The organism is Parabacteroides leei (assembly GCF_023369805.1).
Classification (GTDB): Bacteria; Bacteroidota; Bacteroidia; order Bacteroidales; family Tannerellaceae; genus Parabacteroides; species Parabacteroides leei.
Window position 1 is genome coordinate 57,672 of sequence record NZ_JAMBQG010000009.1, and the last position, 115,343, is coordinate 173,014.

A 115,343-nucleotide genomic window follows, 5' to 3' on the forward strand; every position below is an offset into this window, starting at 1 on the left:
TCAGACCTTTTGTTGCTGCGGCTGTTGCCGGATCGATCTTGTAGATAACCGGGTTGCCGCCACCTTCGTTGAAGGTTACTGTTACGTAAGCAGTGCCGTTTTCAACATACGGAGCATCGCCGAAGCCGCTGATTGTGTCTGTTGAAGGAAGACCGGTTACGTATGTCAGCTTCTTGTCGCCGGCTTTGAAGATAGCCAGTTGATTGGCTACACGGTCAGCGTTGGAGAAAGGTTTGTCATACATCAATAACATGAAATAGTCGTCTGTGATATGCCATGTGCGAAGGAAAGAGTTTCCGTCGGTCATAGCTTCAAGGTTACAATAGTAATCGTCGAAGTCTGTACTTCCGTTCGGGATACGTACTACACCGGCAGGCAGTGTAGTCTGTTGGCGAGGATCGGTCATAGTCTTGGCAAAGCTCGGGGAGAAGACGTAGACATCACCGTTGTCGGCAGCCCAGACCATTTGGTAATACTGTGACTTCATACGTCCGGCGGCATAGCTGATCTTATCCGTCTTGATCAGTTTCTTGCTGGTCATGTTGGCATCGTCGAAGATGGCTATCCAACATTCGTTCGGATACTGTGTCCACTGTAATTCGTCTTTCTTATATGCACTGCTGTTGGAGCCGCCTGATTCTTTCTTTACTAGGTCTTCGTTGCCGGCTTTCACCCATTTACCGCCCTGGTCTTTTGTACCGTACTGGCTCAGACCCATCGGGATGGCGGCACTGTAAATTTTGTTGTTGTGTTCCAGGATGCCGGCCAGGGTTACGTATTCACCGTTACCCAGGAAGTTTTCAGACAAATAGGCTTTGTTCTGTGTGTCGTTGGTGGTGAATGTTTCTGCTGCGGGATCGAGGTAAGACAACAGGAATACTTTCGGGGTGTAACCGTTTTCGTCATTCCAGTCTGTCGGGCCGTCGCCGGTAGAGGAAGTCATGATATATTTATCGTAGATACCGTAGGAGGTAAAACGCTTTACACCAAATTCGGCAGAACGTTTCTTTAATTCTCCCGGAGATTCCATGATGTAAGAACGGGTGCCTCCGGCTTCGCCCTGGTTGTAGGTAAGGGCGTAGAGGTATTGGTTCTTAAAGAATACCCAGTAGGTTGCACCGTCGTTCACGACACCGTTGTTTTTGGTGGTGACTGTGCCTTCGTCCAGCGATTCGGAGGTTACCAATACGTTGGTTGTATTTCCGGAAGCCGTAACGGAGGCGGCGATTACATATTCCGCATTGTTTTCTTCTTCTCCGCCGTTGTTTCCTCCGCTGTCAGTCGGATCGTCGTCGCACGCTGTTAGTGTCAGTCCGGCCATCGCAGTTGCGAACAGGCCTGTTAAAAAGAAATTCTTCTTCATGTTTGTTTTATTATTTGATTTATACTATTTATTTGGAAATTAATTGCCTAAGTAGATGCGGAATTTACCATAGAATGCCCGTCCCGCTTTCTGCAAGCTGAAATTGTCATATAGCTTCTCGTCGGTGAAGTTGCGGCACTCGAAAGAGATGTTGTAACGTCCGTTCTGAAGGCTGTAAGACAAGGTCAGATTGTGAGAGAACTGGTTGGGAACTACATATTCACCTTTATTCGATCCGATGATGGAGGAATAATACGTGAAACTATGCAGATATTGATTGTCGTATGTAAAGATCAATGTATTGCCTTTCTTCCAGAGGTTACGCCAGTAGAGCGTCACGTCAGAGTCGGCAAAACGATAGGGCAGGTTCGGCATGCGCTCTTTGTAGGCGATGTTTTCCGCACTGCTGCCGATCGCTGTTTTCTGGTTGTCGCGCACGTTCATTTGCGTATAGTTTCCTCCTACGCTCAGCCAGTTCGAGAAACTGTAACGGGCGGAGAGGTTGTATCCTTTGGTCAACACTTTCCCGTAGTTGATGTAGCTTGCAGCCTGCTTACCGCCACTCAGGTCGGTGATGTTACGCTGGATATAATCGTTGGTGTTACGGTAGATCAGACCTCCTTCGACATACAGGCCGTGCTTGCCCAGTGTCTTGTTGTAGCTGATATTCAGGTTCACGTTGTCGCTCTTCTCCGGTTTGATGCTGATGTCACCCATTTCGAGGTCTTCGTTACCGAACATCTCTTCGATAGTGGGGAGGCGGTAGGCTTTCTCGTAGGAAAGTTTCGCCTGCAATCCCGGCAGGACGAAGTAAGTACCTGCCGCACCATATCCCAGGGAGCTGACGCTGCGGGAAGTGCGGACGTATTCGGAACTCGTATTGTCGGTCGCCATCGGGCCCGCTACATACTGGTTGTAATGTTTACCGAAGACGGACAGGTTCCAGTGCTCCGACGGCATCAGACGATACGACAGCCCGGCAATGTTCTTGCGTGTCTGCTTGTCGATGGCATCTGTGAGTTCTTCGTTGGTCAACAGCGAGGTGTTGGAACGGCGGAAAGCGGTCAGTACATTGTTGAAAGTGAAAGAATGGGCTCGGCCCAGACGGTAATTGACCGTTACCGTACCATTCCAGTTATTGTTGTCCGACCGTGTATGCTGGTACGACTGCTCGCCACGCGAATTCATCAGATGTTTCTCGCCGCGCCAGTTATATTCGTAGGCGGAGGTGTCGATGTTGGTCGTCAGGTTCTTATTGTAATTGGCGGTAAAGACCAGGTCGAGGCCTTTGGTCAACAGGTCGCGTTTGTTGTATTCGAGTGACGGCATCAGCGAATGGCCTTTACGGTGCTTCTCACCGTAGACTGTATTCTGGCGTACCCCGGTCTGTATTTCCTGGTACATGTTCGAATAGGTGAAGCCCAATAACAGGCGGTCCGCCCAGTTCTTGTTGACAAAGCCGACCTTTCCGATCACGGCTTCATTATGGTAGGTGTCGTTGAAACGTTTCACGCGTTCTTTGTTTTCCGTATCGAGCCGTCCGGTTTCGAAATCCTTCACCGGGGCATCCACGTAATAATCGTTGTCCGAATAGTTCTGGAAAGCGTTGATCTCGTAGGTGAAACCGTTATCCAGCGTCTGCCCGAAGTTAACATACGATTTATGGGTATTGAACGATCCGTAGGAATAGGAGGCATCGAGGAACCAGTTACGGCGCTTCTTATTCGTCACGATATTGACCACGCCGCCGATGGCATCCGTCCCGAAACCGACGGGGACAACGCCTTTGTAGACTTCGATGCGTTCGGCAAAATTGACGGGGATATTGTTCAGAGCAAACGAATTGCCGACCCCCTCCTGTGGTACGCCGTCGATAAACACCTTCACATGTTTTCCGCTGAAACCGTCCAGCATCAGCTGCATATCCGATCCGACACCGCCTGACTCACGGAGTTTCATCCCCGGTGCTTTCGCGAGGGCATCGCTCAGGCTCTTGGTGGAGTTCTGAAGTTCTTTGGTGTCTACCGCGATGGCGTTGAAGGCGGAACGTTTCAGACGGCTGATCCCGTTGGAGACGACGACTACTTCATCCAGTTCTTCTACCTGCGGTGAGATCGTCATGTTTTGTTTTGTGCGTTCGCCGTCGATCAGCCGGACTGCTTTCTCTACGGTCGTATAGCCGATGGCGGATACCACCAGCGTGTAATTTCCTGCGGGTGCTTTCAGATGGTAGATACCTTCTTCATTTGTCGTACCGCCGTAGTTTGTACCTTTGAGGTAGACTGTTGCAAAATCAACTATTTCTTTTTCCGTAGATAATATCTTCCCCGAGATCATTGTTTCCCTTTGTGCATGTGCCGACATAGCTGTACAAACAAGGGCTAACATGATTGTAAGTCCTTTAAATATCGCTTTCAATGTATTCAATCTTTTTACCGTTATTAAAAACCGATGCAAAGGTCGGGCGAAAAGGAAAGCGCATCAATCACCGATTATAGGTAAAAAAAGAGGGGGAAAAGGGGGGTGGGAGTAGCTATATGTAGGTAGTAAGAATTTAAAACGATTGCCTATTAGCACGTTAGTTCTTGACACATTAATATGTTAGCTCTTGATAAATTGTTTCAGGCCATGCAAAACACACCTCCAGCCATTGCAATAAATAAAAAATACTATCTTTGTCCCGTTACCCGCTATTGGGCAACAGACCATTAAAACCATTAACATATGGAAAGATACGTGAATATCATGCTTGATGAGGGCTTTAAAACAGTCTTCGGAGTAAAGTAAGTAGCCATCGACTTTATCAATGCCGCCCTCCTGGGTGAGCGTCAGGTGAAAGACCTGACTTATCTTGATAAAGAAATCCAGCCGGAAGTAATAGAACAACGCACGGTGATCTTCGATCTCCTTTGCGAAGATGTGGACGGAAGTAAATTCATCCTGGAAATGCAGAATTGCCCGCAACGTTATTTCTTTAACCGCGGATTCGTAATCCTGGCCGACGAGGCAACGGGTAAAACTTTGGGCGAAGTCAAACTGAAACAGATTTATCTGTCGTTCGACTTGTTCAATTTAACAAAAGAGGAATGTAAGACCCCTCTTGAAAACACGATTTATATATTGAAGAATATGAATTTATTTGATATGTCTCCATTCAAGGAGAAAGAGGACGCTTTTAGACGCTTGCTCGACGTGGCGAACCTCAATGCCATGACCGACCATGACCGTGCCGTCTACGAAGAGAATCTGAAGATCTACCGCGACTGGCATGCTACGACGGAATATGCGGTGGAAAAAGCTAAAGCCGAAGAACAGCGTCGTATCGCTGCGGACTTAAAAGAGAAGGGAGTAAATATTGAAACGATTGCCCAATGTACCAGACTATCGGTAAAAGAGATCGAGGAATTGTAGTCTCTTTTTAACTATAAAATAATTCATCAGCCAGGTTGTTTAACATATAACAATCTGGCTGATTTTGTATCTGCCCTTACCCTGTATTGATATTTCAATTCTTACCAGAGTTGAACTTTTGTGTATATTTTAATAGTGACCGATGGTCATTGATTCCTCTTTTGACAGGGGTAGGGGTGTAATTCGTATCATCTATATATCTATTACACACCCCTTTATTATTTCTCCCCCTCCCTTTTCCGTAAAATACCTACAACTAGGTAACATCCCTCTTTTTTATACCCCTTTTTAGGGATTTCACATTCTTTCAGAAACCCGGAACTTTGCGGTCAGAATATATTACTTTTAAATAATAGAACGCAATGAAAAAGAATTTTTACTTATTAGCGATGCTGCTATCCGGCTCTCTGACTATGTTTTCCGCCTGTGGCGATGATGATCCTGTCGATAATGGCGGAGGCGGCGATGATGGTGGAGGAGGTGAAGAACCGACAGAAGAAACGGTAAAGACCGCAACACTTGATGCTACAGCTTACGATAAATGGGTATATTTTAACTTGAGCGATGGCACAACCGTTACTCACGAGATAGAACCGGTAGCCGGTACGTATTCCGGTGACATTTCTGTTACTGTAATGGGAAAAGATTATGGTTCGGTTGAAGACCTGAAGCTGGAAGTCGGTCGTCTCGAAACAGATTCGGTAAGCCTGCTTTTAAAAGACTTTAATTTTGGTAACTATCAGATGGGAGACATTGCCGCCGGTGCAACGATCTCAGCCGATACTTTATGCTGGGCTCTGAATGGTGGAACCATTGTGGTGAACGGTATGAACGTTACCTGCAAAGGAGGAATTGCCGGCGATAGCATCAATCTGGTTATGACTATCCAGCCGACTGGCATGCCGATGCCTTTCGTCGCAACTTATAAAGGGATTGTAGAAAAACGTGCCGGTGTAGATGAAACTTCTTTCAACTGGGATTTCGCTTTGCATCGTTATGATGTGAAAACAAACGGTGCTTCTGCTGTTGCTACTTCCGAAAGTGATATGGCAAAAGTTACAGCTATCCCTTCCAGCGGCTATACCGCGGATATCAAGACGGATAGCCTGATGGTTGATTCTTCCGGTATGATGCAGAACAAGATCGGCTATGCTACTACTGATCTGAACGAGGTGTTGACTGGTTGGATGGATCTCGATTTAAGTAATATGCCTCCTTCTTATACTATGAGCGGGGTGGTTTATGTTATCAAGCTGAAATCGGGTGAGTATGCTAAGATCAAGTTCACCGACTATACAAACGATGATAATGTAAAAGGTCATATCACATTCTCTTACGTCTACCCATTCAAATAACGAACACTCCTTTCTTATATGAAAACAACATTATTGATCCTTGCATCAATACTGATATGCGGAAACCTGTCGGCGCGTGAAACGCCCCGGCAGGTTTCCGGTCGTGTTACCGATGAGAACGGCGAGACCTTACCCTACGCCAACATCCTGGTAAAAGGCACGACTCACGGTACGGCTTCCGACTTGAATGGGAACTACCGCCTGGAGATTACAAAACCGGGTGAATATAATCTCATCGTCAAATACGCCGGCTTTGCCCCCTTCGAGCAGCGCGTCTTCCTGAGTAACGACACAACGATAAACTTCCGCCTCAAAGAGGATGCCCTCAACCTGAATGAGGTAACGGTGACGGCCACCCGTACCCCGAAGCTCCTGAAAGATGCCCCTGTCATCACCCGTGTGATTACCTCGGAAGATATAAGGAAGGTCAATGCCGTTACCGTACAGGATCTGCTGGAAACGGAATTGCCCGGCCTGGAGTTTACCCGCGAAATGGACGGGCAGACGGCTATCCATATGCAGGGGATGAGCGGGAAGTATGTACTTTTCCTTATCGACGGCGAACGTATGGCGGGCGAGACATTGAACAACGTCGATTACAACCGCCTCAATGCAGAGAACATCGAACGCATCGAGATCGTGAAAGGAGCGGCTTCGGCTCTTTATGGCTCCAATGCGATTGGCGGTGTTGTCAATATCATAACGAAAGAGGCTTCCAAGCCCTGGTCGGTCAACGTGAACGGTTCGTATGGCTTCGGTGCCAAAAATGACAAGGCAAGCTATGCCGAGCAACGTTACGGAACGACTGTCGGTGCGAAGAAAGATAAAGTCAGCAGCCTGACATCCTTTACCTACAAAAAGAAGGATACATATCTGTTGACGGATACGACCGGTAAAGAAACAGCGATCAACGGGGGATACGATATCAATGTGAACGAGAAACTGACATGGAAGGCGACGGACCGTATTGTCTTCACCGGGAAAGGCGGTTTTTATACCCGCAAGATCGACAACTATAATGAAAAGGTGAAAGACCGCTATCGTAATTTTAATGGTAGCGTGCGGATGAATTATCTGATTACCGACAAGCAGAATCTTGATGTATCTTATCTGATCGACCGGTATAATAAATATGATTATTACGAAAAGAAGGATGTCGATTCATTGAATTACCGGAATACGCAACAGACGGCACGGGCACAATACAGCTATTCTTTCACACCCGGCAATACCCTGACAGGCGGCGCGGAGTATTTTCGGGATGAGTTGATGTCGTATCAGTTTTCCGGCGGTGCACATTCTATCGAAGATTATATCCTTTATGCACAGCACGACTTTAATGTCACTGAACAGTTTAACCTGGTGTATGGCGCACGCATGGACTATTATTCGTCTTTCGGTGCGCATGTCAGCCCGAACGTTTCACTGATGTATAAGTTGAAGCCGATGACATTCCGTACTTCCTATTCGCGTGGTTTTCGTGCCCCGTCGTTGAAGGAAATGTGGACGGACTGGGATATGGGCGGTATGGGTTGGTTTACCGTTTACGGCAATCCCGACCTGAAGCCGGAGATCAGCGATAATATAACGTTATCTGCCGAATATACACGCGATCGTGTTAATCTGTCCGTGGTAGGATATTACAATCAGATCAGCGACAAGATCGCTTCTCTTTATCAGGCAGCGAAGACACCGGCGGAGAAAGATACTTCTTTCTATACCAACATCGATAAATCGAAGCTGGCAGGTCTGGATGTCAACCTGGCCGTCAAATGTCCGTATGGCTTCACCGTAAAAACGGCTTATGCCTATGTACATGAAGATATGAAACAGGATGGTGTAAATGTATCTTCCACCCGTCCGCATTCGGCCACACTGGGTATTAATTACGAACTGTCGAAGAAGAATTATAATCTGAATGTTGCGGTAAACGGTCGTTTCCTCGGCAAGTTGGATACGAATGAGGCGAGCAGTACAGGTTCATCCTATACTCCTGTGCATTATCCCGGCTATCAGACATGGAAGATGACGATCTCGCAACGTTTGTATCGCGCTTACCTCCTTCAGGTAACCGTAGATAATATTTTTAATTATAAACCGAAGTATTATTCTTCCAACTCGCCGATCTCACCGGGTACGACCTGTATGATCGGACTATCCGTAAACATCGACGAAATATTCCGATAGAATTCAACAAACAACAAACCAATAAATAATGAAACGGAAATTGATTATTACAGGAGCACTGGTAGCTTTCGCATTGATCGCGTGGCTGATCTGGGCGAAGGTGGCCGGCACGACCAAGGTCGCTCTTGTAAACTTCCCCAACTATCAGGTTGCCCGAATGGCAAAATCCCTGGATAATGGTTTTATCGACCTGAAACAATTGTCGATCGACGATTTCGACAAGTTAAATCGCTACGATGCGATCCTGATCTTCGGTATGGGTATCCGGATGACAGACGAACATCGTGCAGTACTGGAGAAGCTGAAGGAAAAGAATGTACCTGTCTTCTCGACAGCCGTAACCGATCCGGTAAACAATATCAGCAGTCTCGATTCCGTCAGCAACAAGCGGGTGGCGGATTATCTTTCGAACGGCGGTTCTGTCAACTACCGCAGCCTGTTCAACTATATCCGTAAGGACCTGACCGGCAAGAGCGCCTTCACCGGAGAGATACAAGAGCCGGTGGAGATCAGCTCCGATGTCCTGTTTCATCTGGACGATGAACGGGTATTCGAAACCGTTGCCGATTTCGAGAAGTATTACAAAGAAAAAGGCTTCTATAAAGAGAATGCGCCGAAAGTAGCCCTTATCGTCGGAATGGCAGGCCCGTTCGATACGAATAAGGATCACCTCGACTCCCTGATCGTCAGCCTCGAACAGCGGAATATGAATGTGTATCCTGTTTCCGGTTTTGCCGGTCGCCTGAAGATGCTGGAAGAGATCGATCCGGCAGCCGTTATTTATATGCCTCACGGACGTTTGTTGATGGGGCAGGGGGAGAAAGCGGTGGAATGGCTGAAAGCGCATAACGTCCCGATGTTCTGCCCGGTCACTATCAACGATACGTACGACAACTGGATGGCAGACAAGCGCGGTATGGCGGGCGGCTTTATGAGCCAGAGCATCGTGATGCCCGAACTGGATGGCGGCATTGTCCCGTTTGCCCTCAATGCGCAGTTTATCGATAAAGACGGATTGTATCTCTTTAAGAATATTCCCGGTCGCCTGGCGCAGTTCACCGATATGGTATCCAACTACCTGCACCTGCAGACCCTGCCGAACAAAGATAAGAAAGTAGCTATCTATTATTATAAAGGCCCGGGCAAGAACGCCATGACGGCAGCCGGCCTTGAAGTAGTCCCTTCTCTGTATAACTTCCTGAAGAAATTGAAGGCGGAGGGCTACGACCTCTCCGGTTTGCCTGCAACGGAAAAGGCTTTCGAAGCCCTGATCAACGAACAGGGCCCGGTGTTTAATGCCTATGCCGAGGGCAATATTCAGAAGTACCTGAACTCCGGTTATCCGGCTTGGGTAACCTCTCCCCAATACAGTACATGGCTGGAAGACCTGTTGACTCCGGCTATGCTCGATACGCTGGTCAACAAGCATGGAAGAGGTCTGGGTGACTTCTACACGAAAGAAGTGGACGGTATCGAACAGATCGCTGTCACTCGTATCGACCTGGGTAACGTGGTACTGCTTCCCCAGCCGACACAGGGCACAGGTGATAACTCTTTCGCTGCTGTTCACGGTTCGAACGAGATACCTCCCCATCATTATATCGCCTCCTACCTTTGGGTACAGAAAGATTTTAAGGCCGATGCCATGATCCACTTCGGAACGCACGGCAGCCTCGAATTTATCCCCGGCAAGCAGGTTGCCCTCTCATCCGACGACTGGACCGATCGCCTGGTAGGTTCGCTTCCGCATTTCTATCTCTACACCATCAGCGATGTAGGTGAAGGTCTGATAGCCAAACGCCGCAGTTATGCCGCGACGATTTCTCACCTCACGCCGCCTTTCATCGAAACCGGTCTTCGTCGTGAAGTGGACGATCTATTGAACGACATCAAGCGTTACCTCGCAACCGACTTGCGCGACGAATCTCTGAACCTGAAGATCAAGAACAAAGCGATCAGTATGGGTTTACATCGTGACCTGCAACTCGACAGCATTCGTACACAAGCCTATACTGACGTTGAGATCGAGAAGATCGAGAACTTCGCAGAAGAGCTATGTGCCGAAAAGATTGTCGGCGGTCAATATACGTTGGGCGTTCCGTACGAAGAATCGAAGATCTCTTCTTCCGTAAAACTAATGTGCACGGAACCGATCGCATACAGCCTGGCAAATCTCGATGAGGTACAGAAGAAAGTAACCCGCAAGCAAATCGAAAATAAAGCATTCTTCAACGAACACTACCTGGGTAAAGCACAACAAGCCGTAATACGGGTGATGGCAAATCCTGCCCTGGCAAACGATGCCGCTCTCCTGGCACAACTGGGTGTCTCTCCCGAAACGGTAGCAAAAGCTCAGATGATCAAGAAAGTTTCCGAACCGAAGATGAACCGGATGATGGCCATGATGATGTCGAAGATGACAGAAGAGGCCAAAGACGGCAAGAAGCCGAAGATGGGGCACGGCCACCCTGCCGGTATCCCTAAAACCGGAAAGATGCCCGACTCCGTAAAGAAGATGCTCGAAGAGAAAATGAAAGGCGAACATAAACCAATCGGCGGTGCTAGCGGAGCCTCTCAGCAGATGGATACCGTTACCCGCGAACAGGTTTTATTCTCTAACGCCGTTTTAGATATCCAGCATGCTATCCAGAACGTAAATAACTACCGCGAATACCTGCGTAACAGTCCCCAGATGGAACTGGACGGCTTCATCAATGCACTGAATGGTCATTACGTAGCCCCCAGCCCGGGTGGCGATGTGATCTCCGATCCCAACGTATTACCTACCGGACGTAACCTTTACGGTATCAATGCCGAAGCCACCCCGACCCCCGCAGCCTGGGAGAAAGGAAAAGAAATGGCGAATATCCTGTTAGCCGAACATGCCAAAGCGCATGGCGGGGCAACACCTCAAAAGGTCAGCTTCACACTTTGGTCGGGCAGCTTCATCGAAAGCGAAGGAGCGACGATCGGTGAGATCCTTTACCTGTTAGGCGTTGAGCCTATCCGCGACCAGTTCAACCGGGTACTGGATATTCGTCTGATCGATATTAAAGACCTGGGCCGTCCCCGTGTGGATGTCGTCGTACAGACTTCCGGCCAGTTACGTGATGTCGCATCCTCCCGCCTTACGCTGATACAGAAAGCAGTGGATATGGCAGCCGCTGCCGGTGATGGTGACGATAACTACGTAGCCAAAGGCCGCAATGATGCCGAACGCGTCCTATTGGATAAAGGCTTCTCTCCGAAAGAGGCCCGCGAATATGCTACCCAGCGTGTATTCGGTGGTGCCAACGGCATGTACGGAACCGGTATCACTTCTATGGTAGAAAGTGGCGACCGATGGGAAAACGAATCGGAGATATCCAACGTCTACCTGAACAATATGGGAGCCACTTACGGTAATGAAAAAGACTTCGGCAGTTTCAAGCCGGGTATCTTCGAAGCGGCGCTTCAAAATACCGAAGCCGTGGTACAACCCCGTCAGAGCAATACATGGGGCGCACTCAGTCTCGACCATGTCTATGAATTTATGGGTGGTATCAGCCTGACTGTCCGCAACGTGACAGGTAACGATCCGGATGCCTACTTCAACGACCTGCGCAACCGCCACCAGGCCCGTGTACAGGATCTGAAGTCTGCTATCGGTGTCGAAACCCGCTCGACTCTGTTCAATCCTGTCTACATGAAAGAACAGATGAAGGAGGGAGCCTCTGCCGCCAACGCTATGTCGGAAACCATCCGTAATACATACGGCTGGAACGTTATGAAACCGAAAGCCATCGACAATGAGATCTGGGATCAGTACTACGAAGTCTTTGTCAACGACAAACTGAATGTCGGCGTAAAAGACTTCTTCGAACGTGAGAACCCCGCCGCTCTTCAGGAAGCGACAGCCGTTATGATGGAAACAGCCCGTAAAGGTTACTGGAAAGCGACTCCTGAACAGTTGAAAAATATCGCCGCCCTCCATTCCGAACTGGTAGAAAAATATGATGCCGGCTGTAGCGGCTTCGTTTGCGACAATGCTAAGTTACGCACATTCATAGGCGAACAATTGTCGCCGGAATCGGCTAAACAATATCAGGGAAAGGTCGAAGCGGCCCGCAACGAAAGTCTCTCAGGCGATGATAAAGGCGTTGTCCTGAAGAAAGACAAGAGCGTACAGACGAATGAGCCGGTGAAGCCGGAGAATATGTCGTCGTTCAGTCTCGCTCTGATCAGTTTCTTCTGGCTGGTCGTTATCTTCTTGCTTGTATTCTTTATCCGTAAGAGAACCCGGAAGAATAAAAGGAGAAAATAACAATGGATAATATCTTGCTATTATTATCACTTTTCGCAGTTGTAAAGAGCCTGTTTATGACAAGCCTGTTGCCCAATCGTTGGTACAGGCTTGCCTTCAGCCTTTCGCTCGGCGCTTTTGTGATGCTCTGTCATTCGTATGCGATGGAGGTAAATAAGCTGGAGTTGCAGCGGGTATTGTCTACCCAGTCGGCCATGATGAACATTTCGCTCGTGGTGATGGTGGATATGCTCCTGTCCGGTTATTTCTGTATCGCCCGTATTAAGGACTGGGAAGACGGCAAATCTTTCCGCTGGTATACGAAACTGTTCCGGTATATGCCGTCCCTATTGGTTTTCCCCGCTTTGTATTATATTCATATTACCTTATTTTTTACATTGACGGGATTCGACTTTATGAAGACAAGCATTGCACTGGCAGTAGGAGTCACTGTAGTTTTCGGCCTGGCCTCTTTCTTTATGCGTAAACTGATTGCAGAGAAAGAACTGTTGATCGAACTGATCGTGATCCTGACCTTCTTTGTCTGCGTACTCGTTATCTGCTGTACGATCTTCCATCCGTCGGCAACTGTTTACAACCATGCTTCTCCTGTCGACTGGGTCGGATGTGCGGGGACATTGGGCGTGTTGCTGGCTATCTTCTTTCTCGGATATATCTGGACACATATTGTCCGCATTTATAAACAACATAAACACACGAAACACTAAGTATCATTATGGAACAAGTATCAAATATATTATTCTGGATTTCAAGCGGGCTGCTGGTGCCTGTTATTGTAGGATTGTTATTCTTCTTTGCTAAAAGTATCGTTATGCTGGGTGGTTTTGCCGGTCAGTATATCCAGCGTATCAAACAGGATAAACAGTTACGTTTGCGGATGGATCAGCTGGATCATTCCACGATCCATACCTTCTCGGAAGAATTGAAAGAACAACCTGATTCTTTGTTTACTCAAACTGCCGGATTATTATTGGCTACCGACAGTACGGCTGTTGCCAACCGCGTCTTGTCCGAATATGAAGTAACGGCAGATGCCGAACTCGGAAAATATAAGGTATTGGTTAAATTCGGTCCTATCCTCGGGTTGATGGGAACCCTGATCCCGATGGGACCGGCTTTGGCGGGGCTTTCTACCGGTGATATATCTTCGATGGCCTACAATATGCAGGTTGCATTTGCGACAACCGTACTCGGATTGTTCTCCGGTGCAGTCGGCTTTATCTTGTTGCAGGTGAAGCAGCGTTGGTTCACTTCCGACCTGGTATATCTCGATTTCCTGTCGGAACTTTCCCGGGAGAAACCTGCTGCAACAAAAGCTACGTTAGTAACCTCTAAAGCCGTAAACGAATGAGTCGCCGCCGTATACTGAATGCAGCCGAAGACCATGATCCGGTTGCAATGTTGTCGAATCTGTTCGATGTGGCAATGGTCTTTGCCGTTGCCCTGATGGTGGCGCTGGTCACCAAGTTCAACATGACGGAGATCTTTTCGCAGGAGGATTACACGATGGTGAAGAATCCCGGTAAGGAGAATATGGAGATCATCACGAAAGAAGGTCAGACCATCACAAAGTACAAACCTTCGGAAACACAGGAGAAGTCGGGCAAGAAGGGAAAGAAAGTGGGTATCGCTTACGAAATGGAAAACGGGGAGATTATCTATGTCCCTGAATAGATTTATTATTACTTTTGAAACCAATAAAAATAAACACATATATCAATGAAACTGACTTCACCCTGGACAGGTATCCTGTCCTTTCTGATCGTTCTTTTCACAATGCCGTTGGGACATGCCGCCATGATCCTGATGGAAAAAATGCTGGGTCATAACCTCCTTTATCCTGCGGCTTTCGGACTGGGAGTGGTAGGTCTGATCATGTTGCTGATCGGTATTGTCACCCGCAAAGAGAGCTCGGCTACTTTTCTGGGGCTGTTCGGTGGACTGTTTGTATGGACGGGCTGGATCGAGTTCGGATATGTCTATTTTGCCAACCGTTTCGGTGTGCAGCCGCTCATTGAAAACGGTGAGGTGGTGACGAAGCCGGAATATCTGATCATGCCCTCTTCGTATGGTTTCTGGGCGATCGTTATGCTGTTTTATATTTTCAGTACCCGTTCGGGATGTAACTTCTTCAACTGGATACAGCGTAAGATTCGTTACGGCCAGCCGGTGGAAGAGCTTCAACCGGTCGTTCGAAATGCAGCTATGACAACCTTTATGGAGCTGAATGTCCTTTTATGGACTTGTTACATGATATTGCTTTTCTCTTATGATAACGAGTTCTTAGGCGACCGTCACCCTGTAACGATGCTGATCGCTTTCGGTTCGCTGGCCTGGTCGATCTATCTGTTTATCCGTTTACTGAAGATTAAGAAGTTGGCTTATGCCATCCGTTACGCTATCCCTACCGTTATCATCTTCTGGACTTTTGTCGAGATCCTGGGGCGTTGGGACATCCTGACCGAAATATGGGTCGAACCTTCCCATTACTGGCTGGAAATGACAATGATGGCTATGGCATTCCTTGTTCTGTTAGGAGTGTTGTTGTTCAAGCACAAGAAATAGTAATCTAATTATTATATCTTATTTTCCCTCCGTTATTTTATGTACCCAAGCCAGTATCGGTTTCCTTTTGGCATAACAGATGCCAATAACCGGTATAATAAGGATACCGCATATAATAGCGATCACTTTTATCCAGGCTATCAGGATATTATTTTCCCTGAGCAAATGAGCGTGATCGTCTGCCGGAGCGAACGTCAGGTTGGCAACCTTGGCTACTTTGCCCAACATCTTCATGGGAATGGAACCGTCCGGTATATCCTGGTGACAGGCCATACAAGTACCTCCGCGTGCCAGTCGGTCGCGTTGCTCCGTAGTCAGCGGCATGGAAGTGGGCCAGTGTGTATCGATAGTCTGTACCTGTTTGCCTTCAGCGTTAAGTAATTGCATAAAGTCACCGTGCAAGTCTTTGATTGCGCTGATCTGTGCTTTGGTGAAATGACTGACATTTTCCCGGTCGGCTGTCACCACATCCGCATAACGGGTCGTTTGCGGTTCTGTATCGTATATGCCTCCATCCATGCCGTAACCCATAGCGACCTGACTGCCATGACAATCGGAACAATCGCGGGAGGCCTTGGATGTAGTGTGAGGATTCAGCGGAGCCAGTTCCATTGCATCGTATCCTTCGGCTGTTTTGGCGATCCGGTTCCAGGTGATCGTCTTTCCGTCGGGACCGATCACCGTTCCGACAGTTTGTATAACTCCTACCAACGGAGTTACACGACCTTCACCATTAACGCCCAGCGGCGGATTCTCCCAGCGCATATGACTGTAATCCCCGTAGGTCGGTGCACCGGGTTGCATGGCATATCGACCGTTCCGATCGGCAGATGTCCCGTCCGGATTTACCTTTTCAGCCGAGGTAAGCCAGTCGATAGAGTTTTGCGTATAATCGATCACATATTTATAGCCGTAATACTGTGCCGCCCAGGTAGAGTGACAAGCATAACATTCCAGTTTCTCCATATGTTTTCCGACGGCAACCATGGCTGTTTTCGCCTTGACAGGATCAGACCAGCTTTCATCTTTCGTTGCTTGTTTGAGCACAGGAACCTCAAAGTCGAGTCCTGTTTCGGAATGGACGATCACTTTATCCCCTTTTTTTACGACATTACCCAAGGCATTTCCCCGCGCAGATAACAGGTAACCGTCTTCTTTCGGATAAACAGTCGAAAACTGTACGGTGACATCCATCGGCTGGTCTGCCAGGCCACGAGCCTTTTTCATATCGAGCACCTTCCCGAACTCATCCCCGTAGCCGATCGGCAACTCCCAGGGATATTTATCCGGGATGCCATGACAGTCCGCACATTCTATTTCGACGGTTGCCAACGTGGTAGTTCCGATATTCCCGTTGCCGTGCATCGAGTTGGTGGTATGGCAATCCTGGCATAACAAACCGGTAACAGTCTTGCCGTCCTTATCTATCTTATGGTGCGCATCGTCGCGGATATACTTGAAAACATATCCGCCATTGGTTTCCTGCGGTAATCCCTTTTCATCGAACGGCCCCCGGTTGTCGCTGTGATCCAGTGCCATCAATCCCTGGTAGGCATGTCCGATCCTGCGTCCGGCGGAGTGGCAGGCAGCGCAGGTAGATACCTGTATGCCGGTGAACTGTTTACCGTTTACCGTTACCGGTGATTTCCGTGTTCCCTGCATGGAGTGTACCAGTAGGTGACCTTTCTCTTTCTTATCGATGGAAGGATCGTTCCCTTCATAATATCCTTCATTGCTGTAAAGATTGTGGCAGGCAGCACAGCCCATTCCACGGAAATGCCCTCTGTCCTGCATACCTTTGTTACTCAGATGGCAGGCGTTACAATTTCTCAGGTAAGTATAGGCAGCCTGTTCGGGCATACTGTCAAGCTGATCCAACGATATCTCCGGAACTTGTTTCAACTTTTCAGGGAATTGTCCGGGGAAATTCTTCGCCATTTCCTGCATATACGCTTTATAGGTATCGGAGCCGAAGCGGGGAGCCGGACCGTCTGTGTCCTGTACCTGATGGTCTGCATAAATATGGTCGTGATTTTCCGTACCGATCCCCCAGCTCCACATGATCGCTTTCATTTTGCCTGCATCGGTGTTTATGTTGGAGAGGTGTACATTGTATGTATGGTCGCCGTGGCAGAGGCCGCAGGTATTATCGTTTATCTGCAGTGCCCCGGGTACAGGGGTAAAACCGGCAAGTTTGCTCCCGGCAGGTTTACCGGAGTGAGCTTTATCCTTATTGATCGTTTCATGTGGATTTCCTCCGTGGCAGACTACACATCCGTTGGAATCACCCATTGCGGCCCCTTTTTTTAGGATATGTTCCATCATGGCCGATTGCAACGGACGAGCCGGTTCGATTCCCTGGTGGCAGGTCAGACAGTATTGTTTTTCCGCCGGGAAAGGTTTGTTTGGCAGGATAGATGCGACGAGAGGTTTGTCCGGCAGGCCTCCGGTAGCTGGTGTTGCGGCTTCTGCTGTCGGTATATTCAGGTAGTAATTGATTATGAAAAGAGCCGTGGCAGCCATAATAGATGTCAGGAGTGCATCCGTCAGTTTTTTAAAGAAAGTGTTCCTCCCCATGGTACGTATAGATAAAATGATTAAACAATGTTGCGCTATTTACTTATAATAACAAAAGCGGAATTTAAAAGGTTGACTGTTTTGTCGTGTATTTTTTCATAGAAGCATTAATTTGCAATCGTTCTTTACTTTTTAGGGTTTGCTGTAAACTTTTTGCATCCTGGCGAGTTCTATAAAAAGAGTGATAATCTGATAATTTATATATAACCCATCTCAACTTAGTTATAGATATGAAACAAATGACATTTGCCGTATTGGCCTGCCTGTTCTTTTCGTTAACCGTAGCTCATGCCGAAACTTTGCGTGCTGATACCCTCTCTGTTGTTAACCGGAAAGAATTACCCCGTCTGAAATTTAACGAATTCCTGCGTTTTAATTACAACTATTCCGGCTGGAAAGAAGGCTCGAAGAAGCGGTGGGGCGACTTTGGATACGACCTGTTCAAGCTCGGTGTGAACGGTTCCTGGAAAAAGATCCTATTGGACGTCGACTTCCGTTTCTATGCGAAAGCTTCCGGCGGTGCCATGCTTAAATCCGGATGGATCGGGTATCAGTTCAATGAGAAACAGCAGTTACAGGTCGGACTGACCCGCGTTCCTTTTGGCATACAACCTTACGGGGCACATAATTATTTCTTCCAGATAGCCTATTACCTGGGATTGGAGGACGATTCGGATATGGGTATCAAATATATGTACACAGGAGATAAATGGGAATATGCCGTGGCATTCTTTAAAAATTCGGAAGAAGAATTGTTCGGCTCCGATTCGGAGACAGCGGGCGATCGTTACAGTTATGATGTGGCGGGTCGCAATAAAGAGGTAAACCAGTTTAATGGCCAGGTCTTTTATAACTGGGGGGATGATGTAAAGCAAAAACTGGGTGCTTCGGCGGAGTTCGGAATGCTCTACAATCTCGATACGGAAAAGAACGGCACGCATTATGCTTTTGCCATCCACCATGAATTGTATTGGCGGGGCCTGAGTGTAAAGACGCAGGTATCGACATACGCCATGCATCCGAAAGATAAGCCGGGCGAAGACCGCGATATGGTTATCATGACGGCTTTCAATGCGCCTTATGAAGTCGCCGCCAAAGCGAATATCTATTCGATCAGTGCAGCTTATAAGATACCTTTCAGTAAAGGGATTGTGAATAGCATCCAGTTCTATAATGATTTCGGATGGATGCAGAAGTGGAACAAGAGTTTCCACGATAGTTTCCAGAATGTCACCGGATGCCTGATCACTGCCGGGCCGATTCTTGCCTATATCGATTACGCTCAGGGATTGCACCAACCCTGGTTCGGGCCGGACTGGAATGCATTCGGTGCGGGTACGGGAAGTAATTCGTGGCATGCCCGGTTCAATATCAGTCTTGGGTATTATTTCTAGTGAAGAATAGTATGTAGAAAACTTTAGGCAGAATGCCCCGGTAGCCGGTAAGTAGTACTTTACCGACGACCGGGGTTTTTTATTAGCCTCCGTTGCAACCTGGGGATTGCCTATATATAATAATGTATAAGGGGTGCCGGAAAAGAACCAAAAAAACGTAGATTTCTCGATGTACTCAAAATTATGAAAAATGCGTGATTGATTATCAGTTAGTTAAGGGGCGGGGAGAAGGGCTTTTTGTCTATATTATTTATGTGCTTAAATTGGCATTAATATGTTGTATTATATATTAATACGAATGTTACGTAGTGACGAGAAAAAACGTTCCTTTTTTCTCGTCAGCAAAAGTACAGATAAGTTTTGAATAGGCAATTCTTTTCCTAAGTTTTTTTGCTTTGTTATGTTCTTTCTTATCAATCGAATAGCAAAGGTAGTACAAAAATAGGGGTTTTCCAAACAAACTCAACGAAGGCGGGAAACAATGACGAGAAAAAAGGAACGTTTTAGCTAGTCAGTGGCTATGATGAACGTTTCCGGTCTAAGGTTAAAAGGCTTTTTAAGTAACACTATTATTAATATTAAATTAAAGATTTATGAACAAAAAGTTATCTCTGATGATGGCTGCTTTTTTGGCAGCCGGCTATTCTGTGACAGCGGAAGCGGGGATCATTAAAGTGACGGGTGCCGTCACTGCCGGTTACAAGTATATTGTAACTACTGATGGTACGAAGACTTTGTCTGCTGCTGAAGGAACATTATCAACTGTTACTACAACTACTGCCACTGGTGAATTTGGCAATGTAATGCTGTGGGAAGCTATTGATGCAGGTGCTTCCAAATTTAAATTGGCAAATGTTGGTTTGACTGAAGAAAACCAGCTGACACAAGCTGATGCTACTGTAGGCTTGGGAGCTTCCGGGGTGGAGTTTGTGGCGTTAGGCACTACTTCTGATTTATTGAAAACTGCTGATGGATCTCTCCCTGATTTAAAGCTGGCGGATGGTCCTGCATTTGTAAGTACTGGTAGCGCTGATGCTTACCTTTACATCGCAACGACTCCTGCTTATAGCAAAACAGCTGATGGTAGTTTTGTTTATGTAACCATTGATGGTAAGTATGCAGTTAATACAACCGGAACAACTGTTATCTATCTGGACGGAACAACTATTGCTATGTTGGGCTTGCAGGATAAAGCGAAGTTTACAGTGGATGCTGATGGTAAGATTATGGCAGGCTCTAATGGTATCACTCAGATTGCTGCTGATGCTATCACTATTGGTAGTGCCTCCATTCCTTCTATCGATAAAGATGCAAACAACGCTGCGAATAAAGCTCTTTATTTAACAGCAGCTAATGGTACAGCAGCTAAAGCTACCGATGCTTCGAAGTTCGCTTTGACTGCAACTGCTCCTTCTATCGCTCCCCAGGTTCCTGCCGGCGCATTGGCATGGACAAACGGAACAACAGGCGTGTTGTATGTGAATCCGGCTGGAGATGCTACTACAGAAGTAAAAGCTGTTGATACTGACGGAGCTATTGAAGATGCTGGTGTAGCAAACACAGCCCTGACAATCAAGCTGAATAATGATGGTTCTTATTCTTTGTTTGATGGAAATAAACAGGTTCCTTTGAAAGATGCAGTTTCTTTCTCTATTGTAAAGGCCGGTAATGGCTTTACAGCAAAGGATGCTGATGGTAAAGTGTTGACAGTCAATGGTAATTTTGATGCTTTCGCATGGAGAGAGGCCGATGGCTCTGATGCTGCCGACGGCGATGCCGTAGCCGTATTCAGCTTCTCTAAAGGTACTCTGCAAACTATCACTGCTGCAAACTTGGCTAAAATTGAAAACGGTGGTATCACATTAGCTGCTTCTTACGATAATGGTAAAACAGATATCAAAGGAAATCCGTTTACCGGCTTCCTGACTGTTGTTGATCTGGGTGGTAATAATTTCAACCTGAAATCAGGCAACAAATTTATCATCGGTAGAAAGGATATGATTGAAGGCGCTGCAACTGTGGCTTGGGGCTTCACTACTGTTGATAAACTTTCAGATATGAAAGATGGCGATTTAGCTGTATTCACGGCACAGACGTATGCAGGCGAAGTAAATCCTTCTGAAGTAGTTTTGACTCTGACTAGTGCAGGAACGGTAGGTTACTACAAAGTGCCGGATGCAGTATATATGGGTGCAGGTGCTAGTCCTAAACCTGTTACATTCTCTCTGGGTACAGGTACATTGGCTAAATGGCAGGATGTTCTTCAGAAAGGTAAATTCTTCACTGTAGAAAAGATCAGCAACTATTCAGCTGATAATGCAAAAGAAGAAGGTTATTTGGTAGCTACAGGAAAAGCAGCTGATAAATATGCATACAACAAAACAGTTCGCAACGTATTGGAAGGCGAATGGGCGTTGACATTGAATGCAGATAAATCAAAGTATGTACTTACTAACCGTGAAACTCCGGAAGTTACATTTGACTTTGTTAATGTAAATGCACTGTATACAACAACTTCTCCGTACACTTACGTAAGCGGTGCAGACAAATACATCATCACTCCGGTTGCCGCTCATGCAGCAACAGACGGTTACAAGACGTTGGATCAGTTGGAAATGTCTCGTTTCAACATCGGTTCTTATGCAGGTGTTTACGACAATACGGCTTGGTTTACTGAAAACCACGGTGAAGACAAAGATGCCGGCTACCACGTAATCGGTTTGAACATCGACCAGGAAGAAGGTTTGATCTACGAAGCAATCGCTCACAATCAGAAACGCGATAAAGACCATGCTGTTACCGACTCTATCTATGTAGTTAGCACAATCGGTTATTATGACGCAACTATCAGCAACTACGCAGAAGTGCTCGATACGTTGAAAGTGGTTTCTTACACATTCAAGAACCAGTATAACGAACCGTTGTATGTTAAAGCAGCTGATGCAGACTTCTCTAAGATCACTTATGTATCTTCTGCCAATGCAAATGCAGCAGATCCTACTAAAGCTACTCAGTTCACACTGCGTTTGGATACAGACAATACATTGAACTTACGTCCGGTTGTGTTGGATGCAACAACAGGTTACAACACATTCGATGTTACAAAAGACTTCAACAAAGCCTATGCAGGTTCTTCATTGAACAAAGGTTTGGTTTCTTCTACCGATCTGTATGAAAGAGAAGAAAACGACCGCTTTGTAGTAGCTCCGTTAGCTTATGAAATGTATCGTCGTCTGGACAATGTAAAGGATGCCACTTTGGATACGATCTCTATCTTCCGCGAAGGCAACAACAAGGAAGTATTGTTCGAAAACGGTCAGTTCTTGGGTATGAACAATCAGGTTCAGTTCCCTGCTATCGCCCCCGCAATGGTTGTCGACAGCGCTTATGCTCCTGCTGAAACATATCGTCCTCAGTATATGCTGATGGTTGAACCTAACTACGTACCGGCTGGCACATGGTGTCCGGAACACGGATTCAATCCTGGTTGTTCACACGCTCAACCGATTAAGGCTTACACTGAAGGCCGTTACCTGGTGAACCTGAAAGATACAGCCCGTGCATGGGTAGATGCTAACAAACATGGTGGTATCAATCCGTATACAAACTCTGAAGGTTATGTGAAGTTGGCGTTCGTTCCTGCTAAACATATCGGTGATACATTGATCATCAAGAGTGATAATAAAAAACTGACAGTAAACACTACTGCATTCAACGAAGCTAAGTTCGCATTCCGTTATGTAGATGCCGAAGCTAAGTCGTTCGTGATCGAAACAGCTGATTATAACCTGGCAGACGGTAAGATCAAAACAACTCCGGGTTATCTGAAATGGATGAACGGTGTGATCGTAGTTGTCGATAATATCAAGAATGCTGACGTTTACAACATGAACGAAGACGAAAAAGGCAACCCGACAGCAAATGAAGGTATCAACGCTTCTGAAGTATCTGTAATCGCTAAGGAAGGTGAAGTTGTTATCAACGGTGCAGCTGGTAAGAAAGTTACTATCAGCAACGTTCTTGGCCAGACAATTGCCAACACAGTTCTTTCTTCCGATAACGCTACAATCGCTGCTCCTCAGGGTGTAGTTGTAGTAGCCGTAGAAGGTGAAGCTGCTGTAAAAGCAATCGTAAAATAAGAAACTATTATAATCAATAAATTTAAATTGACTGCGCGGTGATATCGGACAAGAATCAACCAAGTATCCCGTGAGGGCGAACAAGCGGTCGATATTAATACTAAAGTAATGAAATAAAGTTCTTCTGTTCGATCTCTGTGAAGAGCTACAACAGACAAAAACAAGCCCCGGAGGATTCGTCTTCCGGGGCTTCGTTGTTTTGTAGGGGCGGGGTTTGCCCGCCCTTTGCGACAATAATATAACAACCGGTGAAGAAGGGCGGGCAGACCCCGCCCCTACGGTCGAACCTGCCTGTTCCATTATGACGGCGCCTGTAAGGGCGGTTCGCGAACCGCCCCTACCAACGACGCTACATTCATTTCTGACAATAATTGAATATGAAATAAAATGAAAAAAAAGAACAACCTATCGAACTATCATCCTCACTGGATGAACTGTCGGACGCGATTAATGTGTTGCGACGGATGAGGGAGAGCGACGGGAAACTGTCGCGTAGTAATGAACGGAAGCTGTCGAGGTATAAAGACTATCTGCGTATAAGGCTGGGAGCCGGCGTGATCTTTCCCGAAGACCGGATAGACATACCGGCAAAAGTGCATAAAGCCTTAGCCTTCGCCGTAAAAGATATCGCCCTGTTATTGAAAGAACATTCCGGCCACGAACGCGACGGACGGCTGTATCACCTGATGAACGACATCTTTACGTTCGAAGCATCGCCCGCTGCGGTGAAACGCTTCTATTACATGGGATTGGACGACCGCGAAATAGGTAAATAATAAATCTTCCCGTATCCCATACAAAACGACCGGTTTTCTGAGCCGCCGCTATCGTAAAGGTTGCCCCGAAGGCCCTCACACCCCGTTTCGGCAGTTCGGAGCCGGTCTTTTTGTATGCCTTGCCGCTTTCCCCGGATTGTCTACCTTGTAGTAATTTTAAAACCGGCTTTATGCCTTAAAACTTATCGTTATGAATACACAACCTCAAGTATCCTTCTTCCGCAAGCTCTACTTGCCCGCCTCCGATCCCCGTAGTCTCGAAGAGATCATTATCCTGATCCGTACCCGCCGTTGGACACATGAAATACTGGCTTACCGCAATGCGGTTAAGGACGGTGATAAAGAGAAAGCCCGTGAATTGAAAAACCGGTTGCCCGGTTTCACCCTTTCGGGGGTGTTCCGCGGAGGGCATAAAGCGACACAGATCGTAAGCTATAACAGGGTGGTCGGGCTCGACTTCGACCATGTGCCCGACCTGCTCCGTATAAAAGCCCTTTTCAAAGCCGATGTACACACCCAGGCCCTCTTTGTCAGTCCCGGCGGCGATGGCTTGAAGGTGTTTGTTTCCGTCGATACCGGACAGGAGAAGCATGGCGTTGCTTTTGCTGCCGTGGCTGCCTGTTACGAACAGTTGGCGGGTATGCCGTCGGACCGCAAATGTAAGGATATCAGCCGGTGCTGCTATGTGAGCGACGATCCCGAAGCCTGGTACAATCCCGAAGCGGAGGTGTTTGACGTTACCGCTATCTCTCCTGCCCGGCTCTTTGTGCAGGACTGGCTGGCACGTTATCCGCCTGCCGAGGGCAACCGTAACGATACGGTCTACCGTCTGGGGTGCGAGGCTCGCCGCAAAGGTTTCGGGCAGGAAGAAATAGCCGCGTTGTGTATCCCCCTGTTGCAAGCCTCCGACTTTACCGAAGCGGAGATACGTCAGGCTTTATCTTCTGCTTATCAGGGAGATAAAGCCTATCGGCTTCCCCGTCGTGAAGCCTTAAGGACAGAAAAGGAACTAACGGCACCCGACGCGCTTTCGGGCGAAGAACTGCGTGAGCGAACTCCTTTCCTGCCACAGGATATCATCGCTGACCTGCCTCCCCTTTTGGGGCAGGCCATCCGTTTCTATACCGACCGCCGTGAGCGTGATATGGCTTTTCTGGCAGCCTGTACTGTGGTCAGCGGTTGCCTGCCGAAGGTATGGGGGCTTTATAACCGGAAACGGGTCTATCCCCACCTCTTTACGATCGAAGTGGCTCCGGCTGCCAACGGGAAAGGTTGTATCAACGACATGCGGCATCTGGCCGACAACTATGCCTCCCTGATCGAGATCGAGACGAAGCGTAAGGAACAGGAATACTTGCAGGCTCTTGAAGAATGGGAACTGAAAAAGGTGACGGCTCACCGGAAAGGGCAGTCCGTCTGTGTAGCGGAGACCCCGCAGAAGGCATCGACCTGCTGTTTCTTTATCCCCACCCAGATAACGAAAGCGAAACTGCTCGTTCACCTCTATGAGAACGGCACTTACGGAGGGTTGATGGCCGATAGCGAGATAGATACCCTGGTGAATGCCTCCCGCCAGGATTACGGGCAGTTCGACGATCTGCTGCGTAAAGCCTTCCATCACGAACCCGTGGCATCGTCGCGAAAGACCGACAACGAACTGATCCGTATCGACCGTCCGCGCCTGGCACTCTTGCTGGCGGGCACACCGGGACAGTTCACCCGCCTGGTACCGAACGTGGAGAATGGGTTGGCCAGTCGTTTGCTGCTTTATACCTGCCGGAGTGAAGCTATCTGGCAGGATGTATCGTCGGAAGGGGAGGAGGAAAATTTCGACAGTCACCTGTCGGCGCTTTCCGGGCAGTTATTGGAGGTAGCGTTGAAGTTGCGCGACCGTCCGTTGAAAGTACGCCTTACCCCGGCACAGTGGCAGGAATTGAACAGCCGCTTCTCAGCCTTATTGAAGGAAACCGATCTTTTCGGCAGCGAGTATTTCCTGGGGGTGGTGAAACGCCACGGACTGATGGCCTTCCGTCTCTGTATGATCTTTACGGCGCTCGATGCGGCTTCACTCGATTATGGGGTAGACGAACGGTATTGCAATATGCCTCATTTCCGGGCGGCGATGGCTATAACCGAAGTTTGCCTGGAACACAGTCGTCTGTTGATGACGCAACTGGAGGAACTGCCGGGTGTCAGGGAATTGTGTTGCCCCGACCGCTTCCGTCAGGTATTCGAGCAGTTGCCCGATCAGTTTACCCTGTCGGATGCCTATGAGAACTGCCAGCCGGCCGGTATCGGTGAGCGGGCCGTACGCCGTTATCTCTCCCGGTTGGAACCGGAATATCTTTCCCGTATCTCCCGCGGTGTCTACCGGAAAAACAAACCGGATGCAGCCTGAAAAAGGGGAGGTGCCGTAAGTTCCTTTTCTGTCCTTAACCCCGCAGAATTCCTGATCGACAGAGCATTGCGTTAATAAAAAGCCTGCAATACCCTATAAGGTATCGAAGTACGCCCTATACGGTAATGAGACCTACCCTATAAGGTAAGACGGGTTTCCTTATAGGGTAAAAAAGCGGACGTCTGCCGGAGCGAACGTTTTATTCCTTTATCAGCCGCATCAGCGTTTCATGCATTGCCCCGTTGGTGGCAAGCACTTCGTCGCCCGACTGCCAGTTGTCGCCCCCGCTGAAATCGGTCACTTTACCACCTGCCTGCATCAGGATCAGGGCACCGGCGGCAATGTCCCAGGGACCGATATAAGCCTCGATACGGGCTTCGAACCGTCCGGCTGCGATGTAGCAGACTTCGGCAGCAGCCGCTCCCATCAGGCGCGTTCCTCCGGCAAAACCGTATAGCCTGTCGACCAGGTGGAGGGCTACCGGGCGGTAGGCATCCGAGTTATAAGGAAATCCCAGGTCGATAAAAGCTTTGTCGAGGTCTGACACGTCGGATACATGTATCTCTTTGCCATCGAGGTAGGCCTTGCTGCCTTTCCAGGCATAGAAGCATTCGTCGCGGCAGACTTCGTAAACAACGCCGAGCAGCAACTCTTCTTTATTGCGCAAGGCGATGCTCACACAATACGGAGCTACGTCGTGGATATAATTGGAAGTGCCGTCCAGCGGATCGACCAGCCAGCAATAATTCTCGTCGGTCAGGCTACCGCTACCCTCTTCGGCGATGAAACCGGCTTCGGGGAGCAGGGCGGAAAGTTGGGCGATCAGCCATTTCTCCGATTCTTTGTCTACATACGAAACATAGTTGTGGGCACTTTTTTCTTCTACCCGCCCGCGGTCGAATTTACCTCGTTCCTCTTTCAGGAAAGCCCCTGCTTTACGGGCTATCTGTTGTACCTGGGTACAAAGTTCTTCTAAATTCAACATATCTTTATCTTTTCTTTTAGGTCTGACAAACATACGCATTTTTAGTTGTATCGAATCCGGTACAATTAAAAATATGGCAGGTAGTAATAATATTGTTCTTATTTTTGAATTTCTTTTCTATATTTGTTAATGAATTTTCAAACAAAACAGGGTATTTAGCCGTTATCTTTATAAAAAGAATACACTATAATAGCAAATGAGGATTTGGATCAAACGAATAGGGATCGTCTGCCTGATACCGGTGGTATTGGTATTATTGGTCTCTGTATTATTATATATACCGCCTGTTCAGAATTTTGCCGTCAGGAAAGCGGCTTATTATGCCGGTAAAGCTACCGGAATGCAGATCGGAATAGAACGGATACGGCTTTCTTTCCCATTGAACCTGACGGTGAAGGGAGTGGAGGTGCTGACTTCGCCCGCCGATACGCTCCTGACCCTAAAAAGCCTGACGGTGAATGTACGCGCCCTGCCTTTACTGAAGAAAGAGGTACTGGTAGATGCGATCGACCTGGAAGGAGTGAAGGTAAACACCGGTACATTTATCGAAGGTATGGAGATAAAGGGTGTACTGGGACGCCTGTATGCCAAAGCCGACCGTGTCAACCTGGCGAAAGAAAAGGTTACCCTGAATACGGTCGACCTCTCCGATACGGCTATCACTTTGTTGTTGAACGATACGACAACCAAGGCCGACACCACTTCAACCCCCGTAAACTGGATATTAAACCTCGAAAAGATAAACCTCGACCGGGTGGCTTTTGCCATGCAGATGCCTGCCGACTCGTTACGTCTGACCACCTATATCGATAAAGCCAACCTGAAAGACGGTGTAGTCGACCTGGGGACCTCGCGTTATGAAGCCGGCCTGTTTACCCTGACCGGATCGACCCTGGGTTATGACGGTAACGATCAGGATGCGACAGAAGGTTTCGACCCTTCTCATATCGCCTTGAGTGACGTCAATATCTCGCTCGACTCTCTTCTTTATGGGGACCGGGATATAAAAGCCCGCATACGCGAGTTTTCGGCCGAAGACCGTTCGGGACTGACTATCTCATCCCTGACCGGAAGCCTTCATAGCGATAGCACCACTATCAATGTACCGCAACTTCTGTTGAAGACTCCTTCATCGGAAATCCGCCTGTTGGCAATGGTTCCCTGGAGTTCGTTTGCAGAAAATCCGGAAGGCAACATGCGGGTGTTGCTCACTGCTTCGGTGGGTAAAGAGGATGTAATGATTGCCGCCGGTGCACTTCCGAAAGATTTTCAGAAGGCTTATCCGGAAAAACCGGTTTCGCTGACGGCCGGTGTGGAAGGTAACCTGTCCTCCCTGATGCTTCGCCAGTTGAAAGGGGAGTTGCCGGGGGCTTTCCGTATGGATGTGACCGGTACGATGAAATCGCTTACCGACAGTGTGCGCCGTTCCGGAAAACTGGAACTGAAAGCGAAAACGGGTAACCTCGATTTCGTATTGGCCATGCTCCCGGAAGCAGAACGGAAACGTTTCAATATCCCTTCCGGTATTACCCTGACCGGTGAAGCCGGTTTGAAAAATAACGAATACCAGGCCGACCTGCTTCTGCGGGAGGATAAAGGAAAGGTCTTGTTGACAGGACGTTTCAACCCCGCTAACGAGGCTTACGAAGCCGACCTGAAAGTGGATAGCCTTGAACCTTTGCACTTTATGCCGCTCGACTCCCTCTACGGGCTTACTGCTTCTATCCGTGCCGAAGGAAAAGGTTTCGATCCGTTCAAAGCGTCTACCTGGGCGAAACTGGACGGTCGGATTACGGATATCCATTATGGTAATTATAACGTGTCGGACGTCGATCTGGCAGGATCGCTCGAAAAGAACTTCGCCAAGTTCGACCTGTTGAGTAAATATCCGCTGGCAAAGATGGATGTGACGCTGAACGCCACCCTGTTGAAAAAGGAGATCAAGGCCATGCTGATTGCTGATGTCGAGAATTTCGACCTCTACGGTATGCACCTGATGCAAGATTCGTTGGCTACCTCTTTCCAGCTATTTGCGGAAGCGGAAACCGATATGGGAAAGAACAACCTGGTCGACGTCACGTTGGGTAACTGGGAACTGATTACGACTACCGGAAAATATAAACCCAAAACGCTGACTCTGCATGCTCAAAGTACAGAGGATACGACCCGTGTCTCGTTCCATGCCGGCGACCTGGGAATCACATTGACAGGAAATGCCGATCTCGAAACGATGACCGATAAGTTCACCAGGATATCGGAAGGCCTGAACAAACAATTGGAGAAAGACTCGATGATTAATATCCCTGCTTTCCGTCCGTTGCTTCCCGATATGCATCTGGCTATATCGGCGGGGAAAGACAATCCGATCTATAGCATCCTGCAACAGGCCAATATCTCCTTCAACAACCTTAATCTGGAGGCTTTCTCTTCACCCGAAGAAGGTTTCCGAATGGATGCGGGTATCTACGATCTGATGCGTGATACAACCCGGCTCGATACGATCAGTTTCGCCGTGCGCCAGGACTCGCTCGGATTGTTGTATAGTGCCGATGTGATTAAGACAAAATACCGTAAACAAGCACCTTTCACTGCCGGCGTGAAGGGAAAGATAAGAAGTACGTTTGCCGATGCCGAGCTTTTATACACGGATGGGGCCGGAGATACCGGTATACTGCTCGGACTGCGGGCGGATAAGGTGAAAGAAGGGATCAATCTCCATTTGTTCCCCGACGATCCGATTCTGGCTTTCCGTCCTTTCAAGCTGAATCCGGACAATTATATCCTCTATAAGAATGAGAAAGATATTGCAGCCGATCTCCGGTTGTCGGGCGAGGAAAATATGTCTTTGTGGATACATTCGCGACCGGAAAAGGAGAAGATGGAGGAACTGCACCTCGAACTGAGCCAGATCAACCTCGATGTGATCTCGAAAGCATTTACGGAGATACCTTCCATGCAGGGAATCCTGAGTGCGGATATGCAATATGCACCTTCCGACAGCTCGTTCCTGGTGGTGCTCGATGCGAATATAGACAATCTTATTTATGAAGGCGGACGGGTAGGAGAACTGATGTTCAGTACCGTTTACCTGCCGTTGCCGGATAACAGGCATCAGGTCGATATGCACTTCCTGCGCGACCAGAATGAGGTGATGTCGGCTACTGCCCTTTACAAGATGGGGAAAGAGGATTATCTCGACGGAACACTCGACGTGACACATCTGCCGCTGGATATGGTGAACCCGTTTATCCCGGATAATATGGCTTCGTTAAATGGTGTATTGGAAGGAAACATGACGATAAAGGGTAGTAGTAAGGCCCCTGAAATGAACGGATATATCGAAATGGATTCGACTTCGATGTTTGTGACGGCTGTCGGAACCAGCTTCCGGGTAGACGACAAAAAGATCGTGGTGAAAGATAACAAAATCATGTTTGACGAATACCATATCCATGCTGCCGGTAAGAACCCGTTCGTGATAGACGGTACGGTCGACTTCAACAACCTGTCGCGAATGACGGCTGACCTGAAGCTAAAGGCCGATAATATGCAATTGCTCGATGTAAAACGTAACAAAGAAAGCATGGTTTACGGTAAACTGCTGGTCAATCTCTCTTCTACCGTAAAAGGGCCGCTCGATGCCTTGATGATGCGTGGTAATCTGCAATTGCTGGGTGGAACGAATGTAACCTATGTGATGAAGGATTCACCGCTGACCGTACAAGACCGTCTTTCCGATCTGGTGACTTTCACCTCTTTCGAAGATACGCTCGTCAACCGTCGTCGTCCCGAAGCCCCGCTGCCGCTGGGAGGAATGGATATGCTGTTAACGATCCGTATCGACCAGTCCGTACGACTGAATGCCGATATCACTCCCGACCGTTCCAGCAAGGTAGAGCTCGAAGGGGGCGGTGACCTCTCTTTCCAATATACCCCGCAGGGTGAAATGATCCTGAACGGACGATATACTCTTTCCGGTGGCATTGTGAAATATGCTTTGCCGATCATCCCGCTGAAAGAGTTCAATATACAGGATGGCAGTTACGTGCAGTGGAGTGGCGATCCGATGGATCCGTATCTGAGCCTGACGGCTACCGAACGCATCCGTACCAATGTGACGGAGGGTAGTGGTTCCCGCATGGTCAACTTCGATGTCGGTATCGCTCTTAAACAACAACTGGAGAACCTCGGCCTGCAGTTCGTCCTGACGGCTCCCGAAGACCAGACGATGCAGACAACCCTGAGTAGCATGGGCGATGATGAACGTACGAAACTGGCTGTCGGAATGATTATCACCGGTATGTACCTGGCGAACAGTAGCAGTGGCAAACAGAACCTGAACATGGGGGCTGCCCTGAACAGTTTCCTGAACAGTGAGATCAGTAATATTGCAGGAAGTGCCTTGAAAACGGTCGATATATCGTTCGGTATGGATAGCTACGACGAGAACGGCACCGGGGATGGCGGTCAGCGTACCGACTATAACTTCAGCTTTGCCAAACGTTTTTGGAACGACCGTATCCGTATCGTGTTGGGAGGTCGTATCTCGACCGGCGAGAATGCCAGCAACAGTAACCAGACGCAGGCCTTTATCGACAACGTCTCGGTCGAATACCGACTGGATGCCAGCGGAACGCGTTACGTGAAACTCTTCCACGACAAGAACTATGAAAGCCTGCTGGAAGGGGAGATCACGGAAACGGGTGTCGGTATCGTTTTACGCCGCAAGATGCTTCACATGCGGGAGTTGTTCAACTTTAAGAAAAATAGGCCTAAACCCGTTAATGATGAGGAATGATGAAAAAGAAAGATATACTATATAGGCTGTTTAGCGGGACGGCAATAACACACCTCCTGCTTTTGTCGGTATCCTGTTCGACCACAAAGAACCTGCCCGAAGGCGAAGTCCTTTATACCGGCATTAAAAAGATAGAAGTCACCAACGAAGATGAGACCACCGCCGGTGAAGATGCCCTGGCTGAAGTAGAGGGGGCTCTTGCCTATCCCCCCAACAATGCGTTATTGGGTAGTTCATCTGTCCGTGTGCCGTTCCCGTTCGGTCTGTGGGTCTATAACTCCTTCGTGAATAAAAAAGGAAAGGTAGGAAAATGGATCTTCAATAAACTTGCCGCCAAGCCTGTCTTTATCTCGACGGTGAATCCCGATATACGTATCAAAGTGGCGCAAAACCTGCTGAAAGAATACGGCTATTTCAATGGAACGACTTCTTTCCAGGTAGATACCAACCCGAAGGATGCCAAGAAAGCCAAACTTATCTATCAGGTGGAAATGAATCATCCTTATACTTACGACAGTATCCGTTATGTAAGGATGCGCCATCAGATGGATACATTGATACAAAGTAATCCTTCGGCACGCCTGCTTCATAAAGGGGAAAACTTCAGTGTGACGAATCTGGAAGCCGAGCGGCAACGCATTACTTCCCTGTTGCGTAATAACGGATTCTATTATTTCCGCCCCGAGTTCATTACCTACCAGGCGGATACCATATTGAATCCCGGCAAGGTCGCACTTCGCGTCATGACGAAACCCGGCCTGCCGCGTACCGCCCTGCGTCCGTGGAAGATCGGTGAAATCTCCGTCCTGTTGAACGGTTATAACAACGAGCCGCCTACCGATTCGGTACGCTATAAAGATATGACGGTCTATTACGAAGGTAAACTCCGGGTACGTCCGTCGGTGCTTTACAACCGTCTGCGTCTACATTCCGGCGATCTCTATTCGCAGGAAAAACAGCAACGGACGCAGAACAGTTACTCGCGCCTGGGTATTTTCCGGTATTCCGAAATGCAATATACCCCGCGCGATACGGCCCGTCGCCAAGATACCCTCGACCTGAAGATAAACACTGTCTACGACCTGCCGCTCGACGGGGAGTTGGAGGTGAATGTGACATCAAAAAGTAACGACCAGCTGGGGCCGGGAGCTATTTTCAGTGTTACCAAGCGGAATGTGTTCGGGGGAGGTGAAACGTTCGGTGTGCGTTTGCGCGGCTCTTACGAATGGCAGACCGGTAAACGGGTGGACGGTTCGAAGTCGGCTATCAATAGCTGGGAAATGGGACTGAGCGGAACATTGACATTCCCGCAATTGCTGTTCCCCGGTATGATGAAAAAGGACGGCTTGTATCCTTCGAGCACCTCCTTCCGCCTGTATGTCGACCAGCTGAACCGGGCACGCTTCTTTAAGATGCTGGCTTTCGGTGGAAATGCAGCCTACGATTATCAGTCGTCTGCCACCAGTCACCATTCGATCACGCCCTTTAAACTGACATACAACCTGCTTCAGTCAACCACCCACGAGTTCGACAGCATAACGAAAGACAACCGTGCCCTGAAACTGAGTTTGGAGAACCAGTTCGTGCCGGCGATGGGATATACCTATACCTACGACGATGCACCGATCACTTCCAAGCGGAATCATACCTGGTTTCAGTTGTCTGTTTCGCAGGCGGGTAACCTGCTGGCTGCCGGTTATGCCATTGCCGGAAAGAAATTCAATGAAGAAGGAAAGCATCTGCTGGGGAATAAATTCGCCCAGTTCGTGAAAGGAACGGCGGAAATCCGTTACAACTATAAGATCGGTCATAATCAGCATCTGGTCGGACGCGTCATGGCGGGAGCCATTTACAGTTATGGAAATGCCCGCGTATCTCCTTACAACGAGCAGTTCTATATCGGTGGGGCTAACAGCCTCCGTGCCTTCACGATCCGTTCTATCGGCCCGGGTAGCTATCTTCCGCCTGAAAGTACGTACAGCTATCTCGACCAGACCGGCGACCTGAAGTTCGAGGCCAACCTCGAATACCGTTTCCCGATCCTGGGCGACCTGCATGGTGCCGCTTTTGTGGATACGGGTAACATCTGGCTGATCCGTGAGGACAAGCAACGTCCCGGCGGTCAGTTGAAGTGGGGACGTTTCCTGAGAGACCTGGCGCTGGATGCCGGTGTCGGACTTCGTTACGACCTTACCTTTATCGTGATCCGCCTGGATATGGGTGTCCCCTTGCATGTACCTTACAAAGCAAAGAAAGGCTATTTCAACGTACCGAATTATACGCCGGGCTGGCACCTGGCTATCGGGTATCCGTTCTAATGGAATATTTGCTGTTCATAAACAATCTTCTTGATAGATTTTGTTATCTTTGTGACACAGTCTTAAAATTTTTATTTATGAAGTCAACAAGTGAATACCTGGCTATTTTGCGCTCGTTTATGCAGAAGCATGCGCAAAAGTATGGCATATTATCTATGGGCATATTTGGTTCGGTTGCACGTGGTGAACAACATGCAGGTAGTGACTTGGATGTTTTTATTGAATTGAGCGAAGCCGACCCGTTTATTATGGGATATATAAATGATGAGCTGGAAACTCTCTGCGGTTGCAAAATAGACTTGCTGCGTCTTCGAAGAGGATTGAATAAACTGCTACTTAAAAGGATCGAAGAAGATGGAATACCAGCTTAAAGAAGAGATAGTAAACCGATTGGAATTGCTTATCGAATCTATTGATGTTCTTTTGGAAAGAAATAAGGAGATCACTTCAGTAGAAGATTATCTGTCTACTCCATGGGGGATGACCTTATTGGATGCTAATTTGATGCGTATTCAATTCATTGGTGAAACAGCTTTGGCTATTGATAAGAAAACTGATAATATGTTGCTGATTAATTATCCCGAGATACCCTGGAAGCAAATATTTGGTATGCGGAATTATATTTCTCATCAATATGCCGATGTCGATCCGGATATGGTTTTTATTGTTATTCGTAAGCATCTAAAGCCATTGAAGGTCACTGTACAACAAATAATAAATGATTTACAGTGACCTCCGATAGCTATATCCGGAGCGGAGATGCCCCAAAACCGTCATTCATTAGAACGGCAGGTCGTCGATCGGATTTGCCGGACCGAAGTCGGGAGCGGCAGGTGCTGTCGGGGCGGATGCCGGTGCAAAGTTGTCCGGGGTCATCGCTCCGGGAGCCGACATGGGTGCGCCGGCCATCGGGCGGTCTACTTTCCATGCATTAATGTTAGTGAACCAACGTCCCTGATACTCACGGCTATCTATATCGAATGATACTGTCAATTCTTCTCCGGGTTGAATAGCTGCCTGTTCGATGCGGTCGGCACCGAAAATCTGGAAGCATACTTTCTTAGGGTATTGGTCGTGTGTTTCTAATACGTACTCCTGTTTTTTCCACTCGTTTCCGTTCTTACTTGTGCCGCCCTGTTCAGGTAGTACGGCAATAATCTTTCCCGTAATTTCCATGTTTATTGTTTTCTTAAATTGTCGGCGAAGATACGTTTTTCTCTCGTAACCTGCTAACTGTTTGACTTAGATTTTCTCTTCCTGGGGTAATTCCGAAGGGTCGAGCGCGTCGAAGGCAGCCTTCATCGAAAGCAGTTCTTCCTTGATTTGTTTCAGTTTGTTGACGATCTCTTCCTGCCGGATAGTTGTTTCCCTGTTGTCCTTTAGCTTCTGGCGTGCACCGGCCAGTGTCATGCCCCGTTCTTTTACCAGGTGGAAGATCAGACGCACGGCATCGATATCTTCCTGTTTGTAGTAACGGGTTCCTTTGGCCGTTTTACGCGGGCGGATAATATCGAATTCCTTCTCCCAGAAACGCAGGGTCGACTCGTTGACGTCGAACATCTGTGCCACCTCGCTGATAGAGAAATACAGCTTCAGATTTTTATCTTTATTTAATGCCATCGTCTTTAAAGATGTTAATCCATTACCTGTCCATGGTTTTCTGCGATCTGGATCATACGGTCGTATTCTTCAGGTGTAAGATCCATGTAATAGTATCTGGACGGATTGTCGTGTTTACCCCGGACTATCACTTCGTAATGCAGGTGCGGTCCGGTAGATTTACCTGTATTACCCACTTCGCCGATCACTTCGCCGCGTGTCACTTTCTGTCCGACACGCTTTTTGAACTTGCTCATGTGGCCGTATAATGTCTGGAACCCATAGCCGTGATCGATCATCAGACAGTTGCCGTAACCCTGTTTCCAGGCGGCAAACGTGACGACGCCGTCACCGGTTGCATAAATTTCCGTTCCCACTTTGGCGGAGAAGTCCATGCCCGAGTGGAAGCGGGGAGTTCTGTATATCGGGTCGATACGCACACCATAACCGGATGCCGTACGGCGCAGGTCTTTATTGGAGATTGGCTGGATGGCAGGGATACAACGGCTCCGTTCTTCCTGGTTCTTACCCAGCTTGATCAACTCTTCCAGCGAGTTACTTTGTATATAGAGCTGCTTCGAGAGCATATCCATCTTCTGTGTGGTGGAAACGACCAGTTCCGGGTTAGGCAGGCTCAACAGGTGTTCGTAACGGTTGGTACCCCCGAAACCTGATTTGCGTACCGATTCGGGAATGGACTCTGCCTGGAAGATGGCACGATACAGGTTCTCGTCGCGTTGCTGGATGTCGTCCAATACTTCGAGGGCATTGGTCAGGCGAAGAGAAAGTACCTCATATTGAGTCTGTAACAGCTTGTTTTCTTTCTTCAATAACGACTCTACCGGCGAGTCGATCGTGTACATTAAAATGAAGAAAGCCCCGATCCCTATGGCCGCACCTATGCTCAAATGACGGAGCACAATGAAGAAACGGTCTTTGGCGGAAGGGTAGACACGCTCGTAATTGAGTGTGCTAGGGTTATATAAGTAATATGTTTTTCTTGTTTTAAACAGCTTCATTGAATATTTTATAGCTTGTATACGTGCAAAAATAATAATTTGCAGTACTTTTGCAAATTGTTTTTCAGAATATTAACGAGAACTATATATTAGATTATGTTGACAGCAAAAGAAATCCGTGAATCGTTTAAAGAGTTCTTCGCTTCCAAGCAGCACCAGATAGTGCCGTCTGCTCCGATGGTAGTGAAGGGAGACCCTACATTGATGTTCACCAATGCGGGTATGAACCAGTTTAAAGATATTATCCTGGGTAATGTACCCATCAAATATCCTCGCGTCGCGGACTCACAGAAATGTCTTCGTGTGAGCGGTAAGCATAACGACCTGGAAGAAGTAGGGCACGATACCTACCACCACACCATGTTTGAAATGTTGGGTAACTGGTCGTTCGGCGATTATTTCAAGAAAGAAGCAATCAATTGGGCATGGGAATACCTGGTAGATGTTCTGAAACTGGATCCGAAACGTTTATATGCAACCGTATTTGAAGGAAGCCCTGCCGAAGGCTTGTCGCGTGACGATGAAGCTGCCGGTTACTGGGAGCAGTACCTTCCGAAAGATCATATTATTAACGGTAACAAACATGATAACTTCTGGGAAATGGGAGATACCGGTCCTTGCGGCCCCTGCTCGGAAATCCATATCGACCTGCGTCCGGACGAAGAACGTGCGGCTAAGAGCGGTGCCGAAATGGTTAACAAAGATCATCCGCAGGTGATCGAGATCTGGAACCTGGTGTTCATGCAGTTCAACCGTAAGGCTGACGGCTCGTTGGAACCGCTGCCTGCCAAGGTAATCGATACCGGTATGGGATTCGAACGTCTGTGTATGTCATTGCAGGGAAAGACTTCCAACTACGATACGGATGTATTCCAGCCGATCATCCAGGTGATCGCAGCTGCTACCGGAACTAAATATGGCGAAAACAAGCAGCAGGATATTGCTATGCGTGTGATTGCCGACCATATCCGTACGATAGCATTCTCTATTACGGACGGTCAGTTGCCGTCGAATGCAAAAGCCGGTTATGTGATCCGCCGTATCCTGCGTCGTGCCGTTCGTTACGGTTATACGTTCCTCGGACGTCGCGAAGCTTTTATGTACGCATTGCTTCCCGTATTGATCGAAACGATGGGAGATGCCTATCCCGAACTGGTTGCCCAGAAGACATTGATCGAAAAGGTGATCAAAGAAGAAGAGGAATCGTTCCTGCGTACATTGGAAACCGGTATCCGTTTATTGGATAAGAAGATGGAAGAAACAAAGGCGGAAGGCAAGACTGTGATCAGTGGCGTGGATGCTTTTACATTATATGATACTTTCGGGTTCCCGTTGGACCTGACTGAACTGATCTTGCGTGAAAACGGCATGGAAGCAAACATCGAAGAGTTTAATGCTGAAATGCAGAAGCAGAAAGAACGTGCCCGCAACGCTGCCGCTATCGAGACAGGCGACTGGGTGGTTCTGAAAGAAGGTGAAGCGAAATTCGTAGGTTACGACCTGTTCGAATGCGAAGCCGAGATCCTGCGTTACCGTAAGATCAAACAAAAGAATAAGGAACTTTTCCAGATCGTTCTGGACCAGACTCCGTTCTACGCAGAAATGGGTGGACAGGTAGGTGATACCGGATGGCTGATCGCCGATGATGAAAAGCTGGATGTGGTAGACACTAAACGCGAAAACAACCTGCCGGTACATTTCGTAACCCGTTTACCGAAAGATGTAACGGCTACTTTCACTGCTAAAATCAACGAAAAGAAACGTATTCAGTGTGAATGCAACCACTCGGCTACTCACTTGCTGCACGAAGCTTTGCGTGAAGTGCTGGGAACGCATGTCGAACAGAAAGGTTCTTTCGTTTCTCCCGAAGCCCTTCGTTTCGACTTCTCTCACTTCCAGAAAGTGACCGACGAAGAGATTCGCCAGGTAGAAAAGCTGGTAAGCGAAAAGATCCGTGCCAACTTCGCGCTGGAAGAACACCGCAATATGCCGATCGCTCAGGCACAAGCCTTGGGTGCTATGGCTCTGTTCGGTGAAAAGTACGGTGAAGAAGTACGTGTGGTTAAATACGGTTCTTCTATCGAGTTGTGCGGTGGTACGCATATCCCGGCAACCGGTATGATCGGTTCCTTGCGCGTAGTGGCGGAAAGCTCGATTGCAGCCGGTGTTCGCCGTATCGAAGCTGTGACGGCTGAAGCTGCTGAAGAATATACCTACCATTTGCAGGATTCTTTCCGCGAATTGCGTGCTATGTTCAACAATGTGCCTAACCTGGCACAGACTATCCGCAAATCTATTGAAGAGAATGCCGAACTGAAAAAGCAGGTAGGCGACTATATCAAGGAAAAAGTGGCAGCCATGAAGAAAGACCTGATCGCTAAAGCTGTGGTACGCCATGGTGTGAAAGTGGTTGTCTTCCGCGGTGAAGCCAATGTGGATGCCATCAAAGACCTGGCATTCCAGATCAAGGGCGAAAGCTGTACGGATGAAAAAGTATTCTTTGTTGCCGGTATAAAAGACGGTTCCAAATGTGCGCTGATGGTCATGTTGAGCGAACCGCTTGTAGCCGACGGCTTGGATGCAAGCAAATTGGTGAAAGATGCAGCCAAGCTGATCCAGGGTGGCGGCGGTGGCCAGGCTCACTTCGCAACAGCCGGCGGTAAGAACCCGGATGGCCTGATACAGGCTGTCGACCAGATCCTTGCTGCGGCCGACTTACAGTAAGAAGATAATATATCAAATATCTTTCCGGGGTGGTTCCTTTCTAAAAGGGATCACCCTTTTTTTATCGATAAACTCGTCTTCGATTTCTCCTATCCAATTTTACGTATTCGAATTCAAACTGACCGGCTCCGTAGATGAAGCTCTCCGTCAGATCGACGACAAGGGGTATCTGATCCCTTACACTACCGATGGTCGTCCATTGGTCAAAGTGGGTGCTTCTTTCGATCCTGCCACTCGCAATATCGGCGAATGGAAAGCGATTTTTTGCTAAGAACCGTAGCACCCACTCTTTATCTCTTATTCAGTTATCCCGGATTATTCTCCCGGTTCCGGTTCCGGCCCCGGTTCCGGTGTATCGCCGCCGCTGATATTTACTTTGGGATAGTATTTTTCCAGCCAGGCTTTTAGAGTCGTGGTTTTATCCAACGACTTCAGATAGTAGTTGATAGGGACACCTATATTGTTGTCTCCCGAAGAACATTTCTCAATATAATCATCCATAGCCGTCATCAGCGAGTTGATGTCGATCATACCATTTTGTCCATCATCAATCTCGGCCAATCCGGTAAGTGTAGACTTAATGGTGGCGTTGTGCAGGGAAATCATCTGTCCTCCGGTACGTGCAGCATTGGCTGACGATTCGAGCGAGTTGTTTTCCGTAGCGGTTGCCCCTTGCAGTGTGGCTAGCTTCTGCATCTCTTTGTCGGGATCTGAATCTGCAAATTGCTTAACCCCCATCTTTACCTGATTGGATTTGATAGAAGGGATCACTCCCATAGTAGCAAGCGAACAATGCGATTGGATATTTTGTGTACTGATCAGGTTTTTCACACTATTGGCAAAAGAATTTTCAACACCAAAACCTCCCTGATGATCAGCAAACCAGCCACCCACCTTAAATTGAGTCTGCAATTTCTGAGCTACCCCTTCCATATTTTGCACCGTATTCATCGAATCGGACTTTAAAATATGCACCATCCCAACGAAGCTCGAACCGTATGTGGCTCCGGAGAGGATGTAAAGCAACTTGTCAGGGGAAGATTTCTCTAACTCTTCCCATAGTTCCAGTGGCGTTTTTTTGGTGTCGATCATTTCGCTTGGAAAAGTGTTATTCCAGGCGGCCACCATCTTGTCCGGATCAAGTATCAATGGAGAAAAGATGCGTGCATTTTTATGCGTACAGGAAATACTGATAACCAACGTTCCTTCCAGCTCATGATTGGTATTTTGCATACCATATTGCTTTTGCACGGATCTAGACAACTGCATGGCGTGTCCTTGTCCGAAGCCGCTCATCGCCTCGCTCACAAAACCTCCGATACTGGATGCTTGGTTTTCACTTATCTGTTTATTCGAGTCGGCCGAAAAATAGCGAACGTTCAGCTGCATAGAGTCGGAAGAAACCCCCATCGATTTGACTTCACTTCTTGTATAATCGAGCGGACTCTCAATACTATCACTTAGCATAGACATTTTCTCACGCAAACGTTGAATAGCTGGCTCTATCTCTAACTTTTTCCTCCCGTATTCGGTAGCGGCATCGGAGATTTTCTTATTTGTTTTTTTGATTTCACTCATTATATCGCTTGTATCGATCCCCATATTGGTTAGCTCCTGCACGGTCATATCCAGATTCGTTCTCAAAGAGATAAGCGAGTTGAGAGTAATTTCTTTCGCATCGGCTTCTGCCTGATATTTAGCAATCTCTTCCGCATTATCAAGTTTTTCTTGTTTTACGATGTTCCCCAATACGAGGGACGGTTCGTACGGTATTGTTGACGGCATAATAGTTCATTTTAAAAGGTTTAATAATTACTTGAAAATGATTTCGAGCCCTTCACTGTGCCATCGGGTAAAAGGACCTAGTGGTGCTCCTGCAGGATTGGTGATTGTTACGGAACCAGCCTGTAGAATGGCTGATACTTGGGCAAGATTGGCAAAACGCAAGCGTAAAAAAGTCGGCGTTGCATTAATAAAAATGCATGGAATATTATTAACTGTGTACATAATTTGAATGTATTAGAATATAGTAGCCTACTCTATTCAGTTTTCGGCTTCTCTGTTGCCGGGGAGGAAAGGGTTTTGGGTGTATTACATAGTCTAGGTTCGTAAAAGTAAGAAATGTTTTTTATAAAGCAAGCGTTTAGGAAGAAAAAAATGGATGTTTTTTATATCTATATCTTTCGCGTACATTATATATTATATAGAGTTTTAACCACTAAACAGCCAATCCGGCAAAAATAAACTGTCCGGCACCGTAAAGAATATATTTAGACTTTAAACTGCTGTTATATAAGGGGATACATTTATAAAGATAGAAACAAGGAAATATATAATTAACTATCAGTATGTCTGGAACTTATTAATGATTAGCCGGAATGTTAAAATAGATGGCAAATAGTCGATTTGTGAATATCTAATTGTTTTATATATAGGCTGTTAATGTGTTAAAATGGTATGACTGATTTTAAGGATCGTTTTTTCTAGTCACAAAGGTACGACTAGTTTTTTATCCTGCAATTGTTTTAATATTTATTTTAGCTAATCTATGCACTTTCTTATCAAGCGAATATAAAAGTTAGTATGAAATAATCACTTTTCAATATGAATTCATATTTCTCTCAAAAAATGACTAGAAAAAACGATGGATTAATCTAGTCATTCCTACTAAACACCTTTTAACAGATACATAGTCAGGGGAAGAAAGGGGAAAGGTGTAAGGCTGGAATTGTAAGGTTTGTATCGCAATTTAGTAACACTATTATTAATATTAAATTAAAGATTTATGAACAAAAAGTTATCTCTGATGATGGCTGCTTTTCTGGCAGCCGGCTATTCTGTGACAGCGGAAGCGGGGATCATTAAAGTGACGGGTGCCGTCGCTGCCGGTTACAAGTATATTGTAACTACTGATGGTACGAAGACTTTGTCTGCTGCTGAAGGAACATTATCAACTGTTACTACAACTACTGCCACTGGTGAATTTGGCAATGCAATGCTGTGGCAAGTTGTTGATGAAGAATCTGGCGCATTTAAATTGGCAAATGTTGGTTGGGCTGAAGATAACCAGCTTACACAAGCTGATGCTACTGTAGGCTTGGGAGCTGAAGGGGTGCAGTTTGTGACGTTAGGCACTACTTCTGATTTATTGAAAACTGCTGATGGATCTCTCCCTGATTTAAAGCTGGCGGATGGTCCTGCATTTGTAAGTACTGGTAGCGCTGATGCTTACCTTTACATCGCAACGACTCCTGCTTATAGCAAAACAGCTGATGGACAGTATGTTTATGTAATGATCGATGGTAAATATGCAGTTAATACAACCGGGACAACTGTTATTTATCTGGACGGAACAACTATCGCTATGTTGGGCTTGCAGGAAAAAGCACAGTTTACGGTGAATGCTGAGGGTCAGATTATGAAAGGCTCTAATGGTATCACTCAGATTGCTGATGATGCTATCACTATTGCTAGTGCCTCCATTCCTTCTATCGATAAAGATGCAAACAATGCTGCGAATACAGAGATTTATTTAACAGCTGCTGATGGTACAGCAGCTAAAGTTACCGATGCTTCGACGTTCGCTTTGACTGCAACTGCTCCTTCTATCGCTCCCCAGGTTCCTGCCGGCGCACTGGCATGGACAAACGGAACAACCGGTGTGTTGTATGTTACTCCGGCTGGAGATGCTGAAGTTGTAAAGGCTATTAAAAATGACGGAACAGTTGAAAATGCAGGTGTAAGTAACGCTTTCCTGACAATCAAACTGAATAGCGATGGTTCTTATTCTTTGTTTGATGGAAATAAACAGGTTTCATTGGCTAGTGAAGTTTCTTTCTCTATTGTAAAGGTAGGAAATGGCTTTATAGCAAAGGCTGCTGATGGTAAAGTGTTGTCTATTACCGGAACTACCCTGTCATGGGAAGCTACAAATGGATCTCTGACTGCTGCAAAATCCGTAGCCGTACTTAGTTTCTCTAAAGGTACTCTGCAAGATATCTCTGCTGCAAACTTAGCAAAGATCGAAAACGGTGGTATCACATTGACTGCTTCTTACGATAACGGTAAAACAGATATCAAAGGAAATCCGTTTACCGGCTTCCTGACTGTTGTTGATCTGGGTGGTAATAATTTCAACCTGAAATCAGGCAGCAAATTTATCATCGGTAGAAAAGACATGATTGAAGGCGCTTCGACTGTAGCCTGGGGCTTCACTACTGTCGATAAGTTGGCTGATATGAAAGCTGGCGACTTGGCAGTATTCACAGCACAGACGTATGCAGGCGAAGTAAATCCTTCTGAAGTTGTTTTGAGTCTGGCTGGTGCAGGAACGGTAGGTTACTACAAAGTGCCGGATGCAGTATATATGGGTGCAGGTTCTACTCCTAAACCTGTTACATTCTCTCTGGGTACAGGTACATTGGCTAAATGGCAGGATGTTCTTCAGAAAGGTAAATTCTTCACTGTAGAAAAGATCAGCAACTATTCAGCTGATAATGCAAAAGCAGAAGGTTACCTGGTTGCTACAGGAACAACTACTACTGACCACGCATACAACAAAACAGTTCGCAACGTATTGGAAGGCGAATGGGCAATGACGTTGGATGCTACTAAAGCAAAGTATGTACTTACCAACCGTGAAACTCCGGAAGTTACATTCGACTTTGTTAATGTAAATGCACTTTACACAACAACTTCTCCGTACACTTACGTAAGCGGTGCAGACAAATACGTTATCACTCCGGTTGCAGCTCACGCAGCAACAGACGGTTACAAAACATTGGATCAGCTGGAAATGTCTCGTTTCAACATCGGTTCTTATGCAGGTGTTTACGACAATACGGCTTGGTTTACTGAAAACCACGGTGAAGACAAAGATGCCGGCTACCACGTAATCGGTTTGAACATCGACCAGGAAGAAGGTTTGATCTACGAAGCAATCGCTCACGATCAGAAACGCGATAAGGATCATGCTGTTACCGACTCTATCTATGTAGTCAGCACAATCGGTTATTATGACGCTGCTATCAGCAACTACGCAGAAGTGCTCGATACGTTGAAAGTGGTTTCTTACACATTCAAGAACCAGTATAACGAACCGTTGTATGTGGCTTCTACTGCTGAAGGCTTCTCTAAGATCACTTATGTATCTTCTGCCAATGCAAATGCTGCAACTAAAGCAACGAAGTTCACATTGCGTCTGGATACAGACAATACATTGAATCTGCGTCCGGTAGACCTGGATGAAACAGCTGGTTACAACACATTTGATATTGCAAAAGACTTTAGCAAAGCTTATGCAGGTTCTTCATTGAATAAAGGTTTGGTTTCTTCTACCGAACTGTATGAAAGAGAAGAAAATGACCGCTTTGTAGTAGCTCCGCTGGCTTATGAAATGTATCGCCGTCTGGAAAAAGCAGTTGCAGGTGTTAAGTTGGATACAATCTCTATCTTCCGCGAAGGCAACAACAAGGAAGTATTGTTCGAAAACGGTATGTTCCTGGGTATGAACAACCAGGTTCAGTTCCCGGCTATCGCTCCGGCTATGGTTGCCGACAGTGCTTATGCTCCTGCTGAAACATATCGTCCTCAGTATATGCTGATGGTTGAACCTAACTACGTACCGGCCGGTATGTGGTGTGAAGAACATCAGTCTTCTACTTGCGAACATGCTGTAGCAACTCCGGCTTATACCGAAGGTCGTTACCTGGTGAACCTGAAGGATACAGCCCGTGCATGGGTAGATGCCAACAAACATGGTGGTATTAATCCGTATACAAACTCTGAAGGGTATGTGAAGCTGGCGTTCGTTCCTGCTAAACACATCGGTGGTAAGCTGATTATCAAGAGCGACAAAAAGGAGCTGACAGTAAACACAGCTGCCTTCAACGAAGCAAAGTTCGCCTTCCGTTATGTAGATGCAGAAGCAAAATCATTCGTGATCGAAACAGCCGATTTCAACCTGACAGACGGTAAGATCAAAGCAACTCCGGGTTATTTGAAATGGATGAACGGCGTGATCGTAGTTGTTAATGATATCAAGAATGCTGACGTTTACAATATGACAGAAGATTACGCAGGTAATCCGACAGCCAACGAAGGCGTTAACGCTTCTTCTGTGGAAGTGGTTGCAACTAACGGTGCTGTAATCATCAACGGTGCTGCCGGTAAGAAAGTTACTATCAGCAACGTACTTGGCCAGACACTTGCCAACACAGTGATCTCTTCCGACAACGCTACAATCGCTGCACCTGCAGGTGTAGTAGTAGTAGCCGTAGAAGGTGAAGCTGCTGTTAAAGCAATCGTAAAATAATACTAGAATTATTTATAATCAATAAATTTAAATTGGCTGCGCGGTTCCGTCATGAACCAAGTACCCCGCGATGGGCGAACGAGTGGTCAGTATTAATACTAAAGTAATGAAATAAAGTTCTTCTGTTTGATCTCTGTGAAGAGCAACAACAGACAAAAACAAGCCCTGGGGGATTCGTCTTCCGGGGCTTCGTCTGTCATTCAAACTCAAAAACAAGCAAAAATGAAAAAAAACTGGATGCTGTCCTTCTGACGGAGACGGCACAAGCATTGAAGCTCCATTGCGAGCTGCTCGAAGAGGAACTTCGGGAAGTGAAAAAACAATGTAACAAACTCTCGCGGCTGCTCGAACATGCCGTCTGGGAAGAAGACATGATAGAAGAAGAAATCATCCTGTTCGACGGGACAATGGCTGATTTTGTCGAACTGATCGGCCCCCTGCTGTTGAGCAAACGGTGGAAGGTGAACGGCAGGCACGACATGAAACCCTTCCTGCGGGCACTCGACTCGGTATTTCATGTGCAACACCATCCCGATAAGGAACGCCTGGCTTTGGGTACGCTGGTGAATGTCGTACAAGACTATCTCGACACCCATTCCGACTATCGGGAACAACCCTGAGGAGAGAAGCAATTCCTGTATTTTGTGTTTTATATAATAAAATAGAAAAACACGAGACATCTCCTGGCTATTGTCTACCTTGTTGGATATAAGAGAAATACACCTATAAACAGATTTGAAATGATACAAGTAACCATGTTTGCCCGCTTCAAGAAATGTATGGGCGATGTTAACCTGATCGATGTCCTTTATGATATCCGCAATGGGAAGTATGCCCCCTCCGTCAATCGTATCCGTGTCTATATGGACAAAGAAAATCCGGCAGCTGCCGACAAACTGAAAAAAGGATTACCGGCCAATACCATTTCCGCTACCTATCGCGAAAAACGGCTGGCGGAATATATGACGGGTTATAATCCGCTTATCATCCTCGACTTCGACGAACTGAAGAAAGACGAACTGCCGCCCCTGTTGGCTCTGGCACGCGAGGCGGTATATACGGTGGCCTGCTGGATCAGTCCGCGCGGGCAGGGAATCAAGATCATTGCCTATCCCGCTGTCGGGCTCGAGCCGGTTCCGGCGAATCACCCGGCTATTTATAAACGGGTAAAAGAGTGGTATGAACATCGCTTGGGTATCGAAGCCGATACCTCGGGCAGCGATATCGGACGGCTCTGTCTCGTTTCGTACGATCCGCAACTCTATCTCTCACCCAACTTCGAACCCTGGCTGAAGGGGGAGGGCGACCTTCCCGGCGGACTGCCGCAGATGGAAGCTGTCGTGTCCGCAGAAGTAGTACGCCTGATGGCCTCCGCCCGTAAAAAGACCACCCGTAAATACACTTATACCGAGGGTAACCGCAACAACTACGTCCATCTTTTTGCCAGCCATTGCAACCGCCTGGGCGTCACCCGTGAGGCGGTGGAGGCTTATGCAGCCGGGTCGTTTGCCGACCTGCCCGCCGAAGAGTGCCGGCAGGCCATCGACAGTGCTTATACCCATACCGAACAATATGGAACGGAAAAATCGGCCGGACGTGCGCAACGCGGGGATGGTTTTGTCTGCCGGATACAGGAATTCCTGTCCGAACGTTTCAGCCTCCGACGCAATATCGTAAAGCGTATGGTAGAATACCGTGACCGGGAGAAACACGAAGCTTATTGTCCTGTTACCGACTATTGGGAAAACTCTGTCTGGTGCGCCCTGCAGAAGTCCGGTGTGTTTTGCCGTCTGTCTGACTTGCGTTCGGTGATCTATTCCGATTTCAGTCCCGAATATAATCCGTTCCGGTCTTACTTCGATAGCCTGCCGCCCTGGGACGGGAAGACGGACCCTATCGGCTGTCTGGCTGCCACGATCGACACCACCCGCCCTGAATATTGGGCGAAGTGTCTGAAGAAATGGCTGGTAGCCGTGGTGGCTTGCGCTATTAATGAACGGAAGGCAAATCATACGGTCTTGTTGTTGAGTGGTGCGCAGGGGCTGGGGAAGACTACCTGGCTGCGTAACCTGGTGCCTCCCGTGCTTAAAAACTATGTGTACTCCGGTAACCTTGATCCGACAGCTAAAGACTCGTCCCTGTTGATGAGCGACTGCTTCCTGGTGATCCTCGATGAGTTGTCGGGACAGAGCCGGGTGGAGTTGAACCAACTGAAGGCCCTGATAACCAAAGATACGATTCTCGAACGCCGCCCGTATGCCCGTAACGCGGAATCGTTCGTGCGTCGTGCCTCCTTTGCCGCTACGGTAAACGACAGCCAGATCCTGACCGACCGTACCGGATCACGCCGTTTCCTCTGTTTCGAAACGCTCCGTATCGATTATACTTCCGAAATAGATCATGCCGCCATTTATGCCCAAGCGTTGGCACTTTATAAGCAAGGTTTCCGTTATTGGTTTGCCGACAACGATATTACGGAGATAAACGACAACAACGAGCCTTTCCAGCAGTCGTGTCCCGAAGCGGAATTGTTTTTCACTTACTACCGCAAACCGACGCGTTTCGAGATGCCCGTTTTACTCTCGGTAAGCGAAATATTGGCCGGAATAGCAGAACGAACCCGCTTTTCGGTGACAACAATGAGCGTAAATCTACTCGGAAAAGTGTTAAAAAATGCCTCATTCGAGTTCCAAAAGAGACATGGAAAGCGACTTTATGCCGTCATAGTATTGACAAACGATCAGGTAGAAGCTCGTCGGAAAGGGCTGGGGTATGATCCGGTAGACGAACCGGGAACGTCTGATAATGAATGTGATGGAGAAAAAGGGGTGTCTGATCCTGAACTTCCGTTTTAGTAATCGGGGGCGGATGGGGGCGACAAAAGTGTGTTTTTGAAAACTTCTGTATAGTGTTCTTTCTACGACCTCTTCGTAAAAAGAACAGGGAACATCTTATTATAAAGTTTTCGGAAAAGCCTTTTTGTCGCCCCCATCCGCCCCCGAATGTTATGTATGCAGGTCGGCTGTCGCATCCATGCAAGCTGGCTGCCGCAGTCGCACAAACCGGCTGCGGCATTCACCTGAAATGGCTGCCGGAGCCACAGAAACCGATTGCTGCTGTCGTTTTCGCCTTTTTCAGGGTTCTCCCAGGTGCTCGATAATACATTCCACCTGCTTAGGCGTGAAGCTCCGTGCGCCGGTATGATATCCCAGTTCAAGCAGTTTGGCTTTCAGTACGCCATGATAATTTATCCACCGCCAGAGTTGCATAATTGCTCCCCGCCTGCTAAGATGAGGATTATAAACTGCCGCTTCGTCACGTCCCGTCACCTATGACATCAATGCCCCCCGGTGGCTGTCGTATCTTTGATATGTAATTAATAATCAATTAAAAATAGTAAGGTTATGGCAGTACAGTATCATTTGGTTCTCAGGAAGAATCTCAGTAAAAATGTAGAGGAAGGGAAGGAGAAACTCTACTATGCACAGACCCGGGCAACGGGGACATGTACCTTCGAAGAATTATGCACACTGGTAGCACAAAGCTCCACGGCTTCGAGCGGTGATGTGAAGGTGGTGATCGATCGTATGATTGAGTTTCTCCTTTTGTTTCTGGCACGCGGCGAGGTGGTTCAATGCGGTGAGTTCGGAACCTTCCAGTTGGTGCAGACCAGTTCGGGGAGTCCGACGACCGATGATTTCTCTTCGGCATTGTTGTATCGGGCGCGCCTTCGTTTTCGTCCCGGCGAGAAGTTGCGTAACCTGATTATGACGGCTAAGGGCGAACGCTTCAAGCTGGAAGAAAGTAAGCCGGCCGAAGGTGGCGGAAGTGGCGAAGACGACCGTCCTGTAATCGAATAATGCCTCAGGCTGTGTGTATGGATAAATATTCATTTACCCGCAAGTACCTCCCCGCCGCACGAGTGGCGGGTGAGTTGTACGGATTGAATCCGGTGGTTATCCTGGCTCAGTCTGCCATCGAAACCGGCTGGGGCGAGAGTGTCCTGGCTACCCGCTACAACAACTTTTTCGGGCTGACGGGCTATGGCGTGGCGAATGCCTACTGGCATGGCGGCAAGACGGTTCCGGATAAGCCGGATGGCCTGCTGTTCCGACGTTACGACAGGCCTGAAAATAGTTTCCTCGATTTTGCCCGCCTGATAACGAGAGTCTATAAACAGGCGGCTGCCGTGAGCCATTATCCGGCTGCTTATGCCCGCGAGATTGCTTACAGCCGGTATATCAGTGAAGTAAACGGGGACAACCGGGCGGCATATTGCAAGATGCTGGAAAATATTTCCCGCTCGTTGGTTCCCATAGTGTATAATCTAAATAATGAAAACGTATGAGTGAAAAAGAAAACAACAACAAGGTAAGGACGATCCTCCAGTTTATCATGGAGTTATTGGGATTCCTGTTAGGAAGAAAAAAACAGGGGTGAGATAAGGAGGTTTAGATTTTGTCAGTTTTGAATGTTTCATTATTTGACAGTTTTGAGCAATCATTGAAGCTATCCCCTTATCAAAGAGACTCCGCCATTACAGGTTCATTTGCCGTCTGCTTTAGCTGACGGATTACAAGTTGTTTCTCCTTCTTTGGCTTTAGCCACATTTCTCTGTAAATAAAGAGACTGTTTAAAATGGGACTAAAGTCCAGAGAAATAGATCATTTACTGATCCGTCAGTTAAAACTGACGGCAAATAAACCTGTAACTGGGTTTGTCTTATTTATGACTGATAGCTGATGGACAGACAGGGGCATTTCCCTATATTATTGACTCAGTTATTTCTACATTTGACTCATATCTTTCTGGTTTTGAAACAAATAATCTCCTTTCTTTTTTGTCCGAAAGAAATATTCTATATCTTTGCCGTACCGCCTGTTATTGGGTGGCAACCAAAATATATAAGCTATGGGGAAATTTATCAATCCCTTCACCGACTTCGGTTTTCACCGGATTTTCGGGCAGGAGGTACACAAAGAGTTATTAATTGATTTCTTAAATCAGCTGCTGGAAGGCGAACGTTATATCAGCGATATCATCTTTCAAAACCCAATCCTCCAACCGGAAACGATTGAAGACTGGGGAGTGATATTCGATATCCATTGCAAGGATGACAAAGGCGGTTGGTTTGTAGTGGAAATGCAGAACGGAGCCCAGCCCTACTTTTACGACCGGGGTATTTATTACTTATCACGGGCAATCAGTAATCAGGGGGAGAAGGGTAAAGACTGGAAGTTTAACCTCTGCCCGGTATACGGTATCTTCCTGTTAAACTATAAGATGGGAATGAACTCCAAATTCCGCACAGATGTTATATTGGCAGACCGTGACACCGGACGGATGTTTAGCGACAAGATCCGGCAGGTATATCTGGAGTTACCCTGGTTCACGAAAGAAGCTGATGATTGTGAGACAGATTTTGAACGTTGGTTATATTTATTAAAACATATGGATACATTAGACAGAATGCCCTTCAAGGCGCAAAAAGCTGTATTCGACAAACTGCTCGAAGTGGCGGATGTGGCTAATCTGAGCAAGGACGAGCGTGTCTTGTATGACGAAGCCCTGAAACGTTACCGCGACTATAAGAATACGATCGACTATGCCGAAGAGAGAGGGATAGAAAAAGGACGCAAGGAAGGACGCAAGGAAGGCGTCTATTCCGTAGCAAAAGTCATGAAAGAGAAAGGTCTTCCTCTCCTGACAATTGCAGAGGTAACCGGCCTCAGCGAGGCAGAGATAGAAACATTATAATATTTATTCACTAAACAAGGCAGCCTCGAATGAAGCTGCCTTGTTTATGTTAGAAATCTGTTTAATTATTATCATGTTTTGAATCTATTAGTGTCGTTGTCTATGTCCCGGGGGGTATTCACAGTTAGCCCTTCCAGGGCATCAACGTCGCTAAATAGATTCACCTTTTTCTATAATTACCACATTACCTCCTTATCACTTAACTTATTGGCATTAGCGTGAAAATTTGGAGTTTTTGCGTATATTTGCCTGGCCTTCTTTTCAAAAAGGATTGAATCATGCAAAAAATACAAATCAAGTAGACTCTCATAGTATGAAAATGTGTAAACAGCAAAAAGCATCACGTATCCTAACCCTTTGCGGAACAGCAGCGACAACGTTGTTGCTCTGGGGATGCAGCGGAGCAGGTGCGACAGATGAATCGTTCGAACGATCGGACTATTATTCACGTGGTATCGGTCAGTATCCCGGTAATCCGAAGGAAGATTTTTCTCCGGAGCTGGTTCCGGACCGGGGGACATACCGAAATATCGCCCTCCGGCGTTCGGCATTCAACTCATCCAGTCACGATTATAACCTGACAGCCCAGTTGGCGACCGACGGTATCGTGACCGATGCGCAACCGCAGTATCTCATCCTCTCCACTCCAGCAGGCGAAGCTCCCCGGCGTGAACGCGAATGGATGATCGACGAAGGTCCGTACTCACGGAATACCTTCGAAGGGGCCGATACCTGGTTTCAGTTTGCGTTGAAAAATTACAGTAAATCGGTTGATAAATTGTCATTGGTAGGAAACCTCGTTTACGACGACAAACTGGCAAAAGACGGTTTCGAGATCGTCTGCGAAGGTTCCGACGACGGACAGAACTGGACGGAAGTGGGACGATTGAGCGGTAAAGGACTGCCGGGTGAGGCGGTACGTTTCCGTGTGCCGGTCACCGACCCGAACAAACAGACCGAACAGATCTCCATGCCGGTCCGCAAACTGAATGAAACGATTTCGTTCGATAAGGAAGCCACCTATTCCAACTACCGTGTTTCGTTGAAGATGCCGGGAGCCCACAGCTGGGTGTTTATGGCTGCCGATTTTTATAATAAAGGCGGTCTGGTGGAAATGAAACCTTCCCAGTTTTTCAACAGTTCCTGGATGAGTGCTACGACAGGAGAAGAATGGTTGTATGTGGATCTGGGTAGCCGCTCTGAGTTTGATAAGGTTATCTTGCATTGGATCAATAAAGCCGTTAAAGGTAAAGTACAGGTTTCCGATGATGCCGTTCAGTGGACGGATGCAGCCGAACTGCCCGGCGGTGAGAGCCTGAAAGATGAAATAGCGTTGGGGGGCAGCAAGAAAGCACGTTACGTGCGTGTCCTGATGCAACAGCCGGCTAACGACAGCCGTTATATCCTAAGCGAACTGGAAGTGATGGGTAAAGGCGGATTGGTTCCCCAGCCTGTTGCCGCTCCGGCCATATCGCAAGGCAATATCAACCTGTCGGGAGGTAACTGGAAGCTTCAACGGGCTTCCGAAGTGAATGCTGCAGGTGAAAAGATATCTACTCCGGATTTTCAGCCGGAAAACTGGATCGTTGCAACTGTTCCGGGTACTGTTCTGAGCAGTTACAAGAATATCGGGGCTGTCGCCGATCCGAACTATGCCGACAACCAGTTGCAGATATCCGAGTCGTTCTTCAACTCCGACTTCTGGTACCGGGACGAATTCGAGATGCCGGCCGACTTTAAACAGGAGCGTCTGTTCCTCAATTTCGACGGTATCAACTGGAAAGCGAATGTCTATGTGAATGGCCGGAAGATAGGCCGTGTCGAAGGAGCCTTTATGCGTGGCAAGTTCGATGTGACGGATGTGGTCGTTCCGGGTAAGAACGTAGTTGCCGTAGAGATTATCAAGAACGAACATATCGGTGCGATCAAGGAAAAGAATGCACAGAGCACGGACTTCAACGGGGGTATCCTGGGTGCTGACAATCCGACCTTCCATGCAACGATCGGTTGGGACTGGATCCCGACGATGCGCGGACGTAATATCGGTATCTGGAACGATGTGTTCCTGACGACCACCGGAAAAGTGACGGTAGCCGACCCGCTTGTACAGTCTGTTTTACCGTTGCCTGATACGACCTCTGCAACTCTGACGGCGGAAGTGATCGTGAAGAACCACGACGCCCATGCCGTAAAAGGAATGCTGGAAGGCAAGGTAGGCGATATCACGTTCCAGCAACCGGTTGAACTGGCTGCCGGAGAAGAGAAAGCTGTCGTTTTCGACGCAAAGGATTTCCCGCAGCTGAATATGCAGAACCCGCGTTTGTGGTGGCCGAAAGGGTATGGCGAACCGAACCTGTATGATGCCAACTTTACCTTTAAGATAGACGATAAGGTGTCGGATGCCAAAGACTTCAAAGTCGGTATCCGTCAGATGACTTTCAATGAAGACAATCATATCCTGAGTCTGTTCGTGAACGGTCGCCGTTTCATCGGACGTGGCGGTAACTGGGGTTTCAGCGAGTCTAACCTGAACTATCGTGCCCGTGAATATGATATCGCCGTGGCTTACCATGCCGATATGAATTTCACGATCCTGCGTAACTGGGTAGGTATGATCGGCGACGAGGAATTGTATGAAGCTTGCGACCGTCACGGTATCATGATCTGGCAGGACTTCTGGTTGGCGAATCCGTCTGACGGACCGGATCCCTATTATCCGGAAATGTTTATCGCCAATGCGGAAGATTATGTGAGACGTATCCGCAACCACGCATCCATCGGTATCTATTGCGGACGCAACGAAGGTTTTCCGCCTGAACAGATCGACAAGGCACTGCGTCGGATTGTCAAGGACGAGCATTCCGGTATACATTATATATCGAGCTCGGCCGACGATGTGGTTAGCGGACATGGCCCGTACCGTATGCTTCCTGCAAAAGAATACTTCACATTGAAGACCGGTAACGACAAGTTCCATAGCGAACGCGGTATGCCGAACGTATTGACCTATGAAAGCATGCTCCGTACCTTCTCTCCGGAAGGTCTTTGGCCGCAGGACAACCAGTGGGGTATGCACGACTATACCCGCGAGGGAGCACAGGGAGCCACTTCTTTCAACGAGATCATCGCGAAGGGATACGGCGAACCCCGGAGTGCCAAAGAATTCTCCGAACTGGCCCAGTGGGTGAACTATGACGGTCACCGTAGTTTGTTCGAGTCAAGAAGCCTGAACCGTAAAGGGTTATTGATGTGGATGAGCCATTCCTGCTGGCCTTCTATGGTATGGCAGACATACGATTATTATTTCGAACCGACAGCTGCCTACTTCGCTATCAAGAAGGCTTCCGAGCCGCTGCATATCCAGTGGAACCCGGCAACCGACGAGGTGGAAGTGGTCAATTACAGTGCCGGTGCACACAAAGGCCTGACAGCAAAAGTACAGGTATTGAATATGGATGCTTCCGTAGCCTGGGAAAAAGAGGTGACGATCGACAGCAACGAAGATACGACCAACAAATGTATCAAACTGGAATTTCCGGCCGGCTTGTCGAAGGTTCATTTCATCAAAATGACTTTGTCTGAAGATGGTCGTGTTGTTTCTGATAACTTCTATCACAGAAGTCTGGAAGAAAACAACTATCAGGAGTTACGTAACCTGCCGAAGGTTGACTTGAAATCAGATGTTGTTATCAATAAGGAAGCAGACGGAAACTGGACGGCGACAGCTGTTATCGAGAATACGACGTCTACTCCGGCCCTGATGATCCGTATCAATGTGATCGGCGGTACAGATGGTTTACAGTTCTTGCCTATCTTCTATTCCGACAACTACTTCGCTCTTCTCCCCGGAGAAAAGAAAGAAGTACGTTTCCATTGGAAAGACGAAGATACTCGGGGAAATACACCGAGGGTCGTTGTTTCGGGATATAATGTAAAGTAAAACAAGTCCGAAAGTTATTATAAAAAGGGACTGACTAACAATTCGAGTTAGTCAGTCCCTTTTTGTGTTTGGTTCACTTTATTCTACATGTGAATCTATTCGTGTCGAAGGGGTCGATACGCCCGTATCGACATCATCGACTAACGCTTGTCGACATACCCGAAAAAAATTCTATATTGGTACTCTTTATCTGCCATAGAAATGCTTAGCAGAAGGAACCATGATAACGCTCAACTCTGGATCTGCCATGTCAGGATCGATTGGAAACATCGGTCTCACGATATTCTTATATGGAAGCTTCTTGAAGTCCTGATCCACTCCGCCGCGTGTAAAGGCCATCACCCAATCTGCTTGTATATTGTACCATTGGTTTACAAGGTAACCTTGTTTAACCATTACAATATCCATTTCCTTCGGATCGATTCCTGAACCTTCCAGGTTTGGAGTGGGAGACGATGTACCTACTACCACATAAACGCTTCCGGTTTTTACGATAGCGATATCCCTTTTACGTCTCCAGGATTCCGCACTCTTGTCTTCTTCCGGGCTGACATAAACCACGGTACCCGACAATTTCACGGGACCTTCGTAGGAATTATCTACTATGGCACCTACCATGCCTTCTACGTGTCCGCCTACGCCGACCTTACGTGCCTGCTCGACCACCTCTTCTCCCGGGATGGAACAATAAAGAACGTTCTTTCCTTTATCGGTTTGGAATTCCGGACGCTTCAAGAGTCTTGCCAACGTCCAGGTGACCTCGCCTGAGCCTCCTCCGCCGGGATTATCTCCCATGTCACTGATAAAGAAAGGTTTCTTTTTACTCGCTACTGCCAAATCGATACATTCTTCGAGCGAATATCCCGGGGCCTCCAGTGAGAATTGCTTACGGATATCCCAGAATTTTTGGGCGAGTTTCTTCGCTCCGGCTTTTACCTGTTCTTCGTTGTCACCGTAAACCATCACGACTCCCTGGTTCCGCGGGTTGTCTCCCCAAACATAACCGATCCATATACCCGCATCTATCACTCCGGGCATGGCTTCAACCTCGGGAACCAATGCGTACAGCGATTTCGCAGGCTCGACGCGGGTACTCGACCATTCGCCGGATACCAGGACAGGAACGGCAACCCATGCCTTGTATGCCGGACGTCCTTTTCCTGATTCAAGACGTTCGAGAAGGTTGACCACGCCACGACGGTGAGATTCGCGGGAATCATCGTGGGGAGCCTTGCGGTATGTAGTGATGAGGTCGCTGTTGAGGGCTACCAGCCAGGAGGCGTTGCCGTGAAGATCCATCGTTGTCGTGACAAGGACATCGTTTCCGATAAGGCTGCGTACTTTTTCCATAAACTCACCTTCAGGATCGGCCACGCCTTCCACGCTACAAGCTCCGTGGTTATAAAACCAGAAAGCATCGTATGGCATATTGGCCTTGATCATCTCCAATGATTTTTCCACAAACGCATCGTACGACTCTTTTGTCACGGGGCCTCTTCCTCCGCCGTAGCCAATTTGGGTGGGAAGCCAAGTGGCCGCCTGTCCCATAGCGGAATCAGGGCTGAGATAGTCCGGCATTCTTACGGGATGTCCTACGAGCGGCTGCCTATTCGGGACGAACACGCTGTTTTCTATCTGTATACCGGCAATACCGATACGAGGTTTTTTCTTCTGTCCAAAGGCTTCTCCGACGAACGATACGGCCAGGAGACAGATACCGAGCAATAATAGATTTCTTTTCATGCTGTTATGATTTATGTAAGTTGTTGTTTCTTTATTAATTCTTTATTAAACCGCCACTAATGTCAATCTCGGTTTGAGGTATGGGCAATACTTCCGCACCGGCTTTGAAAGGAGTCTTAGCTCCAAATTCTGCTTTCTTGGTTCCGTTAAAGACTTTCTCGCCCCATCCTGCACGTACCACGTCAAAGAACCGGAAACCTTCCAATCCTAACTCCAGATGACGTTCGTTCATGATGTCTTCAAACAATTGCTCTCCTGTATTGTTTTTAGGAGCCAGGTTGACATGACTTCTTACCTCGTTCAGATACTTTTGCGCATTAGCGATATCGCTGCTGAAATAACAAGCCTCGGCATAGTTCAAATATACTTCCGCAAGGCGGATAAGCCTGAGGTTTGTTGGTTGGTTATTCCCCCTGTTCTCCTCTCTTTCCCCGGGCGCAAGATACAATTTGCGATTGTACCAGCCGGTTCGGTCATCTGTAATGGGATCCACCTTGCCTTTAGCCGCAGTCTCGATCTCTATGGCCTCTTTCGTGGAAAGTAGTGTCGTATTCTTTCGTATGATATCCCCCTCCGCATCATAAGCGTCCGCCAAAGCTTGAGTAGGCTGTGCGCAACCGAAGCCGTTGGTCATATTTCGGGGCATGGACATCAATACGTGACGGTTACCGTTATTTACACCGTACCCACTTTGAGTTGGGGAATTATACATATTTATTTCCAGGATAGACGAGATACAATGTTCCCCCTTCAGGGAGAATTGCCAGGCGTATTCTTCCGGGTTCACTAAGCTATATTCGCTACCGCATTCCTTTTGGAAATTCTCGAATGCCTTTTTTACCTCATCGTATTTTTTCGCATACAGGTAAACACGCGTTTGCATGGCAATGGCCGCACCTTTGGTGATTCTTCCCGCATAGGTTGTTTCGTAGTTCGCTATCTCACTTTTCTTGGGTAAAGCACTAACCGCATCGTTCAAGTCTTGCTCGATAACAGCATATACTTCCTCGACAGTCGAACGTCCGAGTCTTTCATGGGCGAGATCCAGGACTTCCGTATAACAAGGAACACCGCCAAATGTTTTCACGAGTTCGAAATAGGTATAGGCGCGGATAAACTTGGCCTCACCAATCATCTGTTCTTTATTGTACGTCGAGAAAATGGCATCGTCGGCCGTTTCCATGTCCTGTAGAAATAAATTCGCTTTATTGATACATTGGTAAGAATACCGGTATTTGTTCAAAATCTCGGTATGATCTGCTTGATACTGATAATTCTCCAGCAACGTGAAGGTTTGCGCATCGTTTGAAGAACCGCTATAAGTCGCGTCGTTCGACAATACATCTCCGAAACATTGCATCGACCACGTGTAACGAAAATCTTTCATGCCGGAATAGACCGCTGTCAAACGTAAGAATGCTTGTCGTTCTTCTGTTAGCTTTCCAGCCTCCGGGCTACCTAATGGCGCCAAATCCAAATCCGCGCAACTGTTGAATCCTGTTAAAATCGCGAGTGCGATTCCTATGATATATTTGTTTTTAAGCATAACATTATAAATTTAGAATGTAACATTAAGACCTCCGGTGAATGAACGGTTCTGAGGATAGATACCGTAATCTATGCCTCTGGATAAAGAACTGGATTGACCCACTTCCGGATCCATACCTGAGTAACCGGATATTGTAAACAGGTTCTGACCGCTTACATAAAAACGTACCTTTTGTAGTTTTATCTTCTGCGTGAGAGAAGCGGGTAGGGTATAACCCAGCTGGGCGTTTCTCAATCGGAAATAAGTGCTGTTTTCCACGTACATGTCTGAGAAACGGTCGTTATCGTTTGAGTCTGTAGACGTCAGGCGAGGGATATTCGTATTTGTATTGGTAGGCGTCCAATAATTCATTAACGCTCTATCCTTGTTTGTTATATCGTTCGGGAAGTAGGTGTAATAACGCATCGCGTTAAATATCTCATTACCGATCGTTCCGCCAAACTGCAAATTGAGGTCGAAGCCTTTCCACGCCATACCCACATTGATACCGTATATGATATCCGGAATAGGATTACCGATCATGCATCTGTCACTCGAGTCTAACTTGCCGTCGCCGTTCGTGTCTACAAACAATACATCACCTAATTCGGCATTAGGCTGGAAATCCGCCCGCTTAACGGCATCCAGCTGCTCCTGTGTTTGGATAAGCCCATTTGTCTTATAGCCCCAGAATGCGCCGATAGGCATACCTTCATTCGTGTAGGTGAGGTACATGGTGCCGTTTCGGAATGGTCCGTCGGAAATAGGCGTACCGCCGTTCAATTTCGTCATTCGGTTACGGATGGTCGACATATTCACTCCCACGTTGTATTCGAAGCCGCTTTCGGTCTTGTCTCTCCATTCGAGATTCAACTCGATACCGCGGTTGTTTGCCTCACCGATATTGGTGTAGGTATTATTTGCATATCCCATATAGATAGGCATAGGGGCCGCGAGCAACATATCCTTCGTTGTCTTGTAATAATACTCGAAGCTGAAAATCATCCGGCTGTTAAAGAAGCTTGCGTCAAGACCGATGTTAAGGGATTCTGTGGTTTCCCATTTAATATCCGAATTACCCAATCTTGCTACGGCAATACCCTGATACAAGGTCTCATTCTCCCTCGCTCCGAATAAAGCGCCGTATGACGTGTTCAATGAAAGTAAACTGCGATCCACATAATCGGTGATATTCTGGTTTCCGATCTGTCCCCAGCCCGCACGAAGTTTCAAGGAAGAAACCCAATCTGCGTTCAGACTCTGGAAGAACTTTTCATTATCCATTCTCCAACCCAAAGCGAATGAGGGGAAGTTACCCCAGCGGTTCTTGGAAGAGAATTTAGAGGAGCCGTCTCGACGGAAAGTGGCTGTGACAAGGTATTTGTTGTCGTAATCGTAGTGTACGCGGCCCAGATAAGACTTCAAGCCGTATTCCGTAGCGCTATTGCTTGCTGTGGTCTTGTTCTTATCCAGCGTAGCGTCTACATAGTGCAGGTTGTCCGACTCACCGATAAGATCTCTCGCATTTACGCCCAAGCTTTCCCGCTTACCCCATTCGTTGGTATAACCCACGATAGCGGATATGGAGTGTTTCTTGGCAAATGTCTTATCATACGAAAGGGTATTCTCGAACGTATAGTAGTATCCTTTGGTCTGCGACTTCGATAAACTGCTTTCTAAGTTTTTCTGGCTTGAAGATACCTCATAGACCGGCGAGAAAGTTTTATTGTCGACTCTTCTGATTTCCGCTCCGAAGCTACTCTTGAACTTCAATCCTTTTATAATCTGCCATTCACCATACATATTGCCGATGAAAGCAAGTCTCTCTCGTTTATTGTCCCGATACATGATGCTCGCCAACGGGTTATAGTAGTCGATATAAGGAGAGTAACCGTACGAACCGTCCGCGTTTTTGGCAGGAGTTACCGGGGCCAGGCGGAGTGCGTTACTTACGACACCATAATCGGCGTCGTACACATCGCTACTGTTGCGCTCGTTAATACTCGCGTCGGTAGATCTTGCGATCGATGCGTTGGTACCCACTACCAAATGATCTTTGATCACCGTTTTTTCCGTACTTTGACGGACACTGAACCGTTCATAGTTGGATTTCTTGATCGTACCATCCTGATTGATATAATTCAAGCCCAGATTAAATTTATAGTCGTTCTCTTTACCACCGCTTATGCCGACACTATAGTTATGCATAAAGGCTGTATGCGTGATCTCGTCCATCCAGTTGGTGGAAACGTTACGATCGACAAGGCTTAAGTCGATGGGAACGCTCCTTACGCCGTTCAACTGCTCCTGATAGTCGTACCATTCCGGACCTGACATCAAATCGATGTTATTCAATATCTTGTTCATTGACCAATATGCGTCGAATGTGACGGTGGTTTTTCCTACGGCTCCTTTTTTCGTAGTGATAAGGATTACGCCGTTCGCGCCACGGGAACCGTAAATAGCGGAAGCGGAAGCATCTTTAAGCACTTCCATAGACTGTATATCTGACGTGTTCAGGTAGTTTATATCTGTCACGGGCATCCCATCCACGACGAACAATGGTTCCGCATCGTTTACCGTACCCACACCTCTGATACGGATCGTGGCGGCAGAACCCGGAGATCCGGAACTGGAAGTAACGGATACACCGGTAGCCAAGCCTTGCAATGCACTAGAAACATTGGCCACAGCTTGACGAGCGATTTTCTCTTCGCTCACGGACGAGATAGCCCCCGTGATATCGCTTTTTTTCATCGTACCGTAACCGACAACGATTACTTCGTCCAATGTCTGCAGGTCTTCTGCCAGGACGATCCTCAGAGACTGCTGCTGTCCGACTGGTACTTCTTTTGTTATATAACCGATATAAGAGATAACCAGGGTAGCGGATTGAGGTACATTGCTGATAACGAAGTCGCCGTTTACGCTTGTGATAGACCCCGTTGTTGTACCTTTCACCATTACATTAGCACCGATAACCGGTTCGCCGTTCTGGTCTACGACCACACCGTTGACGTTTTTTCCCTCCTGATTGATGGCCGGAGCTGCGTCGGATGCAGTTTCTTTTTTTAGAGTCAGGATAATATTCTTATCCAGTACTTCATATTTTATATCCGTATTCCTGAATAAATCCTCCAATACTTCGAATACGTTTTTTTGATTGGCACGGATAGATACCAGCTTATTCGTATTCACTTGCTTTGTATTGTAGAAGAAATTGAAATCCGACTGGGATTCAATCTGTTCCAAAACCGTCTGAATGCTTTGATTTTTTGCTTCAACAGACAATGTTATTGTCTGGCTATACGTATTTGCCGCGTTAACTACTGTGAGTGTGGCGATTAGCAATAATGCAGTTATTTTCATACGTAAAAGTATTTTCGTTTGGATATTACTTCTTTTTCGCATAGATTTATAGTGTTTTAAAGGTAAACAATAATTGATGGCTTGGTGTCAACAAGCGGTCGTTTTTTTCCACACGGATAAATATTGGCGTATTTATTCGTGTGTTTTTTGTTTTAAGGATCTCTTATTCTCATGATAGCATTTGGATTTTAGGGTTAGACATTATTAATATAGTTCTACCCGGCTTTTGATGATTTCTCCATCTTGATCGAGTTGGTAATCCATTTTATAACGTATACCGGATGATCGTTTGAAATGCTCCAACACACGTTCGATCTGCTGATTGGTGAAAACACCGGTGAAAGAATATTTATAAAAAGCGGGATTTTTTATTATGAACTCTACGTTAAACCGTTTGCTCAGTATCCATAAGATCTCGGAGAGGGTAGTCTCTTTTAAAATAATCTGACCATTCTTCCAGGCAATATCTTTGGGTACATATGCTTCGCGGACTTCGGGCTGCATGGTTTTCTTATTGTAGTGAACCTGCTCGTTAGGTTCTATTTTTATAGTATGGGATATATCGTTTTCGGTTTTATAACTAAACTCAACGGAACCTTCGATAAGTGTTGTTGCTATGAAACCGTTGCTATCGTATGCATCCATATTGAATTTGGTGCCTAATACATTAACAGAAGAATTTCCCGAGTGGACGATAAAAGGCTTTTTGGCGTTGCCTATTACTTCGAAATAGGCTTCACCGTCGAGCGTTACTTCACGGGTATTACCGGAAAATGTGTTTGGGTATTTAAGATAAGAAGAGGAGTTAAGCCATACTTTTGTGCCGTCGGGCAATATGGTCGAACCGATCATTCCTGGCGTCATACGGGTTTCCAGGTAAAAAACAGGAACTTCCTCCCTGGGTTGTAACAGCAGAAAACCGGATAAACCGAGCAAAGGCAACAGTAAGATTACGGCAGCCCTTTGAACAAAGAGATACAATTTCCGGAATTGTTTTTCTTTTATCCGTTTATTGACCTTTTCCAGTGCTTTCAGTGGAGCGGAACGTTTCACAAACTGCAAAGATGTAGTAGCTAATAAGAGTTCATAATAATCCTCTGCAACCTTTCGGTTCTCTTCCGAGGCTTCGATCCACTCTTCAACTTCGATCTGTTTCTGACCGGTTAATTCACTGTTCATATATCGAAACAAATCCAGTTCATTTATCTCTTTTTCCTGCTTCATTTTTGTGTTCTTTCTAATATGACAGTTCAGGAATGAAAGTTCCTAAACAAAATTGGTAGATTGGTTCTTTTTTTTTAATTTTGTTTTACAGATGCAAAGTGCCTACCTGTTATAACCGGATTATGATAAAGATAAATGAATCATACTACAAAAGATGAAAGACTGTTTGAATCTCTTCAACTGGGAGATAAGAAAGCCTTTAATACTTTTTTTCTAAGGTATTATCCTGTTTTGTGTGCTTATGCAACACAGTTTGTCGGGGTTAATGATGCGGAAGAAATTATACAGGATATGATGGTTGGGATATGGGAGCGTAGAAAGGACATCGTGGTTGAATCTTCTTTGAATGGTTATCTTTTCCGCGCTGTACGGAATAAATGTTACAATCATATTGATAAGTTTCGTTTGCATGAACAGGTGCATTCACTCATTGCCAGCAAATGGCAGTTACAGTTTGAAGATCCTGATTTTTATGTGGTGGAAGAATTGAGCCGGAAAATTGAAGAGGCGTTGGAAAAGCTCCCGCAAACATACCGGGAAGCTTTTGTGTTGAACCGGATTGACGGCAAGACCTATAATGAAATAGCGGCAGAATTAAACATGTCTGCCAAAACGGTCGATTACCGCATCCAGCAAGCCCTTAAAAGTCTTCGTGTTGAATTAAAAGATTATCTTCCGCTATTACTGATCTTGACCGGGAATTAAGATAATGTAGTTATTACGAACCTTCCTCTTTGATAATCGGATTACAAATAATACCTTTGTAACCAAGAAGCAAAAAGATAAAAATATGGCTGATCAAAAAGTAGTGATTAGTAAGGATCTGAAAGCAGATTTGCAGGAATTCCTTACTTCATTGAATTACGATAAATTGTTTGTTCTCACAGATACGAATACACAGGAAAAGTGCTACCCGTTAGTTCAGGATGTTCCAGCCCTCAAGGATGCTCCGGTTATTACTGTAGATGCCGGTGATACGCATAAGGGTTTGGATGCTTTATCGAATATCTGGATGCGTTTATCCAACGAAGGGGCTTCCCGCAATTCACTGTTGGTGAACCTGGGGGGGGGGATGATTACCGATATGGGTGGTTTCGCAGGTGCAACTTTTAAACGGGGATTGAAAACGGTCAATATCCCTACGACACTCATGGCATCCGTGGATGCTGCCGTAGGCGGAAAAACGGGTATCAACTTCAATGGACTGAAGAATGAGATCGGTTCTTTCTATCCTCCTGAATGTGTGTTTATCGACTGTGAATTCCTGCGTACGCTGGATCGTGACAACCTCTTGTCCGGTTATGCGGAGATGATTAAACATGCACTGATCAGTTCGATGGATACCTATGCAACGGTGATGTTGTTTGATCTCGACCAGAAGATGGATTATGCTTTTCTGAATAAGATGGTGGCTCAATCAGTCGCTGTAAAAGAACGTATTGTGGCGGAAGATCCGAAAGAGCATGGTATCCGTAAGGCATTGAACTTCGGACATACGATCGGGCATGCTTATGAAAGCCTGTCATTTAAGAAGAATCGTCCTTTGCTGCATGGTCATGCGGTGGCTGCCGGTATCGTGAGCGAGTTATATCTTTCTCATAAACTTTGCGGTTTTCCGTCTGCCAACCTGAGCCAGGTCATTCAGTATATCAAAGAATATTATCCTCCTTTCATCTTTGATTGTAAGGATTATGAAACATTATATGAACTGATGACGCATGATAAGAAGAATGAGGGTGGTATAATAAACTTTACTTTGCTCTCTAAAATAGGTGAAGTTCAGATAAATCAGCAGGTGACAAAAGAAAAAATATTGGAGTCGTTAGATTTTTACCGCGAAAGTTTTGGTGTGTAAAGGAAAAATCTTACCTTTGCAGCCGTAAATAAAAACGGGATGTAGCTCAGCCCGGTAGAGTACGCGTCTGGGGGGCGTGTGGTCGCAGGTTCAAATCCTGTCATCCCGACACAGCTGAGTAAAAAAGGGATTAAGTTGAAAAACTTAATCCTTTTTTTGTGCCTTATTCAGTTCTGTTCATCCGTTCGATTAACTGTGAAGCGCATTTGAAATGGACGATGGTACGCGGTGTAAGCTGAATGACATCGCCGTTTCTAGGGTTTCGTGCCGGACGGCTTGATTGTAAACGAGGTTTAAATGATCCAAAGCCCGGAATGAATAAGCGCTCACCAGCTTTAGTCTGCTCTACGACCATATCTGTAAAAGCATCAAGTATCGTCGTAATGTCTTTCTTGCTAATCTCTGTTCTCTCTGTTAATTCATTAATAAGTTGACTTTTGTTCATCGCTTTTTTTATTTAGTTAGAAATTTGTTTATAAGTTCTTTTCTAATTTGCTTTTCCTGTATTCTAAAGGAGACATACCTGTATGTTTCCGGAAAAATCTTCCCAAAGAAGATTGATTGGCGAAATTTGTTCTTAATACGATCTCCTGTATATTTAATGAAGAATCTCTCAGTAAGGCCTTGACCTCTAAAATGATATATTCCAATATCCAGTCTTTGGCCGATTTACCGCTCACTGCTTTGATTATCGTTGTCAGATACTTAGGAGTAATGCACAACTTATCTGCATAGAAAGAGACTTCCCTGTTCTCTTTGTAATGCGTCATAATCAGGGAAAAGAATTTATCTGCTAATTCTTTTTTGTGAGAATCCATTGTTGGCATATACGGTAATGAGTCTATCTTATAACTGTTATAAAGATCCAGATAGAGAATACGTAATATATGAATGGCAGTTTCTCTCGGATATAAATTTGACGGTGACCGGGCCTTTTTGCATATCAGGTTATAATAATTGCCGAAATTTGTCGACTCGTTATCTGTCAATTTATAATGGAAATGACTTCGCATATAAAAGAAGAAATGAGGAGAAAACCTGCAGATTCCGCTTAATATATCATTGAACAACGACCGTGAAATGGAGAATGCACTTATAGTAAAGTTTTTACTTATTTCATATAAAGAGATAAGTTGACCAGGGAGAAGTATTATCAGTTCGTTTTTCTCCAACAAGTGCTCATATGTATGAACTTTGATCCTGGCATTGCCTTCGGAACAAATCATAACCATCCCGAATTCTATGTATGAAGGATACGGGGTTATAGGAATCTCTTTGACATCCTCATAGAATATTAAATCGTTATTTATGGAATTTACGGTGTCATTATTTCCTACGTATATTCTGTTTTCATTTAAAGACATCACCCTATAATTATATTTGTGTATAAAATTAAGATATCGTTCTTAATGATATTCAGACTGTGGAAGTATGGTATGACAATGAAGAAATATAGTACGTCTCTTTGCATTTTTTGTTATTGACAGTACCCGATTGAACCATATAAACCAACTTTTATGGGTATTTGTTCATTGTCTGCTCTTTAAAAAATGTTGTTGTCTCTTTTGAATGCTGCCATTTTCTTCTCTAGGTTTGTTTTGTATAGTATCTGTTTTTGCCTGGGAGGTTTTTTACTTCTGCGTATTGTGGGAACAAAAACCGACACCTTATTTGAAGTGTAAAAAGACAGAAGAAGTTTGTCTAATGGAAAGATTTTGATGAAAGTTTGAAATTAAAGGCATCAAATGGTGGAAAAATAAGAAGATGTTTGTATATTTAAAGCTGTAAAGAATCAGCAAGCATAACAAACTTGTCTGCTTAGTGGTTATTAATAAAAAGCAAGTATAACTTTAAAGTCAAACATCATGGGAAAGAATCAATTAATTCACAGTAATGAGTTACATCTCATTGAAAAAGCTGAAATTCACAATGCAGCTAAAAAAATGGTAGAGTCATTAAATCTTGCCGCAGGTTCGACAGGAGGTTTTGATATTTATAAAGTAGTAGAAGTTTATTTTACTGATCTGGAAAAGAGGCATGAAGTGAATCTGCTTTTAGGTATTCAGGAAGATTGTGCTTATTATGGTGCTAAAGAACAGGCAGCAGAATGTGCGAAAGCCGAAGCTGCCAATGAATAACTAAGGCTGCAATACAAAAATAGAAAGGAGATACTTGTAGAAAGCATCTCCTTTTTTATTTTCTCTTTAATCTTACCAAGTCAAAGTGGGCAGAAAGCTAGACAAAGTCGCTTTTAACTCTTTGATGTTGATCGGTTTCGTTATGAATCCGTTGCTTCCGGCCTGACGTGCCGACTCCATATCGTTTTCAAAGGCATAAGCCGATTGCATGATAACCGGGATTTCCGTATCGAATTTACGGATTTCTTTCAGGGCGTCTATGCCATTCATTTCGGGCATCTTAATATCCATAAGTATCAGGTCGGCATGTTGTTCCTTATAGATATTCAACAACTCTTTTCCAGTTTTAGCATGCAAAATATTACAATGCCTTTTCAGGATTGTTTTCAGTAATAAGAAATTACTTTCTTCATCTTCTGCGATGAGAATCGTTATGCTTTTGTTTGATATATTTTCGTCCATGATCTTAATATTGGAGTAACATCAACAAATTTCAGCATTTAATTTAAGATACGCAAACAATAAGGCTTAAATATTTATGAATATCAACAATTGTAGAAGATTGTCCTGAGAAGTGGGACGGATAGGGTATGAATGTAAAAAAAGGAGCCACTTCAACAAGTGGCTCCTCTTATAATTATATGCCAGTGAAACTGATTATTTACCAGAAAGTTTTTCTTTCAAAGCAGCCAGTTCTTCAATGTCACCCAGTGTGGTTTTTTCAACCGGACCGGTTACCATTGCTGAACCTTCATCTTCTTTCTTGTTACGTTTAGCTGCCGGTTTTTTGTCGCCTGCAGGTGCGTCTTTCTTAGCGCCCTTCTGTTCATCTTCGAAGATGCGGCTATGAGAAAGGATGATACGTTTTGCTTCTTTGTTGAATTCGATTACCTTGAACTGCAGTTTTTCGTCAACAACAGCCTGAGAGCCGTCTTCTTTTACCAGGTGTTTCGGAGTTGCGAAACCTTCTACACCGTAAGGCAGAGAAACTACAGCGCCCTTATCCAGTACTTCGATGATTGTTCCTTCGTGGATTGAACCTACTGTAAAGATAGTTTCAAATACATCCCAAGGATTTTCTTCCAGTTGTTTGTGACCTAAGCTCAAACGACGGTTTTCCTTGTCGATTTCCAGAACCTGAACTTCGATTTCTGCACCGATCTGAGTGAATTCGCTCGGGTGTTTGATCTTCTTAGTCCAAGAAAGGTCAGAGATGTGGATCAGTCCGTCTACGCCTTCTTCGATTTCTACAAATACACCGAAGTTAGTGAAGTTGCGTACTTTAGCAGTGTGGCGTGAACCAACCGGGAAGCGAGATTCGATATCTTCCCATGGGTCAGCTTTCAGCTGTTTGATACCCAGAGACATCTTACGTTCGTCACGATCCAAAGTCAGGATAACTGCTTCGATTTCGTCACCAACCTTCATGAAGTCCTGAGCAGAACGCAGGTGCTGAGTCCAGCTCATTTCTGATACGTGGATCAAACCTTCTACGCCCGGAGCGATTTCGATGAATGCACCGTAGTCAGCCATAACAACCACTTTACCTTTTACTTTGTCACCAACTTTCAGGTTAGTATCCAAAGCATCCCAAGGATGCGGAGTCAATTGTTTCAAGCCAAGAGCGATACGTTTCTTTTCATCATCGAAGTCAAGGATAACAACATTGATCTTCTGATCAAGCTGAACGATTTCTTCCGGATGAGAAACACGGCCCCAAGAAAGGTCTGTGATGTGGATCAAACCGTCTACGCCACCCAGGTCGATGAATACACCGTAAGAAGTGATGTTTTTAACAGTTCCTTCCAGAACCTGTCCTTTTTCCAGTCTGGAGATAATGTCTTTCTTCTGTGCTTCAAGCTCTGCTTCGATAAGAGCTTTGTGAGATACAACAACGTTTTTGAATTCCTGGTTGATCTTCACGATCTTGAATTCCATTGTCTTACCTACGAATACGTCATAGTCGCGGATAGGTTTAACGTCGATCTGAGAACCCGGTAAGAATGCTTCGATACCGAATACGTCAACGATCATACCGCCCTTAGTACGACATTTGATGTAACCTTTGATAATTTCGTCTTTTTCAAGAGCTTCGTTAACACGATCCCAAGAGCGTGTAGCGCGAGCTTTCTTGTGAGAAAGGATCAACTGTCCTTTTTTGTCTTCCTGGTTTTCGATGTATACTTCTACTTCGTCACCAATTTTCAGATCCGGATTGTAACGGAATTCCGCCATTGATACAACACCGTCTGATTTGAAACCGATGTTAACTACAACTTCACGTTTGTTCATTGCAGTAACGGTTCCCATAACGACTTCCTTATCCTTTACAGTGTTCAGGGTTTCGTCATACGTTTTTACAAGGTCGTCCTTGCTTACGTCACCGTAAGATTCGCCCATTTCATAGGCGTCCCAGTTGAAATCGTCAACCGGCTGAATGTTCTTTAAATTTTCCATTCTCTAATTGTTAATACTTAAGTTTGTTTTAATTAGTAAGTTAGACATTATGTTGTCATCTCTCAAAAATCGGGGCAAAGGTAACTCTTTTTTTCTGATAGACAATAGTTTTGCTCTGGAAAATACGTTTCTATACCTCTTGTTTTCTTTTGTCGGGGCAATACAGCTTCGCGTATCTGTCCTTCAGGTCGTTTTTTGTTTTTTATTGAATAGAATGTATTGATTATTAATCGATTTCGGTAAAATCCATTATCTTTGCGGCTTATTACACCAGATTATGTATAAAGGTCGTTTTCGCCTCGAACTAAAACAGAGTCTTTTCTGTGTTTTTTGTATACTTTGTATATTTATATGTATGAAGTCTACAGCAGTAAACCGTACTACCCGTCTGGATAGCCTGAAAACAGTCCTGTCTTCAGAACCGGCACCGGATGTCACTATTAAAACATTAAAAGAATTAGCCCACTTGTACCGGCAAGAACCGGAAGAAGTTGTTTTTCTGCATCGGCTATTGGATATTGGAAACCGGGTTGATTCTGTGCAGACCGTATATGCTGCAGCTGCCAATCTATCGCGTTACTATTATGATGCCAACCAGTCGGATAGCGTAGTTTATTGGGCTAAATATATCGATTCGATAGGAAAGAGCCGGCAAGAACTTCCTGATGGTTTGTTCGATGCTTACAGTTATGTCTGTCTGGATCATTTATGGATGGAGAACTATGAACTGGCGATGAATGAAGCCATTCGCCTTTATAATCAGGCCTGTGGCAAGAATCATGTCTACGGGCAGATTCGTTGTAGTGAGAATCTGGGGCATATTTACCAAGCTATACGGCGTGACAGTGATGCCGTTGCCGTTTTTCAGGCGGCACTTGATAAACAGGAGGAGATCGGAGAGAAGCTGACATTCAGTATTCGCCTGGTCTCTTACCAGTTGGAATCGCTCCTGCGTATCAATAAACTGGATAGTGCGGAAATATTACTGTCCCAATACAGGGAATTGTTGGACAGACAGGAAAAGGTGAACAGGGAGACAGGTGCTATTTACCCGGTAGATCGTTATCGTTGGATCATGCATTCCTTTTATGCGGAACTTTACCTGAAAAAGAAAGATCTTGTAAAATCGCGGCATTCTCTTGATTGCGCTGCTTCGTATGTCGGAAAAGAGACAATAGGCAACGATTTTGCCGTATTTGCATATCTTTATATACAGGCCCGTTATAACAAAGAGATCGGTAATTATACAGTAGCCCATAAATATATCGACAAACTGCTGGAAAACTGGAAGACACCCGATTGTTTGCAATTGAAAGCGGATATCTTATCGGAGGCAGGAGATTCACTGAATGCTATTCAGGCTTATAAGGATGTCATATCGGAAACGTCCAAGATCAATAATGAAGCTTTTACCCGGCAGATCAATCAGCTTCGTACCCTGTATGATCTGAATGATAAAGAAATGCAGGAGAAAGAGTTGGAAATAAGCCGGATGAATGTGAATATAAAAGAGCATCAGCTGGTTATATCCATGTCGGTTTCCATTATTTTGTTGCTGATATTATATATCCTTTATGTTTCGTTGCGCCGTACCCGCCGGCTGAAGAATGAGTTGCAGAAAGAGAAAGATGCTTTGATCGAATCGGAGAAAAATCTGCGCATAGCAAAAGATAAAGCGGAAGAGGCGAGTTTGGCTAAAACAACTTTCATAGCCAATATCAGTCACGAAGTGCGGACACCCTTGAATGCGATCGTCGGTTTTGCCGGCCTGTTATCCGACTCCTCTTGCACGGAGGAAGAAAGGGGAGAGTATTCGTCTATTATCAGTAATAATACCGAACTGTTGTTGAATCTGGTGAATGATGTCTTATGCCTTTCACAGATTGAAGCAGGGAACCTGAGTTTTTCCATTTCGCCTGTCTATCTGGTTGATTGTTGCCGGAATTCGATTGAAACCATCCGTCACCGGGTAACTGAGGGTGTCTCTTTGACTTTTACTCCTGAAGATACTTCTTTACAATTGAATACTGACCCTTTGCGTTTGCAGCAATTACTGGTGAATCTGTTGATCAATGCCGCCAAGTTCACGGAAACGGGAAAAATAAATCTTTCTTTCCGTTTTGACCGGGAAAGGAACGTTGTTGATCTGATCGTCACGGATACCGGATGTGGAATACCTGCTGATAAGGTGAAACTAATATTTAAACGGTTTGAAAAAATTGACGAGTATAAACAAGGAACTGGCCTGGGATTATCGATTTGCCAGATTATAGCAGAGGCTTTGGGCGGATCAATCCGTGTTGATTCGAGCTACACACAAGGTGCCCGGTTTATTTTTACTCACCCTTATGAAATGCCTTCCTGAGTTTATAATCGAGAAATAAGAGTATCAGCGTCAGTATGCCGATATGGAAATAGAAACTAAAGGCTGAGAAGTCGATCTTTGGCCATGTTATTTGTGGCCATGTTATTTCGGGAAGTCCCATATAATAAAAAATGGAAGCGATAGCCATCCCCAGTATCCCTAGCGAAGCTGCAATAACTGCTGCCAGCCCCAACCATTCGTTGCGCTTTTTGATTCTGACCGTTTCACGGGTAATCTGCTGCATAACGTTCAGTCGGAAGGATACCGGCAATTCCTCTTCCGGCATTTGCCTGAACAGACTTTCCAGTATATCCGCGCTCTTTTTATTATCCTCCATATTTATTTATCCTCCATTCCTTTGATTAATACAAATAACTTTTTCCGTATGCGGTGTAGTTTCACTTTGATGTTGGATGTACTGAGACCGGTAATAACCGTCAGTTCGTCCACTGTCTTTTCCTTCATATAAAAAAGCAGGATTAATGCTCTTTCATCCGGAGGAAGCAGTGTAAGGGCAGCCTCCAGTTTATCGAGTTGCTCTGTCACTGTTGTACATCCTAACAACTCGCCTACCTCTTCTTCCGATACATTGCTGATCTGTGATTCTTCGATAGCAACGAATTCCTGTTTCTTTTTACGTAGTTCCGATATAGCCGTGTTGTAGGCAATACGATAAATCCAGGTAGAGAAGCTGCAATCGGCTTTGAACGACGGCAAGTTACGAAAAACTTTCATAAATACATCCTGCGCCAGCTCTTCCGCATCTTCCTTATTACGTATCATTTTAAGGATTAACGAATGAACCGGACGGCTGTATCTATCCAGAAGGCAGGCAAAACAACCTGTATCTCCGGCGGCTACTCTTTCTATATAATATGCGTCGCTATACAACTCCATCCTACCTTATGGACGCAAGTTCGGTAATTTGGTTACAACTTACAACTATAAAAACACGAAATAAATCATTTATGTATTTTATCTTCTCTAACTGTAACCTTTTCAGCCAGGCTGCGTCAAACTAATAGACGAATTAATAAAACATTTAATATTTACTGCTATGATGAATTTTATTATGGTTCCGCTTATTATCGGAATAATTTGTGCCGGTATTTATGGCTTGTTCGAGTTGTTTGTACGGAAAAAAGAGAGATTAGCTATTATTGAGAAGATCGGAGATAAGCTGGATCCTTCTGCTTTTGATGCTAAAATCGGTTTACCCCGTTTGACTACTAATTTTTCTTTTAGTTCATTGAAAACGGGTTGTCTGCTGATGGGGATTGGTTTGGGTATATTGTTTGGATTCTTCTTGTCGTTATCTACAAATGCGTATGATGATTACGAAATGCAAAGTGCTGTATATGGGGCTTCCGTCCTGTTATTCGGCGGACTTGGATTGATCATCGCCTTTGTTTTAGAATTGAAACTTTCGAAAGACAAAAATAAATAAATCGGAAGCTTTGTAAAAGAAAGGGTGAAGTTGCCAACTTCACCCTTCTTTGTCTTATAAATAGATCTCCCCGAAGAACTCGGGACGATGGAAGTCCGGTGTCGGAACATCAATCGGATTCCAGCTTACAAAATGGGGAAACTCTGTATCATCAGCACATTTGTAGAAATTGCCGAGTATCTTTTCCGGAAGATTTTCCGGATCGAGGCCCATTAACTGAAAAGGGATGGCTACAACCAACTCCCAGGAGTGTACTCCCAACTTTTCCGTGAATGGTTTATTTTCCAGTGATGAATACCTGCGGATAGAAGCATATTCGTCGGAGGTCAGCGATCGTTTGATCTCACGTGATTGCCGACGGGCTGCATCACAGGTTCCGATACAGTTGAATTCAAAATTCATGTAGTTGTGATCTTCTACCGTCTTCATAAAAAACTCCACACAACTATCGGTGTAAACAGGAGAGCCATCTACATTATGAAGTGCTTTTAATGAATTGCCTTTCACAAAATAACGAATGTATAAATTGATGTCTGATCGTGCAATATCAAAGGCTACGATCGGTTTGTAAGGGTATTCCTCCCAATTGATTACGTCGATATACTCTCTGTGCGCTTTGCTTTCCAGCAAATATCCTGCGGATGATAAATCCAATACATCCAAGGTTACTAAATACGGTACTTTAAGCTTCTTCATGTTAATTATAGATTTGGAGTAACGGCAAATGGAAATATGAGGTGAGGAGAACTGACAATACTCCTACAATAGCCAAAATAATAATGACTGTACCTACAATCCGATTTAACAACCATATTCCTCGTACATTAAACCACTTTTTTAATTTAGCAACTATATATGTGATACCGAACCACCATAGAACGGCACCTAAACCAATACATGCGATCCCTCCTAACAACATCCAGACGGAATGATCCGGCAACACAAATCCAAAGCGTGCAAATAGACCTATATACAGAAGCACGATCAAAACGTTGCTAAAGGTAAGAAGAAAAGCTGTAATAAAATCCTGTGTGAACGATAACTTTTTTTCACGTTGCTTTTTTAAGTTTTTTACAGGATTGGATTGGTATATATAGTAACCGAAAAGACCTAAGACAATACTTCCCATTAATTGGAGAGGGGCCTGGTTGGCTTCCACGAAATTGACGACAACCCCCATTCCCAGGCAGGTGAGAGCTGCATATATGACATCCGATAAAGCTGCTCCCAGACCGGTTACCAGTCCGTGCCAGCGTCCTTTGTTCAATGTTCTTTGTATACACAACATACCTATCGGTCCCATCGGAGCCGATACGAGTATGCCTATCACAATTCCTTTACTAATAAGTCCCAGCATTATCCTTTTATTTTCTGCCCAATAGTTTGCAAAGATAATGTCTATTCGCTGATAAAAAAAGGTAAAAACATAAAAATGGCCTGGAACTTTTGCTCCAGGCCATTGAGTTATAATAGAAATACTTTGTTTTAGTTTATTGTGGCTTAACAGTATTCTGTCGTACGCCTTTCAGTATAGATTGTAATTGATAGACAGTTTCCGGATATTTTAATGCCAGGTTTTCCTGTTCTCCTACTTTTGTCATATCATATAGCTGAGGAGTCTTGGAATAACCGGTCTCGATTTTCGGTCCCCAGGGTACCATGTTCGGTCCGTCGCTGGTTTCGATATATTTCCAGTCTTTTGTACGTACTGACAATGTATGATCGGATGCTTGTTCGATCACCCAGGGACGCTCGGTATTGTCTGTGCCCAGTAAAGTTCCCAGATAATTGTAACTATCGGGAGCGGCTCCCTTGGGAAGAACCGAACCAGTCAATGCAGCCAGTGATGCAAACCAGTCGACCTGCGACATTAAGGCGTCTGATACTTTACCTTTTTTTATTTCTTTCGGCCAACTGATAATGGCAGGAATGCGGGTTCCGGCTTCGAATGCACTGTATTTGCCTCCACGTAGCGGACCACCCGGTTTGTGATCGCCCAGCAATTCTTCTGCCTGGTCTGCATAACCATCATCCACAACCGGACCGTTGTCGCTGGAAAGGATGATCAATGTGTTCTCTCTCAATCCCAGTCTGTCCAGTTCATCCAGAATCTGTCCGACACTCCAGTCGAATTGTACGATGGCATCGCCTCTCAACCCCATTGCGTTTTTACCTCTGAAGCGGTCGTGTGGGAAACGGGGTACATGTACGTCGTTTGTGGCGAAATACATAAAGAATGGTTTGTCCTTGTTTGCTTTGATGAAATCGAGGGCATGTGTCGTGATAGAGTCTGCCAGATTCTCATCTTTCCACAATGCTTTGCCGCCACCTTTCATATAGCCGATACGTCCGATGCCGTTCACGATAGCCATATCGTGACCGTGGCTGTGTTTCAGGTTATATAGAAGTTCCGGATGATCTTTTCCCAACGGTTCGCCTTCGAAAGGTTTCTCGTAGCTTACTTCGATCGGTGCGGAAGGGTCGTAATTGGCCACTTTACCGTTTTCTATAAAGACACAGGGAACGCGATCGGCTGTAGCAGCCATAATATAAGAATAGTCGAATCCCAAATCTCCTAAAGCGGCGGGTAGCGGGGCATTCCAGTCCTGTTGGGCTGTCTTGTCTCCCAATCCCAGATGCCATTTGCCTAATGCTGCCGTTGTATAGCCTGCATTTTTGAACATATCTGCAATGGTATAACGTTCCGGACGGATAATCATTCCGGCATTACCGGCTGCGATGTCTGTTCCCGGCCTGCGCCATGCATATTCTCCGGTAAGCAGGGAATAACGGGAAGGGGTACTGGTTGCAGCTGTTGCGTGTGCATTCGTGAAACGGATACCGCTGTTTGCCAGTTTGTTTACGTTAGGTGTTTGCACGCGGGTTGCTCCGTAACATTCCAGGTCGCCGTAACCGAGGTCGTCGGCATAGATAAAGATGACATTCGGCATTTGTGGAGTAGGCTGCCCCTGTTGGGCTTTCAATAGGTTAGGGATAAACAGAGTGCCCAATCCAAGCCCGATCAATAAGTTTGATTTCATGATATTTAATATCTCAGGTGAATAATAATAAATTCAGATTACAAATATCTGTTTTTTATCTGATAAAAACAATTTACCGTTTGATAACGTCGCGGTAGCAATGCTTTTATTGATAAAATATAAGCCCGGGAATCGAAATGGTATCGGAAGTCACTTTTAGTATTTCCATTTTTACGAATTTCGTTTTGTGTCCATCAAAAGGAATAAACTGTTCTACCGGATTGTTAACGATGTTTCCGAAACGTCCCTGTATAACGGGTTTTCCCCAGTTTTGCCCGTCATTACTGAAGTAGAGGGCATACTCCTCGATGTGTCCTGCATGTTCAGTTTTATCAGGGAGATATGAGAAGCCTTTCAGTATATATTCCTGGTTATTGAAATTAAAAAGAAATTTGGCCGGAAGTTTTCGTATGATTCCTTTGAAACAAGCGGACTCATTATTGTCTACCAGATATTGCAGAGGCGTATCCTGTACATAGATGCCGGAAGAGCTAATGATCCAATTGTTGTCTGTCAACGCTTTCCGGTCATTTATTCTTTCCGTTTCTTTCGGAATGGGAGCCAGATAATACATGGATATGTTACTTAAAGAAACAGATACTCTGCTATTTAGGATACGAATACGGAACTGATCGGTTTCGACCGGTTCTTTCAGCCGGATCATTTTGCGGAAACCGATGGTTGTACTGGTTGCAACTTCCTTCCATTCTCCTTCGATCAAAGCATCTATGGCAAAAGACTCTACTCTTTGCCCGTAATCACGGATGTTCTCCTGTAGTTTGATGACATTGATCGGGGCGGCAACTTTCAGTTCGATCCTGACTTCGGCTTGTGTTACTCCGTCCGGTGTTTGCCAGGAGGTAAAAGGATCATTGTCGGTCAAGACGTTTTTATCTGAAGAGTTATCCCAACCTGAGACAGGAACGGTTTTAGCCCCCAACGCATAGTCCGTCTGCTTCATGGCTGCAATTATTTTACCGAAGTCGATCAGCCGTGTTGCATCTTTTCGGGGGATGCGGCCTGTTTTATCCGGTGAGAGGTTAGGTAGGAGGTTGGAGTTTTGACCAACGGTAGAGAAATAGCTGTTTACGAGATACTCCAGTGATTTGGTTGTTTGGTCATCGTTCGAGTTATAGAACCAACCTTTACGCAGAGGTAAGCCTCCCCGCGAGGGATACCATACCAGTCGTTTTTTATTCATTAATTCATCTATACTCCCCAGGTTTTTGGCCGTGGAAGCGTGCCCTTTGATCTCTCCGCCGAACAATACATTTTCATCGTCGATCCCCTGAATGCTCCATTCCGTTTCGCGTCCCTGTCCGGCTTCGTTGCCTACCCAGCGTATGTCAGGTGCTGCACCGGATAACAATACATCCGGCTGAAGTTCGCGCGCTCTTTTAAAGATACGTTCCCAGGCAAAATTCATTTCTTTACCGCTGGTTTTGCTGTTTACGCCGGCGCCATCGAACCAGAGAAGATAGATGGGGCCATAATTCGTTAACAATTCTTCCAGCTGATGGATATAATAATCATTGTATGCCTCTGTACCATAAGTATCTTCATGCATATCCCAGGGGGAGAGGTAGAGGCAGAGTTTCATATCATATTTTTTACAGGCGTCGGCCACTTCTTTTACCATATCTCCTTGTCCGTTGCGCCAGGGAGAATGGGCTACAGTATGGTCGGTGTATTTACTGGGCCATACACAAAAACCGTCATGATGTTTAGTAACCAGGATAACGCCGGTGATCCCTGCTTCTTTGAATGTCTTAACCCATTCCTCTGCATCCAGTTGATCCGGATTGAAGATAGAAGGATCTTCTTTTCCTGTTCCCCATTCCGCTCCGGTGAAAGTGTTCATCCCGATATGGATGAAACCTAACATTTCCCGCTGCTGGTAATCCAGTTGGCGGTAAGAGGGACGGACTTCGGTTGCCAGTTTGATGACATCTTCCCGGGATGCATTAGCGGGTACGGAGAAGGATTTTCCTTCTTGTTTTTGAAGAGGAGTGCCGGAAGTACATGCACCAAAAAAAAAGAATAAAGATAATAGATATAAGTAATTCATATAGCGTGTTTTAATTTGAAAACCGGAGAAAGGGGGAATTCCCCGAACTTTTCTCCGGTTTTGTTTGATTAATTATCTCAGATTAGGATTGATATCCTGTTCCGATTGTGGAATCGGCCATTTATAGTCTTGTTGACGGAAATTCCATTTATTTACATACCAGCGGCCATAAGGATCCTGAGATCCATCCCCGTCCACTTTTTGGGCACCGGGGAATGGGGCTCCGTAGAATTTACCTTGAAGAACTTCATGCGCAACGCCCCAACGAAGCAGATCCCAGTAACGAACGCCTTCCATCGCCAATTCCACGCGACGTTCGTTGCGTAAAAGGGGACGCAGTTTATCTGCATTTGTTTCCGTGATCGGAGGCATATTGACGGATGCACGTTGTCTGACTGCATTGATTGTTTTGTCGAGAAGTTCCGTTGTAATCGTTTCTCCTCCTTCCAGTTTCGCTTCCAGATAACTTAGCAATACTTCAGCATAACGGATAACAGGAATATTAGGGCCGTATGTCCCGATATTTCCGTTATAGGTTTCATCAAAGTACTTTCTCATCATAAATCCGGTCTGGGTCGTTTGTCCTCCCTGTGTTTTGTCGGGACTGTCCGAGTCGGGATGTGAGATGTATGTGCTTCCCTTGAATGTCGCACCGTCGTAGAAGATCGTATAGTCCAGGCGGGGATCTCTGTTCTCGCCCAGATTTTTAGGATTGTACAAAGGACTATCGTAGCTGAAAGGCGTACCGTCCTTGAACTGATAAGCTTCGAATAAACTTCCCAGGGGATTGATCAGACACCATCCTCTGTCTTTCACCGGATATGCATGCTGGCATATACCGCAACCTGCCATATCGGTCAGGTACTGCATTCCGATAATAATCTCTGCGCTGTTTTTATTTGCAGGATAGAATACCGATTGATAATCTGCTTCGATAATATTCTCTCCTATGTTAATGATTTGCTCGAAGGCGGCTGCGGCTTCTTTATATTGTTTGTCTGCCAAAAGCGTTCTACCCAGGAATGCATAAGCCGCCTGTTGGGAAGCCCGGCCGGTTTCAGAAGCCTGCAGATCTTTCCAGTGTGGAAGATCAGGAATACTTTCTGTTAACTCCCGGGTAATAAAGGCAACGATTTCAGCTTTAGTCTGTTTTGTAACGACATTTGCTTCATCCTTGGTCAGTACTTTAGTTACCAAAGGCACATCCTGGAAATATTGTGCCAGATAGAAGTATTGCACAGCTCTCAAAAAGCGTGCTTCTGCCTTGAAGCGATTTACGACTTCCTCACTGGCCGGAACTTTATCGATCCCTTCCAGAAAACGGTTGCAACGGGCTATCTTGGTATATGAGTTAGACCAATAGGAGGCTATAAATGAATTGTTGGGAAGTAGAGAACCATTGACCATTTTCATGAAATTGGAATTCGTTCCTCTACGGTCATATGCATTGTCGGATGCAAATTCAAGGAATATTAATCCTCCGTAAGACCACCAGTCCATAGGGTTCATCTCGTTCGCATTGAAAGTGATGTTACCTTTATAAATACCGGTTAATGCAATCAGGGCATTTTCTTCACTGCTCCAGAAAGTTTCTTCGGAGAACTGATCCAGCGGTGTGCGTTCCAAATCGCAGGAGGTGTTCAGTAGGATAGCTGAAATGATATAATATATGATAAATCTACTACGTTTCATCTTTGTTAGAATTTGAGGTTAATACCAAATGTGTAGGTCGCAAGGATCGGGTAATAGTTCCCTTCTGTATTGATTTCAGGATCCCATCCTTCCCTATATTTATTCCAGGTACATGGATTTTCGGCTGTAACATATAGACGTAATCTGGATATGCCGGCCTTTTTCAGAATAGATCCGGGAAGCGTATAGCCTACCTGTACTGTTTTCAGACGGAGATAGGATGCGTCGAGCAGCCAGAAGTCGGATACTTCCATGTTCTGTTCCTGTACGTTTCTGACAGACTGTAAACGAGGATAGTCCGGATACCGTTGCGGGTTGGCCGGATCGAAGCGGCCGTCTGCCTGCCAGCGTTGGATATTCCCTTCTCCGCAGAGCGCCCAGCCTGAGAAACCGGAAAGCAACCCTTTTACACCGGCTACACCTTGCAGTTGAACCTGTATGTCAAATCCTTTATATTCGGCTCCCAAGTTCAGTCCGAATGTATATTTGGGAATACGGGAACCCAGATATACACGGTCGTAATTCGGATCGACCACTCCGTCGGGTTTACCGTCCGGCCCGCTGATATCTTTAAAGCGGATGTCGCCGGCCTGCGAATTCGGATTGACTTTTGTCTGGTCTGCCCATTCACCGACTTCTTTATCCGTCAGGAAGACTCCATCGGTTTTATAACCGTAATACATATCTATCGGATAGTTAATGAATAGATTGCTACCATTACCGACCATGCCATTCAGCTGTTCTACATTGCCGACACCTAAACTCATTACCTTGTTATTGATGATACTGAAATTTCCATTGATGTTGTAAGATAATTCACCTATTTGATTACGGTGTCCGATCTCAAACTCCCAACCTGTATTTTTCAGCTTACCGGTGTTCATCTCTGAGATCTTTTGTCCTAATACGCTGGATATGCTACCGCTGGGCTTATACAGAATATCATAAGTCTTGCGATAGAAATAGCTGGCATTGAAACTTAATTGTCCGTTCCAGAATACACTTTCGAAACCGGCATCCACAGTCTGTGTCTCTTCCCATTTGATCGTAGGGTCGGTGGCTGTCGTTACAGCCGCCCCCAGAGCGTAATTGTCTCCGAAAGGATAGTTCTGTCCCAGTTCAAATACGGTTTGGTAAGGATAGTTTCCGATATTCTGGTTACCCAATATACCCCATGATGCTTTTAGCTTTAAATTATTGATCCAGTCCAGATCTTCGTTTTCCTTGAAGAACGACTCTTCCGATATTCTCCAACCTGCGGCAACAGAAGGGAAGAAACCATACTTGTTATCTTTGGGAAAACGGGAAGAACCGTCGTATCTGATGGTAGACTCCAGTAAATACCTCTCATCGAAGTTGTAGCGCAGTCTTCCGAATAAAGATTGGATCGCCCAGTCGTTGCCACCGCCTGAACTTTTTTGATTATCCGGTGAACCGGCATTCAGATAAGGTAGATCGTTTCCGGGGAATTTATCGCGTTCTCCGATTAATGTCCGATAGGCTTCTTCTTCCCAGGAGTAACCGATAAGTACGCCCAGGCTATGTTTGTCTATCTGTTTACTGTAATCGGCAGTGGCCTGAAATGTTTTGTAGATCGTTTTCCGCATTTCGTGCTTTAAGGTAGACGGGCCGATTGTCTGGTTGGCCAACTGGCGGGTCGCATTATAAGTCCGTTGTTCCAGATTCTTGTAGTTAAAACCGCCGATGGCAGATAACTTCAGGTTTTTGATCGGACTGTAATCGACTCTTATTTGTGCATTTACCTTGAAATCGGGCTCTTCAAAGAATGAATTGCTGTATAATACACTTGGCGGCGTTCCTTCTGATTTACCTCCTAAGCCCAGTTCTCCGTTTGAAAGGAATGTAGGCCATAACCCCGGCATACGAACGGCGCTGGATACAATATCCAACATTTTTCCTGTCGGTTCGTTGCGGGTTGCATAGGTTCCTGCTAACCGGGTCGTGATGGTTAGGTTAGGAAGAATATCCGTGATCAGGTTTAAGCGGGTATTGTATCGTTCATAATTATTTTTCTTGATCAGACCGTCCTGATGAAGATAACCGAACGATAGCATGTACCGGTTGCTGGAAGTTCCTCCGTTTAGTGTCAGGTCATGACCGGTCTGTATACCGTTTCTGCTGAACACCTCATCCAGATAATTGGCATTGGCATAATTATCCGGATCGCTGCCGTCTCTGAATTTTTGTATTTCAGCCTGTGTATAATACTCTTTGCCGTCAGCTTCGTTTAATAATGAAGCATATTCCCAGGAGTTCACGAATTTAGGTAATGCGGTTGCTTTGTTCATTCCGACATACCCGTTATAGCTAATCGATATTTTCCCTTCTTTTCCGGTCTTGGTCGTGACTAAAATAACACCGTTGGCTGCCCGGGCTCCATAAATAGCGGCTGTGGATGCATCTTTTAGGACAGAAATGCTTTCTACATCTTCCGAATTGATATCATTCAGATCGCCCGGAATACCATCGATCAGAACCAAAGCGTCTGCTTTCGCGGTATTGTTTTCATCATTACTGAAAGAAGCAACCCCTCTGATACGTATTTGCCCGCTGCTGTTACCCGGTCGTCCCGAACGTTGGATAACGGTGACTCCTGCCATTTGTCCCGCCAATGCATTCGACAACATCGGGGTAGAGCGGTTGGCTAGCTTCTCACTGCTTACCTGGGCGATCGAACCGATCACATTAACCCTCTTTTCCGTACCGTATCCTACAACTACAACTTCGTCAAGAGTTTGTGTGTCTTCAGTCAGTTGGATATTGTAGACCGTGTTGTTGTTAATGGTAATCGTTTTTGACAGATAACCGATGTAGGAAATCTGTAATTTGCTGTCTGCCGGAACATCTAAGGAGAAGTGACCATCCAGATCGGTAATTGTTCCTGAGGAAGTACCTTCCACTACAACATTTGCCCCGATGATCGGCAAGCCGCTTCCGTCGACAATCGTTCCTGTTATCTTTTTAGGACTATTGCCGGATGATTGTTTTTGGGGTTGTTCAACGGGGACGATAATGATATGCTTGTCCTCGAACCGGAAAGAGAACCCACTGTCCTGAAGTAAATCAGTGAAAATAGAAGATAGATTTTCATTATCAAAGTTCTTATCTACTTTCTTGTTGATATTCAGTTTCGTTTGATTGTAAGCAATGCTAAGCCCTGTCTGCTTTTCAATTTCCTCGAATGCCGTCAGTAATGTCTTGTTTTTTGCAGCAATTGATATTCGTTGGCCTTGCGCCCAGCCTATGTTGATGGTAAATAGGCACAATAGCATAAAGATTAACAATTTACGTAATTTTAAGAGCGGATATATGCTCTCCTGATAGTTTATTTTCATATTTTTGTCAATTAAATCAATGAATACTAAATTTAAGATTTCTAAGATCGATGAATGTTGTTTGTTGATTTCGGGGGTCCGGAAAAGGTGTCGCAATTTTCTCCGGTCCCTTTTTTCTGTTATTTAGCTCCTTTCTTTTTGAGTGAATGAATCGTAATTATATTGTCTTCTATCTGATAAGTCAATCCGCCGGCAGTCAGTGTCAGGATCTTCATCACCGTATCTATATCTTCATGTCCGCGAAACTTTATTGTGTATAGATCCGGGGTGAACAAGCGTGCGTTTATTACAAACTGCACAGCATATTCCCGTTGTAAAGTAGCCAGTATTTCTTTCAGCGGCTGGTTCATAAAGTTCAGTTCTCCTTTAGTCCAACCGGAATAATTGGCTGCGTTGATCATTCTTTTCTCAAATGCCCCGGTTCGATAGTTATATTCCAACTGTTCGTTGGGGGATAAGATAAAGAAGTTTTCATCTTCTGTTGTTTTATCTACTTTCACAGCTCCGTTTTCAAGCGTTGTAATGATCTTATCGCTTTCGATATAAGCCTGTACATTGAATTTCGTTCCGAGTGCCTGCACCTTTATGTAGTTGGTTTTTACTATAAAGGGATGTTCTTTGTCTTTTTGGACAGTAAAGTTTGCCTCTCCCGATAAATAGATAGAGCGTGTGTTCCCCTTAAATTTCTTAGGATATATAAGGATACTACCAGAATTGACGTTTGCCTTGGAGCCATCTGGTAATATCAATTCCTTTTTTTCTCCATCCGGAACGAAGCATTGTACCAACTCCGTTTCGGTAGTGTATTTCTGTATGTATAAATAAGAACCGACAATCGATAACAAAGGTATGATCAGGATGGCCGCTGCCCGTGCTATCGTTCTGGTTATCCTGTGCAGGCGCTTTTCCTGCCGGGCGTTTTTAATTTTCCTCCGCGTTTCCTTAAATGATTGGTAGGTGCTCTGGTCTGCCGCCAACGGGTATTCGTTCCAAAGAGAAAAAAGAACCTCCTCTTTTTCCTTTTGTTTGGAAGGAGTGATCAGCCATTTCCATATATTGTTCCGGAGTTCGGGATCAAATGTATGGTTGACCAGATTATGTAGTATTTTATATGTTTTTGACATGTGTGTATATTTCCTGTTTTGTATATAAGATACGTGAGGCGCGAAGTACACACAGTCGAAAATGAATTTTTTTCAAAAATAATTTTAATCTTCCTGTGTTCGTCGGGGATCAGAGGAAAGCAAGGATGAAGAAGCCTATGATTTTGCGGATATCGGCTAGTGCTAGTGTCAGGTGATTTTCAACAGTCCGCTTGCTGATGGATAGGCGTGTTGCGATCTCATCGTTGGATAGTCCGTCCACACGGCTCATCCGGTAGATTTGTTTTCGTTGAGGCGGCATCTTTTCAACAGCGACTGAAATCAGGAATTCCAGTTCTTTGGCGTATAGTTCTTCCTCTATGCTGTCATTTTCGCCGGAAACAAATGCGGCATGTTCTGTTTGTTGCAGGTAATCTTTGAATAATAGAGAGCGTTCGATATGGCGGAAGACTGTATTCTTCGCTATACGGAATAAGTATGCATTCAGGTTCTCGATATTCGTGAGCCGTTCCCTGTTCTGCCACATGGATACGAATATATCCTGGGAAATATCTTCAGCCTCTTCCTCGTTTTGCAGGATTCCGCTAATGAATCCTTTAATTCGTGGAAAGTAGTGTAGGAACAATGACTCGAATGCCTGTTCATCGCCCCTGCTGACTGCTTCTATGTATCCCTTTTCGGTGGTGAAATCCATTAATAGATAGATTTATTATCTCCTTATTCAGTTGCAAAGATAAAGATCGTTTATTATTAAAAGGAAAAAAAATTATAAAACTACTATCTTATCTCTGGCAAGTTGGCGCCCTGCCGTTTTCATGTAGCGCATGGAAACCTTATTTATAAGACTAAATCGCGGCAGTATATTAAAATAATAGTATCTTTGCAACGCTATACATAACTCAAGGGAAGGAACCTTCCGACTTTGAAGCAGCAGGCATATCTTATGTCTGCTGCCATCATATACGGTTTCGTACCCCCGTGTGGTGCATTAATGTGCCCACTGCCCTTGAGGTGTATAGCAACGGGAAAGGCGGAACCGTTCTTTTTTTCGCCAGCTACCTGCAATGCGAAGAAAGAAAAAACGTTCGGAGTAAGAATTATCGGCTTGGTGCCGAGCTTATGGAATGCGTTGCTTTTTTGTCTCAATCCGGGCGCTTGATTAATAGCATGGCTGACTATTATGATAAGCAAATCAAAGAGGTTGAAAAGAAGATTGCAGAGAAAAATATATCCTGATGTATATATCTTTTTCTGTCTTACTAACCTATTGTCGATGGTTGTCGGTAATGTAAACTGGTAATTATCGGCAATAGATTAGTTGCTTATCGTATATTTGTGATGCGATTGTTTTGCAATTGGATAATAAAATGTAGTTTTGTTAAAACAATATACATTATGAATAAAGATTTTGATTACGATTTACTGCCGTATAAATTCGCCCACTGCATGAACAGTCGATGCAAACGAGCTGATGAGTGTCTTCGTTATAAGGCTATGCAACATATTCCGGCTGAGCGTAAGACTGTTACTATCGTTACTCCTGCCTATACGAATCCGGCTAATGGAGACTGCTCTTTCTTTAAAGCTGATCAGTTACAACAATTTGCCCGGGGAATGACAAATTTACTGGCTTATATACCACACAACGATGCGGTAGTGATCAAACAGCAGATGTTAACCTATTTCGGACGAACGCATTTTTACCGGCTTTGGCGTAAAGAACGTCTCTTTACTCCCGAACAGCAGGAGTATGTCCGTCAGTTATTTATCCAGAGAGGTATTCAGGATACTCCCGTATTCGATGAATATGTCGAGCAATATGAGTGGTAAAAGTATATAACCCCAAAAGTGTTTCACCCTAATGAAACAACTGTTTCACTTAGGTGGAACAAGTGTTTCACTTAGGTGGAACAAGTGTTTCACTAGCATGAAACAGAAAAAGATTATGCAAGATAAGGTTTTAAATCTAAAATGTAAAGATGGATATTCTTATCTGCCACATATTTACTATCTTTGCAGTCTGTTATTGGAATATCTTAATAAATCGACGATATGATTCTATTCTTTCAATCTCCAACAAAGACGGTGCTGGCTGTTGAGGCGGCACATGCTTTCTCTCCTGAAGATGTTCAAAAGCTCGTTTGGTTGTTTAGTGAAGCAACTCCCGTTCAATCGGAAACATTGGATGGCTGGTATGTTGGTCCCCGCCGGGAAATGATCACCCCGTGGAGTACTAATGCCGTGGAAATCACCCAGAACATGGGATTGAGCGGTATCTCACGTATCGAAGAATACTTCCCTGTATCTTCCGGTGAGGCAGACCACGACCCGATGCTGCAACGCATTTATAACGGACTGAACCAGGATATCTTCACGATCAGTAAACAACCGGATCCGATTGTTTATATCGAGGATATTGCTGCTTACAACCAACAGGAAGGGCTGGCGCTGAGTGCTGAAGAGGTGTCTTACCTGAACGAAGTAAGCCAGAAGCTGGAACGTAAACTGACCGACAGCGAAGTGTACGGTTTTGCACAGGTAAACTCGGAACACTGCCGTCACAAAATCTTCGGCGGTACATTCGTTATCGACGGAGAAGAGAAAGAAAGCTCTCTCTTTAACCTGATCAAGAAAACATCGGCAGAAAACCCGAACAAACTGGTTTCTGCTTATAAAGATAATGTGGCTTTCAACGAAGGTCCGGTGATCGAACAGTTTGCTCCGGCAAGCGGCGATCAGCCTGATTTCTATGAAACAAAAGAAATTAAATCGGTTATCTCCCTGAAAGCTGAAACACATAACTTCCCGACAACGGTTGAGCCGTTCAACGGTGCTGCTACCGGTTCGGGTGGTGAGATCCGTGACCGTCTGGGCGGAGGTAAGGCTTCGTTGCCTATCGCAGGTACAGCCGTTTACATGACTGCTTATCCACGTACGGAAGGTGCCCGTGAATGGGAAAAGATCCTGGACCCGCGTCCCTGGTTGTACCAGACACCGGAGCAGATCCTTATCAAGGCTTCCAACGGTGCTTCCGACTTCGGTAACAAGTTCGGTCAGCCGCTGATCTGCGGTTCGGTGCTGACTTTCGAACATGAAGAGAACAATAAAAAATATGCTTACGATAAAGTGATCATGCTGGCAGGCGGTGTTGGTTATGCCAATATGCGCGATGCTTTGAAGGGTGATCCTCAACCGGGTGAAAAGGTCGTACTGCTGGGTGGTGATAACTACCGTATCGGTATGGGTGGTGGTGCCGTATCTTCTGTAAATACAGGACAGTACACCAGCGGTATCGAGCTGAACGCTGTACAGCGTGCCAACCCGGAAATGCAGAAACGTGTATCGAACGTGATCCGTGCGATTGCCGAGTCTGACAACAATCCGGTGATCTCTATCCACGACCACGGTGCAGGCGGTCACCTGAACTGTCTGTCTGAGTTGGTGGAAGCTACCGGCGGACATATCGATATGAGCCAGTTGCCTGTTGGCGACCCGACGCTTTCTGCCAAGGAAATCGTAGGAAACGAGAGCCAGGAACGTATGGGCTTATTGATGAAGGAAGAAGACGTTGCCCGCGTACGCCGCATTGCCGATCGCGAACGTTCTCCGATGTATGTGGTAGGTGAAACGACCAATGATATGAAATTCGTATTCGAGCAGGCCGACGGTGTAAAACCGATCGACATCAAGCTGGAATACATGTTCGGTAAACCGCCTAGAACGATCATGACAGACCATACAGTGAGCGAAACTTATGCTCCGGTGGTTTACAAAGATTCGGAAATACATCATTACCTGGAAAACGTACTTCAGCTCGAAGCTGTTGCATGTAAAGACTGGTTGACGAACAAAGTGGACCGTTCCGTAACAGGAAAGATCGCCCGTCAGCAGTGCCAGGGTGAATTGCAGTTGCCGTTGAGCGACCTGGGTGCCGTAGCATTGGATTACCGCGGAAAGGCTGGTATAGCTACTTCCATCGGTCATGCTCCGCAGGTAGCAATGGTCGATCCGGCTGCCGGTTCGGTGATGGCTATCGCTGAGTCGTTGACGAATATCGTATTCGCTCCGCTGGCAGATAAGTTGACCGGTGTTTCTCTGAGTGCCAACTGGATGTGGCCGTGCCGCAACGAAGGAGAAGATGCTCGTCTGTACACGGCTGTTCAGGCTGCTTCTGATTTTGCCTGCGAACTGGGTATCAATATCCCGACAGGTAAAGACTCTCTGTCGATGACACAGAAGTATGGCGACGATAAGGTGATCGCTCCGGGTACGGTAATTATTTCGGCAGGTGCTGAGGTAAGCGATATCCGCAAGATCGTTTCTCCGGTACTGGCTCACGAAAAGAATTCTTACATATATTATATAGACTTTTCGTTCGATACGATGAAGTTGGGTGGTTCTGCTTTTGCACAGGCTTTGAACAAGCTGGGTAATGAAGTGCCGACCGTGAAGGATAGCGAATATTTCGCAGATGCGTTCAATGCCGTACAGGATGCGATCGAGAAAGGTCTGATCCTTGCCGGACACGATATTTCTGCCGGTGGTATGATTACTACCATGCTTGAAATGTGTTTCGCAAACGTAGAAGGCGGTCTGGAAGTGAATCTGGATAAATTGTCTGAAACAGACATCGTGAAGATCCTGTTCGCTGAAAACCCGGGTATCCTGGTACAGGTGAAGGACAAGAAAACTTTCGAAAAGCTGATGGAAGAAGCCGGTGTCGGTTTCGCTATCATTGCCAAACCGACTGCCGAACGTCATGTCCTGGTGGAAAAAGATGGTGTTCAGTATCACTTCGGTATCGACTATATGCGTGACGTATGGTACGAATCGTCTTACAAGCTGGATATCAAGCAGAGCGGTAGCGTATGCGCAGGTAACCGTTTCGAAAACTATAAGATGCAGCCGCTGGAATTCAAATACGGCAAGAACTTCACCGGTAAGCTGGCTGACTACGGTCTGACTCCAGATCGCAAAGGTAAGAGCGGTATCCGTGCTGCCGTGATCCGTGAAAAGGGTTGCCAGTGCGAACGTGAAACCTCTTACGCATTGTATCTGGCCGGTTTCGACGTGAAAGACGTTCACATGACCGACCTGGCTTCGGGACGCGAAACACTGGAAGATGTGAATATGATCGTATTCTGCGGTGGTTTCTCCAACTCCGACGTACTGGGTTCAGCCAAAGGATGGGCCGGTGGTTTCTTGTATAACGAAAAGGCAAAGAAAGCATTGGATAACTTCTATGCACGCCCTGATACGTTGAGTCTGGGTATCTGTAACGGTTGTCAGCTGATGGCTGAACTGGGTGTGGTTTATCCGGAACACGAAAAGAAACATAAGATGTTGCATAACGACTCTCACAAACTGGAGTCTAACTTTATCTCTGTAGAGATTCCGAAGAACCATTCAGTGATGTTCGGCCCGATGAGCGGACAGAAACTGGGTATCTGGATCACACACGGAGAAGGAAAGTTCAGCTTCCCGTACGAAGAGAAAGAATATCATATTGCTCTTAAATACAACTACGAAGGCTATCCTGCCAACCCGAACGGTTCGCCTTGGTCGGTTGCCGGTGTCTGCTCACACGACGGACGTCACATGGCTATGATGCCTCACCTGGAACGTGCTTTGTTCCCATGGCAGTGCGGTTATTATCCAGCTGACCGTAAAGATGACGAAGTAACTCCGTGGATCGAAGGTTTCGTAAATGCACGCAAGTGGATTGAAGAAAACAAGAAGTAAGAAAAAGAGATACATCTTTATAAAAGTAAAGGTTGCAATGTTCTGAACATTGCAACCTTTTTTCTATGAATAAGTAGCCTGGAAATATTATTATTAAGTGCGAAATTGTTAGTTAATGCGGCCACTTATTCATAGTAGTTTTATAGAAGGTGATTACCAACCTTTAGTTGTTTGCTTTAACAACGGATTGGCATCCAGCTGACGTTTGGGGATCGGGAAGATTGTGTATTCCTTATCTGACGGATCCACATCTTTGTCCCACCAGGCATTACCGAAGCGTCCCCAACGGATCAGATCCGAACGGCGACGGCGTTCGCCGATAAACTCACGTCCCCATTCGTCTACAAACTCCTGATCGGTCAATAGAGCCGGGTTCTGTGTATAGCTGTATTTGCTCCACTCGTCTGCCGGATAGTTTCTGACGCGTACGAAGTCGAGCAGTTCGGCCGCTTTTGTCTTATTGCCGCTTCTGTAATTGATCTCAGCCAACATGTAATAGATTTCAGCCAGACGGATTTCCGGAGCAGACTGGCACATATACAATCCGTCACCTTCCTGCAAGTAGGGGAACTTGTTGAAGCGAACCCCCGAGTTCTCTTCCCCTGTCGTGACGCGCGAACCTTTTTCTTTAGCTGTATTGAGACCTTCGGAGAAACGTCCTACTTGGTCTACGTAGATCAACGGTTCACCTTTGTATTCTTCTGTTCCTTTTACTGTCTCGTTCGTATAGCCGTATCCTTTGGTATAGTCGAACTTATACTGGGTTCCGATCATAAAGAAACCTTCGTAATCGCCGTTGGCACTGGTGATCTGGAACGGTTGTTTACGGTAATCGCAGTCTGCATACTTTTCATACGGGGTTCCCAGCTGGCTGGCGAAACTATACACGTTGCCATCGAAATCCCGTGAAGGTGTCATGTGAATACCATTGTTGCCACCGTCGGGATTACCCAAAGCCTGGCCGGAAGTATAATGCAGGAAAGAATCATGGAAACCGCCGAACTGGTACACATTGCGTTTGTGAGGGAATTCGAACAACAGTTCAGGCGACCTGTATCCTTTGATGCCGGAGCGGAACGGATCGCGGTAATCATTCTGGTTGATATGATATTCCCCGTATTTACCGGCAATGATATCTTCGCAGAATGTCTTACAGTCGGCCGAGCGGTCGACGTTGAGCCACACCTGCGAATTGAAATAGATACGGGCCAGCAATGCCGCGGCAGGAGCCTGGGTGAAACGACCGACGATATTCTCTTTTTTCAGTTGAGGCAATACATCTTTCAGTTCGCTTTCGATATAGCTGAATACTTCTTCGGGTGTAGCCTGGGCGAGCAGTTCGTCCGGTGCATCCTTTTCCGTGAAGATAGGCACATTCCGGTAGAAGTCGATCAGGAAGATATAGAACCAGGCACGTAAAGTACGTAATTCGCCGATGTAATTGTTTTTCTCTTCATCCGTGATCCCCATGGCTTGAAAGTCCAGGACGTTGAAGTCGCGAAGGAGTGAATTGATCTGTTGGATGCCCTGATACGGACCGACCCAACCTCCGTTGATCTGGTTCATATCGTAATTCCATTTATGCTCGTGCAGGCGGACCCATTGTCCGTCGTCGTAGCCGTGGCGCCCTTTCTGTGTCCATACGAAATGGTCGCCGGTAAGTTCCTGCAACTGCCAGCGGTCGCCGTCCCAGCCACACCATTGGGCATGTTCGTAGGGACGGAGTACGGTTGCTTCGACAGACGCCTTGTCTGTGAAGTAGTTGTCGCTTGTCAATATATTGAATGGCTCTTCCGTCAGATCCGTACAGGAAGTGAAAGCCATGGTTGTAGCCATCAGGCTGACTGCACAAAGTGATTTTATATTTTTCATATTGTATATACTTTTAGTTTAGTAACTGATTTGAACACCGAATGATACGTTGCGGGCTGTCGGATATAAGTCCATACTGCCTCTACCGGCCCATAAGCCAGTGACGTCGACACTTGACGGGTCCATACCGCCTGAATACTTCGTGATGGTGAACACGTTCTTCATGGTTGCATAAATACGCAGGTTGGAGATCCATTTCGTATTCAGTTTAGGTGTCCATCCCAGCGTGATGTTATCCAGTTTCAGGTAATTACCGTTTTCGAGGAAGTAGTCGCACATGATCTTTTCTCCTTTGATATGGGCATTTTCCTTATAGGCGGATGTCAGCTTGTTAATACCTGTTACCCCTTGCAATCCATAATACATCTGGTATTGATTCAGGATCTGGTAATCGAAACGTCCGCGGAAATAAAGGGACAGGTCGAAACCCTTATAAGTAAATGTGTTTCCCCAGGCCATTTCCCATTTGGGCGTACCGTTACCGATATAGGTTCTGTCCGCTTCGCTGGCGTCACGTCCCCGTACGGTTTCGCCTCCTTTGATACCATCTTTGAAAACCATAATATTCCCATCTTCATCGACACCTGCGTAGCGGTATCCGTAGAATGAACCGATTTCAATACCATCCTGCAAACGCTGACACGGGCCGGGATTTCCGGGTGAAGGCAGACCGTCGCCTTCCATATAACCCAACTCATATTTCTCGTTAGAGAATGATTTCAGCTTCGATTTGGTATAGGCAAGCGTAAGATTTGTTGAATAGGTAAACTTGTCGTTTTGTACGGCATCCCAGTTTACCTGCAATTCAAAACCTTTGGAATTGGTTGTACCTACATTAGTCATGATCTTTTCGTGCAAATAGGGAGGAACCGGAACCTGATATTCACCGATTACATCTTTCCCTTCGCGGATGAAAAGGTCTAAACTACCGGATAGGCGGGAATTGAACAAGGTATAATCGATACCCAGGTTGTAGGATATTTGTTTTTCCCAGGACAGGTCTTTGTTCGGGTTGTTTCCCGGGCCGTACACCTGAACCCATTTACCTTCACTGTTCGGCATCCATCCGTAGCCGGTATATTTCGCAAGGGAGATATATTTATCAAAGCCCGAACGTCCGGTCTGTCCGTAAGAGAAACGGAGTTTCAGGTCATTCACAGTCTGGGAGTCTTCAAAGAAGGAAAGACGGGAAACACGCCATGCGGCAGAAGCGGCAGGGAAAGCACCCCATTTATGATCCGTACCGAATTTGGTATTTCCTTCGTAACGGATAGAACCCGTGAACAGGAAAGTATTATCGAAATCATAGTTGACGCGTCCCAGGAAGGCGATCGTTTTTTCTTTGTTTTTATCGGATTCCATGCCCAGACGTCCGTCGGCCTTGTTGTAGTCGCCGGCTCCCAGGTTGTTGTACAAGAAAGCGTCTGTCGGGAAGTTCATGTTTTCGGCATTGAACTTTTCCCAGTTGAATTCCTGATAGGAGTAACCGCCCATCACTTTCAGGTGGTGCCGATCTATATCCAGCGAATAATTGCCTAACCATTCTAACGTATAGTCCACCCATTTCTCGTTTTCCAGGCGGGCACGTCCGTTACGGCTGTTATTGATCGACTCGCGATGGTCTTTGAAATAATACTCGCGTTGCTTCTTGTCATGTCCCTGGCGGCCGAGTTTTAATTCGGTATTCAGGTTCTTCAGGATGTTGAGTTTGATGTTGAAGTCGGTAGTCAGGTATTCCTGTGTAGCTCCGTTTTCACGTCTTGTCAGGTTGAAGATCGGGTTGTAACTATCGAAGTTATTCCGGAATGCATCCATTTCATCCTTCGAATAGGTCGGGTTCAGTTCGACTGCCTGTTTGAAACTTCCGTAATCGGTGTAATCTTCATCGGCATAACGATAGGATATGTTTCCTGTCACTTCCAATAAACCTTCTAAAGTGATTTGTTTGAAGCTGGCACGTAAACCATATTCTTTACGGTCTGTTGCGATGTCGAGCCCCTCTTTCGAACGGTAGTTTGCCGAGATACGGAAGATGCTGGATTCGCTACCACCGGAGAGGGCCAGATTGTGGTTCTGTCCGAAGTTGTTTTTGTTGAGCAACTCGTCGTACCAATTCGTACGGGAACCGTAATCCTTTCCGATATTGTTGGCCACAAACTCTTCCGGGCTCAGTATTTCCGGTCGTGCAGCAACGAAGTCATGTTCGGCATAACCATCGTATGTGATGGATACTTTACCGGCTTTTCCCTGCTTTGTCTGAACAAGGATAACTCCGTTTGCTCCGCGGGAGCCGTAGATAGCAGCGGCGGAACCATCCTTCAATACGGTAATAGATTCGATGTCCTGCTGGGCAAGATTCCGCAGATCACCACCCGGCATCCCGTCGATAACGATCAACGGACCGTTTCCGGCTTTCAAAGAAGAGGCTCCGCGTACCTGGATGCTCGGACTGGCATTCGGGTCGGCGGCTGCCGTATTGGATACGGATACACCGGCTACTTTACCGTCGATCATCTGTAACGGACTATTGGAAGCCCCTTGCAGGAAGTCTTTACTTTTTACACTTGTCACGGCAGTTGTCAGGTCTTTTTTCACCGTACTACCATAACCGACAACGACTACTTCCTGTAAGTTCTCGGCATCTTCTTCCAATGTAATCTCGAATTTTGACTTATTCCGTACAGCAACTTCCTGGGTTTTATAACCGATATAAGAGATTTGTAAAATAGTGTTTTCTGGAACATTCTCAAGCGTGAACTTTCCGTCCATATCTGTGATATTTCCATTGGTTGTGCCTTTAATCACGACATTTGCCCCGATAATGGGAATACCATTGGTATCAATGACTTTACCGGTAATAGCCCTGCTTTGTTGTACAGTGTTTGATACAGGTATGTCTTCTAATTTATAGCTGTTTGTGTCTGTTGCATTTGCCGGAAAAGCAGAGAGTAACAGGCAGAATGTGGATACATAGACTGTATCTCTGAAAGGAATCGATTTAATTGCTTTCTTCATAATTTAATTAATACTAGTTAGATTTAATAAATTGAATTGATAAAAATTACGTATTTGATACGTATTCGGGTAAACGACACTTTTTTTACATCATAGGCCTCATTATTAGATATTAGAATTATATTTACTTGTGCTCTTTCATTGAAATATATGACGTAGTCCTGCACGAACTGTTTACTTTTGTATCGAATGAGCTTCTTGTAGCTGTTTTGGGGGAGAGATGATGTGAGCTTGTAAGCGGTGGTAATCCTTAAAAAATGTCGTTTAGCTGATTGCTGTGTGAAAAAGTATTTTATAAACCTTGCAAGTATTATAATAATAAAATGATATTTTATCATTTTGTATTCCTTTTTTACTATTTTTGCACTGTGTTTTTCTCAGTCTGATTTTATTCCGCTTAGTTCGTGCAGGACTATGGTTATTATCGTTTACTGTAATTTCTTCCTTTTTATTTTAATACTCCGCTGCAACTTTTGATCCGTTGAAATCATATGTATAGGTATATATAAATATTGATATGAAAAAATACATCCAATAATGGCGTGATAAAAATCAATCTCGGTTGGTCTTTTAGTCTGAAATAAGAACTTTATCTGTTTGTAACAAAGCCGCAATCCGGCGGCTTTACTTTTGTGACCAAAATCAAGAATGAAAAGAGTTATGAGAAAGTTATTCAATGTTCAGGTTATTATCATGCTGTTGTTTGCGCTGGGTATTTCAGTGACTGTTTCGGCTAAAGGAAGTAAAAAGGAAGAAAATGGTGATTATCATGCGAAGCAGATCCTTATTGTCGGCTTACATGATAATGTGAAATCCAATTATTTCTATAACGGAATGATTGCTGAAGAAACCGGTATGCAGGCAGATCATATCGACCGGGAATATAATAGTATTATTGCAGAGAATATCGCAGCAGCAGTGAAGGACGGTGGTTGCCGGTTTATTCCGGCAACAGAAAACCTGGTGAACGGACAGGTATTGAACGAGATCAAGGTGAACGGTGAAAGCGAAGACAGTTATTCCGACCTCTCGTCTGTCCCGACCGAAGAGTTACAGAAGGTATTGAATAATGCCGGAGCCGATTATCTGCTGGTCTTGAACCAACATTACCTGAAATGGCAGGAACAACCTCTCCGTACCTTGTTCCATATAGTAAGCTATACCTTATTCGATAAAGACAAGAAGGAAATATACCGCGGAAATAATTACTTCACCTGCATGAACCTGGAGAATCCGGACAAGGTGCGTAAGATCAGCCGTAAAAGTACGTCGAAGATAGCCTCTTCGATAATCAAGACCCTGGAAGACTGAAACCAATACCGCAGCTCTACTTTTGCGGCATCAAACTATATGGAAACAAATTAAAAGAACAATTACTTATGAAGTTATTTACTAAGTTAGTTGCATTACTGGTATTATTTTGTTGTTTTTCCGGTGCAGTGAATGCACAGGGGAGTACTCAGGCCATTATTACCGGAACGGTAGTTGATGAGTTTGGCGAAACAATTATCGGTGCTACCATTCAGGTGAAAAATGAGTCGACCGGCTTTTTCACCGGTTCTATGACGAATGAGAAAGGGGAATATATCATCAAGCAGTTGCCGCTCGGATCGCCTTATACGGTGACTGCCTCTTTTATCGGTTATGGCGAACAGAAGAAAACCGGTTATTCGCTGAACCAGGGCGATATGCTTCGCGTGGACTTTAAGATGCAGGAGGCATCGATCGAGATCGAAGCGGTCGAAATAGTGGCCAACTCATTAAAGAATACGGTACCGAAGATCGGTGCAGCTACTTCCGTTACGGCAAAAGATATTGCCAAGCTGCCGGTGAACGGGCGTAACTTTACCTCGTTGGTTGACCTTTCCCCGCTGAGTACGGGAAGCAGCCTCTCCGGCCAGTTAGCTTCTTCCACTAATTTCACGATCGACGGTATGTCGGCAAAGAATCCGACTTCGGGCGGAACGACGAACCGTAATGGCGGACCTTATGCTATCTCAATGGAAGCAGTCCGTGAGTTTGAAGTAGTAACCAATCAATATGATGTAACTTACGGACGCAGTGGAGGTGGTGCCGTCAGTACGGTGACCAAATCGGGAACGAACACCCTGACCGGAAGTGCCTTTGTGTACGGACGTGCCGACTGGCTTTCAAGCCCTTATGATATCCGCGGAAATGACCGTGATGCCAGCTTCTCTACCTATCAGTATGGTGCTACGTTGGGTGGTCCGATCATTAAGAATCGCGCCCATTTCTTCCTGGCCTGGGACCATCAGGCCGATTCCCGCCCGTTGCAGATTGCCGATATCAAAAGTGCTGCCGATGAAAAGCGTTACAACGTGACGCAATCGACGTTGGATCAGTATCTGGAAATCGCCCGTAATAAATATGGAGTAGCCAATTCGCCCCAATTCGGCTCTTTCGATAAGAAGCAGGCTACCGATGCCGTATTCGCCCGTATCGACTGGCAGTTGAATGCAACCAACTTATTGACCATCCGCGACAACTATGTGAACGACCGTAACAAACAGGCATTGGGTGATAACAGTTCTATCAACCTGTATGAAGTATATGGTGATGTACATTCTATCGATAACAGTATCCTGGCTACTTTGCGTTCCGTACTGGGACCGCGTATCACCAACGAGTTGAAGTTACAGCATCTATACACTTCGGAAGAGAGTACGCCGAATAAGCAATTGCCTTCCGCAAATATCCCCCGTGCCATCGTGGAGCGGGTACAGTCGACGGTAGACAACAAGGATGTTTATACGACTATCCAGCTGGGCGGACAGCGTTATTCACCGGAGAACTTCTATAATAATGTATTGCACCTGGTAGATAACTTATACTATACCACCAATAAGATCAACTTCACATTCGGTGCCGATCTGATGTACACCAATATGGACTCCCGTTATGGCAGTGAAGCAAACGGTCGCTTTTATTTCACCGGAATGGATAATTTCAATGACCTGAAACCTTATCGTTATGTACGTGAGGTATATCTCGACCCCGACCAGCGTGTAAAACAGAATATCCTGAATACCGGAGTGTATGGCCAGTTGCAGACGAAGCTCTTCCCCGGATTTGAAATGACGGCGGGACTTCGTATCGATAACGCCAATTACTTCAATAAAGGAAATTTCAACCAGACCGTGTATGATGAATTAAGTCTGCGTACGGACAATGGCCTGACTACTTTCCAGGTTCAGCCCCGTTTGCAATTCACCTGGGATGTAAACGAAAAGCATACCGATATTATCCGCCTCGGTGGTGGTATCTTCGCTTCGGATATCAATAACTATGCGATGATCAATAATATGGTATTCGATGGAACCAAAGTGCTGTCGGTCGATCTGACCGGTGATCTGGTTCCGACTCCCGATTTCGAATCTTATCGCAAAGACCCGTCTACGGCTCCCGGTGCCGACCTGTTTAATAATCCGAATATTCCCAAGTTAGCCACTATCAATATGAACGGGGCTGATGCGAAAGTTCCGGTTGTCTATAAAGCAAACTTTTCTTACACCCACTTCTTTACGGATCGCCTGAAAATGGGCGTAAGCGGTTTCATGACTCTGGGGCGTAATAATTATATGTACGTAGACCGGAATATGGCAGACGAACCGTTTTTCCGCCTGGCTGCCGAAGGAAACCGTGGCGTATATGTTCCTGCCGAAAGTATCAACCCGACAAACGGTGCGGCCGACTGGACGCAGGGACGTAAGACGGATAAGATAGGCCGTGTACTTGAACTGAACAGTGAAGGAAAGGTGAACCAGTTCGCATTCGTTGTCGACGGTACCTGGCGTTATCTGAATGACGGGGAGATCGCTTTCAGTTATACATGGAATGATACCAGAGACAATACTTCATATAATGGTAACGTGGCTAACTCGGCAACCCTATCTAAGATGGTTGTCGACGATCCCCGCGACCTGAGCAGAATGAGTTATTCGGATAATCAGTTCCGTCATAAAGTTGTATTTTATGGTACGGCACCTACTTTCTGGGGAGTAAGCGTCGGTCTGCGTTTTTCCGGACTGGGAGGAACACGTTATTCACTGGCTGTGAACGGGAATGTGAATGGCGACTTTGTCTCTTCCAACGACCTGGCTTACATCTATGATCCGAACGATGCCGCAACTCCTCAATATCTGCGTGAAGGTATCCAGTCTATACTCGATAACCCGGATGTGGAAGAAAGTACCAAAAAGTATATCCGTAAAAGTTTCGGTAAAGTAGCTGAGCGCAACGGTGGCGTAAACGGCTTCTACGGAACGTTCGACCTGCGTATCGCAAAGAAATTCAAGATTTATAAGACACAAAATATCGAATTGTCTGTCGATATCTTTAACGTAGCCAACCTGTTCAGTAAGAATTGGGGTTCCGGGCATAACTTAGGTAAACAAAATATTTATTCGATCAAAAGCTTTGATTCCGAACAAAAGCAGTATGTTTACAATGTAAATGCAAATACCGGTGTTTCTAATCTGAATGGTAATCCTTATCAGGTACAGATTGGTCTTCGTTACGGATTCTAATACATAAAAGATAAAACAATGAAGAAAAGAGTAATCTTATCGATGCTGCTTACCGCTTTTCTTTGCGGAAGCAGCGCTTTTTCCCAGACGAAAGTAATCGCCCATCGCGGCTATTGGGACTGTGAAGGTTCTGCGCAAAATTCTATCACGGCGTTGAATAAGGCACACGAAGTAGGTGCTTATGGGTCGGAGTTCGATGTTTCGATCACAGCAGACGGTATACCTGTTGTCAACCATGACGACAGCATCCAGGGATTCTGTATCGAAACCTCTCTGTATGAAGAGATAAAAGATCTGAAACTGAAGAACGGGGAAACACTTCCTACTCTGGAAGACTACCTGAAACAAGGCAAGCAGAATAAAGGTACGCAACTGATCCTTGAAATAAAGCCTCACAAAAGAGTTGTCAATGAAGACCGGGCGGTAACGGCTATCCTGGCCCTGGTACAAAAATATCAACTGGAAGACCAGGTGGAATATATCTCTTTCAGCATGAATATCTGTAAGGAGTTGATCCGTCGTGCTCCGGCTGCACAGGTGGCTTACCTGCGTGGTGAGGTTTCGCCGGCCGATCTGAAAGTTTTAGGATTTACCGGTCTGGATTATCATTATAAGGTATTCGAGAAAAATCCCGGATGGATTCAGGAGGCAAAAAATGCCGGGTTGACCGTCAATGTCTGGACTGTGGATGATCCGGTGGTGATGCAGTCGATGATCGAACAAAATGTAGATTTCATTACGACCGACAAACCGGAACAATTGAAGGAAATAGTAAAGAAAAACTGATAGTATTAGATCATACACATAAAGATCGAACAAATAGCTTTCACCTTTCACGGCTTCCAAATGCTTGTATATCATAAAGTTGTTGTGAAACGTACTCTTTCGTAGAAAAAGCCTTGCGGTTTTCGCCCGGAAACCGTAAGGCTTTTTTCAAATAGCTGCCGGCCTTTTGGGAAATGGCTGCCTACCTATTTTTTATGGCTGCCTGTCCGTTGATGTACGGGTAGATATCGCTCAAAAAGATAGGTGTTTTGTCTTTAAAAGTCATGTCTTTTGAATACAAAAGTCCGGTCTTAACATTTCAAAAGTCCGGTCTTTTTTACCTTCACTTTGTAAATGTGAAACCAGACGTTTCACCATAAGGTGTTGTTCCTTTGGGTGTTATTCGAATGTGAAAGGTGAAGGCTGTTATTAAATAGAAAGGAACAGATGCAGGAAATAGATGTTTTTCTTCAGATATTTCAATGCATCGTTGATATGCCGTTCAACGGTTTTCGGTGTGATATTTAACTTTTCGGCAATCTCTTTATAGCTTAGATGTTCGTACCGGCTCATACAGAATATTTCCTTTTGGCGGGGAGTCAGTTCGTTTACCAGCCGGTCGATATATACTTTCAAATCTTTGGCATGCAACTCTTCTTCTATATCATAGGCTTTGTCGTAGGCTGCCAGGATCGAGATATGGTAAAATGACTCGTTGAAGTTTTTCCGGGTATTATCAAAGACCATGTTGCGGGTAATGATAAATAATAAACCTTCCAGATTCTCGTTTTCATTTACGTAGCTGCGAATATCCCACAACTTAATAAAGACCTCCTGCACTACCTCTTCTGCAGAAGAATTATTTGTAAAATAAAGACTGCAGAATTTATACACTTTATTGCAATACCTATGGTACAAGGAGGTAAATGCCTCTTCGTCCCCATTTTTTAGTGCAATTATCAGTGCTTTATCTTCCAATATATCTTCGTTTAGTACATGTTGATTGCAAATATATAAAAGAATTAACAATAATCAAGTATCGTTTTTTAAACGAATGCTCCGGAAAGAATATGAAAAAAAAAAATCGAATTCTTCTGGGGGATAGGGAAAGAATCGGAGTATTTATAATGTAGAATCGCTTAAAAAGAGAATTACGAATGATGAATGAAGAGGAAATATTAAAGAAAGTTCTGTCCGGGCGCATGACCGGGGAGGAGAGAAAGAACGTTTCCGAACAAGATATAGTAGTGCGCCATCTTAAAAGCCAATGGGACGATAGCCAAAATGATTCAGTCCTTGATTCGAAGGCTAAAGACCGCGTATTAGATCGTATCACGAAAAAGATACACGGGCATAAATCGTTTACCGAACGTTGGGGACGATATGGTATTGCCGCTTCACTGGCATTACTTCTTTCTGTGGGGTACTGGTTGGCCGGACCGAATGAACCTGATTCGCAGATCGTGTATGTGGTGAATGCCGGACGTCAGTCGATGGAGTCGTTTTATTTACCCGACGGTAGTCATGTTTCATTGAATGCCGGGAGTAAGTTGACTTATCCGGAGCATTTCTCAGGGAAAAACAGAGAAATATATCTTTCGGGGCAGGCTTTCTTTAAAGTACATCACGATACGGAACATCCTTTTATCGTGAAAACAAAAAGTATGGATATAAAAGCGCTGGGAACTTCTTTTGAAGTGTTCAGTGTCGACTCGACTTCTTATACTGAGATGATCCTTTCGGATGGAGCTGTGGAAGTGAGTACCAAGAGAACCGAAGGAGAAGGGGATGTCTATCTGGTTTTCCCGGACGAGAAGCTGGCTTACGAACTGAATGGAAAAGCAGAGATCGAGAAAGTAAATGCCAGCCAGTATTCTGCCTGGTACCGTGGGGGAAAGCCCAGTTTTAAAAATGAAAAGCTGGCGATGCTCCTTCCCCGTCTGGAAAGCTGGTACGGCATCCATATCGAATGTCCGGATGAACTGGCTGACAAATATAGTTTTACCTTCTCCATACATAATGAATCAATCGAACTTTTATTGAATATTATATCCAACAGTTCCCCGGTATCTTACCACAGACGAGGAGACGGATTTGTATTGTATGAAAAAGAGAAGAAAAGATAATGTTAAACTTAAATCAAATACAAAATGAAAAAGGGATAGACGTAATCATGGATGCCGGAAATAGACTCCGGTAAAGAGAAAAGGGAAAAACACATTAAAATTTATCTGAATATTAATATGAATAAACGAGTAGTTTTGTTGAGAGATGTGTTCTGTAAACCGTTTAAAAAGCAGATCACACAATTATTTCTGATAGGCGCGATAGGGCTGATCCCTGTCTCGGCTTTCGCCCAGGCTTATCAGGTTACCATGAAAAAGAGTAATGCGCCTTTGTCGTCTGTTATCGCAGAACTGGAAAAGGATAGCGGTTATACCTTTTTTTATAATGACGATCAGATCAACCTGAACAAGAAGATTTCTATCGATGTGACAGGTGCTTCTTTAGAGACGGTATTGAATCAGTTGTTTAAGAATACGGATTATTCTTACCGGATTGTAAATAACCAGATTGTGATCTCGAAAACATCCGGATCTTCAAGGAATACAATGGGAGGGAATACGTCCCGGCAACAGAAAAGTGTAACTGTTAAAGGTATTGTAAAAGATGCTCATGGAGAATCGGTGATAGGTGCCAGCGTGGTAGAGGCCGGAACAACAAACGGTACGGTTACCGATTTTGACGGTAATTTTGTCCTGACATTGTCAGGAAGAGATAAGCACGTGCTTATCTCTTATATAGGGTATGCGACGAAGAAAATAACCTTGAAAGAAGGACAGACTTCCCTGAATGTAATATTGGAAGAAGACTCTGAACTTCTGGATGAAGTAGTGGTGGTCGGTTATGGAACCCAGAAGAAGGTAAACCTGACAGGGGCGGTTGCTGCTATCAGTTCAGAAGATATCAAAGATCGCGTACAGACAAATGTACTGGCAGCTGTTCAGGGTACTGTACCCGGTGTAACCGTTATATCCCGTCCGGGGCAAACTCCTTCCATTAACTTCCGTGGACGAGGAAACCTGGGAACATCTTCTCCTTTATATGTGATCGACGGGGCTATTGCTGATGCCGATCTGTTTTCGAATCTCGATCCGAACAGTATAGAATCGATCTCTTTCCTGAAAGATGCCGCTTCTTCTGCTATCTACGGTTCACGTGCCGCTTATGGTGTTGTATTGGTAACGACCAAGACAGGTAAGAAAGAGAAAATGAATGTTTCTTACAGTGGTTATGTGGGATTGAAGATGCCGACTTATCTGCCGGATGTGCTCGATTCATGGGATTATGCAGAGTTGCTGAATGAAGCTTTCTATAACCGTGATGCGGCAAACGGTAAAAATGCTGCTTATTCGAACGATGAGATCGCTTGGTTTAAGGATGGTTCAAGACCTGATTACTACCCGAATACGAAATGGGCAGATCTGGTACTGGACAATCCGGTGGTAACAACGCAACATTCGTTAAACTTTAGCGGTGGTAGCGACAAAGTTCGTTTCTTCTCCGGCCTGGGTTATCTGTATGACGATAAATTCATGCCCGGACAGAGCTCTCAACGCTATAATCTGGATGCCAATGTGGCTGCCGATGTAACGAAATGGCTGACATTGAAGACCGGTGTGAAGTTTATCCGCAGCACGAATAAAACAGAGCATGGTGTCGCTTCTATCGGTAATTTCCTGATGGTTCCTTCTACGATGGTTGCACAACAGTCCAACGGGGAATGGGGATCTATTGCCGGCGGTAAATCTGCAACGCAATCGTTCATGAATGGTAACCCGCTGCGTGCCTTGAGTAAGAACAACTGGTCGAACGGTAAGACTGACAACACAATGATCGACCTCGGTTTTGACCTGAAGCCGATCGAAGGGTTGGTTATTTCCGGACAGGGTGCATTCAAAAGCTGGGAGTCGAAATCGAAGAATTATACAGCCTTACAGGAAAATGTGAAGAACTTTGAGACCGGTGCCGAAATCCCGGGAACCGGAGTATATACAAATGAAATGAATATGCTCTGGCAGAGTGAGAACCGCCAGATGTATACGTTGACTGCCCGTTACGATTGGACGAACAAAGTACATAGTATAGGGATTTTGGCCGGTACTTCTTACGAACATTATAATTACGAACGCCTTTATTCAAAATATAAGAATTTTGTAACAGACGACCTGAAAGATATCACAACAGGTTCGGAAGTAAGTAAAGATCAGCCTGATGTAAACTCTTACGGCGATCCGTTGCGCGAATATAAGATACTTTCTTATTTCGGTCGTTTGAATTATAGCTTTAATGACCGCTATCTGTTTGAAGCGAATCTGCGTGCGGATGCTTCTTCCCGTTTCTATAAAAATAATCGTTGGGGTATCTTTCCTTCATTCTCTGCGGGATGGCGTATCAATCAGGAAAGTTTCATGAGCGATGTGAAATGGGTCGATAATTTGAAGGTACGTGCATCGTGGGGAACATTGGGTAATATTAATAATGTGGGAAACTACGATTATTTCCAACTGTATAACAATGGTGCGGATTATAACTTTGATAACGAAGCTATAAAAGGTGTACTGGAATCGAAACCGGCAAATGAAAAGCTGGGTTGGGAAACAGTTGCACTGACCGATATCGGAGTAGACTTTGATATATTCAATGGTTTATTCAGTGTAACAGCCGATTATTACATTAAAAATACCAGCGATATCCTTTTGAGCTATAACGTTCCTCTGGAAACAGGTATTGCATCTAATCCGTCACAGAATATAGCCAAAGTGCGCAACCGTGGTTTTGAACTGGCTTTGACTCATCGTAAAACATTAGGAGAGTTCTCTTATCAGGTAAGTGCAAATATTGCTACTAATAATAATGAGATTATGGATATGGGTGAGTCGGACGATATTATTAATAATGGTGGCGATAAGATCCGTTATATCCTGCGTAAAGGTGAATCGATCGGTTCATTCTATGGCTTGAAAACAGATGGACTGTATACCCAGGAAGAAATCGATGCCGGACATTATTATACGTACGGACGTACTCCGAGAGCCGGTGATATCAAATATGTTCCGCAGCGTGAAGGCCTGGAATGGGGTAGCGCTATCAATGGTGAAGACCGTACGATCATAGGAAAAGACGTACCCGATTTTACTTATGGGATCAATCTGAACCTGCAATATAAGAATTTCGAATTTTCTTTATTCGGACAGGGTGTTTCCGGTACCCAGGCTGCTTTCGAGTCTGAACAGGTTTCTGCCTTTATGCTGAACTCTAACCCGCGTAAATTCCACCTGGGAAGATGGACACAGGAAAATCCGAATCCTCATGCTGTCTATCCGCGTATCTATGGAGGTCATAGCCTGGATGATTATAATCAGTACTTCTCAGACTATCAGCTGTTTGATGCGGACTATTTCCGTATTAAGACAATCTCACTGGGATACCGTGTTCCTTCTAACTTAGTTTCGAAATGGGGAATGTCTTCTTTGAAATTCTTCCTGACCGGCGAGAACTTATTCACACTGCGTGCGGATCATACGATGAAAGACTTTGACCCGGAAGCTTCTTCCGGTCGCGGTATCGGTTCACTGGGAACCAAATCAGTCGCATTTGGTGTGAATGTGTCCTTCTAATTGATTTAATAACATTTAATTAAGTAAGAGTAATGGTAAATCTAAATATAAAGAAATGGACAGTTTTCGGTTTATTGACTGTCTCTTTTACAGCCTGTGATCTGGATGTGGTACCTCCTTCAGATATTTCAGTAGAAAGTTTCTGGAATACAGAAAAAGATGCATGGTACGGATTGAATGCCTGTTATGCACAAACGCCTGGCTTCGATATCTGGGATGAGATGTGTACGGATAATGCTCATAGCCATAAACCCTGGGAAGGACCGTATGAATCTATCCAGCAAAGTGAATTGAGTACGGCGGAAGACCGTGGGTACAGTTTCGGAACCATTCGTATCGTGAATAACTTTCTGGAAAGAGTGGGAACCTGTGATATGGATGAAACGCTGAAAGAAAGAATGAAAGCGGAAGCTCGTTTTATCCGTGCCCAGAGTTATCTGGACCTGACAACTAAATTTGGTAAAGTACCTTTGGTTACTATGGTTATGGAATATGATGCACCGAACGTACCCCGTGATCCGGTCGATAAAGTGCAGGCTTTCATTCTGGATGAACTGGCTGAGATTGCAACTGTTTTGCCGGACAAATACAATGGCGGTTATCTGCAGGAAACCGGGCGTATCACTCGTGCCGCAGCTTTGGCTATGCGTGCCCGTGCTGCATTGTATTTCGGTAATTATGCGGAGGCTGAAGCGTCTGCCAAGACTGTGATAAGCGAAGGACATCACTCTTTGTTCCGCGTAACGGCTTTGAATGATGCGCAAAAGAAAGAAGCTGACGAACTGGTACAGTTTATCGATTTTGAAAACAAGGGGATCGATAAGGATAAATTTGCAAAAGGTTTGTTTAGCTATGAAACGTTATGGCAGGGTAGCAATGCATCGCCTTCGAATCCCGAGTATATCCTGACCCGCGAGTACATGGCTGATGATAATAACTACGACTGGGCCCGTTATACCTATATACGTCCGAGCCAGATGGGATCGGGTTATTCGTCTTACGAACCGATGCAGGACCTGGTGGATGCTTATTGGGACATCGACGGTAAAACAGTACGTCCTTTGATATCGGTGGATACCCGTAAGAAGAATTTCGAAGAGATCACGGCTGAAGTAGCGGACCTGGATCAGGCTAGCTATATAAAGAGAGTTCCTGAAATGGATTTGAAGAAATATGCTTATATGGACGAATTCCGTAACCGCGACAGCCGTTTGTATGCTTCTATCCTGTTCCCGTTCAAGGGATGGCATGAGACAGACTTTACCGGAGGTACATTCTATTATCGTTGGAAACCGGAAGTGGCCGGTCTGGATGGTAACGAGTCGTGGACAGGTTACAGCTATCGTAAAATGGTAGCATTGACTCCTTATTCGGATTGGACCAGTGCCGATGACTATCCAGTGATTCGTTATGCAGAAGTATTGCTGACTTTTGCCGAAGCACACGTAATGAATGTGGGTTGGGATAATGATGTTCAGACTGCTTTGAATGATCTGCGTGATCGTTGCGGCATGCCGTCAGTGCCGACTTCAATGCCATCGAAAGAGGCTGCTCTGGATTTTGTACGTAACGAGCGCCGTATAGAGCTGGCCGGTGAGGGACATCGTTTCGATGACATCCGTCGTTACGGTTCTGCCTATTGCCAGAAAATAATGAATACTACAACCTATGCTCCGAATGGATATAAGGTAATCGAAAAGAAATGGAATGATCGCATCCTTTTGATGCCTATACCTCAAAATGCAATGGACTTGAATCCGCTTCTGAAAAACGATCAGAATCCCGGGTATTAATATTATAGATTTAAAATACAATGAAAAAGACTCTTTTTTTTATGTTAGTGTTGGCCCTTATTACCGGATGTACCTGTAATAAACCAGCCGTAAATGAGCCGGTAAAAATGATTTCCATGCCGGTTCCGGAGTGTCCGGCCGGTCAGACAGATGTATTGGAACTGGCTACCGATCCTATCCCGACCGTGCGTGTTGCATTTATCGGTTTAGGAATGCGTGGAAGCGGTGCGGTTTACCGCTACACTTTCCTGGACGGAGTGGAAGTGAAAGCTCTTTGTGACCTGAATGCCGATTATGTGAAAAGTGCACAGGAAACCTTGGCCGGTAAACATCTTCCGGCAGCAGATGAGTACACCGGGCAAGAGGATTGGAGAAAGATTTGCGAACGGGATGATATCGACCTTGTCTATATCTGTACAGACTGGTTGAACCATACACCGATGGCGATCTATGCAATGGAACATGGGAAACATGTAGCGGTGGAAGTACCGGCGGCTATGTCGATCGATGAATGCTGGCAATTGGTGAATACGGCGGAAAAGACTCGCCGTCACTGTATGATGCTGGAGAACTGTTGTTACGATTTCTTTGAAATGGCAACATTGAATATGGCCCAGCAGGGAGTATTCGGTGAAGTTATTCATGGAGAAGGTGCATATATCCACGACCTGCGTTCTCTTAATTTCTATCCGAGTGAGAAAGGTGGTTATCAGGGTATGTGGCGTTTGAAATATAATGAAGAACATACCGGTAATCCATATCCTACTCATGGTTTAGGTCCGATCTGCCAGATATTGAATATTCACCGGGGAGATAAGATGAATTACCTGGTATCCATGTCGACGAAAGAAGTCGGGATGACTGAATATGCAAAGAATACTTTTGGAAAAGACTCCAAGGAAGCGAAGCAGACGTATAAACTGGGTGATATGAATACGACCCTGATTCAGACGGAAAAAGGGAAAACGATTCTGATCCAGCATGATGTAACCAGTCCGCGTCCGTACGACCGTAAACATGTGGTAAGCGGCACCAAAGGTTTTGCCCAGAAATATCCGGTGGAAGGAATAGCGTTGGAACCGAATGCACATGAGTTTTTGAACAATGCACAAATGGATTCTATCATGGCTTTGTATGAACATCCTATTACAAAAGAGGTGGGTGAGAAAGCCCGGAAAGTAGGAGGTCATGGAGGTATGGACTTTATCATGGACTACCGGCTTGTTTATTGCCTGCAAAAAGGGTTACCTTTGGATCAGGATGTGTATGATGCAGCTGAGTGGTCTTGCTTGACGGAACTGACAGAGATTTCAGTGAATAACGGAGGCGTTCCTGTGGAGATACCGGATTTTACCCGTGGCGCATGGAATAAGCTAAAGGGATTGCAGTTTGCAAAATAACATCAGGCACAAATTTAGGATAAAGGGGCACCGGAATGAATTTTCCGGTGCTTTTTTTATTATATATTCCGAAAGGTTAAAATTTGAATTTGGTAATGATTATCCTCAACTTTGATAATAGAACCATCTGGATAGTTAAAAAAGGACAAAGACTGAGTCGCTATTAAATTGTTATTTATATCTTTGTTCCATCCCCCGATAAGTTTGCCGTAATTGCTTCCGGATAAATGATTTATTCGGCTGATAATTTGAAGAGTAAAAACAGGATTTATATAGAACTTTATTTTAGTATTACTTAAATTGGATTTTATGAGTAAAACAATTACCTCGTTAATTGCCGGCTTATTGTTGTCGGTTTGTGTTTCATCTCATGTATATGCTCAACCGAATGTAGGTGGGCATAATATCACGTTCCGCCCAACAGACGTGATGAGTAGTAATGAGATTGATAACGGCATAAATCATTTCGAAGCGAACAAATGGTATCAGCTGGTAAATGAAGATGGCAAATTATTGGTGCAGTATCGTCATTTCGCTTTTTATGGCGATGCTACTAATGGACTGGTTTTAAGGTTGGAATCTCCTGGTAGCGTACCGATCAACTATTCTTTGTGGTCTATCAAAGCATATGATGACGGACACAGCGGAAAGAATTTCGTGTTTGTCAACAAGGAAACGAATATGGAACTGGAGTATGGACACGTAAAGGCTTATACTCAGGAAATGATTGACCACAGTTATCAAAATGTTACCTCCTATCTAGGCGGCTGTCTGAAAAACTGGACCTGGTACTCTACCGATAAGCAGGTGAATGATTTCGACTATGCTCCTTTGTATTCTTATTTCAGTAATCAGGACTCAGTTGTCGTTTTACAGGAAAGCCCGTATTATTATGGAAATGAAATACTGGCCAGAAAATACTCAAAGGAGGAAGCCGGTGATGATATGAACGATATTCTCGGTGATATTATCAAGGTTAAACCTATTTTGGCAGGTGGTATAACTCTGAATGCAAATGCTGTAAATCAAATGGTGGATTTTCAGTATATGAATGATGCCTGGGGATTGTCAACGAATAATACTGTACAGTTTGATGCCTCTGTTACCCCGACTCAGACAAGTCCGCTGTTGACTAATCAGTTTGTAGCTGTGGATAACGAATATGATTATTTTCCGGGTATTTATAATGCTGACCCTGTAATCGGTCTTAGCTCCAATGAAGCATGGGATTATGTCAGGTTGCAAGTTCCGGGAGAAAGAGACGAATATGGTGACTATGAATCATTCCAGACTTTGTACGTAGGGACTTCATTCTACGAAAAAAGTAGTAAAGAACTGAAACTGGAGCTTATGGATGGTAATCTGAAGGCTGCGAATATGCCGGATGATATTCCTGGTCTCACAGAGAAAGCATGGATTGCCCGTTCACTTTTCAAATTCACTTATTATCCTTCACAGGATAGCCTGGTGATAGAACCGATGAATGCTTCTTATAAGAATGCTGCTTCCAACAAATGGATAAATGCCAATTATGCCTTCAACTCGACCAATAATGATATGCCAGCGATATGGGCTGCCAATGGAATAGATGCTCCGGAACATAACGATGAATATGGTCCCGTAGTTCTCCGTTTGGCTTACCTGACAGATAATACGTCTGTGATCACTGCCAAGAATACAGAGGTGGATGGCGAATATGTACTCCCCGGCTCTTTACAGACCCGATTCTTCTTCAAGAACCGTGATTTTAATTACTTGACTCGTATTACATTACCGGAAGGACTTTATTTTATCAAGAGTGCCGATAATGGTAAAAATGTTGTTGCCAACTTGCAGGGACGTCTGATGTTTGACGCACCGGAAGATGATCAGAATTATGACGATATGCCTGCAACAATGTGGGTGGTAAAGACAACCGGTTGTGGTGATAGAGCTACTGTTGCTATCTATAACCGCGAATATGCATTCGATTATGGCATGCTTATCTGGGATGAACCATCGGTAGATCTTAGGATGTCCTATAACGATTATTGGAATATGTGCCAAGATACAGTCCCGGTCTTTGAAGGTCAGTTATATAAAGATAAAGACGGTAATATTTTCTTTATTGATGAAAACTATCAGGGATTTGAGAAAAAAAGTTGCGAAGGTTGTAACTGGGCTTTGGATAACATGCATAACTATAACTTCATTTCGGTAACTGACAATGAGGCTTTGACAAATGAACATCACGGATACAAACATCTTGATCCGGCATCATTGCTTTACACCAAGTATCGTCTTAACTACAACCTGTTTGCTAACGGTAATCTTTATCTGAATGTTGTGGACAACACCTTCATGCCGATAGAAAGTCAGTCCACCACTTATGAATTGGAAATTGCTCCCGAAGACTTTAAAGCGACTGATTATGAGTTTGGTTACGGTGTGAACGTTGCCGGTTTGCCGCAATTGTCACGAACTGCTTATGTCTTGAAAGTGAGTGATAAGAACTTGATAGATAATGATAAGATGTATATCGCCCTGGTGGAAGAGTTCGGTAAAACAGCCTACTATCAGCCGATGAGTCGCGAAGATATCGAAGCAGGTAAAGGAAAGCTTGGTGTGTTCTACCTGAAAGCTGACCAACGTAAAGAGGATGAAAAATGCTATATCCTTATCGACATCTTCAATAATAAGGTGAATGATTGTAATGAATGTCCTGATCCTACTCCTGTTCCTACTAGTGCTGGGTTACGTAATACTCCTGCTCCGGACCCGGGCGATGACTGTGAAGATTGTGAGGAATGCACTCTTCCGAGATATTCTTACGCATTCAATGGCTGGAGACAAGCACATTGCGTAGATGGTATCGGTAAACTGAGTATTACCAAATTGGATAAAGAAGCTGAAGACCGTTCATCTGCTTTTGCTGTTATTACCGACTATCGTCCATTATATATGGATCTGGGTGAAGAAGGTAAGCATATCGATATATACCGTGCAAGAGGTACCGGTCAGGAATTCCTGTTCGAAGATTCTAATAACCAGAGCATGGCTCCGCAGGTGGTGAAAGAATTCGGTTACTTAGGTATGACAGCTGAAAAGATCCAGCCGATCGGTAAAGAAAGCAAAACTGCTATCTATGCTGACTATGTAACGAAATCTACTGACCGTATGCCTCAGTATCTGTTCGTTCTTCGTCCGGATTCAGTGAAAGACGGTAGGTGGTGTAACACCCACGGTTATAACCCGGGGTGCGAACACGAAGTTGATTATAACGGTTACCTGGCCGGTAGCTTCCTGATCAACCTGACTGACTCGGTGAAAGGTAATACTAACATGTTGAACAATCCTGACGTTTACAAATGGCAGTCTTACACTCGCCTTGGTTTCGTTGAAGGTGTTCACCAGGTGGATGCAACAGGCGAATATCTGTATATCCTGAAGAATGGTAAGAAATTGGCAGACCTGAGAACTAAGGACGGTGTTCTTGATCCTCGCGACCTGTACAATGAAGCTATCTTCGAAAAGAAACCGGTAGACGGCTTGCATAAGAACTATGCATTCTCTCTGCGTTACACAGACGACGCTCATAAGGACTTCTTACTGGAATCCAACAAGGAAGGCGTATCGAGCATTGCTTCGTTTAAGGGCGCATGGGTGAAAATCCACAACGGTGTGCCTGTATTGGCAGAATACGAAGTAGACAACGGTAACCATGTGGACGATAAGGATAAGATGCAGGAACTGATCAACCAGTCTCAGATCTTCAATCTGGAAAATACAGACGATTATGCAACTTCTAACGATGAGATTTCAACATCAAGTATTAGTATAGTTGCCGGTAACGGTTCAATCATCGTTCGTAATGCATCAGGTAAAGTAATAGCTGTTACCAATGTATTAGGCCAGCCGCTTGTAAACCGGACTATCACATCCGCCAATGCAACAATTCCTGTACCTCAGGGTGTTGTAATCGTCAGTGTGGAAGGTGAAAAAGCAGTTAAGGCGATCGTGAAGTAATTGTAAATACTAGTTATTAAATACCCGGGCGGTGTGTCTGTTATGCAGGAATGCATGAGACATACCGCCTTTTTTATTACCCTATCTTTCCTGTTTATCAGCGAATTCTTATCTTCGTGCAAAATTTCAAACAAAAACTTATAATAATGAAAAGAACACTGTTGAGTCTTGCTTCTGCCGCTCTGTTGCTGACTTGTGTATCATGTGCGAATAAGTCATGCGTTACGGAGAATGGAGAAATTGCATTGATCCCTGTGCCACAGGAAATGACTGTCGGTTCCGACTGTTTCACTCTTACTCCTAACGCTGCCATAACCCTCGATCAATCGAATGAAGAGCTGAAAGGCATTGCCCGGTATCTGAATGAAAAGATTTCGCCTGCTACCGGCTTCACTCTTCCTGTGGAGAAACATGGAAAGATCGAATTTAAATTGGTGGAAGATGCCACCCTGGGAGATGAAGGCTACCACCTGAAAGTGAAACATGGGGATATATTGCTTACGGCGAATAAACCAGCCGGGATTTTCTACGGGGTACAAACCTTGTTACAGATGCTTCCTGCCGAGATCAAGAGTAAGACGGCGCAGCCTAAAGATAAGAAATGGACAATCCCTTGTACCGAGATTACCGATAAACCCCAGTTTCCCTGGCGTGGGCTGATGCTGGATGTAAGCCGCCACTGGTTCAATAAAGAAGAAGTCATGAAGTTTATCGATGAACTGGCCGAGTATAAGATGAATGTTTTCCACTGGCACCTGACCGACGACCAGGGATGGCGCTTGGAAATAAAGTCATTGCCGAAACTGACGGAAATAGGCGCCTGGCGTGCTGACCGTGTAGGCGACTGGTGGGGACGTGAACGTGCGCAAAAAGGAGAAGAAACAACTTACGGAGGCTTTTATACCCAGGAAGATGTGAAGGAAGTTCTGGCTTATGCAGCCCGGCGTTTTGTGCGTGTTATTCCGGAAATAGATGTGCCCGGTCATGGAGTTGCCGCTTTGGTCGCTTACCCGGAACTGGCCTGTATGAAAGCTCCGGACGCAGTGAATGTTGGAAATAAATTCTATGGAGAAGATGAGAATACACTTTGTATCGGTAAAGAGTATACGTTCGAGTTTATGGATAAGGTGTTGACGGAAGTGGCAGCCCTTTTCCCTGACGAATATATCCATATCGGTGGTGATGAATGCTTTAAAGGTTTCTGGCATAAATGTCC

General features: G+C 45.5%; 70 protein-coding genes, 1 tRNA gene and 2 pseudogenes (2 of these 73 cut by a window edge). 42 read left to right on the forward strand and 31 right to left on the reverse strand.

Annotation, left to right across the window (positions count from 1 at the left end):
- A protein-coding gene (locus tag M1P97_RS14185) for a DUF4374 domain-containing protein (RefSeq protein WP_249389421.1) crosses the window boundary here: on the reverse strand, positions 1–1,363 show its 5' portion. It extends 53 nt beyond the left edge of the window; only the first 1,363 of its 1,416 coding nucleotides appear in the window; its start codon is at positions 1,361–1,363; the stop codon falls past the left edge of the window.
- Positions 1,364–1,402: 39 nt separating this feature from the next.
- Entirely contained in the window at positions 1,403–3,700 is a 2,298-nt protein-coding gene (locus M1P97_RS14190) for a TonB-dependent receptor (protein ID WP_229058466.1), read from the reverse strand.
- 387 nt (positions 3,701–4,087) lie between these two features.
- Here M1P97_RS14190 and M1P97_RS14195 point away from each other — a divergent pair.
- The 8 genes and pseudogenes from M1P97_RS14195 (at position 4,088) to M1P97_RS14230 (ending at position 15,184) form a co-directional block, all read left to right on the forward strand.
- Positions 4,088–4,774: pseudogene (locus M1P97_RS14195) on the forward strand (PD-(D/E)XK nuclease family transposase).
- 362 nt (positions 4,775–5,136) lie between these two features.
- On the forward strand, positions 5,137–6,129 hold the full coding sequence (locus tag M1P97_RS14200) for an HmuY family protein (RefSeq protein ID WP_195372427.1): 993 nt from the start codon (positions 5,137–5,139) through the stop codon (positions 6,127–6,129).
- Between the two features lie 18 nt (positions 6,130–6,147).
- Positions 6,148–8,316, forward strand: coding sequence for a TonB-dependent receptor (locus tag M1P97_RS14205; RefSeq protein WP_249389422.1), 2,169 nt, complete (start codon positions 6,148–6,150; stop codon positions 8,314–8,316).
- 28 nt (positions 8,317–8,344) lie between these two features.
- On the forward strand, positions 8,345–12,619 hold the full coding sequence (locus M1P97_RS14210; protein ID WP_249389423.1) for a cobaltochelatase subunit CobN: 4,275 nt from the start codon (positions 8,345–8,347) through the stop codon (positions 12,617–12,619).
- Between the two features lie 56 nt (positions 12,620–12,675).
- Complete coding sequence (locus M1P97_RS14215; protein WP_229058460.1) at positions 12,676–13,326, forward strand: hypothetical protein; 651 nt, start codon at positions 12,676–12,678, stop codon at positions 13,324–13,326.
- Positions 13,327–13,334: 8 nt separating this feature from the next.
- Positions 13,335–13,970 carry a MotA/TolQ/ExbB proton channel family protein gene (locus M1P97_RS14220; protein WP_195372431.1) on the forward strand — a complete coding sequence of 212 codons (636 nt, stop codon included), beginning with the start codon at positions 13,335–13,337 and terminating at the stop codon, positions 13,968–13,970.
- Complete coding sequence (locus tag M1P97_RS14225; RefSeq protein WP_249389424.1) at positions 13,967–14,293, forward strand: DUF2149 domain-containing protein; 327 nt, start codon at positions 13,967–13,969, stop codon at positions 14,291–14,293. The genes M1P97_RS14220 and M1P97_RS14225 overlap by 4 nt, the downstream gene beginning before the upstream one ends.
- A gap of 45 nt (positions 14,294–14,338) precedes the next feature.
- Positions 14,339–15,184: a hypothetical protein gene (locus M1P97_RS14230; protein WP_249389425.1), complete on the forward strand. Its 846-nt coding sequence runs from the start codon at positions 14,339–14,341 to the stop codon at positions 15,182–15,184.
- Positions 15,185–15,202: 18 nt separating this feature from the next.
- Here the strand turns inward: M1P97_RS14230 and M1P97_RS14235 are convergent, their stop codons facing one another.
- Complete coding sequence (locus M1P97_RS14235; protein ID WP_249389426.1) at positions 15,203–17,761, reverse strand: hypothetical protein; 2,559 nt, start codon at positions 17,759–17,761, stop codon at positions 15,203–15,205.
- 230 nt (positions 17,762–17,991) lie between these two features.
- Between M1P97_RS14235 and M1P97_RS14240 the strand changes: the two genes are divergently transcribed.
- The 4 genes from M1P97_RS14240 to M1P97_RS14255 all read left to right on the forward strand — a co-directional run bounded on the left by M1P97_RS14240 (position 17,992) and on the right by M1P97_RS14255 (position 26,468).
- Complete coding sequence (locus tag M1P97_RS14240) at positions 17,992–19,155, forward strand: hypothetical protein (RefSeq protein ID WP_249389427.1); 1,164 nt, start codon at positions 17,992–17,994, stop codon at positions 19,153–19,155.
- A gap of 593 nt (positions 19,156–19,748) precedes the next feature.
- A complete protein-coding gene (locus M1P97_RS14245; RefSeq protein ID WP_249389428.1) occupies positions 19,749–23,294 on the forward strand; it encodes a DUF6383 domain-containing protein in 3,546 nt (1,181 codons plus the stop codon).
- A gap of 464 nt (positions 23,295–23,758) precedes the next feature.
- A complete protein-coding gene (locus M1P97_RS14250) occupies positions 23,759–24,070 on the forward strand; it encodes a hypothetical protein (RefSeq protein WP_195372436.1) in 312 nt (103 codons plus the stop codon).
- Between the two features lie 190 nt (positions 24,071–24,260).
- Complete coding sequence (locus M1P97_RS14255) at positions 24,261–26,468, forward strand: DUF3987 domain-containing protein (RefSeq protein ID WP_249389429.1); 2,208 nt, start codon at positions 24,261–24,263, stop codon at positions 26,466–26,468.
- A gap of 199 nt (positions 26,469–26,667) precedes the next feature.
- On the opposite strand, the gene M1P97_RS14260 is transcribed toward M1P97_RS14255, so the two are convergent.
- A complete protein-coding gene (locus M1P97_RS14260; RefSeq protein ID WP_195372438.1) occupies positions 26,668–27,453 on the reverse strand; it encodes an inositol monophosphatase family protein in 786 nt (261 codons plus the stop codon).
- Between the two features lie 196 nt (positions 27,454–27,649).
- Between M1P97_RS14260 and M1P97_RS14265 the strand changes: the two genes are divergently transcribed.
- From M1P97_RS14265 to M1P97_RS14280, 4 genes are all read left to right on the forward strand, one after another.
- On the forward strand, positions 27,650–32,251 hold the full coding sequence (locus M1P97_RS14265; RefSeq protein WP_249389430.1) for a translocation/assembly module TamB domain-containing protein: 4,602 nt from the start codon (positions 27,650–27,652) through the stop codon (positions 32,249–32,251).
- A complete protein-coding gene (gene tamL / locus M1P97_RS14270) occupies positions 32,251–34,569 on the forward strand; it encodes a translocation and assembly module lipoprotein TamL (protein WP_455430306.1) in 2,319 nt (772 codons plus the stop codon). The genes M1P97_RS14265 and tamL overlap by 1 nt, the downstream gene beginning before the upstream one ends.
- A 77-nt stretch (positions 34,570–34,646) precedes the next feature.
- Positions 34,647–34,940 (forward strand): nucleotidyltransferase family protein, encoded by a 294-nt coding sequence (locus tag M1P97_RS14275; RefSeq protein WP_249389432.1) that lies wholly within the window; start codon positions 34,647–34,649, stop codon positions 34,938–34,940.
- The gene (locus M1P97_RS14280) at positions 34,924–35,301 is read left to right on the forward strand and encodes a HepT-like ribonuclease domain-containing protein (protein ID WP_249389433.1); all 378 of its coding nucleotides are present in this window, start codon (positions 34,924–34,926) and stop codon (positions 35,299–35,301) included. The genes M1P97_RS14275 and M1P97_RS14280 overlap by 17 nt, the downstream gene beginning before the upstream one ends.
- 48 nt (positions 35,302–35,349) lie before the next feature.
- Here M1P97_RS14280 and M1P97_RS14285 read toward each other — a convergent pair whose 3' ends face one another.
- The 3 genes from M1P97_RS14285 to M1P97_RS14295 all read right to left on the reverse strand — a co-directional run bounded on the left by M1P97_RS14285 (position 35,350) and on the right by M1P97_RS14295 (position 37,187).
- Positions 35,350–35,745: a DUF3127 domain-containing protein gene (locus tag M1P97_RS14285; protein WP_075559033.1), complete on the reverse strand. Its 396-nt coding sequence runs from the start codon at positions 35,743–35,745 to the stop codon at positions 35,350–35,352.
- Between the two features lie 66 nt (positions 35,746–35,811).
- A complete protein-coding gene (locus tag M1P97_RS14290; protein WP_195372441.1) occupies positions 35,812–36,189 on the reverse strand; it encodes a MerR family transcriptional regulator in 378 nt (125 codons plus the stop codon).
- A gap of 14 nt (positions 36,190–36,203) precedes the next feature.
- Positions 36,204–37,187, reverse strand: a complete 984-nt coding sequence (locus M1P97_RS14295) for a M23 family metallopeptidase (RefSeq protein WP_075559031.1) — start codon at positions 37,185–37,187, stop codon at positions 36,204–36,206.
- 96 nt (positions 37,188–37,283) lie between these two features.
- On the opposite strand from M1P97_RS14295, the gene alaS reads away from it, so the two are divergent.
- On the forward strand, positions 37,284–39,911 hold the full coding sequence (gene alaS, locus M1P97_RS14300) for an alanine--tRNA ligase (protein WP_249389434.1): 2,628 nt from the start codon (positions 37,284–37,286) through the stop codon (positions 39,909–39,911).
- A 100-nt stretch (positions 39,912–40,011) separates the two neighbouring features.
- Positions 40,012–40,182 (forward strand): annotated as a pseudogene (locus M1P97_RS14305) (PD-(D/E)XK nuclease domain-containing protein); the annotation flags it as partial.
- 44 nt (positions 40,183–40,226) lie between these two features.
- On the opposite strand, the gene M1P97_RS14310 reads toward M1P97_RS14305, so the two are convergent.
- Positions 40,227–41,696, reverse strand: a complete 1,470-nt coding sequence (locus M1P97_RS14310; RefSeq protein WP_249389435.1) for a hypothetical protein — start codon at positions 41,694–41,696, stop codon at positions 40,227–40,229.
- 27 nt (positions 41,697–41,723) lie between these two features.
- Positions 41,724–41,918 (reverse strand): hypothetical protein, encoded by a 195-nt coding sequence (locus M1P97_RS14315; RefSeq protein ID WP_249389436.1) that lies wholly within the window; start codon positions 41,916–41,918, stop codon positions 41,724–41,726.
- Between the two features lie 778 nt (positions 41,919–42,696).
- On the opposite strand from M1P97_RS14315, the gene M1P97_RS14320 reads away from it, so the two are divergent.
- The 3 genes from M1P97_RS14320 (at position 42,697) to M1P97_RS14330 (ending at position 49,079) form a co-directional block, all read left to right on the forward strand.
- Positions 42,697–46,224 carry a DUF6383 domain-containing protein gene (locus M1P97_RS14320; RefSeq protein ID WP_249389437.1) on the forward strand — a complete coding sequence of 1,176 codons (3,528 nt, stop codon included), beginning with the start codon at positions 42,697–42,699 and terminating at the stop codon, positions 46,222–46,224.
- Positions 46,225–46,535: 311 nt separating this feature from the next.
- A complete protein-coding gene (locus M1P97_RS14325) occupies positions 46,536–46,844 on the forward strand; it encodes a hypothetical protein (protein WP_249389438.1) in 309 nt (102 codons plus the stop codon).
- A gap of 120 nt (positions 46,845–46,964) precedes the next feature.
- Positions 46,965–49,079: a VapE domain-containing protein gene (locus M1P97_RS14330; RefSeq protein WP_249389439.1), complete on the forward strand. Its 2,115-nt coding sequence runs from the start codon at positions 46,965–46,967 to the stop codon at positions 49,077–49,079.
- Between the two features lie 279 nt (positions 49,080–49,358).
- On the opposite strand, the gene M1P97_RS14335 is transcribed toward M1P97_RS14330, so the two are convergent.
- Entirely contained in the window at positions 49,359–49,493 is a 135-nt protein-coding gene (locus M1P97_RS14335) for a DUF4248 domain-containing protein (RefSeq protein ID WP_249389493.1), read from the reverse strand.
- A 135-nt stretch (positions 49,494–49,628) separates the two neighbouring features.
- On the opposite strand from M1P97_RS14335, the gene M1P97_RS14340 reads away from it, so the two are divergent.
- The 4 genes from M1P97_RS14340 (at position 49,629) to M1P97_RS14355 (ending at position 55,921) form a co-directional block, all read left to right on the forward strand.
- Positions 49,629–50,084, forward strand: coding sequence for an HU family DNA-binding protein (locus tag M1P97_RS14340; RefSeq protein WP_195372447.1), 456 nt, complete (start codon positions 49,629–49,631; stop codon positions 50,082–50,084).
- A 17-nt stretch (positions 50,085–50,101) separates the two neighbouring features.
- On the forward strand, positions 50,102–50,572 hold the full coding sequence (locus M1P97_RS14345; protein ID WP_249389440.1) for a glucosaminidase domain-containing protein: 471 nt from the start codon (positions 50,102–50,104) through the stop codon (positions 50,570–50,572).
- A gap of 563 nt (positions 50,573–51,135) precedes the next feature.
- Positions 51,136–51,981 (forward strand): Rpn family recombination-promoting nuclease/putative transposase, encoded by an 846-nt coding sequence (locus tag M1P97_RS14350; protein WP_249389441.1) that lies wholly within the window; start codon positions 51,136–51,138, stop codon positions 51,979–51,981.
- A gap of 313 nt (positions 51,982–52,294) precedes the next feature.
- Positions 52,295–55,921: a glycosyl hydrolase 2 galactose-binding domain-containing protein gene (locus tag M1P97_RS14355; protein WP_249389442.1), complete on the forward strand. Its 3,627-nt coding sequence runs from the start codon at positions 52,295–52,297 to the stop codon at positions 55,919–55,921.
- A 186-nt stretch (positions 55,922–56,107) separates the two neighbouring features.
- On the opposite strand, the gene M1P97_RS14360 is transcribed toward M1P97_RS14355, so the two are convergent.
- The 4 genes from M1P97_RS14360 to M1P97_RS14375 form a co-directional block, all read right to left on the reverse strand.
- Positions 56,108–57,664 carry a M81 family metallopeptidase gene (locus M1P97_RS14360; protein ID WP_249389443.1) on the reverse strand — a complete coding sequence of 519 codons (1,557 nt, stop codon included), beginning with the start codon at positions 57,662–57,664 and terminating at the stop codon, positions 56,108–56,110.
- Positions 57,665–57,698: 34 nt separating this feature from the next.
- On the reverse strand, positions 57,699–59,210 hold the full coding sequence (locus M1P97_RS14365; protein ID WP_249389444.1) for a RagB/SusD family nutrient uptake outer membrane protein: 1,512 nt from the start codon (positions 59,208–59,210) through the stop codon (positions 57,699–57,701).
- A gap of 12 nt (positions 59,211–59,222) precedes the next feature.
- The gene (locus M1P97_RS14370; RefSeq protein WP_249389445.1) at positions 59,223–62,561 is read right to left on the reverse strand and encodes a TonB-dependent receptor; all 3,339 of its coding nucleotides are present in this window, start codon (positions 62,559–62,561) and stop codon (positions 59,223–59,225) included.
- Between the two features lie 204 nt (positions 62,562–62,765).
- Positions 62,766–63,785 (reverse strand): FecR family protein, encoded by a 1,020-nt coding sequence (locus tag M1P97_RS14375; protein ID WP_249389446.1) that lies wholly within the window; start codon positions 63,783–63,785, stop codon positions 62,766–62,768.
- A gap of 135 nt (positions 63,786–63,920) precedes the next feature.
- Between M1P97_RS14375 and M1P97_RS14380 the strand changes: the two genes are divergently transcribed.
- The 3 genes from M1P97_RS14380 to M1P97_RS14390 all read left to right on the forward strand — a co-directional run bounded on the left by M1P97_RS14380 (position 63,921) and on the right by M1P97_RS14390 (position 65,749).
- Positions 63,921–64,490, forward strand: a complete 570-nt coding sequence (locus M1P97_RS14380; protein WP_249389447.1) for an RNA polymerase sigma-70 factor — start codon at positions 63,921–63,923, stop codon at positions 64,488–64,490.
- 85 nt (positions 64,491–64,575) lie between these two features.
- Positions 64,576–65,640: a 3-dehydroquinate synthase gene (gene aroB / locus M1P97_RS14385; protein WP_249389448.1), complete on the forward strand. Its 1,065-nt coding sequence runs from the start codon at positions 64,576–64,578 to the stop codon at positions 65,638–65,640.
- Positions 65,641–65,675: 35 nt separating this feature from the next.
- A tRNA-Pro gene (locus M1P97_RS14390) sits at positions 65,676–65,749 on the forward strand.
- A 54-nt stretch (positions 65,750–65,803) separates the two neighbouring features.
- Here the strand turns inward: M1P97_RS14390 and M1P97_RS14395 are convergent.
- Complete coding sequence (locus M1P97_RS14395) at positions 65,804–66,085, reverse strand: HU family DNA-binding protein (RefSeq protein WP_195372457.1); 282 nt, start codon at positions 66,083–66,085, stop codon at positions 65,804–65,806.
- Positions 66,086–66,113: 28 nt separating this feature from the next.
- Positions 66,114–67,004 (reverse strand): helix-turn-helix domain-containing protein, encoded by an 891-nt coding sequence (locus M1P97_RS26385; protein WP_195372458.1) that lies wholly within the window; start codon positions 67,002–67,004, stop codon positions 66,114–66,116.
- Between the two features lie 501 nt (positions 67,005–67,505).
- Here M1P97_RS26385 and M1P97_RS14405 point away from each other — a divergent pair.
- Complete coding sequence (locus tag M1P97_RS14405; protein WP_195372459.1) at positions 67,506–67,778, forward strand: hypothetical protein; 273 nt, start codon at positions 67,506–67,508, stop codon at positions 67,776–67,778.
- Positions 67,779–67,850: 72 nt separating this feature from the next.
- Here the strand turns inward: M1P97_RS14405 and M1P97_RS14410 are convergent, their stop codons facing one another.
- A complete protein-coding gene (locus M1P97_RS14410; protein WP_195372460.1) occupies positions 67,851–68,240 on the reverse strand; it encodes a response regulator in 390 nt (129 codons plus the stop codon).
- 195 nt (positions 68,241–68,435) lie between these two features.
- The gene (gene rpsA, locus M1P97_RS14415) at positions 68,436–70,235 is read right to left on the reverse strand and encodes a 30S ribosomal protein S1 (protein ID WP_075559015.1); all 1,800 of its coding nucleotides are present in this window, start codon (positions 70,233–70,235) and stop codon (positions 68,436–68,438) included.
- A 355-nt stretch (positions 70,236–70,590) separates the two neighbouring features.
- Here rpsA and M1P97_RS14420 point away from each other — a divergent pair, with 355 nt between their 5' ends.
- On the forward strand, positions 70,591–72,600 hold the full coding sequence (locus tag M1P97_RS14420) for a tetratricopeptide repeat-containing sensor histidine kinase (protein ID WP_249389449.1): 2,010 nt from the start codon (positions 70,591–70,593) through the stop codon (positions 72,598–72,600).
- Here the strand turns inward: M1P97_RS14420 and M1P97_RS14425 are convergent.
- Positions 72,572–72,937: a hypothetical protein gene (locus tag M1P97_RS14425; protein ID WP_249389450.1), complete on the reverse strand. Its 366-nt coding sequence runs from the start codon at positions 72,935–72,937 to the stop codon at positions 72,572–72,574. The two genes, M1P97_RS14420 and M1P97_RS14425, sit on opposite strands and share 29 nt — an antisense overlap.
- Positions 72,938–72,939: 2 nt before the next feature.
- Positions 72,940–73,497, reverse strand: a complete 558-nt coding sequence (locus tag M1P97_RS14430) for an RNA polymerase sigma factor (protein ID WP_195372463.1) — start codon at positions 73,495–73,497, stop codon at positions 72,940–72,942.
- 160 nt (positions 73,498–73,657) lie between these two features.
- Here M1P97_RS14430 and M1P97_RS14435 point away from each other — a divergent pair, with 160 nt between their 5' ends.
- Positions 73,658–74,047: a DUF6249 domain-containing protein gene (locus tag M1P97_RS14435; RefSeq protein WP_195372464.1), complete on the forward strand. Its 390-nt coding sequence runs from the start codon at positions 73,658–73,660 to the stop codon at positions 74,045–74,047.
- A 54-nt stretch (positions 74,048–74,101) separates the two neighbouring features.
- Here M1P97_RS14435 and M1P97_RS14440 read toward each other — a convergent pair whose 3' ends face one another.
- The 8 genes from M1P97_RS14440 to M1P97_RS14475 form a co-directional block, all read right to left on the reverse strand.
- Positions 74,102–74,743 (reverse strand): carbohydrate-binding family 9-like protein, encoded by a 642-nt coding sequence (locus tag M1P97_RS14440; protein ID WP_195372465.1) that lies wholly within the window; start codon positions 74,741–74,743, stop codon positions 74,102–74,104.
- A gap of 1 nt (position 74,744) precedes the next feature.
- Positions 74,745–75,404: a LysE family translocator gene (locus M1P97_RS14445; RefSeq protein ID WP_195372466.1), complete on the reverse strand. Its 660-nt coding sequence runs from the start codon at positions 75,402–75,404 to the stop codon at positions 74,745–74,747.
- A gap of 133 nt (positions 75,405–75,537) precedes the next feature.
- Entirely contained in the window at positions 75,538–77,088 is a 1,551-nt protein-coding gene (locus M1P97_RS14450; RefSeq protein WP_249389451.1) for a sulfatase family protein, read from the reverse strand.
- A gap of 106 nt (positions 77,089–77,194) precedes the next feature.
- Positions 77,195–79,156 carry an alpha-L-fucosidase gene (locus M1P97_RS14455; RefSeq protein ID WP_249389452.1) on the reverse strand — a complete coding sequence of 654 codons (1,962 nt, stop codon included), beginning with the start codon at positions 79,154–79,156 and terminating at the stop codon, positions 77,195–77,197.
- A gap of 72 nt (positions 79,157–79,228) precedes the next feature.
- Positions 79,229–80,848, reverse strand: a complete 1,620-nt coding sequence (locus M1P97_RS14460; protein WP_249389453.1) for a RagB/SusD family nutrient uptake outer membrane protein — start codon at positions 80,846–80,848, stop codon at positions 79,229–79,231.
- Between the two features lie 5 nt (positions 80,849–80,853).
- Positions 80,854–84,141, reverse strand: a complete 3,288-nt coding sequence (locus M1P97_RS14465) for a TonB-dependent receptor (protein ID WP_249389454.1) — start codon at positions 84,139–84,141, stop codon at positions 80,854–80,856.
- Between the two features lie 182 nt (positions 84,142–84,323).
- Positions 84,324–85,328 carry a FecR family protein gene (locus M1P97_RS14470; RefSeq protein ID WP_249389455.1) on the reverse strand — a complete coding sequence of 335 codons (1,005 nt, stop codon included), beginning with the start codon at positions 85,326–85,328 and terminating at the stop codon, positions 84,324–84,326.
- A 109-nt stretch (positions 85,329–85,437) separates the two neighbouring features.
- Positions 85,438–86,001, reverse strand: a complete 564-nt coding sequence (locus tag M1P97_RS14475) for an RNA polymerase sigma-70 factor (protein ID WP_249389456.1) — start codon at positions 85,999–86,001, stop codon at positions 85,438–85,440.
- 701 nt (positions 86,002–86,702) lie between these two features.
- Here M1P97_RS14475 and M1P97_RS14480 point away from each other — a divergent pair.
- Positions 86,703–87,137 (forward strand): DUF6078 family protein, encoded by a 435-nt coding sequence (locus M1P97_RS14480; RefSeq protein ID WP_195372472.1) that lies wholly within the window; start codon positions 86,703–86,705, stop codon positions 87,135–87,137.
- Positions 87,138–87,359: 222 nt separating this feature from the next.
- Positions 87,360–91,049, forward strand: a complete 3,690-nt coding sequence (gene purL, locus M1P97_RS14485; RefSeq protein WP_195372476.1) for a phosphoribosylformylglycinamidine synthase — start codon at positions 87,360–87,362, stop codon at positions 91,047–91,049.
- A gap of 153 nt (positions 91,050–91,202) precedes the next feature.
- On the opposite strand, the gene M1P97_RS14490 is transcribed toward purL, so the two are convergent.
- Both M1P97_RS14490 and M1P97_RS14495 read right to left on the reverse strand, forming a co-directional pair.
- Positions 91,203–92,921 carry a RagB/SusD family nutrient uptake outer membrane protein gene (locus M1P97_RS14490; RefSeq protein ID WP_249389457.1) on the reverse strand — a complete coding sequence of 573 codons (1,719 nt, stop codon included), beginning with the start codon at positions 92,919–92,921 and terminating at the stop codon, positions 91,203–91,205.
- 18 nt (positions 92,922–92,939) lie between these two features.
- Positions 92,940–95,936, reverse strand: a complete 2,997-nt coding sequence (locus M1P97_RS14495; protein ID WP_195372478.1) for a SusC/RagA family TonB-linked outer membrane protein — start codon at positions 95,934–95,936, stop codon at positions 92,940–92,942.
- Positions 95,937–96,596: 660 nt separating this feature from the next.
- On the opposite strand from M1P97_RS14495, the gene M1P97_RS14500 reads away from it, so the two are divergent.
- The 3 genes from M1P97_RS14500 to M1P97_RS14510 all read left to right on the forward strand — a co-directional run bounded on the left by M1P97_RS14500 (position 96,597) and on the right by M1P97_RS14510 (position 101,269).
- A complete protein-coding gene (locus M1P97_RS14500) occupies positions 96,597–97,247 on the forward strand; it encodes a hypothetical protein (protein WP_195372479.1) in 651 nt (216 codons plus the stop codon).
- 68 nt (positions 97,248–97,315) lie between these two features.
- Positions 97,316–100,483: a TonB-dependent receptor gene (locus M1P97_RS14505; RefSeq protein ID WP_195372480.1), complete on the forward strand. Its 3,168-nt coding sequence runs from the start codon at positions 97,316–97,318 to the stop codon at positions 100,481–100,483.
- 18 nt (positions 100,484–100,501) lie between these two features.
- Positions 100,502–101,269: a glycerophosphodiester phosphodiesterase gene (locus M1P97_RS14510; protein ID WP_195372481.1), complete on the forward strand. Its 768-nt coding sequence runs from the start codon at positions 100,502–100,504 to the stop codon at positions 101,267–101,269.
- A 408-nt stretch (positions 101,270–101,677) separates the two neighbouring features.
- Here the strand turns inward: M1P97_RS14510 and M1P97_RS14515 are convergent, their stop codons facing one another.
- Entirely contained in the window at positions 101,678–102,226 is a 549-nt protein-coding gene (locus M1P97_RS14515; RefSeq protein ID WP_195372482.1) for an RNA polymerase sigma factor, read from the reverse strand.
- Positions 102,227–102,405: 179 nt separating this feature from the next.
- Here M1P97_RS14515 and M1P97_RS14520 point away from each other — a divergent pair, with 179 nt between their 5' ends.
- The 6 genes from M1P97_RS14520 to M1P97_RS14545 form a co-directional block, all read left to right on the forward strand.
- Positions 102,406–103,374 carry a FecR family protein gene (locus tag M1P97_RS14520; RefSeq protein WP_249389458.1) on the forward strand — a complete coding sequence of 323 codons (969 nt, stop codon included), beginning with the start codon at positions 102,406–102,408 and terminating at the stop codon, positions 103,372–103,374.
- 117 nt (positions 103,375–103,491) lie between these two features.
- A complete protein-coding gene (locus tag M1P97_RS14525) occupies positions 103,492–106,929 on the forward strand; it encodes a TonB-dependent receptor (protein ID WP_249389459.1) in 3,438 nt (1,145 codons plus the stop codon).
- A 32-nt stretch (positions 106,930–106,961) separates the two neighbouring features.
- On the forward strand, positions 106,962–108,722 hold the full coding sequence (locus M1P97_RS14530) for a RagB/SusD family nutrient uptake outer membrane protein (protein ID WP_249389460.1): 1,761 nt from the start codon (positions 106,962–106,964) through the stop codon (positions 108,720–108,722).
- A 20-nt stretch (positions 108,723–108,742) separates the two neighbouring features.
- A complete protein-coding gene (locus tag M1P97_RS14535; RefSeq protein WP_249389461.1) occupies positions 108,743–110,122 on the forward strand; it encodes a Gfo/Idh/MocA family protein in 1,380 nt (459 codons plus the stop codon).
- 309 nt (positions 110,123–110,431) lie between these two features.
- Entirely contained in the window at positions 110,432–114,127 is a 3,696-nt protein-coding gene (locus M1P97_RS14540) for a DUF6383 domain-containing protein (protein ID WP_249389462.1), read from the forward strand.
- Between the two features lie 146 nt (positions 114,128–114,273).
- Positions 114,274–115,343 carry the 5' portion of a beta-N-acetylhexosaminidase gene (locus tag M1P97_RS14545; protein WP_249389463.1) on the forward strand. Its footprint extends 868 nt past the window's final position, so the window shows 1,070 of its 1,938 coding nt (coding positions 1–1,070); its start codon is at positions 114,274–114,276; the stop codon falls past the right edge of the window.

Bases quoted from the DNA above. Each gene is read 5' to 3' on its own strand.
- M1P97_RS14190 (WP_229058466.1), bottom strand. From the start codon at position 3,700: ATGATCTCGGGGAAGATATTATCTACGGAAAAAGAAATAGTTGATTTT.
- M1P97_RS14200 (WP_195372427.1), top strand. From the start codon at position 5,137: ATGAAAAAGAATTTTTACTTATTAGCGATGCTGCTATCCGGCTCTCTG.
- M1P97_RS14205 (WP_249389422.1), top strand. From the start codon at position 6,148: ATGAAAACAACATTATTGATCCTTGCATCAATACTGATATGCGGAAAC.
- M1P97_RS14210 (WP_249389423.1), top strand. From the start codon at position 8,345: ATGAAACGGAAATTGATTATTACAGGAGCACTGGTAGCTTTCGCATTG.
- M1P97_RS14215 (WP_229058460.1), top strand. From the start codon at position 12,676: ATGACAAGCCTGTTGCCCAATCGTTGGTACAGGCTTGCCTTCAGCCTT.
- M1P97_RS14220 (WP_195372431.1), top strand. From the start codon at position 13,335: ATGGAACAAGTATCAAATATATTATTCTGGATTTCAAGCGGGCTGCTG.
- M1P97_RS14225 (WP_249389424.1), top strand. From the start codon at position 13,967: ATGAGTCGCCGCCGTATACTGAATGCAGCCGAAGACCATGATCCGGTT.
- M1P97_RS14230 (WP_249389425.1), top strand. From the start codon at position 14,339: ATGAAACTGACTTCACCCTGGACAGGTATCCTGTCCTTTCTGATCGTT.
- M1P97_RS14235 (WP_249389426.1), bottom strand. From the start codon at position 17,761: ATGGGGAGGAACACTTTCTTTAAAAAACTGACGGATGCACTCCTGACA.
- M1P97_RS14240 (WP_249389427.1), top strand. From the start codon at position 17,992: ATGAAACAAATGACATTTGCCGTATTGGCCTGCCTGTTCTTTTCGTTA.
- M1P97_RS14245 (WP_249389428.1), top strand. From the start codon at position 19,749: ATGAACAAAAAGTTATCTCTGATGATGGCTGCTTTTTTGGCAGCCGGC.
- M1P97_RS14250 (WP_195372436.1), top strand. From the start codon at position 23,759: ATGAGGGAGAGCGACGGGAAACTGTCGCGTAGTAATGAACGGAAGCTG.
- M1P97_RS14255 (WP_249389429.1), top strand. From the start codon at position 24,261: ATGAATACACAACCTCAAGTATCCTTCTTCCGCAAGCTCTACTTGCCC.
- M1P97_RS14260 (WP_195372438.1), bottom strand. From the start codon at position 27,453: ATGTTGAATTTAGAAGAACTTTGTACCCAGGTACAACAGATAGCCCGT.
- M1P97_RS14265 (WP_249389430.1), top strand. From the start codon at position 27,650: ATGAGGATTTGGATCAAACGAATAGGGATCGTCTGCCTGATACCGGTG.
- tamL (WP_455430306.1), top strand. From the start codon at position 32,251: ATGAAAAAGAAAGATATACTATATAGGCTGTTTAGCGGGACGGCAATA.
- M1P97_RS14275 (WP_249389432.1), top strand. From the start codon at position 34,647: ATGAAGTCAACAAGTGAATACCTGGCTATTTTGCGCTCGTTTATGCAG.
- M1P97_RS14280 (WP_249389433.1), top strand. From the start codon at position 34,924: ATGGAATACCAGCTTAAAGAAGAGATAGTAAACCGATTGGAATTGCTT.
- M1P97_RS14285 (WP_075559033.1), bottom strand. From the start codon at position 35,745: ATGGAAATTACGGGAAAGATTATTGCCGTACTACCTGAACAGGGCGGC.
- M1P97_RS14290 (WP_195372441.1), bottom strand. From the start codon at position 36,189: ATGGCATTAAATAAAGATAAAAATCTGAAGCTGTATTTCTCTATCAGC.
- M1P97_RS14295 (WP_075559031.1), bottom strand. From the start codon at position 37,187: ATGAAGCTGTTTAAAACAAGAAAAACATATTACTTATATAACCCTAGC.
- alaS (WP_249389434.1), top strand. From the start codon at position 37,284: ATGTTGACAGCAAAAGAAATCCGTGAATCGTTTAAAGAGTTCTTCGCT.
- M1P97_RS14310 (WP_249389435.1), bottom strand. From the start codon at position 41,696: ATGCCGTCAACAATACCGTACGAACCGTCCCTCGTATTGGGGAACATC.
- M1P97_RS14315 (WP_249389436.1), bottom strand. From the start codon at position 41,918: ATGTACACAGTTAATAATATTCCATGCATTTTTATTAATGCAACGCCG.
- M1P97_RS14320 (WP_249389437.1), top strand. From the start codon at position 42,697: ATGAACAAAAAGTTATCTCTGATGATGGCTGCTTTTCTGGCAGCCGGC.
- M1P97_RS14330 (WP_249389439.1), top strand. From the start codon at position 46,965: ATGATACAAGTAACCATGTTTGCCCGCTTCAAGAAATGTATGGGCGAT.
- M1P97_RS14335 (WP_249389493.1), bottom strand. From the start codon at position 49,493: ATGCAACTCTGGCGGTGGATAAATTATCATGGCGTACTGAAAGCCAAA.
- M1P97_RS14340 (WP_195372447.1), top strand. From the start codon at position 49,629: ATGGCAGTACAGTATCATTTGGTTCTCAGGAAGAATCTCAGTAAAAAT.
- M1P97_RS14345 (WP_249389440.1), top strand. From the start codon at position 50,102: ATGGATAAATATTCATTTACCCGCAAGTACCTCCCCGCCGCACGAGTG.
- M1P97_RS14350 (WP_249389441.1), top strand. From the start codon at position 51,136: ATGGGGAAATTTATCAATCCCTTCACCGACTTCGGTTTTCACCGGATT.
- M1P97_RS14355 (WP_249389442.1), top strand. From the start codon at position 52,295: ATGAAAATGTGTAAACAGCAAAAAGCATCACGTATCCTAACCCTTTGC.
- M1P97_RS14360 (WP_249389443.1), bottom strand. From the start codon at position 57,664: ATGAAAAGAAATCTATTATTGCTCGGTATCTGTCTCCTGGCCGTATCG.
- M1P97_RS14365 (WP_249389444.1), bottom strand. From the start codon at position 59,210: ATGCTTAAAAACAAATATATCATAGGAATCGCACTCGCGATTTTAACA.
- M1P97_RS14370 (WP_249389445.1), bottom strand. From the start codon at position 62,561: ATGAAAATAACTGCATTATTGCTAATCGCCACACTCACAGTAGTTAAC.
- M1P97_RS14375 (WP_249389446.1), bottom strand. From the start codon at position 63,785: ATGAAGCAGGAAAAAGAGATAAATGAACTGGATTTGTTTCGATATATG.
- M1P97_RS14380 (WP_249389447.1), top strand. From the start codon at position 63,921: ATGAATCATACTACAAAAGATGAAAGACTGTTTGAATCTCTTCAACTG.
- aroB (WP_249389448.1), top strand. From the start codon at position 64,576: ATGGCTGATCAAAAAGTAGTGATTAGTAAGGATCTGAAAGCAGATTTG.
- M1P97_RS14395 (WP_195372457.1), bottom strand. From the start codon at position 66,085: ATGAACAAAAGTCAACTTATTAATGAATTAACAGAGAGAACAGAGATT.
- M1P97_RS26385 (WP_195372458.1), bottom strand. From the start codon at position 67,004: ATGTCTTTAAATGAAAACAGAATATACGTAGGAAATAATGACACCGTA.
- M1P97_RS14405 (WP_195372459.1), top strand. From the start codon at position 67,506: ATGGGAAAGAATCAATTAATTCACAGTAATGAGTTACATCTCATTGAA.
- M1P97_RS14410 (WP_195372460.1), bottom strand. From the start codon at position 68,240: ATGGACGAAAATATATCAAACAAAAGCATAACGATTCTCATCGCAGAA.
- rpsA (WP_075559015.1), bottom strand. From the start codon at position 70,235: ATGGAAAATTTAAAGAACATTCAGCCGGTTGACGATTTCAACTGGGAC.
- M1P97_RS14420 (WP_249389449.1), top strand. From the start codon at position 70,591: ATGAAGTCTACAGCAGTAAACCGTACTACCCGTCTGGATAGCCTGAAA.
- M1P97_RS14425 (WP_249389450.1), bottom strand. From the start codon at position 72,937: ATGGAGGATAATAAAAAGAGCGCGGATATACTGGAAAGTCTGTTCAGG.
- M1P97_RS14430 (WP_195372463.1), bottom strand. From the start codon at position 73,497: ATGGAGTTGTATAGCGACGCATATTATATAGAAAGAGTAGCCGCCGGA.
- M1P97_RS14435 (WP_195372464.1), top strand. From the start codon at position 73,658: ATGATGAATTTTATTATGGTTCCGCTTATTATCGGAATAATTTGTGCC.
- M1P97_RS14440 (WP_195372465.1), bottom strand. From the start codon at position 74,743: ATGAAGAAGCTTAAAGTACCGTATTTAGTAACCTTGGATGTATTGGAT.
- M1P97_RS14445 (WP_195372466.1), bottom strand. From the start codon at position 75,404: ATGCTGGGACTTATTAGTAAAGGAATTGTGATAGGCATACTCGTATCG.
- M1P97_RS14450 (WP_249389451.1), bottom strand. From the start codon at position 77,088: ATGAAATCAAACTTATTGATCGGGCTTGGATTGGGCACTCTGTTTATC.
- M1P97_RS14455 (WP_249389452.1), bottom strand. From the start codon at position 79,156: ATGAATTACTTATATCTATTATCTTTATTCTTTTTTTTTGGTGCATGT.
- M1P97_RS14460 (WP_249389453.1), bottom strand. From the start codon at position 80,848: ATGAAACGTAGTAGATTTATCATATATTATATCATTTCAGCTATCCTA.
- M1P97_RS14465 (WP_249389454.1), bottom strand. From the start codon at position 84,141: ATGCTATTGTGCCTATTTACCATCAACATAGGCTGGGCGCAAGGCCAA.
- M1P97_RS14470 (WP_249389455.1), bottom strand. From the start codon at position 85,328: ATGTCAAAAACATATAAAATACTACATAATCTGGTCAACCATACATTT.
- M1P97_RS14475 (WP_249389456.1), bottom strand. From the start codon at position 86,001: ATGGATTTCACCACCGAAAAGGGATACATAGAAGCAGTCAGCAGGGGC.
- M1P97_RS14480 (WP_195372472.1), top strand. From the start codon at position 86,703: ATGAATAAAGATTTTGATTACGATTTACTGCCGTATAAATTCGCCCAC.
- purL (WP_195372476.1), top strand. From the start codon at position 87,360: ATGATTCTATTCTTTCAATCTCCAACAAAGACGGTGCTGGCTGTTGAG.
- M1P97_RS14490 (WP_249389457.1), bottom strand. From the start codon at position 92,921: ATGAAAAATATAAAATCACTTTGTGCAGTCAGCCTGATGGCTACAACC.
- M1P97_RS14495 (WP_195372478.1), bottom strand. From the start codon at position 95,936: ATGAAGAAAGCAATTAAATCGATTCCTTTCAGAGATACAGTCTATGTA.
- M1P97_RS14500 (WP_195372479.1), top strand. From the start codon at position 96,597: ATGAGAAAGTTATTCAATGTTCAGGTTATTATCATGCTGTTGTTTGCG.
- M1P97_RS14505 (WP_195372480.1), top strand. From the start codon at position 97,316: ATGAAGTTATTTACTAAGTTAGTTGCATTACTGGTATTATTTTGTTGT.
- M1P97_RS14510 (WP_195372481.1), top strand. From the start codon at position 100,502: ATGAAGAAAAGAGTAATCTTATCGATGCTGCTTACCGCTTTTCTTTGC.
- M1P97_RS14520 (WP_249389458.1), top strand. From the start codon at position 102,406: ATGATGAATGAAGAGGAAATATTAAAGAAAGTTCTGTCCGGGCGCATG.
- M1P97_RS14525 (WP_249389459.1), top strand. From the start codon at position 103,492: ATGAATAAACGAGTAGTTTTGTTGAGAGATGTGTTCTGTAAACCGTTT.
- M1P97_RS14530 (WP_249389460.1), top strand. From the start codon at position 106,962: ATGGTAAATCTAAATATAAAGAAATGGACAGTTTTCGGTTTATTGACT.
- M1P97_RS14535 (WP_249389461.1), top strand. From the start codon at position 108,743: ATGAAAAAGACTCTTTTTTTTATGTTAGTGTTGGCCCTTATTACCGGA.
- M1P97_RS14540 (WP_249389462.1), top strand. From the start codon at position 110,432: ATGAGTAAAACAATTACCTCGTTAATTGCCGGCTTATTGTTGTCGGTT.